The sequence below is a fragment of the Asaia sp. Ae19-3 genome (assembly GCF_059801175.1).
The window spans coordinates 1-112,973 of the sequence record NZ_JBCHWF010000002.1 but is presented as its reverse complement, the minus strand read 5'-3'; the positions used below and the strand labels follow the sequence as shown (position 1 = coordinate 112,973).

The following is a 112,973-nucleotide window of genomic DNA, read 5'->3' as shown; positions in this document are numbered from 1 at the left end:
TATCGAAAGCGAATTGCGCGGGTGCGCGACGAGGCGTTGTCGTAGGCGACGGGAGGGCGGGTGCTCGATCATTAACGAAAGGCACTGTCACGCCATGCTGCGTCACCGTCCTGATCCCGTAAAGTGCCGCGCCACCCAAAGCCACACCAGCCAAGAGAACGACGGAAACCGAAAGGGCACGTCCGCGTAAGCGCGAGCGCCGGGGCTCTGGACTGGCAAGACGTGCCTTGCTGACCGTAGGCGTTGCATCTGTCTCGATGATTGTGTCGTCGCCAGGCACGTCTTCGGTCTCGGCGCCTGCACGCGGTGGCGTGCGCAATTGCGTGACCTTGTGCGTGCCCTTCTCGTTTGACTGAACTGCGGCCATGAGGCTGTTCCTTTCCTTCGATACCCGCATGGTACCGGACCGCGATGTGAGTGCGGCTCGGCTTGTCGTCGTTACGGCGCGTAAACAGGCTCGAGAAAGACAATACCGACCGCAGCCCCTTGCGTGAGCTTTGCCGTGGCTTTTTGGGGTGTCTGTTTTTGAAGGAACTGACCGAGGTTCTGTCCTACAGCCCCAGCTGCCATGCCTAGCTGCTGGGGCAGGGTGTAATGCGTGAAGGACGTCAGCCCGAGCCCGGCTGTATAGGATTGCGTGTTGTTGTTCTGCAGTGCCGTACCCAGCCCCTGCACGAAGGCAGCTGCCGCGGGAAGAGCAACACGCGTCACAAGATGCTCATTGATTTGCGTTGCAACGCCGCTCTCGCCGCTGTCGGGGGCGACGACAAAAGCGTTGACGGCTATGGGCGGACTGTCGTCGATCATGAGCTTCGTGATCTTGATAACCAGAAGATCGCTTTGCATCGTGAACGTCCCGGTCATCCTTGCCCCGGCGAAGGGACCGCTATCGGCCTCGAGTAAGACATCGCTTCCAAGGTCGCTGTTCACGGTCAGCACCGCATGGCCAAAAATGCCCCGACCGCCGCGCAGCAGCATCTTTCGCTGCGTGACAGACACGCTTGACGTGGCCGAGCTCGCAGTCTGTGATACGCTCCCTGTTCCATCTGCTGCACTTGATGGGGATGCAAATCCGGACGTCGATGTGCTGGCGCCCGTATTGCCGGCACCGTCGGCGTTTCCCTTTAGCACGACATCCAGACGTGCGGGATGGCCACCCCATAGCGCAAAAAGTTCGGCCTTTTGCGCATCGGACAAAGAATCAGGCCGTGGTGGACGAGAGGGCGTCGCATTGTCGTCAACCGTGAAACCAGGTGCGGGCGCCTCCGCTTTTGGCGCAGCTGCAGCACCAGCACCCGGTGTTGATGCTTTGTCCGGCGGTGTGCCTGGCTTGGCTGATGACGTCGCGGGAGGCGCATCATCCGTACGCGGCTTTTCCTCCGCTGCGGCGCCTCTGGCCTTGTCCATCGGCGTGTCGCCCAGTTCGCTGCCTCCCGACCCCGTTGGCGAGTTCCCCTGTATGGGGCTGGCGTAGGAACTGTGTTCCCGCTTTGCTTTCTCAGCCGCAGCCCGATCCGCATCGCGTGTGGTCTTGTCCATGACCGCAGAATTGTTTTCGCCACCTGCAGGTACAGGTAACTGAGGGGGGGTAAACGCGGCAGACCGGGGTTTATCGTCATAGCGACCGCCGGACAGCCAGAAGATGCCGACAATGACCATGATAAAGAGCGCCGCTACCCAAGGGAGCAGTCTGCGTGCGCCACGCACGCTCTGCCCGAAATTTGACGGAACGCGGGCCGGATTGCGGAGAGCATCCTGCTCGGAAGAATTGCTTTCGCTCATGGACCTTCTTCTCCGAGAGAAATACCGGTGAGCTGGCCATTCACCGTCATCACAAGGCGAGACGTGTCGCGCAGGACGTAAGCCGTCACACCGTATTCGGTCTCATGCGCAGTCGGCGCGGGTGAATCGAGTACATATCGTGTTCGCAACAAAACCTGCCCGCGATATCGCCAGGCGCGTAGGTCGTCCGGGCTGACACCGGTTACGGTCAGCGGCGTAGCCTGCTCAGGAGGAACACCATCCAGCAGCGCAGTAAGCCACGGCACACCTGTTTCGGGGGCATCTGCCTCCAAAACCGGCAGATCCTGCGCTTTGGGCCCGCGTTCTTTGACGCGTACCGTCATCTGGCCATCATAGACTCCGGGTCCCGCAATAATGACGAAGTAAAGCGGCTGTCTGGCTTTTTCGAGGCTAATCAGGACCCCGCCACGAGGGTACCGGGAAAGTGGGGTGAGTTGGACGACATTCGATCCCGCGACAGGGACACAGGCATTGATCCCAACAGCGCGAACGGCGGCGTTTTCGCCGCCGCCCTGACGGTCGCAATCGGCTGTCTTGTTCGTCATGAGGTTCCACGCAATCGGCCAGGGCTGACCGGTACTGTCGAGAAATGTCAACGACGACGGATAGCCCTGAGCGAGGCGCACGATATTGGTCTGCCCGCCCGGTTGCATCGATACGGTAACAGAGCGCGACTGGGGCACGGCCATACGGTAAGGGTCTTCCGCGCCGTCCTTGAGACGCTCACCTTCATCATATTGATGATAGGCGTTCTGAACCGCCCCAGGAGGCGGAGGGAGATCGGCGTATATCGGATCGAGTGGTTTTTGCTGCTGATCCTGCTGCGCAAAGGCACTCGTTGTCATACCGGAACATACGAGGGCCGCGCCAAGCAGGTAAGGATGAAAACGCATATCAGCCGTCGCGATCGGCCAGCGGGGCGCTAAGTTCGGTGATCTCCAACCCATCCGGATGGAGGGGATCGTTTGTCTTTGAGATCGTTACGTGTACGGACAGGAGATTATTCTTCGAACCGCTTTCGTTTTCAAAACGCAGATCCATCGGAAAATCGATTTTCCAGAAGTAGACGCCGTTCTTTACGCCAACGGAGCGGACGGAAGCCGCTCCGCGTGGTGTGGCTGTGACGAAGACGCGTCTGTCCTTGATATATTGGATGTTTCCTGACCCCTGAAATGACTGCCCCCAAGCATTCCAGGCAGGAGGTGCAAAGGCGCCGCTAGCGGCGTCGAGCTGCTTTTCGATATGGACGAAATCCAGTGTATAAAGCGTCGTTACCTTATCAACGGTCCAGTTCATGACCTGAGAATTGGTGAAATAAGGCTGGTCGGTGACAAGCAATTCGCGAGGTTTATTGAAACCATCGTGATAGATATATTTGATGCGTGGTGCATGCGTTGCAAGGATGATAATCACGATACTTTGCAGCACGACAACGGCACCGAGCAAAAGTGCCGCAAGGATAGCCCACCGCGAGAGTTTCTGAAGGAAAGCGGGATCGACGAGCAGACGCTCTATCGCTCTATGCGAGCCGCGCATTTCAATTGACGCCACTGGCATCAGAGTACTCTGAGCCCATGTCGACTTCGTTGTCGGCGATACGGGCATTACGCATGCGCGTCTCTCTGGAGTGATGAAATCGCCTTTTATCCTTGGGTTGGACGAACCAACGCTTGCCGGTACGCTTGTCAATTCTCGGTATGATTTGCGCGTCGATCACAGGGTGGATTGGGTAATCCAGTGGGTCGTGTTTTTCGTTGGTTTCGATCAACGTTAGGCCATAGCGGGCGGGGAGCCCTGCGCGGCCAGCACGCTCTTGGATCGCGCCCGGTGTCGTGCCGATCAGATCGGCGATAAGCGAAGCAGTGAAACCGCGCTTCCAGAGATCTGCCAGCATATCGATCCCGTCATTGGACCAGGAAAGACGGCTGCCACGTGTTTGAAAGAGCGATTTTATCCGCTCAATCGGAGAAACATAATTGACGAATAGATCAGGAGACGATGCGGGGCTCGGTCTGGCGACGGCAGACGCATTGACGCGCGAAGGGCGGCGTACCCCGAGCTGACGAGCCTTGGCACGAAGCGAGCCTATCGAGCGATCGAGTTGTTTCGCGATGTCGCGAGAGGGCATTGGCGTCGGATAAAGACGGGTAACGACTTCTTCGTCGCGAAGAGTCCAGAGCCTGCGCTGTGGCTTGGCTGGCTTATAGAACGGAGAAGCCTTCCATTCCGACAGCGTACCGATCAACCACGGTTGATATGCTATAAGCGAGCGGGGGGTGCTGATATGATTTGTAACCATCGTTAACGTACTGGCTACAACATTCTCTGGTGTCACCCGCTTACCTCCCGCCAAAAAACCGCGTCGAATCAACGGTTAAAAACGGGAAGCTGAGTCGTGACGCAAGCGTTATTTTTACGACAAAGGAGTTGAGCAACATTTTTTTAACGGAATATTTCGGAAAATGACGCTGTTTTTCACCGTGAAACAACGCACTATTAACGAGCCATGCGCTTGGCGCATGCTGGAATAATTTTTTTGCATGGCTTGATTGGGGGCAGGGATGCCCCAGAAATGACATATTGGTAATTTCAGTAAGCTACGAATCGTCGCCCCGAATTTATGAGATGTGCGGCACTCACATCGCGGCCTCGTATTCTGATTGGGACACTTCCGGAGGTCCCATCCTTGCCTGCATCCGATTTGCTGACTACCTCGCCCGAGGAGATGCAAGCCTCGCACGTACACACCGACTGGCTGACACCCGAGCGTGCTCGAAATGTGCTCGGCCCTCTGATCGTTGCGCAGCGTCCTCGGACCGCCGATGCGGCGGCACCCCAAAGCGCCCGGCCCAAGGCACGGGATCAATGAGGAACATCGTTTTCAGCAAAGTCTCCTCGTGCCTTGGCGGTGCTTTGACCGTATTAACGCTTTGGGCCGTGCCGCCGGCCGCGCTTGCTGCCGACAGCAGCGATGCGGGGTGTCAGGCGTTGATAAGTGCTGCAGCAACTGGCATGGCCAATCAGATCAAGGCCGACGACGCGACGATCAGGCAGCCTCAGTCGATCTCGAAATTCACCTGTCTGGGCGACATCTTCGGTGGATTGGGGCTGAATGTTCTTACCAACGGGCTCAACATTGGTGATCTCGCCCAGGCGGCCATGGGCAAAGTATGCTCCCAGCTAACTTCTGCCTGGGACAATCTCAAGGGCTCCGCGCAATGCGGCCTGACCGTCACCGGGCTCAATACAAATTTCGGTCTCGGCTCGCTCGGCAGCGGTAATTTCTGCCCCTCCCTCAATTTTGGCGGAGGAGGCGATGCGCTCATTACCGCCGGGACCAATACCAATGGATCGAGCTCATGGGACGCTCAAGGATCGACCCAGCTCCCAACCGGCTACGAGCTCGATCTTGCCGGGCCTTCGACGGGCTATTCCCATATGCAGGGGAACTGAGCCATGCATTTTGTGAAGGTCTTCAGTCTACGCAATCTCGCCGCGCTGGTCATTGCTTTCCAGATCGGCACCTTATTTGCGCCGCGGCCAGCCTACGCCATGTTCGGCATCGACACGGCAGCGATCATCACCGCAATTTCCACTTTGCAATCGGCCATGAATACCGTGATCGGCACTGCTCAGAAGGTTATCAACGGCTCACTGGGTTTGATCAACACGGGTCTAGGCAACGGGTTCGGCCAACTGAGCAAGCTGTCGATCGCCGGTGTGACCGCCAATCAGAAGATCGCAGACGCTAACAACATCGTCCAGGCCCAGACATTACGCGACGAGCGCAATGCCGAGGTCCGCGACTTGCATGCCGTCAATCGGCAGGACTGCCTTAATCTCCAGAACGGGGCTGCGGCAGTCGTGGCTGCGCGTTCGGGCGTTCAGGTGGCCGCCGCCCTTGATGGCGGCAAGAACAGGCGCACGGATGCCCGCAAGGGAACGCCCTCTTGGACCGGAGCGGGTCAGGCAACCCAAGCCGCGAATAACCATCACTTTGCTAAATACTGCAACGATGCCGAGGCCGAAGCGGGTCTGTGCGCCGCCGCACCGGAAGCGTTGATCAATGCAGACCAGCATGCAGGCTCTCTCCTTAGGCCTGACGTCTATGCCAATCAGGACGCGATCAACCTTGCCAATGATTATGCTCAAGGCTTGATTGAGCCTGTTGCGCCGCCCGCTCTTCGAGGCGATGCCATCCGCTCACCCCAAGGCCAAAGCTTGTTGCCAGAACGCCGTGCCTATGCCGCGGCTCTCGCCCTTTCCCATTATGTGGCGGACGATATACAGGGCTGGCGTGCGCCGACCGTGACCCTCACCACCGCGCAACGCACCGAAGCCACGCGCGAAGGACGCATCGATACGGATAAGGGATCCCAACTCGAAGCGCTGGAACTCGATATCAACCGCAAGCTTGGCGGTACGGACTGGCAGGGCGATCTGCAGGCGATGCCCAATAGTAAGTCGGTGCTCATCCAGATCGCCCTTCTCGATGCACAGCGCAACAAGATCATGCTCGAGCAGCTCATACTCGACCAGCAGCGTGCCCTCATGGAGGCGACGCAGCTATCCTCTATGGAGCGGGATCGTCTGCGCAAATTCACCCCCATGACCGTTCCCAGCCCCAGTAACTGAAAGACACCGCCATGTCCGAGACACAATCCATGGTTGCCTCCCTGCTCGACCATCTCGACGCCCAGCAACAGGCCGTTTCTCCTAACGATCGTGGTCTCGACGCTCGTCTGACCGATCTGCGGGAACGCCTCGCTCAGGATCCAACGCTGGAAAACGATCCGCGCTTTCGCGTGGGTGTCGCCTGGTTGCTCCAGGACTGGAAAAACCTAAGCGGCACCAATCAACAGCCCTGGCTCCCGCCGCAGGTTGCCGTCGAAATGCGCACTCTCTCGATGTGCCCGCCCGGTCTGGAAAACGATGACGTCAAGGCGCTTTTGCGCAACTCGGACGGCCTGCGCGACCGTGGCCTTCTGGACGAACTCCGCAAGGAAGCGTTGCGTGTTGCCGAATTGCCGCCAGAAGAACAATTGGCGCACGCTATCGTCAAGGGAATTGCCGTGCTGGAATGGCGCGTCGACCAGGCCAAAGCGGCTCCTGCGCCCAATTCTGCACCGGCGCAAGCCGCTCCTCGTCAGGCACCGTCAGGCCCAGTCCAGCCTGAACAGCCACGACAGGAAGCAAGCCCGCCTCCCCGGGAGCAGGCCGCGCCACCAAGCAAGCAACAGGCCGCCGCTCCAGCTCAGGAAGGAAAGACGCAACGCGAAAAGCGGCAGACACCTCCGCCACAGACCGAGCAGGAAGAACACGAGGCGCTCTCACGCGAAGCTGATGCACGTATGCGCCAGGAAGATCAGGAGAGGGCACGGGCAGCTCAAAGTGTAAAGCCGACCAGAGAAAAAATCGATCAACCATCGGAAACCGCAGTTAAAGCAACGCCCTCCGAGGCAGGAGAGAAGCAGCCGCGCGCCACCAGCCCGGCTCTTACCTCGGCTCCCGCCCCCGCAATGAGCCTCTTCCCTCCACAGGCTCCTAAGCCCGAGCGTGATGGGCCTGGCGTCATCGAGCGTTTGGTTGAAGCGGGAAAGGATCTGGGAGCGTCCTTTTCGGGCTGGACCGAAAACATGGGCGACGCCCGCGATCAGAGGCGGATGAAGGAACTCGCTACCAAGGTCGAGGAAGCCGTCCAGACAGTCGACGACAATATCTCCGCCTTTCGCACGAAAGGCGCGTCCTTCATTGGAGACCTCGAAAAGATCGTGCAGCGTGACGGTAAATCCCATCAGGAAATCATCGCAGGCATGCACGAGAAAGGGCCTTATGCCCGCCTGCGTGGCCAGTTTGACAAGGCACTTGCCGAAAACCCCGAACTCGCCGAACAGCATGCGTCTTTGCAGTCTTCGCTTCACACGCTGAATAACCGTGTACGCAATCTTAATATGGAAGCCGGTCAATCGGGGATGGAAGAAGCCTCCGTGGTAAGGAAGGCCAATGAGACACTGGCTCCTCTCGCCGACAGGCTGGAGAAGCTTCCATCAACCGAACCTGGCGCCAACATGCTCGAGCGTGCAGGCGCGTTCGTCACTAAAGTCGTCGAGAATATCCGCCGTTTTTTGGATCATCTGCGGGGAAAGGAACCGGGTCATGACCGCGACACTGGCCCTTCGCAAAGCCGCTGAAGCCTTTTCCTTTCCTATGGTCGCGACGCTCTGTCGCGTCCCGAGCGTCCATCGTGAAAGCGCGTCATGACCCGTGCATCTCTCCGGCCTAGCTTTTTCCTTTCCATCTTCCTCATTGTCGGCATGGTGTCATGTCCCGATCTCGCTTTTGGACAGAGCACGACGGAAGAGATCAACTGGGGCTCCCTTGATCCCGGATCGGACTGGTCTGCCACCGTGCTGGACGGACTTTTTCCAAGCTCCGGGACGACAGGAACCGTTATCGGATCTCTGCTCGGGTATCTGTCAGCACTTATTACGTCCCTGGCCGCTCTCTATCTATTTTATGCCTCCATCATGCAGGTGCATCGTACCGCCGAGAGCGGGAAGCTGCGCTCAGCGCATTTCAGCGCCTGGGCACCGGTCAGAGTACCCTGGGCGCTTATGCTGCTGTTGCCTGTCGATAACGGCTACTCCCTAGGACAGGATTTGGTGCTACGGTGGGCACGCTTGTCGCTCGGAATCGCCGTTCACGGTGCTGCAATCGTTGACAACAAGATAGGCCCGGAGGCCTTGCCTCTGGCGACCCCGATTATGCCCGGAACCCAGGCAATCGTACTTTCCGTGATGGAAAGCGAACTCTGCAGGGCGCTCATCAATCAGGCGTCCAATACGGTCACTCAAGGTACCACCCAGCTTGTTCCCGCGCCCAAGTTTGTCAGCAATGGCGCGCAAGTCAGTGTCACCTGGGCGCTAGCCGAGGGCGATGGGGCAGGGTCCAATGCGTGCGGCAGTCTGAGCCTTGAAATGCCGATCACCTACGCCCAGGGATCTACCTCATTACTCAATCCGGTAGGCGCAATCGACTGGTCTCATTATGCCGCGGCCCGCCAGGATTCCTTGCAAAAGCTGGTTCAAAATGTCCGCGCTCCTATGGAGCAGATCGCAGCCAATCTCTGGACCACACGACAGATGAGCGCGTTACGCGCCATGGATACGGTCCTGACTTCCAATACAGCGACCTATCGTGACAGCATCACCAAGGCGGCGACGGCCGAGATCGCGCAGATGCGTCAGACCTACGACAGAAGCGATAAATCCGGCACGGGCTCGGGGATTACAGCGATGTCCGGTCTGGGATGGGTGGGGCTCGGCGCGTATTATCTGCAGATCGCCAAACTCAATGGCGACGTGCTCTCGCTTGCTGCTCTCTCTCCAGACGTCGAGAAACCGAGCTGGGAGGGCGTGGGGACGGCGCTGCATCAGGATCTCGGCGGTATGATCGAGGCCATTCATCGCTATGAGGCGATCGAGAACAGCCGAGCCTGGCTCGCTGATGATAAGGCAGCCCCGGACAACGTCCCGTCGCTCTATCCTGATACTGCCATACAGACGAATATCCAGGCCGATCCCTATTCTCTCCTGACCAGGGTCATCAAGGCCGTCGGTGTGAATAGACGATTGCTGGCAGGTGCTCTGAACTATGCGGCCGCTCCCAGTAGCGGCAGTGGGGCGAATGATCCAACTGCCGGCCTGATCGGCCTTGGACATCTTCTGATGCATACGGGACTTGGCATTATCGGCGCTAGCGCGCTCGCAGCTAACCCCCAGGCTAGCGTTGCAGTAGCAGCGGGAGAGACGCTGACAGGAAATCTTGCTGCAGCCGCCGCTGCCCTTGCAACGACACCCTTTGCTGGCGTCGTAAAATCATTGCTTGGGCCGCTTTTTGCCGCCGCAGCCGGGCTGATCGTGCCCGGGATTGGCCTCGCCTTCATCCTGCCGATGATGCCCTATTTCTACTGGATCGCGGGTGTGGCGGGCTGGTATCTGATCGTCATCGAGGCCGTTATCGGCGTGCCGTTCTGGGCGCTTGCGCATCTCACTTTTGCCGGAGACGGCATTCACGGGCGCGGCATCCGCGGCTATGAAATCCTTTTTTCGATCCTGTTTCGCCCGCTGCTGATGATCGCGGGCTTCATGGTCAGCTATCCGCTTTTTCAGATCGTTTCCTGGCTGTTGCTCAAGACATTTACGATCGCAGCGGCCTTCGTGTTCGATGCTGGATATCTGGTGACGAACCTGATTGGCGTGATCGTGCTGACCTCCCTTTTCGTTTCGGCCGAAATTGCATGGGCCGGGGTCTGTTTTCGCATGATCAATATCATCCCGCATCACGTCGTTGCCCTTGCAAACATGACCTCTATCGGACGTTTGAATAGTGACGAGATCACAGGGAAGACCTCGATCGAGGGGCAGCGTGGCATAGCTGAAAAAAGTGGAGAGCTGGCTCGCGATATGGCCCATGGTCTGGGCGGCGAAAAAGGCGAGAAACAGATCGACAGTCATAAGCCGCAAGAGCTAGATTCCACGACAAAGGCTCTCTTGAACGGTAGCGGACCGATAGGGGAATAAGACCATGTCTATGACTATGCTGGAATATGGACATCTCGGCGATATCAACCGCGGTATCCAGCGTCTTGCCAGGACTGTGCAGGCCCAAGGGAGCGGTGTCACCGTGCCGGTCGAGACCTATAACCAACTCTTCGCCAGCTACGAGCAAGCGCGAGCGCAGACAGCTGTCGCAGAGAAGAAGGCGGAACACTGGGAAAACGAAGCGAGGAAAATGGAGCGCAACAATAGCCAGTGGGTTGAATATGCCGAGGAGCAGGAGGCGCGGGCGCTTTCTGCTGAGAGCGAGCTTCGGCGTCTCAGAGCACGTTGTGAGAGCAGCATAGAGGCAGCCGATTGATGCATAAGGCCGTCATCGCCAGCTTTATCTGCCTTGGCCTCAGCGCATGCACGCACCCTAACGTTGCCGATCCTGGCACGCTCCGCGGCCCTGAGGCACCTTATGTTTCAAACCGGTATAGCGACCCCTATGCAGCCTATGGCTCGACGCCGGTGATTTGGAAGCCGGCAATCGCGACCAGATCTGCTACCATCATCAAGCCGAACGACCCTGTTGATCAGGCCGAGCGGCCCGATTACGAGCATGCGCCTTGGTCGATCGAGCACAGGGCGTCCCAAGCCGGCACGTTCTAAAGTCGATCGCCACCTCGCTCTGCGCTTTTCCCGTAAAAAGCTTGGACGACAGCCGGTTCTGTACTAGAGTCGTGTTGCCCGCCATTGTAGGGGGGCGCTCCGCCCGGGTGCGCTAACACCACGAGCGAAGCTAACGCCGACAGAGACACGAACTCATGACGACGCTGATCGCTTTCCAAACATGGACTCGAGCTGTGTGCAAGCCCCTTGCACGCGTGGATCGTTCAATCCCCTAATTCCCCGCCTGTATTTTTATGGCCGGGGAGCGGTTCAGCCGCTCCCGTGCGCGTATTTGCGCGCCCCGGACGGTTTTCGCCGATCTCGCTATCGATGCCCTGTTCCGTTTTCCAGGGGCAGACGAGGTCTTTATTAAACGCTCGGAAAGCCGTTATTTTGCGCGAGGGCGCAGTATGATCGCGCGTGCTACCTCGGTCGTAAGGCCCGTGAAGAGAGAGGATGTCACGCCGGAACAGTGGAAGGTTCTGTTCTCGAAAAGGAGGGGAGGAGGGGGCTGATGCGCTCAGCCAGTCTAAGGACGAAGCGACGCTAAGAGACGGTACCGTTCGACCCGTATTTCCTCAATCTGGCATTGCCGGTGAAAGACGGCATTGCCTATTGGACGTCCGAGCAGCAAAGAACGAGAACTTCTGGTGTCTTTTCGACTTAATCCGGGTGTCTTGGACAAGTTCCGCAGCACTTGCGCAGGGTGGGAAACGCGGATCGATGACTCGCTCTACAAGGCCCAAGCGGTCGCCTATCTCGGCCAAAGATTCGGCCCGCTGGTCAGAAAAACGCCGAACCCGCCCTCATACCCCCGCGCCCTCCAATTGGTGTAGCTCTGGACAAGACATTGCAGTCCCATCGCGCCACACAGCAAAATCGTCTCCAAACTTGGCAGGCCGATCAACGACCACCGGCCCAGCACGATATGTCCTAGCCACCAGCTCCAAGCACCCATACTCAGCAGCATGAAAACCAGCGCCTGGCGGCGCGTGCTGCGCCGCAGGGGACGCGTTTCCTCCCTCAGGACATCCAAGGTCCTTTCCTGCTCAGGGGCAGATTGGGGCGCTATCCCTGACATCTCCTTCAATAGGCTGCGCGCTCTGCGAAGCGTGTTCAGTGGGCCCAGAAAGGGCGCTGTCATGGGACGCAGCACCATAAATACGACAGTGGCGCGGGCGAAGCCCCACAGACCAGGCTTCACGAGGCGATCGCCTTGAGGAAGGCTTCGAGATCGTCGGACAGACCAGCTTGAGCGTGGGCTCGTCCGTCATGACTGCGCCAGACGAATGTGGGTGTTCCGCCAATTGAAATGGCGTGAGCTGCTGACATGTTCAATGCCAGCTGGGCAGGGGCCGTAGGGTCCGTCTCCGCGTTTTCCGGCAGCTTGCCGTCCTCCATGATCTTACGCCACGCTGTGTCCATTCCTGCGCGGCCAGCTGTAATGAGAGCATTGGCAGCCGGGGTGCTTTGATTTCCATTCTCGTGATCGTTAATCGCAATCGGCACTAAAGCGAGTTGGACGCGGCCCGCATCGACGGCACCTTGCAACGTCTTCATGGCCTGTTGCGAAAACGGACATAGCGGGTCGATGACCATATAGACCCGTGGCGCGCCGTCCCGTCCGACTAGGCCATAATCGGTCGCTTCAAGGCGAGCGACAGGATCGACAGGCGCCGGCTCGGCGGCGCCCACGGCACTCGCCTGATTCGAATTTCGAGGCGGCGTCCATGTGACGGTAGGAATGACGCCGGGAATTTTTTCTACCTGATTGCGGGTCACGTTGCGGCCCGTCTCGTCCCACATCACTCCGCCTATTTCTGCTCTACCGTCGGGAGCGAGATAGAAGACGCGAAACTGCTTGCCGCTTTGGGCAAACACCCCTTGCATGCCGTGTGAAATGCCAAGATCGCGTAGTTGCGCCCCGTGGCTTGCAAGTCTCTGCAAGGCGGGGCTGGACGCGATCGCTTCGGCCGAGAGGATTGGTGGCAACGAGCCTTCCACTGAGGGAAGATGCGCAAGCGACGGGGGCGCCGGGCATTGCTGTGCCAGAGCGGACATAGGCGTGAGCAGCGCGAACACGCTCAGTATTTTCGGGACGTGCATGGGGTGATCCTCCTGGGATCACTATCCTTCATAACGATGTGAGTGCGACAACGCACCGGACGTTCGCACTCACATTGTTCCCTGTCATGATCAAGGGCGCGCAAGGAGCGCAAAAACATGACGGCAGGCGAGGGATATAGGATGGCGCGATTGACCTGGCACGCCGGTGACAGCAGCAACGCCCAACACACGCTATGCTTCCTCTTTCCGGATGGGACGGCATATGTGGGGCAGACGACGGCAAGGGAGCGGTATGAAAAAGCCGTTCGCAGGCGCTTCAAGGCTTACGGCGAACCTGAAGTTTTCCCGCTAGGAGTGTTTGCACCCCAAACCGATATTGTCGATGCCACGCTCACGCTGTGGCGCTACCGCCTGAGCCGGCAGGGGATTGTGCTGAGGCGCTATGAAGATCCTGCCCATACCTATCTCGTCGATATGGGTGCGATCACGCGTGATCTCCGACATTGCGGTGATCGCGCCATTCTTCCGGTTGAGATCTGCGATCGAGCGGCAGCCATTCTAGAGAAGCCACGCCCCGAGCTTCTCGTTTTCTGTGCGGTCTTTACGTCAGGCACTTGCGCATTAGGGATGAGTCTCCTGCGGCCCGACGAGGTGTTCTCCCTCAGCCGCTGGTTCCCGTCCCCGGAAAGCGAACGCTACCCCACAACCAGCCTGCCGCATGAGATATTCTTCATCGAGCGTTATCAGCAGCTTTCTTCTGGCAGCTATCCCTATCTTGCAGCCGAGCACGCCCTCTCAACCTGGCGCGCGGCATTCAGGGTAATTGGCGGGCGACCAATCGATCTGGATCAGCAAAAATGCACAGATCTCTACAGCTCCTTTATCCCGCCAAAGGCGGAATTTCTTGAGTCCCTGTCAGAGCCTCTTTTCGAGGCTATCACCTATGCGACCGAGAACTGGCAGCACATCCCGGCCCCGCAGGCTCTCGACGGGGACGATATGGCAGGATCCCTCCCGCTCGCCGAGTACGCCCCGGGCGACGACGATCTCTATACGGTGCTGCGTGCGATCGAGCGCAATACGCGCGAAACACTACGCCACCTTACCAGATGTCAGGCCGCTCGGCAGCCGAAGCCTTCACGGCGACCCTTGGCCGCGCATCCCCTGATGCGTCCTTTTTCCATCTTTTTTGCGGGGCGATCCTGATGTGCGTCACGCACTCACATCGCGAAGCGCTAAAATCGGATCATCAAGCATTGATGGAGATGACGTGATGATTCGACGCCAACTTGGTCTCGCAGGCGCTGCCCTCGCCACAATGATGGGTGCAGTCGCTCATGCGCAGACTTTCACGCCCGAGCACCTCGACCGCATGGCGCAGGAACGTCAGAAAGAAATCGGGGCGCGCAATTGGGGGGCGCCGCCACCCGTTACACATGAATCTTACGTCAAGCGCTCCCTGCCGGTGTCGGTAGAGTGCCGCAGCCCGAAAAAGGATTTCGAGCCGCTTTTCGCCGAGCCGGACGGAAACTCGGAACGGGTCGGAGTGGCCGCGCCGCAGATCGCCGTCACCTCTGTCGTCTCTCATGGCTGGCGTCAGGTGCTTCGTGTGGGCAAGAGCTTTGCCTGGATTCCAGAGGCGGATGTCGTGCCTTATCAGCCGCTGGTCAAAGGCAACACGACGCGCTGTGTTGTCGCAGGCGAGGCCGCCAATGGCATGGTCCTTTTTGATCATCCTGCAAAGTGACGACCATGGACGGCAGGCATAACGTACTTCGAAACGTCTACCTGATACTCACAGGCGCGTTCGTGCCGTCTGTATGCCTGGCCGTTCCGCCCCAGATCGTGCCGGAAGTGGGAGAGCTTGGCACACCAAGCTTCTCTTTTCCGGGCAGCGCCTCCGCGCAAAGCGCATCGAGCACTGCCTCGACATCCAGCTACAGCGGCGCCTGGGGCACGGGAGACGCCTATAGCACGATGCTTTCGCAAAGCTACGGCGCAGCAGCTGTCGCTGCAGCTCAGGCCCAGGGCATCAATCCGGACACCCTCGCGGCCTTTGGGCAGATCGAGAGCCATTTCTCGAATGTTGGCAACGCGTCATCGAGCGCAAGCGGGGTCTGGCAGGTTACGGACGGTACCTGGAACGAATATGCTTCCAAGCTTGGTCTGTCGGATGCTGATCGCACTGACCCTGCCGTGCAGGCAAAAGTCGCAAGCGCTATTATCGACGACTATGCGAGCTCCATCAGCGCGACGACGGGAGCAGCCGCCACAGGGGCACAGGTGTACGGAGCCTATATGTTTGGCACGAAGGCTGGTGCTGAGATTGCCTCGGCGCCGGACTCTCAGACCCCGTTAAGTCAATTTGTCTCCAGCAGCTCTCTCGCTAAGAACAACATGGTCGGCTGGACCGTCGGGCAATATTACAGCACGGTGACGCAGCGCATGGGTTCTGGTGCCTCAGAGGCGGTCACGAATGGCTAGACCCTCTCTTTCTGGCAAATTGGTTGATCAAGCGCCTCAAGGCCCTGCGGTGGTAACGCCACCAAGCTATCGGTCCTTCGCCGCTGGCAGCGCCGTTTCCTGGCGGTTTGATGTAAAATGTCGTCTGCATCTTGGGGGGGGCGAATTGGCTCGTGATGCGCAGACACGCGCGTCGAAACACAAACAACGGTTAGCGAGCAACCTTGTTCACAGGGCCCCTACAGCGATTCTCGCTGGGAGCGGATTGTGCGTTGCTCTGATCTGCGCCTTTGCAGACGGTTTTCTGACCGCGGATCAGATTCAGCCGCTGTTCTTATGGATGCGCCAGCACCAGCCAATCCCTCTGCGCACGGGATGTCTCTCATATCTGCTCGGTCATTGGCCCGCGCCCCAGTTCCACTGGTCGCCGCCATTTTGGATCGGCATTGGCCTGGTGACGGCACTGGCTGGAAAAGGGGCTCTGCTTCCAGCGCAGCGTGTCGCCCGTCTGGCCGGGAGACACGCTGTGTTGACGCTGCGCCTTCTCGTGCTGGTCGTCGGAATAGCAGGTGGCGTTGCGCTAATTTCGGGCTGCGATGCGACTGCTTTTTCAACGGCACGTCACGCACTCACATCGACAGCACGTACACTCACCTTGCCAGAGAAGGCGCTGGGAAAATGAGGATACGAACGATGACACATGACATATCCGGCTTTAATCAACTCATGATCGGTGCCTTTGTGCTGGCTGTAAGCGCCGCAATAGTAACGCCCACGCACGCGGCGGCGAAGTTTAAGCCCGCGCCCTGCGAAAAAGTGGCGCCGAAAACCACAGGGCCCGCATGGATCCATCTGACGGTGCGGGTCGAGAAAATGGTCTCGCTCCGCAGTGGCGGCCCGAAGAATGCGCCTGTTCAGTTGCCGACGACGGATATCGTCGCATTTGACGGGTATCTGCCGGCGGATGGCTCAGACATTTCCGTCAAAAATGGGCGCGAGACCGCTTATGTGGCAGCAGTGACCCTCTCGAACTACGAAAGAAAACGCTCAAACACCTCCGTCAAGCCGGGATCTGCTTTCACTGGCGTATCCGGGACATTCCACGCACTGCCGGACAAGGATGGCAATATCGTCGTCGCCGGTGATGTTCATCTGGCCGACGATCTCGCAATAGACGGGGAGAAATTAGGTAATCTTTCTCTCGAGGAGCCGCGCTTTAAAGACCTATCCTTTCAGCCTTCCGTTACGGTTGCAGGACTTCACTGTGTGGCTCCTGTGCAAGAGCGGACCGGAAACGTCAGGTCGAATGGCGAGCCCGCGGGGCCGGTGGTCGGCGTCACAATTCTCGCCGAACGTACCCAATAACGCGTCTCAACACTGCACAGCCATAAACCTCAGGGGAAGACCATGATGCTGACGATCATCGCCATGACTGCAGGCCAGACGACGTCCTATCAGAACATCATGTCGAAGAACGAAGACATCCGCCCGGGGCTGGAAGAGCCTGGCGCAAGACGGATGCCCGACATTGGCCGGTGATCAGCCTATAACCGACATAACCGGGGGGCTACGTCGAATTTGCACAACAGGCAACCTTTCCAGGACCGATGCAAAGGACGCGCAGCCGAGCGCCATGTCGTCTAGCCTTGCTGGAGGAACAGATGTCTCAAGATTCATGCGGATGCCAGAACAAGATCAGGTTTGTTTCCCTTACGCGCGCCCATGACGCCGCGCATTCGATGCGAAAGCGGGGCAAGGGCGCAATCGGTGCTTATGCTTGCGACCAGTGCGGGCTCTTTCATGTGGGCACCAGCTCGTCTAATGCCCGCGCCTATGCTCGCGCGCTTCATGGGCGCCCTTCACCTCGACGCGTCCAGATTCAGCCAGGAGGCTTCGACCAGTGAGTAAAGAGACGCCAAACCCGGCAGACGGGAATGGGGTGACACGACGGGGGCCAGTCCGGTGGAATTCGTCAGAGAACCAGGGAAATTCAGGCTGCATCTTCGATCCGCTGAGTGGCTGGAGATCGGACGACTGCTGCCGTGCCGTCCATGAGGCGCTGGCATCGATAACCTTCCGGCGCCTCTACGAGACATTTGAACAGCGCACTTATGCGACCGGCTTGCCGCCTGCAGACACGCTGTAACCTTGACCGATGCGGGAAGACTTCGGGCCAGGCAGCATCGACCTGCATATCCGAACGGAACGGGAAAAATAATTCATGGATATGTCATTCGATATCAACCAAACGGTCGCCAGCCGAGCGCGTCAGGCGACCGACCCTGATTCCAATGTGGGCGGTATTGCCGTTGATCGTCTCCGCAGTGTTATCGAGCGTGTCGAACGGCTCGAGGAGGAGCGCAAGGCTCTGGCAGGAGATATCAAGGATATCTTTGGTGAGGCGAAGTCAGCAGGCTTCGATGTGAAGACGATCAAAGACATTATCAGGCTGCGCAAGAAAGAGCCTAGTGAGATCGAAGAGCAGGAAACTCTGCTCGACATCTATCGCCGCGCGCTCGGAATGTAAGGGTATACCTGTCTTGCAACCCGCCCCTGCTCCCGGAATGCCGTGTAAGTTCCCAAGATCAAACGGAAAGTTTTGTTCCGGCGACGTTTCTGGCTTGTTCGGGCGCGCGATCTGCCGCACGATCCGCCGTTATCGCATGCGCGTCAGAGGGACTCGTGTTGCGAGTCGAATTCGAGGATCACCGATGACTTAACCCCCGAATGCCAAAAACCCCGCCTCCTCCGATTTGGCGATCGGAAGAGCCAGGGCTCTGGAAGATACAGACTTGTTAGTTGGTGGGCGGCATCGAAACTGGCCCCCATCTAGCGATATCCCCGATCGAAACGCAAGCACTAAATTGCGAACGGGAGAGGTTTGTCTCAGTGCCTGGCCTGGAGGTGGTTTTCTCAAACCATCTATCGACTGGACAGACCATGAAGGACTCAACGCAGGACGGGGCAGGGCATGCCGTGCCGTATCGTGCCGGCAGACGGCGGCTTAGCGCCGCCATGCTTGAAGCGCAGGAAGAGTTGACGACAGCACCGGCAGATTACCCGGCTCGACGTGAGATGCTCGGGCTCCTGAAATCCCTGCGGGGCGCGCTGCCTGTGTCGGCTGCAGCAGCAAGCACGCTGATCGTCATGATCGAGCACACCAGGGCGGAAGACTGGACGGCGATGGAAACGCCTTTTGTGTATGCCCATAACGAGACGCTCCTGTCCTGGACCGGCGTATCGCTTGCGACATTGCGGCGTCATATCCGTGAGCTGGCCGAGGCACGGTTTCTCGTGGCCCAGGACGGGCGCAACGGACAGCGTGGCAAGAGGTGGCAAGGCACTGAATCCATGCGTACCGGGTTTAGCCTCGCCTCACTCCGATATCGCTGGGCAGAGCTTGTCGCTCTCAGTCGTGCAGAGACGCGCAGGCGAGAAGAACTCAGCTTTCTGCGACAGGAAATTGCGTCGCTCAATGAGCAGGTGCGTCTTTTGGCCGATGCTCTTGATCAGCCCCAGATCATGGCTAATGCCCGTCGTTTGATGCGTGTCCGGCTGATGACGGGCGAACCGGCAAAACTCCACGCGCTACACAGCGAGATGGCCCAATTGCTTCATGCGCTCCAAGACATCCAGCACAGGCACTCCGAGCCTGTGGATAACGCAGCATCCGGCGTGTCCGTAACATCAAATATGACACCCATGGGTACGCAAAATGAGACCCACTATACAGATACAAAAAACAATCTATCTCTTAAAAAAGTAGTCTCCGTAGCGGCTTGCAGCCGCAATCGCATTGAAACAATGCGGTGTGAGCCGTCAGAGGATCATATCGGAAGTGATCGCCTCGAACGCGAAAGCGCTCTACGAGGATTTAAGGGCACCGCTCAGTTTTATCTGGGGATCTGCTCTGCTCTACGCGAGATATGCCCAAGTGCAAGACCGACGGCCGAGCAGCTGATCGAGGCGGCCGAGTATCTCTCGGGACAGATCGGCGTGTCCTACCATGCCTGGGCACAAGGCTGCACGGTGCTCGGGCGGTTGCAGGCGGCGGTTGCTGTGATCGTCATGGCGTCGCGCCTTGAGAGGCAGGCGGTCATCTATGCGCGTGATGCGTATTTCAGAGCGCTGGTAGAGCGGGGTGCGCAGAATGCGCTCTTCCTGGATCGGAGCCTTTATGCGCTGCGCGATGTTCGAAACCGCGAAGAAGCACTGACTTATCAGGCCCCAGTGGCTCGTCTCGATGCCAGCATCGCATTCGGGCAGCGGATCGGCCGATGACCCAGTTTGCCGAAACGCTCAACGTCAATCAGATGAAATGTCTGAAGGCTCTTCCGGGGACGTCGCGTCGCCGAGTGCTTCCCGGCGTAGCAGTTCCTTCTCGATCGCTTCGCGCACGAAATCGGTGCGGTCTTCCCTTTCTCGCAACACCCTTGCGATGCGCGAGAAGGTGCCATTCGGAAAGCGGGCTTGCATGTTTTCAGCCCAGAGCGGTGGTCGTCCCATTTGACAAGCTTAGAGCATCTCGGAGAGCGGACCAAGATATTTCTCATATCACTTATTGACGAGTATAACTGATATGAGTTATAGAAAGTCATATCAGATATCCGGGAGACGCGGCGACCGCAAGGACACGCTGGCCGAAAAGGTTTTCTGAAAGATTAACGCTTTTGGCGAGGAACGCCTCATGTCTCATCGCGCTGCTCTTTTTACGCTTCTTGCGTCTACTCTCACGCTCACAGCCTGTGGCAGCTCGCAGCCTGCACCGGAACCTGTTCTGCTTTCTCAATTCAATGCGAACACCGATCGTTTCGGCGTAGTGAGCACTGTGGGACGCGCAGACGGGACCACCATCAATGATGGTCGCCCTTGCGATATCTACAAGCTTTTCACCACAGGTCTCACTGCTGGAGGCCGTGCTGCCGTCAAATTCGGAGAGGTTCTCCTGGGCGTGGGCACCCTCGGCCTAAGCACAATACCTCAATCAGTGATTGAAGCCGGCACTCACCCGCAGCAGCATACTGTCCTGTTCTGCTACGGTCCGGACAATAAATTAGTCGATCTCTACGACACAGACCCTACGAGCACCCATCATCAACGACATACCGTTCTCAATAAGGAATTTTTCGAGCATCCGACCGCGCTTGCAACACCAGCAGCTGTCGTTGCAGGGGGTACAACGTTACTGCCTCAGACAGCGACACCTTATTCTTCAGTTGCCAACGGTGTCGTGTCCGATGCTCCCATCATCGCAGCGCCTGGTGCCGAGGTGATTCACGAGCGGGCTGTGGCGCCGCTTCCTCCTGCGGAATCAGGCACGATCAGCCTCGATACCGTATCCCGCGAAGCGACAGATGGCAGAAAGACCATCTCGACAGGCAAAACGGCCATCTCGGCAGAGGCGTCTTCTGACGATCTGAACGATATCAGTGCGACCAAGGCCGCTACGGCCAATGCCGTTCTGAAAACGGGTCAGACCCGTCGCTGATCATGAACTCAATGGGTCATGCGGGCAGGTTGAGTTTGAGAACAGGACGCTTTGCAGGCATCTCGGGCTGGGCTTCCGGCTCGGGCGGTTTACTCGCCAGCTCACGGGCTTTCTTCCGCTCTTCACGGACTTTACGCCGTTTCTTCTCGATCCCGTCCAGGGCGCGCTGCGCGTTTTGCATTTCCTCTGCCGTGGGGGGAACGGTCTCGCTTCCATCGCTATTGCGGCGCACGGCCCCGGAAAGGACGACCTGGTGATAAAGCTCGCTTGTCGCAATCCATCTGAGGACGGCCGATGTGCGCTCAGGAGAACACCCCTCAGGAAGGTTTTCCATGACCTGCTGCTTGATGCCGAAAGCCCACGGGTTCGAGCCCTCGAACATGGCAGGAAATGCCGAAGCCAGGCGGTCGCGTTCTTCAAAGAGGTCTGGGGGAAAAAAGGACATGCGCTCTCAATACCTGATTTGCCCATGAGTTGCATCTGATCCGTGCTCAGGGAGCACAAACAATACCGTCACTGATCTTTCACGAGTGGAACGCACTAAATCTGCATTCCGCATGTGTAACGTCTTCGCTAAACGTGTTACAAAACATTGCGGTGTATTCTCGCACTGCTTCAGGAGTTACGATGAAATCCTTCTTCCTTCCGCGCATCATCGGTGCCTCTGCCTTCCTCTTGGCTTTGACAGCGTGCAGTGGCCTCGATGCCGTCTCCAATCACGGACAACTCGACGTGCATACGCATATGTCGGAAACCGTGTTCCTCGATCCGGTCCCGCAGAACCAGAAGACGGTCTATCTCGGTATCCGCAACACGTCCGATTACCCTGAGCTGGATATCCGCAGCGCACTCGCTTCTGCCCTGCAGCAGCGCGGCTACACGATCATGCCCGATGCCATGGGTGCTCATTACCTTCTGCAGGCCAATGTTCTTCAGGCCGGAAAGCTGACCAAGGAACAGTCCTCGGCGCTGCTTTCGTCGAATTACGGTCAGCCTCTGCAGTCGCTCGCGATCGGTGCGGCCTCGGGCGGTCTGGTCGGCGGTCTCACCGGCAATGCCGGCGCAGGGCTGGGTGTAGGGCTTGGCCTTGCCGCAGCATCAGCGCTTGTGAACTACGCCTATCAGGACGTGACCTATGCGATCACGGTCGACATCCAGCTTTCGGAACGCCCGGTGAACGGGGGCAAGGTGCGTCAGCACACGCATACGCATCACGGCTCGGGAAGCTCGCGCCTGTCGGGCGGTGTAACGGATTCCACTGCGCAGACCTATGGCGCAGCATCGTCGGGTGACAGCAACGCGAATGTGCGTGTCCAGGACATCGACGAAAGCTCTGATTTCAAGAAATATACGCTTCGTGACGTGGCTTACGCGGACAAGGTCAATCTCAAGCTCGAAGAAGCGATGCCGGTTCTGACACAGCGCCTTACTGTATCGTTCGCCAATCTCTTTGAGTGAGACCCCTCGATCGCATTGGCAATTGGGGAAGATTGATACTCTAGAGGGAAGTGGGGTTCGCAATTTGCGAACCCCATAATTAATCGGATTGGAATAGCAATGCGTTGCCTGAATATCGCGTTCATTATCGGTGCCTTTCTGGGGACAACGGCACACGCCGCACCTAGAAAGGATTACTCGGCCACATTGACGACATCATTCGGCGAGAAGAGATTTATTATCGCGACGAGTAGTCAGCAACAAATAGAGATCGATGCGTCCTTTCCTATGATCGGAGCTTCGGCAATGGGGGTTGGCATTGTGAACGGAGGCCCCGTTGTCGCAACAACGGGGACGTCATCCCAAGGGAATCCAGCTCTAAACGGCGGCTATAGCCAGTCGTGGTGGGCAGAAAGAGATTCTCGGGGCGTGTCAGTGTCTTATTGCCTTCGATTACAATCATTCGAAACGTGTTCGGTAATACCCGTTCATAAGACCGGCACTACCAAAGCCAAACTCTTTGACACTGATGGTCGTTTGGTCGCCGATCTTAATATTACCGCGCCGGCAGCTCTAGACCCCAGACCTGAGTGATTGTTAGCCGCTCTAAGCACAGGTAGCGGGTGCGAAGGTAAGAGGTGGCCTCTGGGGCGCCGCTGCGAGACCCCAAAAGCGTTAGTTGGGGATCATGCGGCTATTTCCGGCACGTCGCCAATTTCCCCAAGGAACTCCGGCTCGCTGTAATCGCCCGCCTCGGGGTCGGCCGTAACGCATACGAGATGCGCGCCGGCGAACATCGTACTGCCTGCGCCGATGCGGTCGAGGAGCTGAAGCCCATGCGCCGGGTCGCGACAGGCGGTCGCAGGAGCAGCTTCAAGCGTGACCGCGCCCTCTTTGGAAGTGCGCCACAGATAGGGCTGCAGGATAATCTTCGTCTGGGGGCCGCTCTCATAGGCGGGCTCGCGGTTCTTTTTTGCCATGATTCCTCTCTCCTATCGAAAATTACGAGCTTTGACGGGCTCGGACCCTTTCAGGAGATCCGTCCTGTCTTCAGGCTCGCGCATGATGACGTGAATGACCTCGCCCTCCTTCTGCAGCGTGCCATGGCACACCATGAGATGGGCCGAGATCAACGGCCGCCGCCAGGTCTCACGAACGGACTTCCAGACGATCAGATTGGCGATCCCCGTCTCATCCTCGAGCGTGATGAACATGGTGCCATGTGCCGTGCCGGGGCGCTGTCGCATCAGCACGAGCCCCGCAATCGAGATCCGCGCCCCATCCCGCAAACCAGCCAGATCTCCGCAGCGCTTCATGCCCTCGCGGTCGAAATGCGGACGCAGGAACGAGACCGGATGCGCCTCGAGGCTCAGACCCGTCATGCGGTAATCCTCATGCACCGCGTCACGCGCCGGCAGGGCAGGAAGGGTCACATCGGGCTCGATCACCTCTGGCTCGATGAAATTGCGTCCTCGATCGGCCGCCGCAAAAAGCGGGAGCGGTGCCGTATCGAGACCTTTGACCGCCCAGAGTGCGGCGCGGCGATCGAGACCGAATGACGCGAAGGCATTGGCATTGCTCAACGCCTCGAGTGCCTGCAGCGGGATATCGCCGCGACGCCACACATCGTCGATGCTCTCGTAAAGCGGCATGCGTGCCGCGATCAGCGCAGCCGCATCCTTGTTTGCCAGACCCCGCACCAGGCGCAGCCCGAGGCGCAATGCAAATCCCCTGCTTTTGTTGGAGGCGGGTTTTGCCGATCTTTCAAGTGTGCAGTCCCAGCGCGACGCATTGACGCAAATAGGGCGGATCTCGACGCCATGGGCTCGTGCGTCCTGAACGATCTGGGCTGGCGCATAAAAGCCCATGGGCTGGGAATTGAGCAGGGCAGCGCCGAACACGTCCGGGTAGTGGCATTTCATCCAGGACGAGGCATAGGCGATGAGCGCAAAGCTCGCCGCATGGCTTTCTGGAAAGCCATAGGACCCAAAACCTTCCAGGCGGGAGAAGGTCTCTTCTGCGAACGCGGCCGTATAGCCTTCGCGCTGCATGCCGGCGATGAGCTTGTCGCGAAAGGGAGAAACACCGCCTGTCATCTTGAACGTTGCCATGGCGCGTCTGAGCTGGTCGGCCTCGCCCGGCGTGAAGCCTGCGCAATGGATGGCCACCTGCATCGCCTGCTCCTGAAAGAGCGGCACGCCAAGGGTTTTGCCGAGAATGTTCTCGAGTGTGGCTGTCGGGTAGGTCACGGGCTCGATCTTTGCGCGTCGGCGCAGATAGGGATGAACCATATCCCCCTGGATGGGGCCGGGGCGCACGATCGCGACCTGTATGACCAGATCATAGAAGGTTGTCGGCTTCATGCGTGGTAGCATGGCCATCTGGGCGCGGCTCTCGATCTGGAATGTGCCAAGCGTGTCGGCGCGCTGGATCATCCTGTAAGTCTCGGGATCCTCGGCCGGTACCGAGGCCAGATCCATGCTCAGGCGATAATGCTCGCCCATGAGCTCGAAGCCGCGTTGCAGACAGCCCAGCATGCCCAGGCCCAGCACATCGACCTTCATGAAGCACAGCGCGTCGATATCATCCTTGTCCCAGGTGATGATCTGCCGTCCTTCCATCGCGGCCGGCTGCAAGGGCACGAGCTCGTCCAGGCGATCCTGGGTGAGGACGAAACCGCCGGGATGGGTGCCCAGCTGACGCGGAAAGCCGAGAAGCTGGCGCGCCATGTGCAGCGTGAGCGCGAGACGCCGGTCCTTCGGATTGAGGCCGGCTTCTATCAGACGCTCGCGGCAGATCTGCGGGTCATCCAGACAGGACGCGATATGGCGCGAAAGCTGTCCGGTCACGTCATCGGGCAGGCCGAGCACCTTGCCGACTTCACGCAGGGCGCCCTTGGGCTGAAAGCGCTGGACCGTTGCGCAAAGAGCCGCCCGATGACGGCCGTAATGGCTGTAGATCCACTGGATGATCTCTTCGCGGCGATCGCTCTCGAAATCGACATCGATATCGGGCGGTTCCTTGCGATCCTCGGAGACGAACCGTTCGAAAAGCAGGCCTGAGCGGACGGGATCGATGCTGGTGATCCGCAGCACATAGCAGATCGCCGAATTGGCGGCCGAGCCACGGCCCTGACAGGCAATGCCCAGCGAGCGGGCGTGCTGGACGATCGTGTTCACCGTCAGGAAATAGGGCGCATAGCCGAGCCGCTCGATCAGGGTCAGCTCATGTCTGATCTGCTCACGGACCGTCTCCGGTGTGCCGGCCGGATAGCGTCGGGGCAGGGCGCCTTGCACCAGACGCGCGAGGGTCTCCTGAGGGCTTTCCCCCTCGATCGTCGCCTCACTCGGATACTGGTAGCGCAGATCGTCCAGCGAGAAGCGGCACAGATCGGCGATGCGGCTCTGGTTTGTCAGGGCCTCGGGGAAGGCAGCGAACAGAGAGCGTTGTTCGTCAGGGCCGCGCAGGACGAGATCCGGACAGGCCATGCGCTCAGGGCCAAGCGCATCGAGGGTGGTGTTCGTGTGAATGGCAGTCAGCACATCGAGCAGGAGATGACGCTTCGGATCGTGCAGCCGGACATCGCCGGTCATGACGGTCGCGATCCCCGTTTGCACCCCCAAGGCCTGTAAGCCATGCAGCCAGCGCCAGGCATAGGGCTCGCGCCGATAGACGAGACCGAGATAGCGCCTGTTGCGATCGGGCGAGATGGCGCAGAGTGCTTCGATCTGCAGGCGCGTCGTCTCGATCGCGATCCCGGGCTGCAGGATCAGGACCAGGTGATCGGCCGCCTGTTTCAGATCCGACCAGTCGAGCGCGAAGACCCCGCGTTCTCCCCGGTGATGGCCGAGTGTGAGCAGCTTGCACAGCCAGCCCCAGCCGGTGCGGTCGATCGGATAGGCAAGCAGGACGCTGCCATCCGACAGGGTAAGGCGTGTTCCCGGTATCAGCCGGATTCCGACTTCTTTCGCTGCTCGATGCGCACGAACCACACCCGATATGCCGTGCCAGTCGGCAAGACCGATCGTCTCGAAGCCGAGATGCGCGGCCTGGCCAATCAGTTCCTCGGGCAGGCTTGCGCCCTGCAGGAAGGAGAAGGCCGAGAGCGTCCCCAGCTCGATGATCGGGGTTTGGGTCATGACCGGTCCTTGTCCTCGATCCGTCGATGCGGATGAGGGTGCCGGCTGCTATCGGGCGCACCCGGCGCGGGGCGACGCATGAGCACGAAGCCGCAGCGCAGCAGATGCGCGACCAGGCGCTCGGCGACCAGACGGGCCATGAATTCATCGGCGTCATGGACACGTCGCCTGCCGTCATAGCGCAGCCCATGCTGCAGGGCGTCGGCCAGCTCCTCGGGGCGGGCGTTCAGCAGGGGATCGGTGGGCTGGGTCATCAGAACAGTCCCTGCAGATGCCACTGGCCCGAACCGGTCCAGTCATGGACACCATCTCCCAGACGATAGAGCCACAGGCGCTGTCCTTTCTCCGTCTCGATCGTCCAGTAATCGCGCACAATCCCGAACGCAGCCGGATCCTGCCACCAGGCGCCGGCAATCCGCTCCGGCCCCTCGGCACAGACGATACGATGCAGCATACGGCCGAGCCGGAACTGACGTGGCGCTCCATCAGGGAGAAGGGCTGTTACCTCGATCGGGATGGCGCGATCGAGCAGGACGACCGGGCGGGGAGCAGTCTCCGGGTGGCACTCCCGTTCGACCGGTCCATGCAGGCTAAGATGGCGTGCCTCTTCTGGCCAGGCGGCATCGATCCGATGCAACCGTGCGAGGGAGATCAGCCCCGGCGCATTGGCCAGACGATCGAGCAGCGTTGCCGGCCAGGTGCTGTGCGTTTCGCCATAGCCGGGCAGGGCGGTCTCGTGCTGTCGGATCGGCGCAGATTGCACGATGACGAGCTGCACCGCCTCGATGCCAAATCCCGGCTCGATCTGCGGGATCTGGTCGCAGAGAAGGCGGATCAGACGGGTGGGATCGCAGGTGGCGTCGGACGTGCCCACACGCACCGCCTGGATCGTGTTATCGACACGCGTACAGAGGAAATCGACGAGCCTTGCGCCTTCCCCGCGCTCAAGGAGTTGCGCACAGATCCCGGGCACGAGGGCTTCGATTACGGTCGCAATCGCTTCTGCCGTGCCGATCGGCTCGAACAGGGAGCGGGCGCATTGCACACCGATACGTTCCTGCACGAATGACAGGGGCATGGGACGCAGGCCGGCAGCTTGATCGAGGCAATCGAGAAAGGCGCTCCCGAAGCGCTTGGCCAGGGGGGCGCGTGGCAGATCGAAACAGGCCCCGATTGTCTCCAGACCGAGGCGTCTGAGGCGCAATGCCAGAGCCTCGTCGATCGGCAGGGATGTGCAGGGCAGGGCGCGCAGGGCTGCCTTATGAGCACCGGGGGCAATAATTGCCGTCTGTCCCGAACGGGCAATTGCGCGAGAGGCGGCTGAGCTATCGCTGATGCAGGCAAACGCGTTGTGTCCAAAATTGCGCAAATCGGCGCAAAGCCGCTCGAGAAAGGCAGTTTCACCCCCAAACAGATGGGTGCAGCCTGACAGATCGGCAAAAAGCCCATCCGGTGCGTCGGCGGCCACAAGCGGTGACATCCATAGGCCCCAGGCAGTCAGGCAGGCGAGCGCCTCGCGGTCCTTTTCCCGGTCATGCTCGATAACGAGCAGGTCCGGATCGAGCGCCCTTGCATGGGCGAGCGTCATGCCGGTCCCGATCCCTGCGCGGCAGGCGGATGCATCAACTGCCGTCACAACACGCCTGTTACCCTCAGTGGCGTGCAGCACCAGCTTGCGCGAGGCCGGATAAAGCGCGCTGCTCTCGCGGCGCAGCTGCTCGGTCGAGAAGAAGGGCATCCAGAGAGCGAGGAAGCGGCTCATGGTCGTGACAATCGAGGATCCAGCGTTTGGGCAAGCCCGCACGCAGTTTCAGGAGGTCGGCCGAAAGACGGCGCGGGCCGGGGAGAGGGAGCGCGAGACCGGGCAGAGGCAGCGGGCGCGACATCTGGGCGGTGATCTGCCATCTGGTGGCGCAGGCACAGGCTTCGTGAGCAGCTATTGCTTCTGTCTTGCTCTGGCGCAGGATGAGTCCGGTAGCCCCTGTCGCTTCAGCGGCCAGGTTGAGCCGGCGCGCCTCTGTTAGGGTAAGCGCACGATCGGTCTCGACAACCAGGATCATGGGCTCTGCGTGACGCAGGATATCCTCGGCGACCGGCAGAAGCCGATCCGCCACGAGTTCAAGGCAGAAGAGGTGTTGCCGTGCGATGCCGCGTGTATCCAGCCCTGCCCCAAAAAGCTGGGACGGGCGTGTCGAAAGCCAGAAAACCGGACGGTCGCTGCGCGCCAGGCAGGGCAGGAGGAAGGCGAGCGTGCTGCCGCGCTCGAGCGAAGAAGCAATCAGAAATTCATGCAGCGCGCCTGCCGCCAGACCGCCATTGAGATGGTGATCGATCGGGTCACAGCCTGTCTTCAGGCGGAGATTGGCGTGGTCTGTATGGTCGCGTCGCTCGATCCGTCGGATGCGCGCGCGCAGGGTGTCGAGTGCGGTGTTGTCCATGTGCTCCTCCCTTCGGGAAAGAACATAAGGAGAACAAGCAGGGCAAAAGCAAGTGAAATTTGGTGACGGGGAGTCTGTCCTGTGGATTTGTGGAGTGCCGCCAGGGCGGACACGTGCGCCCTATGGACAGGCTTCCACCCTGCCCACAGCGCGCCCGACACACCACAACCCCACAGGATCATGAGCAAGAGACTTTTCTCTTTTCTGTTTTTTGGAAAAGGAAATGAGCGGCTGCATCGAAGGGAGGCTCCCAACGGTATATCGGGCTTGATACACTGTATCGATCAGTTAATGATGGCGCCGATGCAGGCAGGTTTCCCAGCTCTTTCCCTGTCCTGCAGCCTATACTATGGCGTTATCGCTTGTCCGAGCACCCAGGGATAAAGAAGTGCGACACCTTACGAGCCATTCTTAGCCCTCTGCATCGTGGATCACTCGACGGTCTGTCTCATCAGCGCTCTCGCCTTCCGTCATTTATTTGCGTCCAACATCGCCTGTGCCTTGCGCTGATCCAGCGTGCCGATCGATCCGCCGACTAATTGGATGGCCAGAGCGCCAGAAACGAGCCGCAACAATCGGCCTTGGTCATCGCCTCGCTGGATATAGCCTAGTGCTTCGGCACCTCGGGGCGTCGTCCAGGTACACAGTTCCAGCGTACGAGGCGCCGGAACCAGGAGAGTTATGCGGGATCTGTGTTTGCTCATCACCAAACATCTTTACGAGAGACTGCAAAAATATAATCATCTTCGCGCATATGCATGGCCTCTATAAATAATTCCACGTCTCCATTCTCCAGCAAGCCCACCGTGTCGCACGATTGTGCATCGGCCTCGGTGATCTCTGGCGAAACCCCAGCGATAAGCGAGGCTGCCAGGCTGTGGTGCCCGTCGATGAGTATCCGGTAGGTTCCGCCGTCATACGCGAACTCTGGCGAGACTGTGATCGTGAAATCAGCCGCAGCGAGTTTCTCGCTGACGATTTCGTCGTCAAGGAAGTGCTGGCTGGTGATGATATTATCGAGGTTCATCGCATTGTCCTAACCCCTGATCCGGCGAGGTGCCCGTCTTCTAAGATTTTATATCATATGTTTATTCAATAGTAAGAGCTAGATTATTTCTCAGCGTTTTCTTTTTAATGTATTGGGTTTGGCATGAGATCTAGAAAATTCTGCAAAGAAAACGATAGTATCTACCTCGTCGCCTGTACCAAAAAAAAGCATTCGGTAGCTAGCGAGGCCGCAGAACTCTATCAGGCCTCCGCTTGGTTCAGGTTGGCACGGTCTTATGTCGAAGCACAGGGCCTGCCCTGGTATATTCTTTCCGATATGCATGGTCTTGTGGCTCCAGACACTGTGCTCGACCCGTATGAGCTTTCCATGCGTGGAATGAGTTTGTCCCATCGCAGGCTCTGGGGCGAGAGGGTTGTCACCGCGCTCGATGCTCTCGGTTACGACGATGCGACACCGGTCCATGTTCTGGCTGGCAAGCTCTATCGTGACCCTCTTGCAGATTGGTTGGGCAGCAGGGCCATCATTCCGATGAAGAATATGCGGATAGGACAGCAGATGCGTTGGTTGAGCGAGCAGACGCTCCGCTTGAGACAGGCGTGACGAGATCCTGCGTCATCTTCAGTCGATACGAATTTATTGATATATATCTCGATATATACTATCTATGGTTCATACCATCAGTGATATCGAGGGTGTCATGCCGCAAGTCGCTAAAATCTTTACAAACGGTCGAAGCCAGGCGGTACGCCTTCCGGCGTCGTTTCGGTTCGAAGGTACCGAGGTCTATATTCGCAGGGACGAAGCAACCGGCGACGTGATCCTGTCCCGGCGTCCGGAGGGTTGGGACAGTTTGTTGGCGGCCATCAAGGATGGTGGTGTGCCCGACGACTTTCTCAGTGCTGAGGACAGATCTCAAAGCGAGCAGGACCGGGATCCTTTTGCGGGGATCGCGCTGTGAGCGCAAAACGCTGGATGCTCGACACCAACACGGTCAGTCACCTGGTCAAAGGTCATCCCGGCGTCCTGGACCAGCTGGCGCAGAAAACGCCTTCTGACGTCGTCATTTCAGTTATTACGGAAGGCGAGCTGCGTTTCGGGCTGGCCAAGCGACCTGAGGCTACCCGTTTGAAGACGATCATCGGTGAGCTCTTCCAACGGGTGACGGTTTTGCCGTGGCAGTCTTCAACTGCGCAGACTTACGGCGACCTCAGGGCCAGACTGGAAAAGGGGGGCAAGGTCGTTGGTTCGCTCGATCTTCTGATAGCGGCTCACGCACTGGACGTCGGCGCGATCCTTGTGAGCAACGATGCTGGCTTCAACAAGATCAGCGATCTTCCTCTCGAGGACTGGATTTCGTGAATTATGGTGAGGCCCAGTAACTGGCACCTTGTTTGACGTTGTCAGCAAAGTACATGGCTCTCTGGTGTTGGATGAGGATCAGAAAGAAGCCGCCGCTAAGGTCGTCAGAGCGTGGGAGACCGTTGATCGCGCAACGATCATCAATGCATGCGGTACAGGAAAAACAATTGTCGGCCTTTTCGTGCCAATGAATGGTGCAGGCCAGCTCACGCGAAAATCGGAGGGCGCTCAGCCTTCGGAGGAACCATCCACCTTCGCCTTATCGGGTATCACACCAAGCCGACGGCTAGTTTGCCGAACGGCACGGTCTGCCGCGGCCATGGCTGCTTCAAGGTCGGTATAGTCGGGGTTCCATTGACGCAGACGAAATGGGATCGTGCCTTCCGCCTCGGGCTCATCAGGATATGTATCCTCTGTTTGCACTGAGCGGTTCGCCCTTGTCTTAGCACGGCGCGGGAGAGCGACCTCCTCAGCAAGTGGGGCCAGATGTTTGAGGCCGAAGAGCCGACGGGCGCTGCGATGGGTGACTTCAACCACGACGCCGAGCTCAACGAATTGAGCCAGGAGAGCCAAGGCGTTTTTAGGAGCCATGGATAAATGGTTGGCGAGCGTGCTCGCGGAGATGAGGGGAGATGCCGCGAGCAGATCCAGTGCCGCTAAAGCCCGTGAGTTGCGTCTTCGCCCTTCGCCCACAATCTGTCGCGCCTGTAGCCATAGCCGCTCGAGCTGACGGAGCTGCAGGAGCACCCCATCAGCTTCCTGCGCGAGCGCATCCAGGAAGAGCGGCGCCCATTCGTCATACTGCCACGGTGTCCCCGCACGCAGGGCCGAGGCACCGGAGAGCGGTACCGGAAAAGGCAGAAGGGTCGCTCTTAGGCGCCGTGTGATCGCTGCCCGCATCGGCGCTCGACCGCGACCCGCACCTAGCCAGCTGTGCATGCCTTGGGTGATGCCGAGAAGCGTAGCCGTGCCTTGAGAGGCTTGGAGGATCTCGCTCGTCGCCTCCTGAATCTCTCCCTCCTGCTCTTCGCTTGGCATTACGAGCCATTGGTAGTGCGTAAGAGCGTAGCGGGCAGCGTCGAAGATCCCACCCCGGTCCTCTCCATGAAGGCGTAGGGGGAGGTTCTCGATAAGCGCTGCAAGGTGCCATGGGTCAATCAGGTGTCCGTCTACCGCTGCTTGGCAGCGCACCGCATCAAGTCGGGCCCTGTGAAGCACTGCATGCGCGAGAGGATGGCCAAAGAATGCCTGGCTAACACGGCCGAAAATAAAGACCGCGTTTTCTAACGAAATGACGAGCCGGTTGGATTGCTTTAGAACATTATGAGTCATGGGCGGTGGATGGATTGAAAATCCCGAGGCGGCCACTCTGCCGAATTTTTCATTTTCAATAACAGACCTACTAAACGGCCTTCACCGCATGTTATGCGCGCGGCTCGCCAAATCATCTTGACCAGGCTGCTGCTGATCTATGTCTCCGCGCGCCTGCTGCATTTGAGCGGTGGCTTGTCCTGGCGGGCAGAGCTTCTCAAGCAATTCGTAACCTAGCGTCGTCGACTCTGCAGCGACACCCCAGGTCAGGTTGGGAGAATAGACCAGCAGGCTTGGTGCGAGACTGCTCAGGTCATCAGAGGAGAGTATGAGGCCAACCGTTCTGTCCGATGGAGAGAGCGCTGCGGCAAGTGTTTCTGAAAAAGCTGTGCGAGGAACCGGGTTGTTTCCATCGGTTTTTAAAACAGACCTCAATGAAGCAGACCACGACTCACCATTCTCACCATTGACCCACTGCACATAATGGCACCAGTCAAGAGATCCTTCTGTGCTTCCCGGTTGGGTCCAGCCGCGAATAGCCAATGCGAGCAACGCTTCGGACTGAAGGTATGAATAGTCTTTTTGGAACAAGGACTCATTATCACGACGGATAGCAGCCTCCACGATTTCGACCTGTTGTCTTATATCTGTCACCGCAGCTTCTAATTCTTTACTTACCAATATTACTCTTAACTTCTGTAGAGACTCTCGTTGTTCAGACGGAGATTTATATCTCCTCCAGTCTCCATTAATCATCGCAAGTGTGCGGCGTCTATCGCCAATTTTTTTTAAATACTCTGGATTGTGCTCTGCCAAGCCTCTTGGGGGATGAGATTTTATTGCCAACCTGCACCAACTAAGTTCCTTTCTCAGTTTCGCTGCTCCTGCAGGTAAATCGAGCCCGGATTGGCGTCTCACGCGGTGACTGATCGAGATGGCGTGCGGGTTTCCTCCGGCTGAGGGCCTCTTTGCCTGGAATACTGTTATTTTAACTTTTTTACTTTCCCGCCCAGCTTCGGATTCGGGTATATGAGTGACGATTCCGAAGTCGAAGCCATACTCGGACTCTTGTTTACGATCTTGATATACCCATTTCCGTTCAGCGCGCTGACGCAGGTCAGGGCGGTTGTCGAGCGACCTCGCCACTTTCGCTGCGTATAAATCATCGATCACCGAAGCGTGCCAAAAAGAGCTGGCCAAGGAGCCAAACAAAGCACTCGTCTGCTGCTCCTCGAGAATATGTGCGGATCCCAGTCGCTCGTCTTGTATCCGCGTTGAGGTATAAGCGACATAAGCTGATACCAATTCGTCATACCGCTCCGCCCTGGCCAAGTCTGACAGTTTCTGACTGATACCAGGATTTTGCGTCTCCTCTTCAGTAGTGCGTTGCAGCCCATCTGGGGCGACTCTGTCAAACATCTTGGCAATTTGCGTAAGGATATGGGTCATGGTCAGGTCCGCTCGGATATAGACTAAAAGCTTACCGTAGGAGCGTGTAAGGGTAAAACTCGGCAGGCAAGTCAACTTAACGCCCCCTCACCCCCACCTACTTCCGATAAATTATATTATCGGAAGTAGGTTTGATGGGTGCGAAACGGCAGCGGATCGGGCAGACAGCATGCCTCAGAGGCGCGGTTTCGATGCAGCGCAGATCGTCTGACTGCCTGTACAGCCGCGCTCAATGAAGGATGTCCGCTCTCGCCTCATCCCAGACATCAAACCGAGTTTCGCAATTCTCTGAAAGCGGACGCAGCCAACAACATTATGGTTGGTGTTAGGGCATGCCGTCAGTTAATTCCGATGATGGCGGATGCGAGTGTAGTGGCAGGAGCTAGTCGCAAAACTGGAAGGTCTTGGCCTTTCATCAAGAAAATATAAAACCAAGATAATGACTTATCTTTTGAATATAGGGCTGCTTTCTATTCTTTTTATTTCATCTTTGAATAAGTGAAAATGCGCTCCCCAAGTTACGTCCATTACTCTGTGAAGGTGATTCCAAGCATCTCTAAGTGCCTCTCTCGTGCTATTCACAACCTGTGGATCACCGATCATGTCTTCAGTATAGAAGTGGACTATTTTATTTCTAATTTTCCTAAGGGCGTCAAAAGACAATTTTGCGTTAGGTGGCACTGGATCTTTGACAACGATATCCAAACGTTTGCAGGCCTCGTCAAACGCAACAGAGACAAAATCGCCCGAGTCAAACTTGTCCTTGTCTGGGTTTTTGGCGACGACAAGAGACCAATGCTCTTCGAATAATCTTGCCTTTAATACTAATTCAATCGCCGTATAGATCTGCACCGTAGCCCTGTTAGGGCGATTTGTAAGATCTCCTATTGATAACCGGATATTAGTAATTGCATTAGATGTCATTGCATGTGATGCTGAATCTTTCTCCACGGACCGCCTGCTTTCTAAAAATTTCTAAATACTTACATACTTACATAGAACATTGGATGTTTAAAGATATTCTCCCTACACCCTGTTCTATTATCGGACATTCCGCTCTACTAGTTTCCCCGCTTAACAGCCGACCTTCCGCCTCCCCCCCCATCCCGGATAATGAGTTCCGGTATGTCTTCCTATGCGGTGACCTACTTCGGATAGCTTATATTATCGGAAGCAGGGGGTAAAAAGACTTGTGCATAAGCTGCGTTTCTCGACGCAGAAAGTGATACTGTCTTCAATATAGTTGCGGCGCGGTTGTATCGGATTTATGGCGTGATGATTAATTTGCAGCGATGACTGGCGTGTGTCCGGATATGAAGCGTGTTCTAGTCATAGGGTGTCCCGGAGCGGGAAAGTCTATAGCGGCGAAGAGGCTGGCAGCGAAAACGAACCTGCCGCTCATACATCTGGACCGGCATTACTGGGGTTCTGGCTGGGTTCCTACCAACGACCGAGTTTGGCGTGAGAAAGTTATATCTCTTGCGTCGCGCGAAAGCTGGATAATCGACGGCACTTACGGAAGCACACTGGAAGAAAGAATATTTCGAGCGGATACGATTATTCATCTGGATTACCCGACGGCAGTTTGTTTGTGGCGTGTAATCAAACGCACGTTTATGCAATTTGGGAAGGAACGCGTTGATGAGTTTATCCCAGGGTGTCCGGAGCGATTCAATCTCGGTTTTCTTAAGTTTGTCCTGCTTTATCGCCGCCGACTTAGATTGGTACACCTCGCCAAAATATCAAAATTCTGCGGTGCACGACACACTTTCACGCGCCCGTCCGATCTCGAAAAATTTCTCGAATCGTTGTCAGAACCATCGCAGCGAGAACAGGTGGCAAGCGATTCTAATCCACAGCGTCTCGCATCAACGGACCAGATGCGCGCGCAAAGCATCGATAAAAACTCGAACCTTGGAGGATAGGCTTCGATGCGCAGCATAGACGGCATGTACCTCCACCGTCTCCGCTTCATAATCGGGGAGCAGTCTCACAAGCCGCCCCTTCTCGATTGAGGGGCTTGCCAAGAAGGCAGGCAAACGTCCGACCCCTCCCCCGTTCTCGATGACGACCTGCAGGACGGCAGGCTCCGGGATGACGGATCGAACATTAACGGACACGCGATGCTCGCACTTCGAGTTATCCGTAAAACGCCAGATCGACGGTTGATCGGTCCACCCAAGCAACTCGTGATTGGCCAGGCCCTGCGGCGTTTGGGGCATACCCCTTTCCGCGAGATAAGACGGGCTGGCGCAGGGCCATAAGTCGATCCTGCCCAGCTTGCTGGCGATCAGGTCAGAGTCGGGCATTGCCCCGATCCGGATTGCCACGTCGACATCCTCACTCGCCAGATCGACGATCCGGTTCTCAGCCTCAAGATGGACGCCCAGCTCACGGTAGTCTCGCAGAAAATGCGGCAGCATCGGCGCCACCAGCCCGATTGCGAATGTCGTTGCTGCGCTGATTTTTAGAACGCCTCGAGGTTGCCCCGTCACCCCATCGAGGGCCGCGGTAGCCTCATTCAGATCGTCCATGACGCGTCTTGCGTGGATCAGGAGTATGCGCCCGGCCTCGGTCAGTCTGAGGGCATGCGGGCCGCGCTCGAACAGCTTTGCCCCGATTTCCCTCTCCAGACGGAACAATGCCCGGCTGAGCGATGATTTAGGCGTTCCCGTGGCGCGCGAGGCCGCGCTGAGGCTCATGGTCTCTGCGATGCGCAGAAAGCTGCCGAGATCATCTGAGTTCATGGGCTCGTGTTCCAGATATGGAACAAGACGTCTACGATGACGCACCTGCCCTGTCCAACGGGAACGGCTTATCGTGCCTCTTCAGTAAGGGGGCCGAGATGTCAAAACCAGTCATTCTGATTACGGGCGCAACCGGACAGCAAGGCGGGGCCACGATCCGCGAGATGCAACGTCGAGGGCATTGGCACATTCGCGCGCTTGTTCGGGATCTGGAGGTGCCAAAAGCAGTCGCTCTGGCAAAACATGGGGTTGAGCTCGCTCATGGTGATCTGGATGATGAACACTCCCTGCGATCAGCACTTGATGGGGCTGAGGGCGTTTTATCTATCCAGTCGCCGATGAAGATCGGTCCAGCTGGCGAAGAGCGACAGGGGAAAAGGCTTGCCAGCCTCGCCAAGGAGAGTGGCGTGCGGCACTTCGTGCAGTGCTCCGCAGGCGGGGTTGAGCGACGGAGCGGCGTGCCTCATTTCCAGAGCAAATGGGCAATCGAGAAGCACATAGCGTCACTGGACTTACCCGCTACGATTTTGCGCCCTGCGGCCTTCATGGAGAATTTTTCGGGCATGATCTTTCGGGTCACCATGCTCTCCATGATGAAGACCTATCTGAGGCCGGATCAGGCCATGCAGCTTGTCTCGGTGCAGGATGTCGCCTGGTTCGCCGCAGAGGCGTTCGAGAAACCTAATCAGTACCTTGGTCGGGCCATTGAGCTCGCAGGCGACAGCGTGACGGCTCGTTCCGCAGCGTCAATTCTAAAGGATGCCGGAATACGCCCTAGCCGCAGCTTTACGATCCCCTCTGTCATGCGGAAGCGCCTTCCCGAGGATTTCCGTTTGATGTTCGAGTGGATTGCCCGAGAGGGGTTCGAGGCTGATATCCCCGCCCTGCGATGTGAGAACCCGGCATTATTGACGCTCGAGGACTGGGCAAAGCAACACGCAAATGATAGCCGCCAACGACTGTCGCAGTCTGACGATCGGATCGGGCGATAGCGCTTAGCGAGATAAGATTGCCGATAGACAGAAAATGTCGGTCTTCCGCCATTTTCTACTTCCGATAACCAACGTACATTATCGGAAGTAGGGGGGGTGGACGCGCAACGGCTGCGGAAGGGCTGGAAAGCGTGCTTCGGAGGTTTGCTGCTCTTACCAACGTGCTCGAAGCCGGAAAGGATCTTCCGCCTTCAAGTTCGGTCATTCATTCGACGGTACGTTGTCCCAAACTAGGCGCCGTTCCGATATGGCTCTTTCAAGCTGCTGTCATCGCCAATTCCGATTGAAAATTCATGTACTGGCTGCCCTCACGGAAATCCATGATGTTGGCGGAGGTTCATCGACATGAACCCATTGGGATCATATTTCTCGGAGACTGATCATGCCCGACAAATCTAGGCAGCGGAACAAGCCATGCTCGCTCCGCGTCGTTCGTGGTGACCGCGTTTTGACCGGAACAAGCGCGCAACTGGCGCATATAAGTGAGCAGGGAGGTTGGGATGCTTTCCTCCAAGCAACTGCAATTGAGTTCGTCAGCTTTTATAGTGAAGCGGCGCACCGCCGACATCACAGTACCCCCACTCTAAAACTTATAACAGGAGGACATAAGTGATGTCCGATACCGAACGCGCACAGCCGATCGACAGAGAGGATATCAGTCCAAGCCCGAGCGATCTTGGGATTGAATATCTCCGACGAGAGATGTTTCCAGAGGTGGCACGTGTCGCATGTGTCGCTGAGATGCCAGATATCTCGTGGGCGCCATATATTTTCCGTTCGGAGTTTGCCGAGCACCGCCACTCAAAAGGGATGTACAATAATCGTCCCAAGAGTGCCATCTCGATATTGTTTGACGTGATGACCGCAGAAGAGCGACGAGCCGTCATGGCGGGCCCCTATGTGCTTGGGAATGGTTTGCCTATTCCTGTTGAGTTGCGGAGCTATGCAGCCCTCAATCGTTTTCTTGGTTATAAAAACGGCCAGAAAGGCCTTAACCCTCTTAGGCGTTCGATCGACCAGTTTAGCTGCTTGTCTTTCTCTCACCACCTAAGAGAGCATCCGGATATCGCTCTCAAGGTTATAGCCCTGTTACATCGATATAAGACCGGCCGCGATGGATCGCTCGCGGTTCCCCATCTGGCCCAACTGCTTAGTCTTCCGGGAAGGCAGAGGCCTTCCCTTGAGATCAATGAATGGGACGCTTCGAAGGAAGGGCGAAAAATATCGTGCGTCATAGACGAACTGACTGTCCACCTTGAATCTGAACTGGATCAGGAATGTCGTGACACTGTCCGGGGCATGGTGACAAAACTCACGTTCGAGATGGGGGTTGCAGTCGATCGGATATCAGCAACCATCAAGCATCGAGCGCAGGGGCGAATTGCGGCTGGATGTGCAATTTTCGAGAATGTTCTGACGGAACTATCTGAGTGGAAGCCGAAAGATCACTATATTCGGGAAACAGCTTACCGCTTGGACCTTGACCTTTTAATTTATCTCCATCGCGTCCAGATTGAACACCGAAATGCTGCTCACACTGAGACGACCGTTATGCTGAGCCACCTTCAATCACCTGTAGCCGATATTTCCAATGCTATCGTTGCGTTTAATCAACGTATTTTGGCTTCTTCGATGCAGAAAGGCACCATACTAGAAAACCTAAATGCGAGCAAAATTCGCGACTTTATCAACTGCTGGCAAAGCGACCTGAAGACCCTAATGCAACTGGCCTTTAGGGAAGACATCACATTTGAAGACTTTGTCAAAGCTCGTGATTTAGCATTGGCATTTTCGGACGATCCCGCGGTATCTTTCACGCGGACGACGCCGACACTATGGGTATTGGCATCATTATGTGTTGCACATGCAGACGCAATATCACCGTTTCGTTACACTCCGTTTTGGCATGGACAACGAACTCAAGCAGGCACTGCCTTCCACCCGATTAACAAGGGGGGCAGGTTTAGCAGTGAGACTGTGCCAGAAGGTAGATTGGTCTTTTGGCGAGAATGTCAAAAATGGATCGGATCGGGCCTGATCGGCCAAATTGCCTACTGGGATTTGGAACGAAGACTCAATGACAGCATTAGCAGTATAATCAGCTCATGCCTCTCCACCCACGATGTGACGTTCATCTGTTCGATATGTGAAACAATCAATGACTACGTGGATGCAGTAGCGTGTGGCGCCCCTTCGACCTGATCAGTACGGTCATGTCCTCTGAAGCCTTGCAACGGCGCTACACGGCTCTAGACGTTGCCTTTTCAGCAGCGTAGTTTTTGCAAACTCATCTTCAACGATTACAGGGTGAATCAGTCGTAGATTGGAGGAGTAAAATGAATCAGGTTGAAAAATGCCCGAAATGTGGCGAAGAGTTTACCGTGCACGAAATGGGCACCGGTTTCGCGGGAGGTCGCGAGCCCGAACCTATCAATTGCCCGAAATGTGGATACGAGGTTAGACAGCAGCGAACGTCGGGATGGTGGAGCACGAAATCGGCTTAGTACCCATAGGCTGAAGAGAACGCTCTACATTCAGCGCGGCCCAGACATTAGCAGAACATATAGATCGTCGTCCCATTGTAAGTTATTTTTGCACACGCTTTACTGAGATACCGATCTCTTCCGTTCGCTCCGCAGAGCCGCTCGTCATCTGAGCAATCTCCGCCCCAGGGACAACAAGCACCGCCGAATAAAAGTGAACCGCCAATGGTAGGCATCGTTCATACCCCGTCTCTGTTTGGCAGATTTTTGCGCTACTTATCGGCGGCCCAAGGCACGGTAAGGCGCGGTGATAGAAAGACAGGCACGCCGCTCGATCTCAGTGTTCGGCATTTTCTTTTTGTCCGCGCGTCCGTTGTCTGGTCTCCTCGCCTACCTCTATCCTACCCCGTCGACGCGGCAATTAATTCGGCAATCCCGGCGTTTGGTGGAATCTCAACCCTTTCCGGAAGCGCCCGAACCGCAGCTCCCCGATCGGAAGCGGCCTTCGCGCCTAGGCTCAGGACTCATAGCCAGAACATGACGGTTGCGGCGAGGCAAATGGCTGAGAAAAAGACGGTCGGGCATCTGTCGTAGCGGGTTGCGACCCGCCGCCAGTCCTTGAGACGACCGAACATGATCTCGGTGCGGTTGCGTCTTTTGTATTTTCTCTTGTCATATTTGACGGGTCTCCAGCGGGATTTTCGTCCTGGAATGCAGGGTTTGATCCCTTTTCCCTCCAACGCATCCCGAAACCAGTCAGCATCATAACCTCGGTCTGCTAGCATCCACTTTGCCATAGGAAGACTGTCCAGCAGAGCAGCGGCACCAGTATAATCGCTGATCTGCCCCGCCGTCATGAAGAAGCTCAGCGGTCGTCCGTTCTGATCGGTGACCGCATGCAGCTTCGTATTCATGCCACCTTTTGTCCGTCCGATCAGGCGGCCTGGGTCCCCTTTTTTAGCCGCAGGCTCGAAGCCGTGCGGTGCGCCTTGAGATACGTCGCATCAATCATAATCGTCTGAGGCCTGGCTTGCGCGACAGACAGGACATCCATCATCCGCATGAAAATGCCCATGTCGCCCCAACGCTTCCAGCGATTGTAGAGCGTCTTGTGTGGACCGTATTCCCGCGGCGCATCACGCCAGCGCAGACCATTGCGGTTCACAAAAATGATCCCGCTCAGCACACGGCGGTCATCAACGCGAGGTTTGCCATGGCTCTTGGGAAAGAATGGCCGCAGACGCTCCATTTGTTCGTCCGTCAGCCAAAACAGATCGCTCATCTTCAGTCTCCTCAAGGAGCCTGAATCAAAATTCCCTGCAAAAATCAATGGGTCCTGAGCCTAGACGAGCCGCGATAGACAGAGTCTGGGACGAAGCCGTCGTTCCCATATCGCCGAGTGAATGACGGTTTTTTGGCAGCAGCAGACACTTCAACCTTACACAGCTAACGTCATCGATTGACGGAGGTCGGCCGTGTGACCAACGCAGATGCGCCTCCATCAGCAGTGCAGGCAGATATCCCACCGTGCAGCCCGAAACATAGCCTGTCCTGAATCGGCATCGCGCGCGACGAAACTGCGACCTTGGCAAATGTACCCGCTCACGCAGCCCTCCCATCTGTGATGGAATTTTTACTGCGGCCAAGCGTAAAGGTGTGCCGGAAGCGCTGATGTCTGCTAACATTAGAATCCAAATATTTTCGCGCCACCCTCGCTAGTCGAGACCGCATGTCGAGGTCGCCTGATGGCTCTTAAGGACTGGGTAGAAACTGAATCTCCTGCGCGGCGTGGCGGACAAGGCGAAGTCCGAAAAGTCCGTCGCGCGAGCGACGGGCAGGTCGGAGCGCTTAAAACCCTGCATGCCGAAGCGGCCGTGCGGAAGGAGCGCAGATACCGAATGATGGCGGAGGTCGGGGGGCTCCGCCTCTTGGATGGGAACGGTGTTCCAAGGGTCTTGGACGCCAATGAAGCTGAATGGATGAACGACGGCGGTGAGCTTTTCCTTGTGATGGACTTTATAGAAGGTCCAACAATGGATGAGCTGGTCCGGCGCAACCCACCATCGTTGGACGACGCCCTGAGGTGCCTGAAGCGGATTTTGGGCATTCTTGAAGTTGGGCATGCTCTGCCGCTCCACCATCGCGACCTGAAGCCCAACAATGTAATCATTCGGTGCGGCGATTGGTCCGACCCAGTGCTGATCGACTTGGGCATCGCGTGGGACGGCCGAGAAGGACGTGAGTTTGACACCCCGGCCGGTCAGGAACTGGGCAATCGCTTTCTGCGTCTCCCCGAGTTTGCCCCGGGTGGCGACCATCATGATGCCCGCTCCGATCTTGCGATGGCCGCCGGGTTGCTGTTCTTCATGCTGTCCGGTCGCGTGCCCCGGCTCCCCATCGACCAGCATGGGCGACATCCCCATCAGTCAGAGCCGAACCCGATTGGGCTCGAAACTCGCGACGACCACCGATGGCCAGCGCTCGCGCGAGTGCTTACGGTTGCATTTCAGCACGAACCTCGGGCGCGTCACCGCGATGCTGCCGAAATGCGCCGCCAACTCGACGCTCTCGACACGGAGCCGCAAGCCTTGACCGATGATCTTGACCAGGAAATTGCGCGTCTCCGCGACCTGACGAGCACTGCCGAAGCGCGGGCTTTGGAACGAGCTCGACCGGCAATGGCGGCAGCGAACACAGAACTCTATAGAGACTTTAGCATTCTGCTGGGCCACGCGGGACTAATGCACGGGGGGCAAGGACCGACGTTCAAGCAGGGTGGCACAACCAATGAATTTTTCTGCGTCATTTCCCGGCTCAATCTACCCGATCCCAGCATCATGTTTCGCCATATCGTGATGCATGCCGATGGGCGGTTTCTGGCGAACTGGCATATCGACGGCGGCCCTGCCGGCGACGGCTATTTTGAGGGGCCGGCTGCCGACGCTGAGGCCCTCGTCTCGGCATGCAAGGGGCATGCCCGGATGATGGCTAGCATCGCGGTGCGCGCGTTTGCCGACTGCTTAACCAGAGCCGCGCCATGATCGCGCGGCACAGCTCAACGGGCGCCCTCAGCGCCACTTCTCTGGGGAACTCCCGCGTCATGTCCTTTCTCCCTTTCACCAAGACCGAGCGGGATGCGATTACTGAAGTCCTGGCGCACCAGCTCGCCTTCAAGAAAGGATCGGGGACTGAGGCCAGCGAACTTCACATCGCGCTCGATGGTGTCGGTCGGACTGAGGTCTCGCGGCAAATCCAGCCTGCCGTAGGCGGCGAGATGAATGCTAAGATGTTGGCAGCGGCCAACTCGACCACTGGTTGTCGTATCATCCACAATCACCCGAGCGAAGGGTCGCTGAGCGCCTCGGACTGGAACGTTCTTGCCCATTTCTCCGGGATGGAGATGGTCGCGGTGAACACCCAGGGCACTACTTTCCGTGGGAGAGTGATTGAATCTGAGACGTTCCCTAACTGGTTCACCAAGATTTCTGAAATCGAGGCGGTGGTCGGCACGCGGTGGGAAGTTCAGATTACTAAATGGTACAACCAACGCCGCTTCGACTACGGAGACTTTGCCAACGGCTGCGGGTGGCGCGTCACGCTGGCGATTGCCGAACGGCTGCGGGCAAAAGGTCACGTAGCTTTTGAGGCCATACTGGCCGGGACGGACGCACAGGACGAGCACGAGCCCATAACTAAAGCCATCGAACTGTTCTTGGCAGCCGAATGCGCCAAGGAACTGCCTTGATCGGCTGTTCTGGCCGGGTGCGAAATGTTGTCTGGACTTGCGCGGGGTGGTGCACCCGGAAGCCGCTGCATTCTCCCGTATGTCGTCGGTCAGCGACGCTAAGTATTGGTCGGTTTCGATCCAACTTGGCAACAACCTGCGTGCGGAGCGAAACCTGGCCTTGAGGTAGGTCGACCCGCCGGTTCCTGCACGAACGGCAGCTTTCGGCTATTGTTTTTCGATATCAGACCTTCCGCTTCCCCCCATCCCAGACAATGAGTTCTGGTATGTCTTCCTATGCGGTCGTCTCGTTGTCAGTCATGCTTCCTGACCTTCCGGCCAGCATTGCTCACATCGTGCGTCTCCGGCGCCGTCAACCTCCAGAGCATTGCTCTCGAACCACCATTCGCAGCCAACACACCGCTCGACAGACGGCGACCCGTCCAGAAGCTGATCTTCGGCCACCTCCGGTGTGACATCGAGCGCCAGGGTCTCCAGCGCCGCATCGATCGTCTGGCACGTCCCCACCAGCTCGTGCTTGAGCTGCTCCAGCTCGTCGGCGGACAGCCGGACAAGTGCGGTTGTCTGGTTGTCAGTCACCTTCGATTTCCTTCCGCACGTTTTTAGACCGCTTGTAGATAGCTTGGCGCGATACCCCATATTCGGCGGCGACCGTCTTAGCATTCTCGCCTGCCTGTATTCTGGCCAGTGCTTCGGTGACCTGTTCATCTGTCAGGGTAGGCTTGCGTCCCCCCTTTTTTCCTTTTGCGCGTGCGGCGGCCAATCCGTTTCGAGTCCGCTCAACGATTAGTTCCCTCTCCCACTGCGCCATGGCGGCGACAACCGCGAAGATTAGACGTCCTGTAGGTGTCCTCGTGTCGAGATCCATCGTCAACACTTTTAGGTCGGCGCCCCGATCATGTAAGGCTTTGACTGTCTGTACGACCTCGACCAAATCGCGACCGAGACGATCGATAGAGTGAACGACTAAAATATCGTTCTCGCGAATGTCCCGCCAGCAGTCTTTCCAACCAGGCCGTGCCATGTTTTTGCCGCTAGCTTTGTCTTCAAAAATATCCCGAGGGTCCACCCCGAATTTAATAAGAGAGTCGATCTGGTGTTCATTATTCTGATCGGATGTACTGACCCGCACATAGCCGACCAAATGTCTTTTTGTCGTGGAGGGATCGGAGTCAGACAAATTATGGATCCTGTTCAACCGGTCTGGATTTTAGATATAGCGACTTGTATTTGTTGTCAAGTTTGTTGACTTTCATGCGGTGGCAGGTTATGGTGATAATGTAAATCGAAGCAGGGGATGACGATGCAGACTGTTTCTGAAGAGCCGCAAGCGCAGATTGAACGGCCGGACATTATCGTTCCTGACACTGGTCCACTGATTCATCTCGCACAGGCGAAGGCATTGCATCTCTTGCATGAGGTGGGAGGCCGTGTCGTGGTAACCGACATGGTCGCTCTTGAAGCGACTGCCTCCCTCGATAAGCCGGGTGCTCAAGAGATTCAGGCGTGGCTTGATGCTGGCCTCGTACCTGGATCAAATGCGCCAGTTTTTGTTGAGACAACAGACGTTGGCCGGGCATTTCTCACAGCGAGGCGTGCTGATCCTACGTTCCGGTGGAGAGGTGCCGGGGAATTGTCGATCGTCGGGTGGCTCCGCGACGAGGTCGATCAGTCGCCCAATGCGGTCTTGATTGTCTACGAGAACGGTCGCGTGCCTCGCATGATTGGCGATTATGGGGTGAGCGCCGATATCGACATTCTTACAACGCGTGCGTTCCTGGAGTTCGCAGAAAGACGAGGCATAGTCCCGAGCGCAGAAGCGTATTGGCAGCGTATCATCGCAGCAGCTCCTACGGCGAACCCTGATGATGTAGTAACGATGCATCGCAAGAGACGCCCGTCCGCTCATTGACCGAAAAGCCGGGTGTCTATTGCACCAAACTTGTGACAACCAATCCCCAGAATTAATAAAGGATCATACCGATCATGACATTATCACCGCGCCAAGTATTACAAGCTGCCCATCGCGGCGTAGAGCTGGTCGAGGGTGTTCCATCACTTCTATTCCTACAGCGAAGCGGGGCCCGTTATTACCTCGATAACGTCAAGGCGGAGCCATCAGACGAGCAGATCGACGAGGCAATTTCCTTCTACAAGTTCAGGTTGGAATGGAATCTTTCAAGGGACGAGTGCCGGGCGCTACTCGAATTGAATCCAAAGGCTCGCATCAAGCTAGCCGACCACGGTGATGTGGACAGTGAGGTCCGCGATCTTCTCGCTGACGCGGTGGCTCAAATTCTGCTCGGATGTTCTTGGCCGACTTACGGTGATGATGTGGACATTTCGGAATTCACCGTACTGCTTCACCGTCAAGCGGCCGCGATAGGTTTTGGTTCACCCGTCACCGAAGAAAGTCATGCCTGACAACCAATCCCCCCCACCTTGGTGGTAGCCGGAAGTGGCCATTCATAGGTATAGTGAATCCTCTGCACGAAGTGGCACATGTGTTGCTCAATCCATTCCACAGGAAAATAGAAATGGTGAAAACAAACAATATTTCTGATGTAGATGGTTTCAGTGATACAAAACATCTTTCTCAGAGAGGCATTTTAAGGTCTCTGCCCTTCGCTTTTGCCGCATGCGGATGCATGTTTTTCCACGTAGAATACCATTGGCAGTTATGCGGTGAATTCACGCAAGCGGCGCTCATTCTTTTGGGGGTGATTGTAGGCCCCAAAGGTCCTTTATCATTTAGCCTCGTCGACGCAACCTATGGGCGCGTCCTGGGCACTGCCGCACGGTTTACTGCTGGTTTTTTTAATTTCGGGCTAGCCTACGTTTGCTGCTGCTACGCCAATTCGTTCATGGTCCAGATATATCGATAACGATGCCTACGTGACGCAGATCGACAACCAATCCCCGGAGAGCATGATAAAATGAATGAGTCTGAGAAACGAAAGCTGTTATCCTCCCTCTCAAACGGAGCAGTCGAAGGATATGCTAAACTAATTGTGGCCGCCGGCGAAGCTGATTACTCACAAGAAGACTTCGAGAGGAAATTCGGGAGTGAAGCCGCTATTTTGGCAGGTATAGGTTATGCCAATCGACTGTCTCCTGTTCTTAAGAGACTCGGATTTGCTATTTCCTTGAAAGTATTTCCTGGAAACAAGAAGGGGTGTTCGGTCCGTCGCCTTGATCCACCCAAACCAACAGAGCTTAATAAATTAACCGAAGATGAGAAAAGGAGACTGTCTAACTCACTCTCGCAGACCAAGGTCGACGAATGTGCTCGGCAGATAGTCCGCGCTGGTGAAAATGAGTATCTACCAGATCATTTTGAAAGGGTTTTCGGGCCAGAAGCTGCGGTTCTAGCTGGGGTCGGCTATGCTAATCGATTGGCACCTGCGATGAAAAAATTAGGCTTTGCTATCTCTTTGAAAATATTTCCTGGGAATAAGCGAGGGTGTGCCGTCCATCGACTCTGACAACCTAACCCCGATACTGGACTGCTCTTCGTAAATTATACGAAACAAAGATTGAGGAGCAGCAGCCCATAAGCTAAATTATCCATGTATCACTCAGCTGTTGGATTAACGAGATGGTTAAAAAGAGTAAGCCCTTTCCTTGGGAAGGTGACAGAGAACTCCGTGATTGTCTCAGCAACGCCGGGTTTCGCTATGCAGCGCTGATTGGGATAGTTGACGCCGATGCAGCAAGCGGCAGCGAAGTCCTGGCCGCTGATAGAACGAAGTTTGCATCATTCATCAGAACAGAGAACGGGACCCCAGTTTATCACACACAGGAGGCAGTCGGCTTTGTGCAGGCGGTGACAGACCTCCCTCTGGAGGTGTGTGACCAGTGGATGATGCACGATTGGGATGCAGATCCTTATCATCCTGCCGCTCGTATCGATGAGGATGAGGTGCTGATCTGCGGACGATGCGGATGGAAAGGCAACCCTGGCGGAGGGTATTGCCCACAGTGTGACCAGGACGGGATCTACAAAGACTGAAATAATAACGTCAGCAGAACGGCGGGATCCTAAACCGGACTTGGCCGTGATCAGATCCTAACGGCGTCCGGCATAGCGTTCGTTCGCCAAGACTCCCGGCACTTCTATCACAGTTGCAATCCACGCGTTCGCACGCTGTTCCGACCGTGGTGTGGTTGTCAGTCATGGCTTCCCTCCTCCCTGTTGGCATGGTCACTTTGAGCGGTGGAATAAGGGCACGTAGCGCCTCGGACAGAGCTTCGAGGAACCAGAACTCATCACGCGCGAGCAAATTTCACAAATTGCTCAATATCGTCACCGAACCATTCTTGCCGCGTCTGTGCGTCTTCAACTCTACGCACCTTCAGGGGGCTCTCAGTTGTTTGGACAACCTCTGCAGCTTCGTAGGCAAAGTCTGCCTGAACGACGGTATCGGACCCGTCCGGCATGGTAATATTGACTATATAACGCGGCATGATTTAATCCATCTATTCGTCATCTTAAGCAGCGCCTTGTGCTGTTCTCTACCGTCGCGAAGAGGCAGCTTGATCCCCTCAGAGCAGAGCTTGCTCGATTCCGGCGGGCATTCTTTACAGTGGGCCGCTCGTTCATTTAGGTGCCGCGCGGTTGGCGGTCTGTACTAAGGCGCCTAAGCCATCCACAAAAGCCGCAGGTGAAAACGAAGGCTAAGACGACCTCCTCGGCGCCTCGAATGATCTCAGCACGAGTTGTATCGAAAAAACCGACCAGACTTGCTTGGGAAGTATGCTGCATGACAAGCTGAACAACGGTCGCAAGGTAATTGCTTGAATTGAAAACGAGGAACCAAGCGAAAACCGATACCGCTAAGATGCAGAATACTATCGGTAAGGCCAAGACGAAAGCCAGCGCAGGAATGACGCCAGCGATGAGGGTGCGATGTAATTCTCGTATGGAAAAGTAGGGCGGCACGCTTAGAATAATATCTCTCAGGCCAAGCGGAGAGACCCTACGCTGTATGTGCTTGGGTGTGATCCGCGCCGATCTAATGAAGGGATTTCGTGACATCCTGAAGCTCTCGTTTGTGAGATAAAAAACATGCTGTATTGCCCTGTGTGAGGCAATAGCATCGACCTCATTTTTACTCCGGGTATATCTGTTTGTGGACAGCAGACTTTGAATTGAATCACTGTATACGCCTATCTGGGTGGATCCGAGACTAAGGCGGTTCTGGTTGCGCGCACGTGGCTGGTCATTCGGCCGTTAGCTCTCCTTTTCGAGTGGGTTAGCAGGTCTTGCTTGTTCGCAGGACGCTCCTGGCCAGTTGTGGGTCGGTATTGTAAGTAGGAATGAGGTTTAGTCGGACTGCATGTCGATGATTGATGAAGTTCGGTTGTTTGGAAGCCGATCGGCAGGCCGGCAAGCCGTCCTCGATCGCCTGGGTGGTACCGCCATTGGTCTCATCGGAGATACAGAACTGCGCAACGCGACCGCGATCTTATCGAAGGCCGTGTTCACCCCTCCCCTTCCCGTAGTTCTGGCCGGTGGCCAATTACCAAACGGCGATTTTGCTGCCGACACAACGATCGCTGAGCCTGCTGAAACGAGTGATCAGGCTTTTGTAGCGTTACGAAGGGTGGTGGGCGTTCTCCCCAAACAGCACAAGCTGACTTTGTGTCTCGAGGTGGAAAGCGGCGTGCCTCGCTTCGTAGGGGCGCTGGAGGACGCGGGCGGCGCCGGGCGAGGTAGAGCGCTCGCCGAGCTACCCCCCTGCCCTATCGGCCAACCGCCTGCTGCCGTTTCGGCGTGGTTCTCCCACGTCTCCTCGATCATCCTACCCGAGCACGACGGGACTCTGCAGACAGCCCGCGATGCCGCCGAGGTGTTCAACCAGTTAGCCAAGTCAGGCAACACGCTGCGGACCTATCGCTCGGCTGTGCGTGGCTGGTGCCGCTGGGCGAGCGACCATAACCTCCCTGCCCTTCCAGCTCGCAGCGATGACGTCGCTGCCTATCTCTCTGATATGGCACTGCGTGCGCGCAAGGTATCCACGATCGACATCCATCGCGCTGCCCTGCGCTATCTGCATCACTTGGCGCAGATCGCGATTCCTACAAGCCATCCCCTGGTCTCAGGGGCTCTGGCAGGTATTCGGCGCAATGCAATCAACCCACAGCCGGAGCAGAAGACCGCTCTCACCTGGGAGTCATTGACGGAGGCAGTTGACGCGATACCCGGTCTGGATCCGACCTCGCGCAGAGACCGGGCCATCCTGCTTTTGGGTTTTGCCGGAGCGTTTCGCCGTTCCGAGCTGTCAGGGTTGCTTGTGTCTGACCTGACGTTCTCGGAAGACGGCCTGATCGTTCGTCTGCGTCATTCGAAGGGCGACAAGGCGCGGAAAGGCGAACTGATCGGCATCCCCTCCGGGATAACCCGTCACTGTCCTATCCTCGCGCTTAACGCCTGGTTCCGTGTCGCGGGTATCAAAGAGGGGTCAGTGTTTCGTAGGGTCTGGCTACCTGCCCAGGTCAAAGCCGGTATGCCCTCCCCTACCCTACCGAAGATCGGCGAGGACGCGCTTTCCGACCGTGCGATCGCGGATATCATTCGCAAGCGATGCGCCGCGGCGGGACTGGAAGGTGATTTCTCAGGTCACAGCCTGCGGCGCGGTGCGATCAACACCGGCGCCCAAGATGGATACGACCTGCTCGAGCTCAAGCGTTTCTCGCGTCACAAGAGCCTCCAGGTTGTCGAGACTTATATCGACGAAGCCAGTGTGAAGGCCCGTAATCCGGGCCGTAGTCGGTTCTGATTGATGATCAGGCGTAGATACCAATTGGCATCACGTTTCATAACGGTCTACCAAAGGTAAACCGTTGACTTACCGTGTTCCCTAAGTAGACTGCCGGTAGTTTCAACGGTGCGTTGCACCGAACAGCGAGAGATACTGATGCCAACAATCGTTTTTGCTTCTCCGAAAGGTGGCGCGGGAAAATCGACTACCGCCATTCTTCTCGCCTCTGAGCTGGCCCACAATGGAGCATCTGTCACTCTGATCGACGCCGATCCGAATAAGCCTGTCGCTCGCTGGTCGACGCTTCCAGGAAAACCGGACGGTGTGAAGGTTATCGAGGACGTCACGGAAAAAACGATCATCACGACTATCGATAAAGAGGCTGAAGAGAGTGCCTTTGTTATCGTCGATTTGGAGGGTACAGCGTCTCGCATGGTCCCCTACGCGATGAGCCGCGCAGATCTGGTTATCATCCCGACCAGAGGTTCGGCCTTAGATGCGGTAGAGGCAGTTGCAGCGGTTAGGGAAGTACGCCAACAGGAACAGGCATTTCGGATAACCATTCCTTGCGCCATCTTGTTTACGTGCACGAGTGCGGCCATTCGGCCTCGTACGCTTTCTGCGATTGAGGCAGATTTCAAGGACAATGGGGTGCCAGTATTCAACGTTCAGGTTCACGAACGTGACGCCTATCGGGCTATATTCTCGTTCGGCGGTTCTGTTCGATCCTTAGATCCAAAAAACGTGCGCAATTTGGAAGGTGCGACAGCTAATGTGGCCGCGTTGGCGCGTGAGGTGATACTTCGTATTCAGCAGAATCAGGGAGATCTGAGATGAATCAGAGGATCAGCGTTTTCTCGAATCCGGTTCCAGATACTGGGCTTGATCTATCGTCCTTCAAAGCAAAGGGGCGTAGAGATCAGCGCCCCGACGCTTCAGAGATTGATCGAGCCTCCGAGGGGTCCCGTTTTGTAAGCCGAGAGAGCGTCGAGGCTCCAGGTGAGGCTAGACGACCCGCCGATGTTGAGGTGCGTAGAAAACCTAGGGCCTACAGGACTGGGCGCAATAGGGTCATGAGCGTCAAGACAACCGAGGAATATGCTGAGCGCTTTTACGCGATTGCTGAGCGTCTTGGCACGAAGGTCTCTGAGACCTTCGAGCGCGCAGTTGAAGCTTTGGAGAGAGAGGGTAATTAGTCTCGTACGCTGCAAGCGAGCTGGCACTGTGGGCGACAGTGGATGTTGCCTTTCTCCCTCCCCTGGGTTCTCCAGATCCTAGAACGGAGGACCTACGGTAGACTAACCGTCTACTCTGTACCGGCCCTCCATCACCAGCATTGCTTGGATATGGAAACGGAAGACCTACGGTAGACTGCCGACCTGCCCCGGCAAGGGAGGGAGCGTGTTGTCGAGAGCCCCGCTCTGCGCGCCTCTCGGTAGACTTACCGTCTACTCCGTACCGGCCCTCCATCACCAGCGTTGCTTGGCTGTGGAAACGGAAGACCTACGGTAGACTAATGACCTCCCCTGCCCCGGCAGGGGAGGGAGGGTGTTGTCGAGAGTCCCGCTCTGCGCGCCTCTCGGTAGACTTACCGTCTACTCCGTACCGGCCCTCCATCACCGGCGTTGCCTGGCTGTGGAAACGGAAGACCTACGGTAGACTAATGACCTCCCCTGCCCCGGCAGGGGAGGGAGGGTGTTGTCGAGAGCCCCGCTCTGCGCGCCTCTCGGTAGACTTACCGTCTACTCCGTACCGGCCCTCCATCACCAGCGTTGCCTGGCTGTGGAAACGGAAGACCTACGGTAGACTAATGACCTCCCCTGCCCCGGCAGGGGAGGGAGGGTGTTGTCGAGAGCCCCGCTCTGCGCGCCTCTCGGTAGACTTACCGTCTGCTCCGTACCGGCCCCCCATCACCAGCGTTGCCTGGCTGTGGAGACGGAAGACCTACGGTAGACTAATGACCTCCCCTGCCCCGGCAGGGGAGGGAGGGTGTTGTCGAGAGCCCCGCTCTGTGCGCCTCTCGGTAAACTTACCGTCTACTCCTTACCGGCCCCCCATCACCAGCGTTGCTTGGCTGTGGAGACGGAAGACCTACGGTAGACTGCTGACCTCCCCTGCCCCGGCAGGGGAGGGAGGGTGTTGTCGAGAGCCCCGCTCTGCGCGCCTCTTGGTAGACTTACCGTCTACTCCTTACCGGCCCTCCATCACCAGCATTGCTTGGCTGTGGAGACGGAAGACCTACGGTAGACCCGTGAACCCCCGTCCTTCGACATGACCTGATGATCCAACTCGTCGTCTAGCGACGGCCTGGTGGTGAGAGGCTGAGTCCTACACGAGTAGAAAGGAGAGAGGCGGACCAGAACCCGCCGTCATGGCTAAGCCGTGGCGCCTCGCCATGCTCACGACCTGCGGTCGCTGCGCGTGGCTGCGGTGCCGGCGCGCGAGCGCACCGGGCTTAACCCTGCCGCCGGGTCCCGGTGCCGGAGATGGAGAAGGGAGAGAGAAAAGAAAATCTCGATCCCGGATCCTCTCCAATCACCGCATCCTCCCGCGTCAAAGAGCGCAGGTGAGGTCCGGTCCTGCACGGATGCCAGCCGATGTCGAACGCCGATTTCCAACTCAGCCTGTTTGGCGATACCGCCCTTGATGGCAATGCGAACCTATTCTGGGGTGAACTGGCTGGCGAAGAGGGCGATGCACCAGGCGCAGCGTTGCCTGCGGTCGAACCCCTCGTCATTCCTCAGACTGATTTCCGTCTCGCCGGTCTGCGTGGTCTGGCCCAAGGCTGGAAGGCGCGTGCGCGTGACAACATCGAGGCGATCAAGCTGGTCGCGACCCTCGAGCGCGAAGCCCGTAACGCGACGAGCGAAGAGCAGGCGCAGCTGAGCCGCTTCACCGGGTTCGGGGCAGGGGAGCTGGCGAATGCGCTCTTCCCACGCGCCGATGAAGCCTATCGCGCGGGCTGGGAAAAGCTGGGTGCCGATCTCGAAGCCTGCACCACCGAGGCAGAGCGTAGCGCCCTCGCACGCTCGACCCAGTATGCCCACTACACCCCTGAAACGATCGTCCATGCCATGTGGGACTTCATGATGGCGCGTGGCTTTGCGGGCGGGTCCGTGCTGGAGCCGGGGTGCGGGACAGGCCTGTTCGTCGCATCGCGCCCGGAGAAGCTCGAGGGGAAGATCGCCTTCACCGGCATCGAGATGGACCCGCTCACGGCGCGTATTGCCGCGAAGCTCTATCCGAAGCAGTGGATCCGCGCAGAGGACTTCACCCGTGCCAAGCTGAGCACAGGCTACGATCTGGCGATCGGCAACCCGCCATTCTCGAACCGCACTGTGAGCCAGGCCGAGCCGCGTGACCTCAAGGGACTGTCGCTCCATGACTGGTTCCTGGCCCGCTCGATCAATGCCCTGCGCCCCAATGGGGTCGCGGCCTTCGTGATCTCGCGCCACACGCTCGACAAGACCGATGCCCGTGCGCGCACGCTCATTCATGAGGAAGCCGAGTTCCTGGGGGCCGTGCGCCTGCCGGCCAGCACGATGCGCGCCGATGCCGGCACGGATGTGGTCGTGGATATCGTGTTCTTCCGCAAGCGCGAGATCGGCGAGATGCCGGGTGACGAGACCTGGCTGTCCTGCGTCGATATCGAAGGCACGAACATGGGGGATGGGGCTCTGCGCATCAATGCGTGGATGGAAGCGCACCCCGAGCAGGTCCTGGGCTTTCATGGCTGGGCCAGCACGGCCTTTGGCATGGACTACACCTGCGTTGCCCGCGACGGACAGGATCTGGCTGACGCACTCCCCGAAGCCCTCGGCCGCATTGCGCCTGCACTGCGTTTCCCGCCCGTGGCCGATAGCCGCATCGTCCGCCCTGCAAAGGAGACGCGCGAAGAGGGCGGCGACCTGCGTGAAGGCAGCTACTTCATGGAAGGTGGCATCCTGCACCAGATCGTCGGCGGGCAGGGGAGGGTGGTCGCCATTCGCAAGGGCGAGCAGAAGGAGGGCATCTTCCAGAAGCACGCGCGTATCATCGAGGCGATGATCCCCGTGCGCGATGCGACCCGCGCCGTGCTGCGGGCACAGTTCGAGAACAAGCCGTTTGCCGGTCTGCAGGCGAGCCTCAAGCGTGCCTGGCTGAACTTCACGCGCCAGTTCGGCCCGATCAACCACACGAAGACGACAACCCGCGTCGACGCCGTGACCGGCGCCGAGAGCGAGACCCAGCGTCGCCCGAACCTGCAGACCTTTCTCGACGATCCCGATGTCTGGCTCGTGTCCTCGATCGAGCGTTATGACGAGGAGACCGACACGGCCGAGCCGGGGCCGCTCTTTACCGATCGCGTCATTCAGGCGCCGTCCGAACCCGAGATCCATTCCGTCCATGACGCCCTGGCCGTGTGCCTGCACGAGGCCGGACGCGTCGAGCTGCCGATCGTGGCCGAGTTGATGGGGCAGAGCGAAGAAGCCGTGACGGCCGAGCTGGGCAGCAGCATCTTCCTCGAGCCAAGCCGCTCGAGCAATGGCCGCCCGGTATGGGTGACGTCTGACGAGTATCTTTCCGGTGCCGTGCGCACCAAGCTCGCCGAGGCACGCGAAGCCGCTGCGCGCGATGCACGCTACGCGCGCAACGTCTCAGCCCTCGAGGCCGTGCAGCCCGAGGATCTGCGTCCGAGCGATATTACCGCCCGTCTGGGTGCGCCGTGGGTTCCTGTCGAGGTCGTGACGGCTTTCGTGTCCGAGGTGATCGGGGTGGAAGCCCGGATCTACCACACCGCTGCCGTGGCCTGCTGGTCGATCGACAAGGGTGCCTTTGCCGGTCGCGCCGAGGCGACCTCGGTCTGGGGGACCGAGCGCCGTCATGCCGGAGAGCTGCTCGAGGACGCCCTCACACAGGCAAGCCCGAAGATCTTCGACACCTATAAGGAGGACGGGGTCGAAAAGCGCGTGCTCAACGCCAAGGAGACCGAGGCCGCCAAGGAGAAGCTCCGGGCGATCCGCAATGCGTTCCAGGACTGGGTCTGGCAGGATAGCGAGCGCGCCGACCGCCTCGTACGCCTGTATAACGAGACCTATAACAATCTCGTCCCGCGCCTCTTCGATGGAAGCCACCTGCGTCTGCCGGGTGCCAGCTCGGCCATCATGCTGCGCGACCACCAGAAGCGCGTCATCTGGCGCATCATCGCCTCGGGGCGCACCTACATGGCGCATGCCGTGGGTGCCGGAAAGACCTTCTCCATGTGCGCGGCCGTGATGGAGCAAAAGCGCCTCGGTCTCATCTCCAAGGCGATGATCGTCGTGCCGGGGCACTGCCTGGCGCAAATGGCTCGCGAGTTCCTGATGCTCTACCCGACCGCGAATATCATGGTCGCCGACGAAACGAACTTCGTGAAGGCCAAGCGCCAGAGTTTCATCGCGCGTGCTGCGACGGGGAACTGGGACGCCATCATCATCACGCATGATGCCTTCAAGTTTATCCCGGTCGAGAGCAGTTTCGAGCGCGAGATGATCGAGGACCAGATCGCGTCCTACGAGGCCATCCTCGATAATGTCGATGCTAATGATCGCCTCTCGCGCAAGCGCATCGAGCGTATGAAGGAGGGGATGCAGGAGCGTCTCGAGAGCCTGCAGGGCAGCAAGGACGATCTGGTGCATCTCGGTGAGATCGGCATCGATCAGATCATGGTCGACGAGGCCCAACAGTTCCGCAAGCTCTCTTTCGCGACGAACCAGTCCGACCTGAAGGGCGTGGACCCGAATGGTAGCCAGCGTGCCTGGGATCTGTTCGTGAAAACTCGCTATCTCGCCCGTAGCAATTCCGGTCGCGAGCTTATCCTCGCATCGGGCTCACCGATCACGAACACGATTGGAGAGTTGTTCACTGTCCAGCGCTTCATGGCACTCGAGGATCTACGCGCACGCGATCTCCACGAGTTCGACGCCTGGGCCGCGAATTTCGGCGAGACCCGCACCGAGCTCGAGCTGCAGCCGAGCGGGCTCTACAAGCCCGTCACGCGTTTCACCGAGTTCGTCAACGTCGCTGATCTTATGGCCATGTATCGCCATTTCGCCGATGTGGTCCAACAAGACGATCTGCGCCGCTACGTCAAACTGCCCGCGATCAAGGGCGGACACCGTGCGATCGTCGTCACGCCCGCCAATGACGACTTCAGGGCCTATCAGCGTACGCTTGCGTACCGGATCAAGGCGATCGAGGAGCGGGAAGGCAAGCCCCAGAAGGGCGACGATATTCTGCTCTCGGTCATCAATGATGCCCGACATGCCGCTATCGACCCACGTCTTGTGGGCTGGGGCGCTAAAGAGTCCAGCAAGCTCGACGATCTGATCGCTCGCGTCCATCGGATCTGGGTCGAGACGAGCGAGAACATCTATCGCGATCTGCAGACAGGGGAGACCGCGCCGCTTTCAGGCGCCGTGCAGATGATCTTTTCCGATCTCGGCACGGAAGCCGCGTTCGAGAAACGCGGGTTCTCGGCCTATCTGCACATCCGCGACGAGCTGATCCGTCTCGGCGTACCCGCCGATCAAATCGCGTTCATGCAGCATTACAAGAAGGCTGCGGCAAAGCTTCGCCTGTTTGGCGATCTGAACGCAGGGCGCAAGCGCATCCTGATTGGCAGCACCGCCACCATGGGCACGGGCGTCAACGCCCAGGCCCGTCTGAAGGCTCTGCACCATCTCGATGTGCCCTGGCTCGTTTCTGACATCATCCAGCGCGAGGGCCGTATCGAGCGACAAGGCAACCAGCATGCCGAAATCGAGATCTACGCCTATGCGCAGGAAGGCTCGGTCGATGCGACCAACTGGCAGCTTCTCGAGCGCAAACTGCGCTTCATCGCGCTCGCCATGTCAGGCGATCGCTCGATCCGTCGGATCGAGGATATCAACGATGAGGGCAACCAGTTCGCTATGGCCAAGGCGCTCGCCTCTGGCGATATGCGCCTGATGCAAAAAGCCGGGCTGGAAGCCGATCTTGCGCGTCTCGAGCGTCTCGCAGCCGCGCATTACGATGACCAGTTCGCTGTCCGTCGTTCGATCCAGACTGGCGAGCGTGAGCTGGCGTCGCTCGAGCGTCGGATCCCAGCCCTGGAGGCCGATCTCGCGCAGCGTGTGGAGACGCGCGGCGAGGTCTTTTCCTTCGAGGGGTCGCGGGGCGTTCTGGCCGAGCGCGAGAAAGCCGGGGCGTGGCTTTTGTCCCAGGCGCGCAGGGTGGAGAAGAACCGCGAGGAAGGCTCGTGGCGTCTCGGTCGCATCGGTGGTTTCGAGATCCTGCTCGAAGCAGCACAGACGCGGTTTCTGGATGATGGAACGCCGAAGATCGAGGCAGGCCTTGCGATCGCGTTCACGTCCAGCCCGTCCGAAGTGTCGTTCGATCGCGATACCAAGCCGCTTGGCCTGATTTCGAAAATCGAGCACCGGCTCGGCCGCATCGAGACAGAGCTGATGGAAACCCGCAAGGCGCGTGACGAGATCACCGCCCGCCTGCCGGCTTACCGCGCGCGGCTTGGCACGCCGTTCCGCGACCAGGCTGCGCTCGATGAGAAGAAGCGCGCTCTTGCAGATCTCGAGGCCGATCTTGCCTCGGACGCGGACGCCAATGCTGCATCGGAAGTGGGTGAAACCCCGATAGCCGCCTGAGGGAAGGAGAGGGGGTAGCTGACGGGATCGGCCCGCATCAATCGGTGGGTCCTCCCCATGCTCGCAAGCTGCGCGTGGGTCCGGTCCCGGCGCTCGCGCGCCGCGACTGACCCGGTCCGACCCGCCAGCTACCGGAAGGGTCAAGCGCAGAGAATATCAAGGTGCGCGAGACAACCCCGGAGATCTCCATGACGATTAACCTTACCAAAGCCAACCTCGCGCAGTTCTACGGCGCCGAGCAACATCATCGGTATACATTCGGCCTGGTTCTCTCAGACGGCGCTGCATTTCTGGTCAAAAACGGGGCAGGCTGGCTTGTCGATGTGATCGCGTCTGCACGCCTCGATCCGGAAGTTCGGCGAGAGCCATTCGAAGCATGGTCTTTGCAGGTCGATCTCAAGACAAGCACTGCCGTCGTCACATGCACGGACGGAGGCAAGGACGGGCGGGAGCCGGTAACACTCTTTGCCCAGGACATTCCTTACACGGACTTCCCCCTGGAGAGCCTCGAACTCTATGTCAGAATTGACGAGGACCTTGGGGCCAAGGTCGTCATGCTGACCTCTGAATACTGAGGGAGGCCGGCTATGTCTTATCGCATCGTCTATGATCAGGTGGCTGTGAAATTCACGGCCGCCCAGCTCGCCATTTCTTGCCCGACCGAGCATGGGAGGGATGACTATTTCATGCTCTTCGAACTGGGGGGCGATAACAATATGTATGACTGCGATACCGGCGCGCGTTCCCGTTCCTGGGATCTGATTGGCGCGGATTGCGAGTGGGTCGTCATGCGCAAGGTCGTCGAATACGCGGCCTCTTGTGAAGGTGGCGGGATGCGCTTTTCCAATGCCCACAGCACGCAGGCAGAGGCCTATATCCGCAAGAACCGCTCAACCCTCGCGCGTGCCCTGACACCGGATGGCTTCGGCGAGACCGGCATCGGAGTTTCCGCGTCGATCAGGTTGACACGGTCGAAGCTCCAATCGTGGCAGCGGGAGCGTCTCGGAAGGCTTGAGGCGTTGATGACGCCGCAGGGAGATAGTGATTACGCCTTGTGGGAGCTGAGCCCCTTGCGAGATCCGCTGCATGCTGCGCTGTTCTTCGCGTTCCACACGCTCGATGAACGCCCCATATACAACAAGGCGACGGTTCACGGACCGTCGAAGGGGAGGGAGCCCGTGCTCAAGCTGGTCTCGCCAAATGCCTTCGCCGCCAGGGAGGCCGCGTAATGCCCCAATACACCGTCAAGATCGGCTTCTGGCTCCGAGCCTATGACAGTGTGGAGATAGCGGCCGATAGTCCCGACGAAATCATCGAACGGGCCAAGGCTGCCGCACGCGAGATGATGCAACGGACCGGTACGCCGGAACATATCGAAGTCACCGACCGTCGCGAGGGAATTATCTGTTGGATCGACCAAAGTGGCTTTCCTGCCGGCGTTGATACGGTGGCAGAAGATGTCGAGTTCGATGACGATCGCATCCACCCGGAACCGGCAAAGGCGCCCGCCGAGGTGGTCGCAACAGAATGAGGGAGGAGAGGGGAGGTAGCTGACGGGATCGGTCCGCATCAAGCGGTGGGTCCTCCCCATGCTCGCAGGCTGCGCGTGGGTCCGGTCCCGGCGCTTACGCGCCGCGCCTGACCCGGCCCGACCCGCCAACTACCGGAGAGGTCAAGCTCAGAGAAAGAGCACACACCAAATCCGGAGCCTCTCCCATGACCGACCGTACCCGCGCCGACCTTCACCAGGAAACGACCGACCGCATCATCGCTGAACTCGAAAAAGGCTATGCGCCTTGGGTTCAGCCGTGGACCAACACCATGACGTCAGGGTCCTTGCCGCGTAATGCGACGACGGAAAGCCGCTATAGCGGGATCAACGTCATCCTGCTCTGGATCGCCGGGCAAACAGGCGGTTTTAGCGCACAGCGTTGGCTGACCTACAGGCAGGCTGAAAAGCTGGGCGCAAATGTCCGCAAAGGCGAGAAAGGCACGAGAGTCTTCTATGCCAATCGCTTTGTGCCCAAGAGCCAGGCCGAGCGCGACGATCCAAAGACGATCGCGTTTCTCAAGCGCTACACTGTTTTCAACATCGAGCAATGCGAGGGCTTGCCTGAAAGCGCATGCGAGCTTCCGGCTCATACGCGACTGGCCGAGCGTTACGAGGCTGCCGAGGCCGTGATTGCTGCCACCAAAGCCCATATCCGCTTTGGCGGAAACAAGGCTTTCTACTCGCCCGTTCTGGACTACATCGCTCTCCCGCAGCGTGAGGCCTTCACCGAGCAGTCCGCTTTTCTCAACACCGCCTTTCATGAACTTGCCCATTGGTCGGGAGCAGAACATCGCCTCGCTCGCGATCTGTCGAACCGCTTCGGAACCCATGGCTATGGAGCCGAGGAACTGGTTGCGGAGATGACGGCGGCTTTCGTGATGGCCGAGCTGGGTATCGCGCCGCGCTCGGATCACGCCAGCTATATCGGGTCCTGGCTCGCCCTCATGAAGGACGACAAGCGCGCGGTCTTCACCGCAGCCCGTCTGGCCACAGAGGCCGCCAACTTCATCCTGCCTGCAGAAGAGGCTGCAATGCAGCCAGAGGACGCTGAACTCGTCGCTGCCTGATTTCTCGGCGCCTGCACAGCAGGCGTCCACATCCCTGACATAGGAGCGCACCATGCTGCGACAGTATTACACCTCGCCCTTTCAGGGCGGGGATAACCCTTTGCGCGTCGGCACAATTGCCGCCGGCACGATCTTTCGCATTCCCCGTAGCCTCCGCAATGCTCAGGCCCGCACAGATGTAAGCGCGTCTGAACCCTATATTCTCGAGAGCTTCCTCAACGGGACCTATGCGGCAGCCTGCCGCAACCCGGTAACGGGTCACTGGGAAGATCGTACGATCTCCGGTCGCTCCGATCTGGCCGTTCTGCGATCGCTCACATCTGGCACACGCATGACCTGCTCGGTCAGCTGGCTGCGCGCGCTCGAGGACGCAGGTGCTGCGCCCGATAGCCGGTATCCCTCCTTGCCTGATGTGGCACGCTATCACGGCGCATGGCGCCGTGAGCCGCGGGTTTGCATCGCCGCATGAGCGCGGAACTCAAATGCGCCACGCTGCGCAATCCGCCTCTGGCGTCTCACGCATTTGTTGCGACGTCGTTTGAGACCGCCGAAGACAAGGCGCGCATGGGCGATATGCTTCTCTCGTTCATCGCGCGCGGCATGCCGCGCAGTGCATGGAACAAGCGCCTCTATCGGCGCCTGTCCAATATGTTCGGGTTCATCGCCGATTATGACATCAGCGGTTTCTGGGAAGAGCAACTCTCCACCACCCAGGCGCGAATTGCGTTCCTCGAACAGATCGAGGCTTACCCTTGCTGGGGCCAGCCGACCCATACCTGGTCCGATGTCGAGCGCGAGATCCAGAACCGGCTGCGCGCTGCGCGTCTCGCCGACGCTTATCGCAGTGAACTACGCCGCGAAAAGGAGCGCACCGAGCGCGCGATGCTCGCGGCGCTTAGCGCGAAATACAAACATCTTGCCCCCGCCGGGGCGCCGATGATGCCGAGCGCAGACCCGGTGCAACTGGGTCTCTTCTGACGATTGCCAAGGTGGCAGCCCGACTGCCCCTGCCCAATGCCGCATCGGGTGAAAGAGATCCCGATAGCCGCTTGGAACAGAGAGAGAGGGGTTAGCCGACAGGCCCGGTCCGCCTCAATCGGTGGGTCCTCCCCATGCTCGCAAGCTGCGCGTGGGTCCGGTCCCGGCGCTTGTGCGCCGCGACTGACCCGGACCGCCCCTGACGACTAGCCGGGAAGTCGTAAAGGGAGAAGAAATCATGCCAGACCTGACGACGCATCACGTTATCACACACGCACATCTGTTCTGCGGCCTCGGCGGGGGAGCAAAGGGCTTCAACGCAGCCAAGGCCCGACGCGGCGCCCTGACAGCGTCATTCGAATGTCTCGGCGGGATCGATGTGGATCCTGCAGCAATCCGCGACTTTGAACGCCTGTCAGGTGTCAAGGGCACCGTCCTAGACCTGTTCGATCGTGGTCAGTATCGGGATTTCCATGGCGCAGACCCTGCGCCCGACTGGTCCGAAGCAACCACGGCCGACATTCATCGCGCGTTCAATAACCGCAAGCCGCACATCCTTTTCCTGTCTGCACCCTGCAAGGGATTTTCCGGTCTCTTGTCAGAAACCATGAGCCGGACAGGGCGGTATCAGGCGCTCAACCGCCTGACGCTTCGCGGTATATGGCTTGCTCTGGAAGCGTACAAAGAGGATCCGGTCGAATTCATTCTCTTCGAAAATGTGCCGCGCATCGCGACCCGTGGCAGGCACCTGCTCGATCAGATCGTGGCGCTTCTTGGGAGCTATGGGTACGCTGTCGCCGAGACGACGCATGACTGCGGCGCGTTGGGCGGGCTGTCGCAATCGCGCAAGCGTTTTCTCCTCGTCGCGCGGCATGCCGCCAAGGTGCGGCCGTTCCTCTGGGAACCACCCAAACGCGCAATCGGCGGCGTGGGCGATGTACTGGGGCGTATGCGCCTGCCGGGCGATCCACTCGCAGGACCGATGCACCGCGTGCCTCGTCTCCAGTGGCAGACCTGGGCCAGACTTGCTTTTGTCGAAGCTGGAAAGGACTGGCGTTCCTTACAACGGCTTGCTGTGGAAAACGGCGTTCTGCGCGACTACCTTCTGGTATCGGAACAGAACTGGCGTGGTGGCCCTCTCGGCGTTGTCCCCTGGAGTGATGCAGTTGGCGTGGTCGCAGGACGCTCGAATGCGACGAATGGACGGTTCAATGTAGCCGACCCTCGGATCGATGGTCACGAGCGCTCAGTCCAGCACGGTATCCGGCGCTGGGACGAGCCAGCTCCCGTCGTCACGGGAAAAATGCTTGTTGGAGGCGGTCCGCATGCAGTCGCAGACCCGCGCGACCTCGCCGGATCCGCACTGGCGAATGAATACAGGATCGTCCCCTGGACAGGGGATGAAGGTATGCTCGGCGAGCCGGGAGGTTCGGGACAGCGCATCGCCGATCCGCGACCGAACCTGTCGCGCGAAAAGGGAGATCCCTACCTCACCGCGGGCCATTATGGGGTGGTTTCATGGGATGACGCGACCGGCGCCGTGAGCGCCGCTGCTGGCCATGATAACGGCCGCTGGGCTGTGGCTGATCCCCGTCAGGCGCTGCCCTGCGCGACCGAGAAGCTCGTTGCGGTTATCCGCGCCCTCGACGGTACCTGGCATCGCCCCTTCACGACAGCCGAGCTGGCGGCACTGCAGTCGCTCTACGATCCTGAGGAGCAGGCCGAGCTTGACGGTCTGAATGACTCTGCCTGGCGTGAGCGGATCGGCAATGCAGTCCCGCCCGATGCGGCGCGCGCGATTGCGGAAACCATGGGTCGAACACTGCTGGCCGCATGGAATGGCGAGACATTCATGCTCGGTGTCGAACCCATCTGGGTGCGTCCGATCGCGGTCGCCGCAAGCGTCGATGTGCCCCTCCCAGCGTGAGCCGTTGACCCGCCCTTCCGAGGTTCTCGGACGGGGAAAGGCGACGAACGGAAAAAGGATAGAGGGGGTAGGTGACGGGATCGGTCCGCATCAAGCGGTGGGTCCTCCCCATGCTCGCAAGCTGCGCGTGGGTCCGGTCCCGGCGCTAACGCGCCGCGCCTGACCCGGCCCGACCCGCCACCTACCGGAATGGTCAAGCGCAGAGATTAGAGCGCGAGACACAAGCCGGAGACAGGACAATGTCCGAACAGATCGCACCCCAGATGGAACGTCCTTCAGTGATTGGGCCTGATTACATGGAGCAGTTGAAACGCCGCCAGGCACTACGTCAGGAGGCGCTGCAACAGAACCTCGAGCTTATCTGGGATGCGATGAAGGCCGGTGCGGGTACGCGACTGAGAGTGAACTATGACTGCCAGGACGGCGGGATCGATGCTCCCACGGTCAGCTTCGAAGGGACATCTGAAGGCGAGCCCTCTCCTGAAGCAATCCGCCTGCCCGAAGCCGTCGATGCCATGGGTCTTCCGGCTCAGATCGCGCTGATTTTTCCTGACACACTGAGCGATGTTGCCTGGCTTTGCGTCCAGATCGTTCTTTTTCGGTCCAAGCCAGAATGGAACGACGGGGCAGGCGGCTACGGCGAAGCGGTCTTCGACCTTGCCACATGCGATCTATCCATCTCGCACACCCAGCGCATCGTCGAGCACGAAGCCTACCTCTTCAGCGCCTGACGCCCCCAAAACCTACGAATGAAACCGCTCCTGCGCGTGGCGCAGGAGATGAGGAGACATGACCATGACCAATGCGACACCCGAACTGCGCCTTGTCGATCCCAGGACACTCGTGGCCAACGACACGAACCCGCGCCGCTCACCAGCCTCCGAAGAGGATGACCGCCGCCTTGCACTCAACATCCAGATTGCCGGTCTCATTCACCCGCCTTTAGTCCGTGAGCAGGAAGATGGTTCGCTGAAAATCATCGCCGGCTCACGACGCGTTCGTGCGTGCATCAAGGCCAAACTCACGGAGATCCCGGTTCACGTCACTGAGGCAGACGAGAAACTCGATGCGCTCATCGCCGGGTCAGAGAATATGATCCGGCAGGCCATGAGCGAACCCGATCAATGGGCGTTCGTGGTCAGGCTGCGCAAAGAAAAAGGGCTGAGCGACGCCCAGATTCGCAAGGCAATGATGATTACGCCGACCGACTTGAAACAGCTCGAACTGTTGTCTCGTCTGCACCCCCCCATTCTAGACGCTATTGCGCTTGGTTACGGACCCGAGGGTAAAGCTCGCGCAGCCATTGCGAAATCGCCGATCGAGGAACAGGAGGCCGCGTGGTTTGAAATGTGGTCCGACCATGTTCAGGACGGCTCTGACCCTGTCCAGTATCGTTTGACGCCAAAGGAAGCACAGAGCTTCGAGTGGATCGAGCTGGCACACGCCCTCTCCCATAACGAATTTTACGCGCGCGATTCCCGTTTTGGCGACGATCTGGCAAAGGAGCATGGGATCGTCTGGGAAGAAGATCTTTTTGCGCCCGCCGACCAGGATAGCCGCTATACACGGGACGCTTTGGCATTTTCCGCTGCGCAGTCCGCGTGGATTGATAGCATTCTCGGCGAGGACAAGATCCGGATCGAGTGTAGTGAGTACGGTTATCCCCTTTTCCCGGATGGATTCGGGAAGAGTCATTACGATGATACGACAGAAGGACAGGCTTACGCGCTGGATCCTCGCACGCTCCTGGTGAAGGAGTGGAACTTCCGGCGATATGAGGTCGCCGCACCGTCCTCGTCGTCAGGGACATATGCGCCTGCTCCCGTCGCCAAAAAGGAGCGTGCCGATATCTCGGGCACCGGCAACACGATGATCGGCGAGATCCGCACACGGGCGCTGGACGAGGCGCTCGATGCTCAGGTTGCCGATGTCGATCCCTGGGATCTGGTCGGCGCTCTCCTGCTCGCTTTGTCGAACAGCAATATCCGCGTTGATGGCGATCGCTCCAGAGATTGTGCCTATGCGAACAACGCCAGAACCCGGGCACGCAGCGCCCTCTTTCCTGAAGGTGTGCTCGTTCGCGATCCCGATCTGCTCCGCCAGCATGCGATCACAGTGCTGAAATCGATCTCGAATTGCGAGATCAGCATGCACTCCGGCAGCGGCCTTTCGGCTCAGCTGCTGGGCGTTCACTTCAATGCCGATGCGCATATGCCGAGCCTCGCTTTTGAGGAGTTCCTCAAGACCTACTCCAAGTCCGGTATCACCAAAGCCGTCCAGGCACTCGGTCTTGAGGAACAGGCAACTGGCAAGCTCATGCGAGCCAGCCTGATTAATCACGTGGGGCAGGGTCATTGGGTGCCGCCCGAGGCCGGGTTCGCGCAGGCCGTGGCCGTCTGGCGCGCTCAGGCCGCCGAAGAGGCCAGACGCCTCGCTCGGTGGAATGACACCGACACGGATGACACGGATGCCGAAGATGAGGACCCGGGCGAGGACGTCACAGGCGACGACGCAGATGCGGTTGCCCCGGAGATGATACCGCCCAGCGACCCCGTCGAGGACGAAGCCGCCTCGATCGAGATCACCCCGGACAGGAAGACTGCCGATCCAACCCTCGCTGCCCTGTCGACCCGCTTGCGGGACAGCTTCGCGTCCACCCCTGCGGGGCGGAAGCATTTCGATGACCACGTGGAAATCATCTGCGTCTGACCCTCGAGCGCATTGGCCCTCCCTTGCGCAGGGCCAATGCAGATCGCGCCTCTCTTGAGGAGGAGGGCGGGTTCTGCGGGATAGGCAAGTTCAGAAAACCCGAGGCAAAGGCGGGCCACAGCCGCCCGGCCGCATCAAGGGCGCAAGGCCCTTGACCCGGCCCGGCGTCTGCGGCGGCCGCGAAGAGAAAGCCGAAGAAAGGGTTCTCGGCCGGTTTCAAGGAATTTCCTCATGCGTCCCGACTTCTCATGGTCCGAGACTGTTTTGCTCATTCCGATTTGTCGCGGCATGCCGTCGCAATGCCAGCCCGAACTCGAGGTGCATTCTGTCGAGCAGATCGTGGTCGCTGTGCCAATCTATCCGTGGACGATGACAGATCGCGCACGGACCGATCTGAATGAAGCCGTCATCAACCTTGTGACGAGCGAACGTGAACGATGCGCCGACCCCGGTTTGCACTGTGAGTGGACACGCGCGCTCGAGGCCACAATCACCACTTGCTATCCCGGCTCGCCTGCCGCAGTGGCAGACCCTCTTGCCTTGGAATCGAAATGCAATGCCCTGCCATGGCAACTTGCAGATGATCCTGCGACCTATGGTGCGCAGGCAGGCCATTGGATCGTTGTGGATGGATCTCTCGATCAGGAGATCGACGAGGACATCTATCCGACCGAGGCCGAGGCACAGGAGGCAGCAGACAGGATCAACGCAGCAGATCCTTTGACCGAACAATATCACCACTGGTTCGTGCTTCACTTGCCCGAAAGCTGGGATATCACCGCACTTGTGTCCAAAATTGCGCAGGAGGCGGCGTGATGGGCAATCGCAGCCACAATATTTTCACGGCAATCGGTAGCGCCGCCGATATCGAGCGCCTGCGCGCGCAATTCATGGTCGAGGAGGCGCCAGCCGTTGCGGCTGGCGGTCTGTGGGAACTGCACTTTGACCAGCTCGGCCTTGATGACGGCCCCACCTATCTTCTGGGTGATCGTATCAGCAACGAATTTCCGGGCCTCGCATTGTCTTGCCAATACCACCCCGAAGGGTCGAACTGGGCGTTGCAAGGCGTCGCAGAGTGGCATGCAGGTAAGCGTTGGCGCGAGATCATGGTGCCGACCTAAGCGTTGCGTCGCGCCGTCTCGAATGAATGCATAGGACGCCGCACACAGGAGAGAGAGGAGAAGGGGGAAACCAGAACGGCGCAGCCGGCGCAATCGGTGGGTCGGCATCGCGTCCTCGCCATGCTCGCAAGCTGCGCGTGGCTGCGGGTCGATGCCGATCCCGGCGCAAGAGCGCCGCGATTGCCCCGGCTGCGCCGTCCCGGTTCCCGGGAGGCATCAAGAGAGAAGAATGGATACCCGATCGGGTGCCTGTGGCCATCAAGCCCGGCAGCCTGAGCGCCATGTGGCCGGGACATCGCTCTCTTCATGCAACGAATGGAGATCCCCTCATGTCAGGCAGCGTCAACAAGGTCATTCTCGTAGGCAATCTCGGTCGCGACCCGGAAGTCCGCAACGCCCAGTCTGGCGCGAAGATCGTCAATCTGACGGTTGCCACGGGCGAAAGCTGGAACGACCGTAATTCGGGCGAGCGCAAGGAGCGCACCGAGTGGCATCGCGTGGTGATCTTCAACGAACGCCTTGCTGATGTCGCCGAACGCTTCCTGCGCAAGGGCCGCAAGGTCTATCTCGAAGGCCAGCTTCAGACGCGCAAATGGACTGATCAGTCCGGCCAGGAGCGCTACACCACAGAGATCGTTCTCGATCGCTTCCGTGGCGAGCTCACCCTGCTCGATAACGCGCAGAGCTACAGCGACGAGAGCCGCTTTGGCCTTGATGATCGTCCCTCCCGTAACGCGCCGCCGCGTCAGCCGCAAGAGACCGGCAATTCCGGTTCAGATCTGGACGACGAGATCCCGTTCGCCTGAACCCGAAGGGCAGGGGCACCCAACACGCGTGCCCCGCCAATAAAGCAGAGAGGGCTACGGGACGTCGCTTTTCGCATCAAGGGAAGGCTGCGCCCGACGCTAGCGCGTCGCCCTTGACCCGAAAACCGACGCCCCGTCGCGCGGGAGGCAATCAAGAGGAGATTGTCGATGACCTACGATCTGTTTTCCAGAAAAAATCCGACTTTCCGCACACCGGTTCGCTGGTCCTGCACGTCCGAAAGCGTCACGTGCCGCCGTTGCCATCACGAATGGGATGACGGTGATCCGGCCTATCGCTTCGCCTGTCCCGACTGCAACGCCACGCCCGGAAATCCCTGCCAGCGCAGCACGGGCGGCAATGAGCGCGTCTGCCCCGGCCGCGATCGCGTAGCCCAGGCCGCAAAGCTCCTCGGTCCCTGCGAAGGTCTGAGCTGGGACGGTCGTCACGACAAGCCGCTGCCACTGAGAGCCAGCCGCACCAACCCCGCATGGCAGCTGGTCCGAACAGGATCGCCTGCAACACGCGTCTTCAGTGACCGCTATCCTTCCTGAGGAAATACCATGAAACTGCACTTCAACCGCGAACAGACACTTCGGCTTCTCGAGCATAGCCGTAGCGCAACATCACGTTTGCCTAATGGCGAGCAGCTCTTTGATCCTCAGTTTCTCAAAGCTGGAGCACCCACTCGTGCGTACGCCAGGCCCGAGGATATCGATGGGAGCAAAATTCCAGCAGGGCTCTGGCTGGTCGGTAGTCACGGTATTTATCTCATGTCGAATGCTCCCAACCATCCAAAGGACCTCGAAACAGGGGAAAACGCCGCAATCTACGCCGTTGAATGTGATCCGAAGGCGGACACTGACAATTGGTGGTTCGTGAAGAGATCAGCATTCGGTGGAGATGACGGATGCGAGTTCCTTGACGCATCCTTGATTCAGGCTGCGTGTGACGTCACCGCGCCAGATCCATTTGTCTGGCTCGAGGTTACACCCAAAGGTATCAGCGTCCCCGTGCTTCAACCCACGTCTCCCAAGCCCAAAAGAGCGAGCCGGAAGAAGAAAGGGGGCTGACACAAACGCCAGTCCGCCGCCAGGGCGTCGCCATGCTCGCAAGCTGCGCGTGGCTCCGTGAACGGCGTGAGCGCCGCCCCGGCCCCGGCCAGTCGTTCGCGTCAGCGGGAGTACATCCAGCAGAAATATAAGGAGATGCAGGATGAGCTTCGAATCTCTCGCCGATCGCGAATACGCCCTTGAGGCAGGACGGGCGCGCACCGACTGTGCATGGGTGCTCAGCAACCGTGATGTCTGGTACCCCAACCCTTTTTATGTCGGATTGCGCGTTCCCCATCCGGAAGACGACAGCGCTCATGACTATGTCAGCGAGCACGGTATCGATGCATGGCGCGATCTTACGGCCCCTAAAACAGTACCGCCGCTCGAGGAGTGGGAGATCCCATTTTGACGCGACCGAACATTTGGGCCGCCTGACGAGCCGGGCATGGGCGAAACGATCCAGAGGGCATACCTCTGCACCGTCGCGGCCCCATATCTCGTAGCCGGGTCAGATGCCGCGGGGCCGCGGTGTCGCGCCCATTGTCAGAGGAGAGTCCCCCGTGATCGTTTTGATTGTGGTGGACAGGAAATGGCTCTCGAAATCTCTTCGTAAAACGAAGAAAGCCCTTCAGGCGGTTACAGCCGCTCTGAAGAGCCTTTTCGAGTAGTATTTCCGCACCGATCGAGGAGCTATCTTTTCCCGAGGTACCCCTCGATCACCTCCGATGATGGTCAATCCGGATACGATTTTCAAGGGCGATGTCTCCGCGCAGAGGCATCGCCCTTTTCTTTGCCCTCTTCACACCCACCCTCCCTCATCACGGCGCAACCCGCGAGACAATGAGGAGAGAGGGGCTGACACAAACGCCAGTCCGCCGCCAGGGCGTCGCCATGCTCGCAAGCTGCGCGTGGCTCCGTGAACGGCGCAAGCGCCGCCCTGGCCCCGGCCAGTCGTTCGCGTCAGCGGGAGGGCATCCAGCACAAAATAAAGGAGACGCAGGATGTCAGATACAGCACATACTCTCGAAGTGGGCACGATGGTTTCAACAGGCCTCTACGGGCGGGGAATTGGCTACATCACAGCCATTCATGGCGAGCAGAAGCCGGAGACGGTCAGGCGAGTCCTCAACATGTTCGCGACTGGCGGTCAGGCCGAGTTTGATATCGTCTTCGAATCCGGGGGGCGCTCCAGGAAACTCCCTGAATGCATTTTGCGTGGCGTACAATGGAAAATCTTTCCGAGAGAAACAGGTTTTGCTGACGCCTCGAAGCTTGCCGCCCTCGAGGAAGCTGCAGATGCCTATACTGCGGCAAGGGAAGCAGAAAAGCGCGAGAAAGAGGCGGCGTTCGCACGTGCGGTTGAAGCCCTGAAAGCCGACCCGGCTTACGCCGATCTGGAACAGGGTGACGCTCGCGACGGCACACTCGCCGCGAAAAACATCCGCAAACTGCTCAAGGCTGCGTTCAAGACAACGAAATTCAGCGTTCGCAAGTCGGATCACGGCAGCATTTACGTTCGCTGGAGCGACGGTCCGTCCGAAGAGCAGGTGTCTGAGATCACCGGCCGCTTCAAGACCGGCACATTTGACCATCACAGCGACTGCGCCAGGCAGGAAGACACGCCATGGAGCAAGTCGTTCGGCGGTGCCGAATATGTCTTCACCTACCGCGCCGAAGCCTGATCCTTTCCATTCCCTCAAGCCGCCGCAAGGCGGCTTTTTTGTCTTCAGGAGACTCACAATGACCCGTTTCCAGTTGGTCGCGTCCCCCGCCGCACGCATCGAGAAAGCCAATGAGTATGCGATCGAGCCCACACCGGGGATTTTTGCAGACCTCTCCCATGAGGCAGACGCCACGAACGCGGCCTCCCTTGCGAGTGCGATGAACAATTTCGGCCAGCTGATACGACAGCGTTCGCGCGAACTGTCCTTTCTCGTTTGCGCCGAGATCGTTCCAGGCGCGCGCAAGCCGCGCTGGTACGCCAAATGCGCTCGAGACGGCGGGCTGCGCGAGGAGGCGTTCCTGTTCACAATCACGCTCGATGCAACGATCGAGGACGGGACGCCCCCCGTGCGTATGTGGGGGGCAGAAACGGCTCCATTCCAGCTCAGCGATCGCGCTCCTGTCTGGACAGATGCCGAGCCCGACGAGTTCACGCCTCATGCTCACGGGCATCTCGGCTATTATGGCTGGCTGCGGATGATCAATGCCCGTGTTCAGCTTTATACAAACTCGCACTGCTCCCTGTTCGACAGAACCGACACGTCAATCATGACCAGGCGATACAAGGACCGTCACCACCCCTTCGCCGTGGCGGCCGAGCTTGTGAGCGCTGGTTACTGCATCCCGCATAGCGGGATGGAGTAAGGGCCATGCCTCGCTTCGATGTAAAAATCGTCGAACGCCTCATCATGATGGATGAGGCGACCCTCTCGATAGAGGCCTGTAATGCAGAAACGGCAGCACGCATCGTGCTGTCGGGTGTTTCTGACGATACCAATGGCGGCGTTCGTACCGTCATCCTGCCTGATGGAACGACAGCTTCCCTCGACCCCGATGCGGTCGAGGATACGGATATCCTTGCCGAGGTCCGCGCATCCGGCAGCGAAGACCTGATCCTGACCTGCGGTGCCTCGGATTTCCTTCGGACGGATCGCGACATGCGCCGGGATCTGGATGGTATCCTTGCGCGCGCAATTTTGGACACACGGCACCCCGAAAGCCATGACGCAGCCCGACGCTTGCGCCTCTGGCTGAAGGAGCATGACGCATGAGCGTTCGTAAGTTCCTCGATCTCAGCACGGGGCATCTCTCGCCGCGCGACCGCGAACAGCTGACTGGATTGCTGACCGAACAACCGCCCTATGCATCAAGCAGCTCGATGACGGGTGAAAGGGGATGGCTGATCTACGTATCGACCGACCCGGATCCTGCGCATTGGAACGAGATCCCAGCGCTCGTCGCAATCCTTGCTCGGGCCCGCGAGCTGGACTGCGATTACGTCCTGCTCGATGCGGATGGCCCGTTCGATGAAACCCTACAATTATTTGACGAGGACTGATTATGGTGACCGACTACTACAGAAATTTTTCCACGCTCTTGCCGCTCCGTAACGCTAGTGCTGTCGCGGCCGCCCTCGTGTTGCTTGAAGACCTGCGGACGCAGGGTCCGGACGCACCCTTTGCAGCGGACTTCCTCGGCTTCGAAGCTGAAGCAAACGAGCCTCCTGATAATGAATTGCAGCATCTGTGGATTCACCATGACGAAAGCGGGTCGGTCGATGACGTCCTGAAATTCGTGTCCGCCTGTTGCGCGCAGAAGCTCACCTTGCCGGTTCGCTGGAGCCTGACTTGGGCCGAAATTTGTAGCAAGCCCTGCATCGATGCGTTTAGCGGCGGCGCGATCGTGCTCGATCTCGCGACGGGTGAGACAGTCGCCTCGCTCAGCCTCACAGACTGGGCGTATCAGATCAAGCACCGCACCCATCAGGTGTTCGATGTCGATCGCGAGGCTGCCGCTCAGGCGCATGACTGCGTCATGAAGAAGCACCATGACGAAGCCTCGCCAGAGACACCCGCCGTACCCGCCATTTTCTCCGCTCTCGCAGCGGTATCGCTTGGGCAAACCGTCACGATCAGTGGCGTCGGCCCCGATTGATCCTCCCCAATGCCGTCCGCCCCGAAAGGCCAGTGGACCGCTGGGGAGGTGCTGAAGAAAACGAAAGAAGAGGAGAGGGACCGCTCTCATGGCGCGCACAGCCCTACAAGGGGTTGTCGCTCCGCTCCCGACGCGCCGTGCCGGCGCATCGCCCTTTCCGGGCTGCACGCGCCATGAGCTGCGGATCGGGTCAAGAGGAGAAAAGACAGACAGTCAGCTCCGTCCTGACCACCCAGGCGGTCCATGAGATGTGGCTCGCCAGGTGTTCCGATCCATCCCGAAAAGGAACCCGTCATGACGAAAGAAACCAATCAGGCCCTGATCGCCAACACGCGCGAACTCGCCGCCATGTTCCTCTATGTCACGGCTTTCGTGATGCTGGTCCTGACCGTCACATGCGGCCCGAGCCTCTTGGCCGGAGATGATACCAGGCCTGTTCACCACACCACGCTTCTTGCGCGTCGCTGATCCGACAATGGCGGATGCAACCCCCCACTGCCTGATTTCGGTCATCGAGGAGGCGCTCGGCTACGAAGCCGAGGCCTTCAGAGAGGATCATCCCGTAGAGGGCGCCGACCTCGTCGAGTGGTTCGCCCAGTGGCGCTTGCGCGCCCAGGCGGCTCTCGCCGCCGCAATCGGGAATAAGACTTCACTCTGAAATGCCGTGCCATACGGTGAAAGGATCTCGCCATGCGGACCGCTCTTCATACCGCCAAAGGTTATGCCCCATCCGCCGACATGCAAGCCGCAGCACATTGCGCGTATTTCGGAAATCCCCGTCGAACCCTGGCGGAAGCTGCCTTCCTCAGGGACGCCTCTGAAGAGGACGCCCTTCTCGCATCACGTAGCGCCAGCTGGCGCCGTGAAGCCACTTGTGCCCAGCGTTCAGCCCGACGCCTTCTTCTGGAAGGTGAGGATTGATGCGCTCGGACGCACATCCTCTTCATCCAGGCAAAGCGTCTCCCAGGCCGCGATCAATCGTTTGCATGTCTGCCAGGCACGATAGCAGGCGCTGAATGCGGCCCGGTGATCCTGCGGATCTCCGGTCTGCTCAGCACGCCATCTCAGATCATGCATACGCGTGATGCTTCCCTGCATGGTGACGCGAGCGGGAGCAAACCAGATTTCGCGTTTACTCGCCGCCTCGCCTGCATTGGCGGGCAAGACGATCTGGCGGCGCATCTTCATGCCGATAGCGATGCCCTGCTCACCCAAGGCATTCAGATCCGGTGCCGACAGGCCGTAGCGCAGGCACTCATCGGCCATGCTGTTATCTGCGGGGAGTTGCGCCAGCAGATGATCGAAGGTGGGCGCAACGCAACGTTCGGCCGGAAACCGAAGAAGTCTTGCACTTGCCTGAGTCATGGGTTCTCCTTGCATGAGGAAAGATAAGCGCCGCTCCGGGAATAAAGTAAAGGGATTTCAATATGTTGCGCGATTTTCTCCATGCTTGCACAGTCTTCGCGACCTTGGCCCTGCCCCTGACCAGGGCTCATGCCCAGACCCAGCCCTGCGATGATCTTTCTGTTGGCCACACGCCGCCGGCATTGCTTGCTCAGTCAGTCCAGCCAAATACAGCGATCGTCTGTCGCAGGGTCTATATTGCGATGCAGTCACTGGACGCGCGCGTTCCTCTGTGGTCGGCCGAGCACCTCACAGACGAGGCGCTCGATAGTGCGGAGAGCCTTGGACGCGTCACGAAATTCTTCCATCCGGAAGCAGGGTTGCCTTATGGCCGGCGTGCAGAACTTGCGGATTACCGCGGCTCTGGCCTCGATCGCGGCCATCTCACCCCAAGCGGTTCAGCGCCTGATCAGCTCTCCCAGGAGGAGACCTTCTCTCTCGCCAATGTCGTGCCCGAAACACCGGCCCTGAACGAAGGGGTCTGGACCGGGATCGAGATGGCAGTCGCCGACTGGGCGCACAGGGTCGGCGAGCTCTACGTCGTGACCGGTCCCGTGCTTCAGGCAAATGGGCCGACGATCGGCTGGGACCGTATTCCGGTCCCCGTTGCGATCTGGAAGGCGGTCTATGATCCCGTTCACGAGCGGGGCGGCGCGTGGCTGTGCCGCAATGACGACGCGCCTGTCTGCGAGACGCTGAGCTTCGCGGCGCTCGAACAACGGATTGGTGTTGACCCGTTCCCGAGCCTGTCCCTGCAGAGTCACAATGCTGATCCCATGCTTCCTCAGCCGGAAATCAGCCCTTACACCCCACGCTCACGATCGACCGGTGCAGAGCGACGCGCCCTCATCGACCCGATGCTGCGCGGCTTCTCCCGGCGCTTCTGATCAGCTGCCGATAAGCGCGTATCCACGCTTCTTTCGGTACCGGATCATGCGCGTCAGCGCATTCGCGGCCTCTCCCTCATCCTGATAGAGATCGACGCGCGTGCTGCCTGCCGTGCCGATACGGCCCCATTGCCGCAGCAATGTCGCGCCGCCGAACAGATCGCGGTGGATGCTCAGTCGATAATACCGCCACTCATTCCTGTCCGGTCTGATACGGCGTAATAGCGCCTCGACCGGGAAGAGGGACATCTGCTGTCCCACCCCGCTGTCAGCTTTGCGCGATCTGCGTCGGGAAATAGCCATCTCCCGATGCTGCCACAAAACTTCCCCCCATTTCCATCACGACCTCGCGTGTCGGCCGCGCAGCAGCGCGACCGCGACAGGAGAAAACGCATGCCCTCTTCCTGCCTCACAGCCGTCAGGCTCAAGCTCCTATGCTCCGGGTATCAAAGCGCTCTGCCGATCGAACTCTTCACCGCGCCGAATGCGCCTGACCTTGTGGCCGTGTCCATTGCTCATGACGACACGATCGGCGATCTGCGCGAACGGTTGGGTAACGAGATCCTCCTGCGCATCGACTGGGATCTCTGGGCGGATCGTGGTGATTCCACCAATGCCCGTGTCAATGAGGTGCTCGGCCTGTTGGAAGCGCCCATTGCCTCCGTTTTTCCAGGCGACTTCGCCGATATCGCCGATCCGTCGGCACCACCACCTCCCGTCGAGCCCTATCTGGAATCTGCTCCTGATGGGTCAGGCGTCTTCCATGTCGCTGATAATATCAGCGGCGACATGCTCGCCGGTCCTTTCGCAACCAAGGAAGAGGCGAAACAGGCCCTCGACGCTCTCCTCGTGATCCATCCCAGTCCGGAATGGTTCAGGCGCTGGTATTGTCTCGAACTGGAATACGGACAGCACAGCGTGCAGGATACGCAAGGTGCTGGTCGCTCTCTTCTCATGGCCCCGGGTTGAGGCCATGATGCGCCGCTCGAACGGGGGCTATATCAGCCCCGTCGCAGAGGCGCCCGTTATGAATGACGATGTCTACCGCGCAGCTTATGCAGCGACTGATAAACTCTATGCAGAGTTGGCCCCGCTGATGCACGGGCAGGATTACGGGTACGAGATCCTGTACGGACCTCCGGTTCCAGCCGCGTCATTGTTCATCCTCGGTTATCAACCGGGATGCACAGAAGCTGACAAGACCATGCCCGAGGTCTTAAAGCGCCCGGACAAGCCTCGGGATCAGCTCGCCTACGCCTACGAAAACTGGCGCCTCGCCAAGGCACTTCGCGAAATATGGCCCGCGGAGCTCATGACCTCCATGGCGGGCGGTAATATCAATTTCTTCCGCGCCGTCTCAGTCGCCTCCTGGCGGACGATCCCGCTCTCCCTCCGACGACGGATGCAAGCCCATTCGCTCCAGGCGATGCAGAAAATGGTTACGGCCGACCCGCCTGAGCGCTTCCTTGTTATCGGCCACGATACGCTGAAGAAAATACCGGGCCATCAGCCAGGCAAGGTGCTCCTTCGATCCAGTCATCCTACCCGACCCTATCGTCTGGTTCAGGAGGCAATGCTTTGGGGAAGGCCAGCTCTTGCGGTTACGCATCTCAGTGGTGCTCAGCTCAGCGCCGAGGATCGGCGACAGATAGAAATCCGGACGCGAGACTGGGCAGGCATCTGACCGGTCTCGCTCTCTATCATCCTGTCCCACCCAAACTCGCATAGTCGGGCGTCTCCCCTTCGGGGCCACGTGACACGGGCTCCGCCCCAAGCCCCTGCGGGTCTTGGCCATTCGGCGTATCCCGTTGACGCGTCCATCAGGGCGATGCCGAGACCAAGCCAATCACAATACGCCATGCCATAGGCCTCGATAGCGTCAAGACAGCTTCCACCCCATCTTCCTCCGCTCCCGTTGGTCGCTTCGTGCAGACGGGTCCCCTGAGAACCCATCTTGACCCCATCTCCGTCCACAGCGGTCCTGAAAGTGTCGGCACGAAAGGCGTCGCTGCGCTATCCTTTCGACCCTTTGCCTCCGGCACAGGTCGAACGAAAGGCTGTTGCTTTTCTTTATTGAACGAAAACGGTTCTGCGAAGTATCCCAAAGTATCCGACCGGCGCGATATTGCATGTTTATTGTGTAATATTGCGCTTTCTTGTTGTATCTCTCAGACACTATGATAGTATCTGTTTGTAGGAAATGGCTGATCTCACAATGGATCGGCCTCATGTATTCGATAGGGAGTAATGGCCATGGAACGTTTCAAACTATCTGAGGCTGATCGCGACACCATTACTTCCGGCGTGTCCTGTGCGCTTCTGTTGGAGCGTTATGGTTTCGCCCTCGACAAGAAAGAGAGTACGCGCAATTCGCTGAAATACCGTCGTGGTAAGGGCGAGACATACATCGTGTCCCATCAGGGCAAAGGCTGGTGGGATACTGGTTCCCAGGCCAAGGGGAACGTCTTCGATCTCGTCAAGCATTTCGATCCCACTCTCCGGTGGCGGGATGTTTGCAACGACCTGGGCAAGATGGTCGGTGTCGCGCCCGCTTCGACCCCGTGGGTGAACGCACAGAAGGCCTCATCCGATTATCCGCCTCCCGCCGAGCGCTGGGCCAAGGCCAGGCCGCTGCGTAAGGGAACCACGGCTTGGCAGTATCTGACAGAAACACGCTGCCTGCCGGAGTGGCTGCTGCGAAAGGCTTCGGCTAACGGATCGATCCGTGACGGTTTTAAAGCAGCCTGGTTCAGCTACCGCAACGCTCAGGGGGCGATCACGGGCGTCGAGCGGCGTGGGCCTGAGACGCGCCTGCAGCTGAAGGATAGCGTCAAGACGCTCTTCCGCTTCCAGCTCAGGCCGAACACGCCTGTGCGTCGTCTGGTCGTGACTGAAGCGCCGATCGATGCGCTCTCCTTTGCCGCCATGGATGTCGAGCGTGGAAACGATACGCTTTACGTAGCGACTGGTGGCGGCATGGGACCGGAAACCATCACTGCTTTGCAGGATCTTCTCGATGTTATGCGCCATAATCCAAATGCGCTGCTGGTCGTGGCGACAGATCGTGATGTCCCAGGCCATAGATACGCAGACATGCTTTACGATCTCGCTGATGAGAATGGGGTGGATAGCATGCGGCTCTATCCCCCGGGCGGCGCCAATGATTTCAACCAGGCGCTGCAGGTCAGCAAGACAGAAAACGGTGCATCCGCTGCGGTGGCAGCATGAGCGGGCGGCATCGAACCTCTGGTAACGGCGATAGATCACAGCCTGAGGGTTGCGAGACTTCCGCAGACGTACTCACGCAGATCGCGCAAGCTGAGACCTGCTATCGTGCGTTCCTGGTGAGCGGGCGTGCTGCACAGATGCTGCAAGCGGCCCCCGGTCTGGGTACCAGCATACCTCTCCTCTTCATCGAGTGTGATGGCATGGCCAACAGCGCGACCGGGCTCGCCGTAAGAGGTGATCTCGATCCTATTATGCCCGAACTGGGCTTCGATCTGGACGGGCGGTTCACCCTTTTTTCAACCGACCACAGCGACGCTGGTGAGTTCATCACCGTGAATGGCTGGGTCGGCACAACCGAAATTCTGGCCCTTCGACAGGGCGCCTCCTTCAAAATCCCTGCAGAGTGAGAACTCGACCATGACCCACGATCATTCCGATACCGATCTTGACGTGCTCTTCCCTGGCTACGATTTGACTGTCGCGCTGCGGCAGGCATTCCTGAAACATGCCTTGTGCAATAAATACCGTCGCCGGTGCCCAGAGCTGGGCGGTACCCACCCATGGACTCTTGTTGAGCTGTCCTGTCCGATTTCCGGCGAGGTTGTGTCGGGGATCGTCGTGTGCGCCGATCCCGTCCCAGGTGGATGGGATCTTACGCAGTGCTTCGATATTTATACCGGAGAAGATCTGTATACGGGCGCGTTCCGCTCGATCGATCCTATGCAACACGCCGTCCGTCAGATCGGAACTGTTCCTGGGCGGGATGCAGTATCTGCACGCAGCGCGGTCGTGCCTCTCCTGAACCTCGTAGCAGTTGCAACCGCTGATTGGTCGGCCCTGCCCGATATCGTGGCACGAACGACTTCCCCTGGCGGCGTGTCCTCATCGCAGGATTTCCCTGAAGTATTCGTCTGCATTCATGAGGGTGACAACGAACGATATGGCCTCGTCACCAAAGGCTTCACCGACGGTCATGGAGGCTGGAATCTCGAGCTGCCCGTCGAGGTTTTCGTTTCGACAGGTGACATCATCTCGGTTGTGCCCGGCGGGGACACATGGATCGAGCTGATCCATGATGTCGAACCTGACGGTCTGGTGCGGCGCGGCTAGAAAGGGGAGGAGGGCCCAGTGGGTCAGGCAGCATCCCTCATCGACGTGAGACTGAACGGCATTGGCTGGTCGGTCTGCCAGGCAAGCCGACGAAGCCAGATATCGCGGGACCGGATCGCGAGATGGAGAAATGGCATCGGTGAGCCACCTCAGTCTTTCATGGAATGGCTGGACGCCTTGCACGCACTTCACCGGCGCTATGCAACCCCGCTTTCGCGCGACGTTCCCGCCGCAGGTAATCGCGCTCCCATGGATGCCTACGCGGTCGGTCGTGCGCTTATGATCATCGGCTGGTCCGAGCGCCGTCTCGCCGAACATCTTGGCTATCACCGAACTGAGCTGAGGCGTTTGCTGGAGAGCGGCGGCAGGCTCGGCGCACGGTCGTCCCGCTGGCTTGAAATGCTCGAGAACGGACACCGCGACCTGCCACGGCCCGTGGTGTCTCCAATATCTATATGCCGTCCCTTGGCGGAAAGACTGACGATGGAGACGATCCGATGAACACATGGATCACGTTCCCCCACGCATTGCGTGACGGTCGTCCTCGACGTGCCAGTCTCGACTGGGACCACGATCCAGCCAAGGCGTCCCAATGGCAGGCTCTCCTGTCGCAGGCGCATGGCGATCATGCCCACCGGCCGCATTGCGATTGCTGGGCGAACGGAGCGCCCCTGCAGCTTGTCGTTCGCTCACGCGAAGTGCGGGAAAACGGGAACAGGGTACGGCGCTATCACCTCGCACGCATGCCCGAGAGCGGGACCCTTCATCGCGCGAACTGCCCCTTCCACGAACCGGATATTCGCCGGGATGGACGGTCCGGATACGAGCAGGGTGTCATCACCCCATTGCCGGACGGCAACCTCCGGATTGCACTGGAAGGTGGCCTGCTCATCCGTGGCGTGGCCGGCGAGGCTGAGGGGCGCGCTCAACGTCAAATCCCGCGCGGTGCCCGGCCGGGAGATCGTCAACGCCAGATGAGTCTGCTCGGTCTTCTCCATCTCCTTTGGGAGCAATCCGGGCTGACGAACTGGCGACCGGAAGAGAGACGGCGACGCTGGTCCTGGGGGACTATTCGCCAGGCGATCGAGCGCAGTGCCGCGACAATCGTCTCAGGGGGCGCCACGCTCGATCGGAGCCTTGCTATGATCGGGTATAATGATGAAGCAGGCCAGCCTGCGTTCGAACAGGTCCGCGACCATGCCCAGGGGGAACGTCGTGTCCTGCTTTGCGGGATCGTCGATGCAATCGACATCGAGGCGGGGCGCGCTGCAGACCCGGCAAAGCCCCAGCAACGCGCTCATGGCCCGCGTATCCGCCTGCGTTTTGATGGCGCCCGTGCCTTCAACCTTCATCTCATGGGACCGCCCCAGATGGCAGAGGGGCTGGAAACGCAATTCCCATGGGCATGGCGCATTCTGCAGCAAGCCAGAACCGAGCGGGGCAAGGCACAGGTGATCGGCCTTGTGACGGCGCAACTCAGGCCAACGCCTGATGGCCGTGCTACGACAGGGTGGATCGAACGCGTAGCTCTGATGGAGGTTGGGCCGTCCTGTGTGCCTGTCGCAAGCAGCCATGAGCTGGCTTTGTTGATCCACCTGCAGGAACAGCACCGTATTTTCCGCAAGCCTTTACGCTTCGACAGAACGACACAGCTTGTCCATCCCGATTTCGAGCTGCTCGATACGAGAGATCCCCGCGGAACACCCATGGAAGTCTACGGCCTCGATACCGAAGAATACAGGGCGCGTCGCGACGTCAAGGAGGCCCATTATCGGGACGTCTACGGTGTCGGCAATTGGTGGAGCTGGAATGCTGCCCTAGGGGAGGCCATGCCAGACCTGCCCCTGCCTCAGGACTGATCAAAAACCAACGATGACAGCTGTCATCGTTGGCTACGAAAGGCTTTGGGCCTGCCTTACGAGACTAAAACGCCAGCCGCGCCTGTTTGCAGCGTGGCGCGGCAGGGAAACAGATATGTACCAGACCGCTCCGTTACCGGATCACTCATCGATCATGTCCGGCCTTACGCACGTCCAGCGCGACGCCGCCCGTCAACCCGGGACCGTTGTGGTGCTGGCCGGTGCCGGGACAGGCAAGACCAGGACACTGGTTGCGGGGATTGCTGATCGGATCTGCAGACGCGGCATTCCTGCGCATCGCATTCTGGCCGTGACATTCACCAACAAGGCCGCAGGGGAGATGAGGTCGCGTATCGAAGCTGTACTTGGAAGTGACCATGCACCCCGATGGGTCGGCACCTTCCATGGGCATGGTCGTCGCCAGATGCGGAACGATCCTGATATCGCCGGTCTGCGCGAGGGGTTCGATATCTGCGACGCCGAGGACAGCCGTATAATCGTCCGTCGTTTGCTGGAGGAAGCCTGTGCGGCCGGCTTTGAAGCACCAGACGATGTGACGATGAAACAGCGGATCCGCTCCGTTTCGACACGTATTGCCCTGCTCAAGGAGAGGCTTATTCTTCCCAACGATGCCGTACGCTCGACTGAGGGGCTCATTGCTTCAGGGCAGTTGCATGAGGGAGACGATCTGAATGCCTGGCGTGAGGCTGCTGCGCTTTACCGTCCCTACCAGTCTCACCTGAGAGAAGCCAACAAGGCAGACTTCGCGGATCTGCTCCTGTGGCCTACCGTCACCATGCTGCGAGACGAGTCATACCGTCGCGACTGGGCCGGTCGGTTCGATGCGGTGCTTACGGACGAATTCCAGGACGTCAATCGGCTTCAGTATCTCTGGCTACAGGCACTTTCGCGCGACCATGGCGAGTTGTTCTGCGTGGGCGACGACGCGCAATCGATTTTCGGCTGGCGAGGGGCGAGTGTATCCATCATACGCTCCTTCCTTTCGGAATTTCCGCACGGACGCATGATCGCGCTCGAGGAGAATTTTCGCTCCACGGGCCATATCCTCGCAGCCGCCAATGCCGTGATCGCGGCGGATCCTGATCGTCTGCAAAAGACACTCTATACGGCAGCCGGAGATGGAGCGCCGATCGACATCCTAAGCTGGCCTGGTGGCGCCGAAGAGGCCAAGGGTGTTGTCGACGAGATTGCGCGACGAGGGCTGGAAGGCGTCTCTTTCGATGATATGGCGATCCTCTACCGTTTCAATTTCCAGTCCCGGCAGCTCGAGGAAGCGCTGCTGCACGCACATATTCCATATGAGCTCGTTAACGATACGGCGTTCTGGCAGCGCGTCCCTGTGAAGGATGCTCTGGCGCTCCTCAGGCTTTGCAGCAGTCTCGACGACCGGCAATCCGATGAGGCGTTCCGTAGAATGGCCAACCGCCCCAGACGGGGCATAGGCGCGGTGTTCATGGCGCGTCTGGAGCAGACCTCCGAGCAATCCTATCTTTCTCTCTTTGAGACGGCTGAGAAGATTGCTGCAGGTGGCAAAACCAAGGCTCATGATGCGCTCGCGTCTTTCACTACCACGATCCGCGAGATCGCCGGGAAGGTCGGGATGCCGGTTGCAGAGAGGCTCCGTATGCTCCTCGAGAGAACCGGCTATCTCGAGATGCATCGCCAGGAAGGCGACGAAGGAAAGACAGCGCTCGAAAACCTGCACGAGCTCTGTGCTCTTGCGGAGACGTTCCCGACCCTTGAAGCCTTGTTCGACCATGCAGCCCTTGGCAGTGTGCGCGATGACACAGATCCAATCGGCAGGGTGAAACTCATGACGATCCATGGCTCCAAGGGGCTCGAGTTTGCTCACGTGTTTTTGCCAGGTTGGGAGGACACGCTCTTTCCGTCGACCAATGCGACAGCAGATCCGGCCGAAGAGAGGCGGCTTGCCTATGTGGCGCTGACCCGAGGCCGCCGACGTGTCAGTATCTCTTGGTGCCGCTATCGCGGCGGTCGGCCCGCGGCTGCGAACGTTTTCATCGACGATATTCCGCAGACCTCGCGGCATCTGGGATGGCCGAGGAGGCGTGTCGTGCCGAACGGCGGCGATACCGCTGCCGAGCCCGTCTCGGTGTTCACCCAGAGCGGGTTGAGGTCATGAGTGACGGCCAACCCGGAGATCCGAGAGAGGGAGCATCCCGTGCATCGAAATGGGCACATGACTGCGCGCAATGCGGGGATGGCGCCATGTTCGGCTTTGTCGGCCGCCGTGGGGATCAGGCATGGTACTGTATGGCCCACCGCGAAACGCCAAGTAATGCTATCGGCGCGGTCAAAAGAATAGAACCCGCTCTTGCCGACCTCTGATACATTAGTGGGGACAATCGTACAAAGGTGGCTTTTGATCGAGGGGACGGCCCGCACTCACATCGCGATCATATATCGTCATGAGCGTTGCCAAAATCTGGAGCCCTCATGCCGCCACGTACGCCTTCACCGCCACCTACGATCCCTTTTTACGACAAATCGCCTGAGGAAAAGCGCGGGGCACGCCGCACATTGCGGCTTCGCCTGCTGAAACTGCTTGATTCGCAGCCTATGACAGTCATGGCGTTAAGGCTATCGCTGGAGCCAGATACGGCCGGCGCATTGGTGGCGACACTTGAAGATCTCGTGGCGGCCGGAGAAATCGCGGCAATCGGTCATGGCGCTTATACAAAGGTGCCCTGGGGCCCGGAGATGAGACCCGTTGTTGCGGCCCCATTGCGCGATACCGTTCATGGTGCACTCGTCCACCTCGCACGGAAGACTCGGCGCAAATCCTGCTCGGTGACAGCAGTATCCGGATTTCTCGGATTGTCGATCGAGGATGTAGCATCCAGTCTGCAGCAGATCGAGATCGCCGGTCAGGCCAGCTTCGACGACGCGACAGGTGAGTGGCGCCCCGTCGGAACCGTCACAATACGCCGCGCACGTAAAGGTATCGACGAGGGAATTCCCCCCATACCAACCCCCAGGCATTGAAGCACACGCAGGAAACCTGCTGTGCTGAAGCGAGGTCTACGGGCGGAGTTATCCCCAGTTTCTGTGGACAGAAACGGGGAGAACCACAGAGTAATAGGTGGTCGCCCTACTCAAAAGAAGCGAGATACCAACTCAGATCGTCGAGTAGATGATTGGGGCCGATCGCCGTCAGGATGCCAACGACGATCACGACGACAGAGGCGGTCATGAGCGTCTTCCTCAAGCGCGACGGTTGCCGTATGCCCATGGCAGAACGCCACCGCTTTTTCGCTTCTTCGCGGTCATGTTCCCGATCTGCAAGATTCATGAATGTGACTCCTTCCGGGGCCTGATAGGATTACCCGGCATCGTGCCCTGTCGCAGCGTCGCTATGAATTCGCGGCATCGGCGCATCATATGGCGCAGCGCCCAGCCGGAGGCGGGCGCCGCTGTCACCCAATGTGACGATCGTATCGTTGCAATGGCGATCAGCATGACATATCGGCAACGTCACATCCGTATCGAACCGGGTTTGTGTCGTAAGCGGCACCGTCCGGGGTGTGGCCTGACCGGCAGTTTCTTTGGCCGTCAATTGCTCGTAAGCGAGATGCAGGCTGATCCGGTCGCTCGACTGCCCCGCATAGGTCAGAACGAGATCCTCAGTGACGACAGGAGCGGCATGCCCAGAGCCCGGGTCGGTCACCAGACGTGATGTGCCCGCATGAATCGCATGCTCGAAAGCGAGAGCCGAGGAACCGGAAAGGGTTTCGAGGGGCGTTTCCGACGCAAGTTTAGGAAAACTGACTTCGAAATGTACCAAGGTGGTCGGCGTCAGTCGAGATGCGGCGCTGGGCTGTGAAGGGAGCGTGGACATAAGCTGTGCCGGGGGAGGGGCGTAAGCTGTGTTTGGATGGGCTCCCTCGTCAGCATAGGCAGCGCTGCAAGTGCAGGCGGCTAGCGCTGTTACCGCCCTGGCTGTGGCAATATAAAAACGTGTGGCGTTGTGAAATGACGATAGTCGTCTGACAGCGGAAACGATCAAGGTGATATGCCCCAGTAGCGTGACGGCCCCATCGGGTGACAGAACCTGCGTGTTGCCACGCAGGTCATAGGTTACGAGTTTGCGATGTGAGTGCGGACAAGCACACCCCGATTGGGGCGCGTTTCGTGGCTACGGATGAACGGCATGGGCGCGCGTTGCGCGGCCTACGGCTGCGGCGTCACACGCCGCACCCACGCGGTGAGCGTATTGTGCTGTGTACTTCTGCTTGCTAATGAACAGATTAAGTATTCATAAAAGGAACATAAATAACAAGACTCATGAATTTGCATTTACACGCTTTTTTACTATGCGGTCAGTACATGGCTGAGCAAATAGACATGCGGTATTGTCTATTCTATTTCTTATGAAAGGCCGATATAACTTTACTTGTGGACAGGCAATAGCGCCCCACACAAAAAGCGCCCCGGAAGGTGCTCTAACACCACTCCGGGACTTCGCCAGAATGAAAGATTGATTTTCATGTCAGACGCAAACCGCAATATCGCCCGTAACGCATACGCTGGCAAGTATTCCCCCACGCAGGTTCGCCGCTTCAAAGAGGCAGAAGAGCGCGTGAGCCGCAACTACAAGCCGAGCCTTGAACTGATCGCGCGTATGATGCCGAGCGAGGGTCAGGTAACTGCGATGTGGCGCGACTTTGAATCTGCTCCAACGTTCGATTTCGATGAACTCGTGGGTCAGGGTAAAACGATGATTGAAGATCAATACAACACCTTTGCGCCGATAATGATTTTTTCGAACCATCACGGCGAAAACAATAATGCTTTGGTAATGCACTTGAATCGCGTTGTTGAGGGCTTTATCGCCTCCGCCTATGGTGCAGCGAAGTTTGCTGAAAAGAATGTCATTGCCGCTCAGAATGCCGCAGATCCTTTCTATAATCAGTATCGAGACGAGGACCGTCAGGGCGTTGATGGCGGCCCCAACCGCAGAGAGAACCTTCGCCGCATCGCCGCCGAAACATCGGTGCGTGCTTTCGCTCTCTATCAGCAGGCGATTGGCGTTTGCGCTGCCTATAAGGAACTTGTCGGGAGCGACTGGACACCTTGGGTTGCTCCAAGCCGCCGCAGCGTGGCGGAACGCGCCGAAGAACTATCAGTCAGTGATTGCGGCTTCTAACCCTTCCCGCCGGACCCGAAAGGGTCCGGTTTTCGTTTGGGGCCTTGGCCTCGATAGGGCGGGGAGGCGGACAACGCCGCTGACGCGCCGTTGCGGTTTTTTTAGGCCCGCGCAAGACGCGGGCAGACGCACGGATTATGATTCATGCCCACGTTAAATGATCGACGTTCGATCGTATGCATCTTTTGGGGTAATCCCAACACGCAACCATCTGAAGGCAGTGAAACCTTACCGGACGGGCGGACCCTATGGGCCTGCACAGTCCTCGACCGTGCGTATGAACGCGAAATCGTCGCCGAGCACGCGCCGAGCGTAAAGCCCGGCTGTGGCTGGTCTCATGGATGGAGCGCCTACCATCCGCCGGTCACACGCTGGAGCCCGGAGCGCAAGGCGGACACGCGGCGTAGGAGGTTGCGCGCCCGTCTCGAAAAGCAGGTGCCCTTACTGGCCGATATGGAAGAGGCTGACGAGCTGGCCCGCCGCCCTGCTTATTTCAGCGCCTCAGGGATCGAGGCGACAGACCGGGAGCGCGATGCGCGGGATCGGTGTTAATTACCGCGCAAATTTGGACACAACTCACGCAGCGGGGCGTTCGTCGCCTCGCGGGGCCGCGTTGCCCCCACTTGCCACATATCCACAGGGCACGCGCTCTCGACTCTTGACGGTCGAGCGCGTGCCCTGTGGATATGCTCCGGCGTCCCTTACGGGACGCCTACGGCCCTTCGGGCTGGAAAGCAGGGACAACGCTCGCAGCAGAATGGGATCATGATCCGGCTCGGTCATGGTCCGTTCGCAGGAGCGGCTGGCAGACGGTCATATTCCGGCAACCTGCACCAGGCTTTGCCGGTATCAGCGTAAGAGATGTTGTTCCTGTCGCGGCATTGGTTGCCAACCTCTATCGAGCGCCAGTAAAAACCTATCCCCGAGAGAAAGGCGACCACAAACACACCGGCCCCGATCAGCACAAGGCGTGCGATGAACCGGTTGCGCCCGTATTGGTAGAAGCCCCTCTCGACGAACGGCGCGCGCTCCTTGATCTTGTCGAGTACCGCCGGTGCTACCTCGGACTCTATCCTGCTCACCATTGCCGCAACGGTAGCGTTGTAGAGGTCTCGGTGCTTTTGCTCGTCTTCCTTAAGGCGCAACTCGGCGCGCACGGTCACGGCGTCGATGATCTTCTGAGCATCCGCCACCAGGTCGGTGATCGCTTGAGCGGAATCATGGGCGAGCGTGGTATTGCGCTCGACCTGATTGACAGAAATCTGTGAGACAGCGGCATAGGCGTCGAGCGACGCCCGCATTGCCCCGATCATGCGACCGAACGGGCTGTAGCGATCTATTCCTTCCAGCCGCGCAGTCTCTTCGAGTTCGAGGCCTGCACGACGCAGGCCCTCAATGAGTTGCGATGCGTTCGGATCAGGGCTGGTCATGGGAGCCAGTCCTCGATGCCAGCCTCGCTGATCCGGGCCTTGATCGTGTCGATCCAGTGCTGGATCATCGCACGACGAAACGGATCGAGAGGCGTCCCATCCGGGCGAGGTTTCCCTGCGGCGGCATCGTGAAAGGTGAGACCGCTCTCCATGACGAGAGGAAGGCAGCTCAGCTTGGGAACGCGTAAAATAGCCGTCTCACAGCCGTCGAATTTGAGCCCGTTTAATCTACTTAGGACTTCACCATAGATGCGGTCGGGATCGTGCCCAGTGGGGACGGTCCATTCGTTGAACACGAACACGGCGCGGCTTGGACGAAAAAGCGCACTCGCCCAGAGGCGCTCCAGATAGGCGGTATCACCTTGCTGCGGCCCAATCATGAAGGCGCCGGTGACAGAGATGCCCAAGCCCTCGGCGAGCTTGATTATGTTCTCGTCCTTCGCCCAGGTCTCAAGCGTGCGGTCGCCGCCACCGACATCGACCACAAGAGACTGCTTCGAGGCAGCAGCCTTGCCAAAGATATCAGCGAACCATTCACGAAGCGTGGCCGCTTCTTCCGAGGCAGGCCGAGGCACGCCATATTTGTCATAAAGCGCCTTGGAGATGGAGATGCCCGGATTGCGTGCATCACCGTCAGCAAGAAGAGGTGGGGTGTTCTTATAGATGGCGATCTCGCCTATCGCCGAGAGAAACGTCGATCCTCCGAGATTGCCGCGCCCTGTCTTCACGAGAGCGACGGGAGTTTTCTTCTTGCGGGGCTCAGTCGATGACATGTGGCTTTTCTCCTTGTGAAACGATCTTCTGATCGTAGGAGAAGCTTGGCAGATCCTGATGTGAGTGCTGACGCTCTTTACGGCAAGATACTAAAAATTCCGAGCATAGCCCTTTACCAGCGGCAGCATTGCTTTGAGGGTGAACGATCTCTCCTTTAACGGGATGGCCTCGATCATGGGCACACAGGCGCGTGCCCAGTCCGATTGCCATTCAAAGAAGGACATGCGCGGCAATCCCGGGATCTGTTCGAAATCCGTGCGTCCATCGGGCGTCAGCCCTGTCGCATCAAGCGGCGTCAAAGCCTCCAGCGGCAGATTCTCCGGCATCCCGGCAGGGCGCGGCCCGACATAAGAAGGCGGCAAGGGTTTGAACCGATCCTCTCCATAGCGGGGTGCGGCTTCCAGCATCTTCACCGGCCGCTTGATCTGCCCGATGAGGACGTCCGGCGCATCGTCCTGACCCGTAGTCTCGGAGATGACCGGCACTGGCATTGTCGGAACTGCTGCGGATACAGGGGTGCTGGACGGCTCAGCCGGGGTTGGTGGAAAGCCCCGCTCAGCAATCTGGCGGATCGCAAATTCGCGCTCGGCCTCTGCCCGGGCAGAGGCAGCTTCCTTCAAACTGGCTTCGTCTTGAATACGCTTCAGACGTGCTGCTTCCCGCCGTGCCTCTGCTACGGCCTCGGCGGCTTCATTCCGGGCTGCTTCTCGCTCTCCCTGTTCTTTCAGAAACTTGCCGGTGCGATACCAGATGATCTTAGCACACTGAACCGAGGGGGGGCGGCCTTTAGCGTTCGTCAGCCCGACTTTTCCAAACCACGAACATAGCGCCTGCCAGTCCATTCGGCGGCCATGCCATGCTGCAATGAGAGCCTCGCGGTTCAGCTCCATCCATACACGAAGAGACATCTCGCCAGCGCCTTGCTGAAGCGCGCTGAGTGCTCCCTCAATTCCGATACTCGCCGCCGTCATCACGTCTCTCCGCACCTCTGCCTTGCGTTCTAGCATGCCTCTCCGACGACTTCAATCGGCTACGGTTCGCTTACGCGAAGGCTACGGACGACATCAGAACGACTACAGAAGAGCTACAGTATTTTTTCTTCTCCATATACAAATGCAAACTTTCAGTTTGCGCTGCGCGCCGCTCTCACAGGGGAACGCTGCGACACCCGCGTAGGCACTCGGATCGGGGACGGTCTTTGCTCTTCCAACGGGCGTCGTGAAGCTGAAACTGTGCTTGTGAGGCGCGGGGCCATTACGATATAAGGGCTGTGATATCGTGATATCAGGAGTTCTCATGGCACAGTTCGTTATCCGCAATCTGGACGACAGCGTTCATGCTGCGATCCGGCAAAGAGCCGCCCGACACGGTCGAGGTCTGGAGGCCGAGGTGCGTGAAATCCTGAGCAGGGTCGCGTCGGAAGAGGCTGGCATTCACCCAGGGGCAAGACGGGGCGCACGCATGGCCGCCCGTTTCGCTCAGGTTGGATTCCGGGAGGGAGAGGGAATCGAGGAGCTGAGAGGGACGGCTGCTACACCGGCAGCTTTCGACTGATGCTCGTACTCGACACCAATATCTTGTCCGCCTTGATGAAGGCGCAGCCGGATCCCGTCGTGACTGGATGGCTCGATCAGCAAGGTAGTGCAGCTCTGCGAACAACGTCAGTCAATGTGTTCGAGGTTCGCTTTGGTCTTGCTCGTATGGAAGCCGGCCGGAGACGGACTGCCCTGATCGACGCTTTTTCCGCGATGCTCGTAGAGGATCTGGGCGGTGCGGGTCTTGAGCTCGACGACCGTGCTGCTGATGTTGCTGCGGCTATAGCCGCAGAGCGTGAGGCCGTCGGGAGACCTGTCGACTTTCGAGACACAACGATCGCGGCCATAGCCGTGCGATATGACGCCACACTTGTCACGAGGAACCTTCGGCATTTTTTCGGCCTGCCTATCCCGGTAATCTCCCCGTGGGGCACAGAATAAGTACCTCTGCGAGACAGTGCCTAGAGTCAGGTAAGCTGGCGCTCTGGGATACCTGCCAAGGAAGATGAAGCGCGGCAGCGCGCACTCACATCGAATACGTGCATGATCCTCTTTGAAGTAAACGGCGGAGGTGACCATGCGCGACGGCAATGAGACAGGAGAACTGGGAGAGCGAAGCGCCGCGTCCGGTGTCAAGGGTGGGTTCGAGATCCTTGTCGCTACGAAGCTCACCCATATCGGTCAGACAGTCGCTGACATCCATCGTCTGGTAAGTCCCCCCGAAGATGACACAGGGGATAAACTGGTAGATGTCATGAGCCGGATCGCGGACGGGATTGAGAACCTCGCTGTTACTCTGAACGAGATCCTTGAAGGGCAGAGCCGCATCGAGGAGCGGCTCGACCTCGTCGAAAAGACAGTGCGGCCGGCACCTGTCCAATGATCACATTCAGAAAACTCAGCGCGGAGGGAGCCGGAAAGCTTATCCTTGCCTATCTGCGCGAACACAAGACGGAGCCAGAACAGGATGCCCGTTTTGAGGCCAATCCTGATCGGGAGTCGGGTGAGCGTCTGAACAGCTATTATACCGGCAGAGACGAACGCGGTAGCTGGGGACCTGATATGGGGGAGCGTATCGCTAATGCCCTCGGGATCGACCCATTGAAATTACCGGCGGACGAGACATTGGCGCGCTTGTTTGAAGCTCGAAGGGCAGACACCGGGGACCACTGGGCCAATACCGGTCGAAAGCGTGAAATCTCTGCAATCGATTTCACCTCAGCGCCGCACAAATCTGTCTCAATCGCGATCCTACTCGCGCGATCGAGTGAGGAGCAGGCGTTGCTTTGGCAGGCAATGCACAGGGCAAATGACACAGCGATGAAGTTCATCGCCAAGGAAATCGGACAGGCCCGACGCGGGTCCGGGGACAGCGCCCATGTGGAGCAGGGCGAGGTGGCCTGGGTCACGTTCCGGCATCAGTCAGCACGTCCCGTGTTGGACATTCAGGACGGTCGTGATGGGGCGACGGCACAAGTGGAGGTGCCAATCCCTGGAGATCCTCAGGCACATCTCCACAACCCCATGTTCAATGCTGTGGCGACAGAGACCGGTCATCTAGGTTCACTGGATTCTGCCAGGGTTACTTCGACCACTGCGCACTTATTTGGTGCCCTCTTCCAGGCGTCGTTTGCAGCGGAACTGCGTGAGCTGGGGATTAAGGTAAGGCCGGAGAACAAGGGCAGATCAATCGCGATCGAAGCAGTCCCGCAAGAGGTATGCGATCACTTCTCCAAGCGTAGCAAGCAGGCCCAGCGTCAGGCGAAAGCTTTCGCGAAGAAGCAGGGACGGAACTGGGACGATCTTACTGCCGAGCAGAAATTCACGATGCTCCACCAGGCCAACCTCGCGTACAGGTCCGCAAAGTATAAAGGCGACAATGATCGCGAGATCTGGGAAGCTCAGGCAGAGGAAATCGGCTGGGGCCGCGAGACCGTGCTCACCGGGCATAGAGCTGCGGAGTTGACCAGTGAGCAGCGTTTTGCCGAGGCGTACAGGGTTGCGTCCGGGATGATCGCTGAGGACTTCAAGACGGCGGCAGTTTTGGATCGGGACGTTCTCAGAACTCACGCGGCTCATGGCTACATCGCTGCTGGTCTAAAAGACACGAACGAGATCGAACAGCTTGCCAATCATATCGAGCAAAGTGGCTTGATGGTGGAGGGGCAGCATACGCCGCTTTTGGTGCGGTCAGTCGACGGCCGGGTCAAGATGACGACGCAGCAGCAGGTCGATCTCGAGCGCGAAATGGGGCGTCTTGCGGGCGCGGCATCACGGCAACGCGAGGGTGCGCTGAGCGAGCAACAGCTCGCTGAGGCGATTGCCCGATCAGGACTGGATTTTGAGCGCGAGCCAGATCATGGCGCTGCCCAGCTCGCGGCGATGAGGGGATTTGGGCAGGCCGGACGTCTGGGATTGCTCGCGGGCGTTGCGGGGTCAGGCAAGACGACGATGCTGCGACCCCTCGTTGATGCATGGCATGAGGATGGACGCAAGGTCGTTGGCACGGCCATGGCCTGGAGACAGACCAACGCGCTGAAAGAGGCGGGGATCAAGACGGGCTTTGCGCTCTCCCCGCTTCTTGCGCGGATGGAGCGCGGTGAGCTTCAGCTCGGGCCGAACGGTGTGCTCGTGATCGATGAGGTGAGCCAGGTTTCACCAAGGCAGTTGCTGCAGTTGCTGCAACATCGGGACAAGCAGGGCTTCTCTTTACGTCTTCTGGGAGACCGTGAGCAGGCTCAGGCGATCGAGGCGGGAGATTCGATCGCAATTCTGGAACGGGTGCTGCCAAAGGAGCAGCAGATGGCCCTGAGTTCAACTGTCCGACAGGACAGTGCCCGCAAGAGAGAAATCGCAGGATTTTTTCGTAGTCCTGGTCGCGACCTCTCCAAAACCGAGGACGAGCAGAAAGCGATCGATCAGGCGCGCGCGCGAAAGGCGATCGATATGAAGCGTCGGGATGGCACCCTGAGCCTGGTTGGTGGGGATTACGATCAGGTCATCGCCGAGACCGCAGATTTTTACCTGCGCCGGCGCGATGCTCTCACGGTATCGGGCTCGAAGCGAGGCATCACCATGTCTGCCCCAACGAACGAGGACGCGTTGGCGCTAGGTATGGCAGTTCGAGAGCGGTTGCGGCAGCGTGGCGAAATCGATGCCCGAGAAACGGTACGCCCGGCGATTAGCCAGCGTGGTACGACCTCGGATGTCTATGACCTTCCCATCGCAGCAGGGGATCGCCTACGCCTCTATTCCCGAACATGGGGAACCTACAACTCGAAATGGGGCGAGAGACGTCATGAGCTTGGGGCGAATGGTGACTTTGCAACAGTTATGTCGTGGGACGACAAGGGCCTGGTTTTGCGCAATGACAAAGGACGCAAGGGATTCGTGTCTTGGGACATGCTGACCGACGCCAAAACGGGACGGCTACGTCTGGGTCTGGGCTACGCGATGACGATCGACGCCGCGCAGGGGGTAACTTCAGACGAGCACATCAACGCAATGCCGCGCGGGTCTGCCGCAGTAACGGGGTTCACAACGTACGTGGCCGAGAGCCGTCATGTTTCTCAGTGCTGGACGTGGATAGGTGAGGGCTCTCTTAGAGAAGCGGAACAATGGTCGAGACCTTTGGGGGATAAAACTCCAGTAACGATGAACGACCTCTACGATCGACTGGCGGCAGATATGGGACGCCACCCGTACAAGGCGCTTGGGATCGATCTGGTGCGTCAGCGTCTCGACTTTGAGGATGACCGGCGTGCGTGGATGAAGACAGAGCATGAGAACAGCGTCTCTCTCCAGCAGGGAAAGAGTCCGGGCAGGGGTGCTCGACAAAAGCGAGAACGCAAAGGGTTCGATGCGGTCAAGCCTGAGCAGTGGGACGATCTGGGGCGTAAGTTACGCAAAGCGGGCTATGCGACACAGAACGCCATGGATCGTGCCATCAAAAGCAAGGGGTTGGTCAGGACCGGAGAGCGTCGCGATTTGGCGCAGCCGGTATTAAATCTCCCGCGCGGTAATCCGCAAGATAGGGACACAGGTAGAGGGCGCTAAGGCGCCCTACACCTACCAGCCAGGAACGGCTCGGTAGGTGTGTTGCTGGGGAACGGACGCTTCCGGGAAAAGGTTCTTTCGTTATATCCTGACGCCCAATCGGAAAAATTGTTATCGCGAACGCCACGGGCGACGATCGATTGGTCGACTAGGTTCTGTTTGAGCTTTTCACGATACAGCCGCTTTGCGGTCGGACAGGGAGATTATCTGCAAATTCCCCGCGATATGCAGGCCTGATTCCAGCGCGCCGTGCAGAGGGACGATATGCGTAACGCGGTGTTTGACGCCAGTTTTTACCTGTAACCGCTCACACTCGTTATAGACTTCACGTAGCGCGTTCCTATCCGCCCATGACGGCGCGAGGTCTTTTTCCTCGCGACAATGGCTGCAAATCTTCACGATGTTTGAATATCCCCAGCGACCTATCAATCTATGGCGGAATGATAGGTTGTGGTGATGTGAGTGAATATCGTTAAAGCTGCAATCGTCTGACGATCGATTCACTCATCGTTCAGTGAAGAAATGGTCGAGATCGTTTATGCGATCATGTCGCGCATTGAACCGCGCCTGAGCTTGTGCCACGAATTTCCGGTTGAGCTCGCGCGCCGCACGCGTGCCGGCCTCAAGAGGCGTGACACCGTAGTTCCGTACAGCCCAGGTAATATCGCATTGCCAGTCCGTGTGATCACTACGTCTATGCCAGAGCGCCATAGCCTCATCGGCGCATTGTCGTGCCTGATCGCGTGTCCAGCCATTGATTTCGACCATCCAGTCGAGCGCCTGTTCGCTCCGCCCCTCAGTCATGGTCTTTCCCCAGTGCCGCACGGCATGGCAATCGGGGCATAGCGCGATCACTCCCTTGAGGGTCTGAATCCGGCGTGTATCGTCATAGGCCCAGCCCTCATCGGCCTCGACCGCCCATTTCGGACCGCGCCCTCCGCAAACGCGGCACCGTGAGCCGGCACGGGCATAGGTATCCTTGCGAATACGATCCCAGTCTTCTCTGGCAAGAAGTGCGCGTAGATTATGGCCCCAGAGTGACTGCGGTACCATCCACGGGCGGATATAAGGTGCAGTCCGATCTGCGCGGTAGCGATATGGAAGAAAAGCCTCGAGGCCGACTGCAGTGTCGCGAACGACGACCCAGCATTTTTCCTCTCTATCGAATACTGCGCCCCGGGCAGCAACTTCAGCTCGGCGCTCGAAGGGGACGCATAAGGGGATCATTCGCGGCTGCATCGCTATATTGCCTCCCGATAGTCGACCCGAAACCCTGCCTGAGCATTAGTGTTTCACGGCAGCCAAGCTTTATGCAAGGTGTCGGCGAAGGCTAGATTGAAGAGACCCAAACCTAACCAGAGAGGAACAAGAAGGATCAGCCGCAACGCAGCTGTCCGATCAATTTCCGCTCTGCGGGCTATCGTGACAATGACGGTGAACAGGGCAAGGCCGAGGAAGCTGGCCTGAGCGATCATGATCCAGATCAGTCTGGCGCCCTCAGGGGCAATTACCCAGCCAAGTCCCAATAACAGGCTGGCCATGACGATCAGGATATTGATACGGAAAAACGACATTCGGTCTTACTTTCGATGGTCCGCGCCAGCTCAAGACGGGCAGCTTGTTACGTCTCAGGGTATTGGCAGAAGAGATGGAGGTTGGCTGTCTCAGCCTGCTTGGGAGGTCCGCCTCGCGTTGAGCATGGCGACGATCCTGTCTTTCGGATCTTCCCCTCCGAGTGCCATGTCCGCCTCGCAGAGGATCTCGAGCAAAGCCTGGTCTTCCACGTTTGACAGGCGCTGCCCTTTGGGCAGCTGCAATAGTGCTGGCGTCGGGCGGTTGTGAAAGAGCTCTGCAAAAGGGCGTGCCGGCTCTTTGTTCGCTTGCTCGGTGGCCAGATCGCGCAGGAGGATCACAGCATCCTGCATGGGCGTTGCGATGGTTCCGAGAACCAAAGGTAGACGCTCCATGACCTTGCCCAGAACTCCTGGTAGCGCTTCGAGCTGGTCCTCGAGGATGTAATGCCTGCCGGCCGCGAGTTGCCTAGTCACATCGTCCAGCGTTCTCACTTTTGGCGCCGTGTCTTCGCCGATTTTTTGGAAGGAGGGAGCAATGGTCGGAAAGACCCTGTTCTGTCCCTTTGGCTCGATGCTGGCATAGAAGAGGCGCATATAGATGCGTTGTCCCCGCCAGAGCATGATGGCCTGACCTGGACGCAGGCTTGAGATGTCGTTCCATGAGATACGCTTGACCTCACGGATATCCGCACGTTGCTGATCGGCATAGAGACCGATCGGCGAGGAATTGTCATAGCCGGGCAGCACCGAGACGTTCATCGTGCCGCCTGTCTGCTCGACCCACTCCTTGGTTGGACCCGGATCGCGGATATTCTGGAAAATCCGTAGTTCGGGATTGCCCAGTAGCGGTACCGAGCGATCGCGTCCCAGCGTGGCATAGATGGTCCCGATCTCCTGGAAGGAGAGCCAGAGCGACACGTTGAGCTCGCGGCCCTGCGCCATCATCGCGTCCATGCCGCGCGTTGCGAAATAGCCGAACTCGTCCATGATCATGGGATAGGGCGTGTCAGAGGCGGAGGGGCGGTTGACAACCACGTCCTCGTAATTCCCTTCGACCGATGTGCCCAATGCTGCGGCGAGCGCGTAGCGCAGGGCAGTGATCACAGCCTTGCCAAGGGCCGCATTGGTCTCCGGATGATTTTCAAGGGACGGCAGCATGACGACGAGGATGCGCCGGTTGTAGAGAACGTCACGCAGATCGACGTCGGGGATCGAGCACCGAAAGACATGGCCCAGTGTCGAGCCCATCTGGGTGAAGGTTTTGGCGAAACCACCGACGACATAACTGTGCTGTTCGCGGACCTTCGCCTGATCGTCTACCGATTGCCCCTTTTTAAAGCCGCCCGTCTCTTTGACGTAATAGCGGATGGGGTTCAGCAGAACGTCAGGAAATTGCTTGGGAAGCATTTCGCAGCATTCCGTCTGCGACGTGAAGTCGTAATAGTGAAAGATCCTGTCCTCTGCGAGCGCGCGCAGCTTGTCGATATCGGAAAAGGTGACGCGGATTGTCTCGGACGTGATCGGGATACGAAGCCCCGGACAGTCACGAACCCAGACGAATATGAAGGCCATCCCGGCGATAAGAGCGTCGGCCTTGCTCTGGAAATACTGATTGCTGCCATCTCCGCCCCCTGCCTCATCGGGCAGGAAAAGCGTTTTGAGCAGCTCCGTCATGCCCTCGGCGCTAACTGTCGCAAAAGGGTTCCAGGTGTTGGTTTTTTTGTCGCCCGAGGAGACAAGGAGATTGATCACCCGTACATCGGCTTCACGGCCGAAACGGCGCGCCATGGTCTGGACGCTGAACGGCAGATTGTTCGAGGCCTTGCCGTCGATCAGCGTGAAGCCGCTGCCAGCCGCCAAGGCATTGCAAAGCAGGCTGTAGATGGTTTGTGTCTTGCCGGCACCAGTCGCCCCCGGGAGCAGGCCATGCAGGGTCATATCCTTGCCTGCGAGCCAGAGTTGTTGTCCGGTAGCCTCATCCCAGCCAAGAAGCCAGTCCCCAGCAGCAGGGCCGATCATTTCCCCCCCGCCCCGTTTTGGATCGGGGACGATATTGAACGGATCCTTGCCCCCGACAGAGGCCGGCAACCGCAAGGGCAGCTGCCTCGGCCGGGTCATGACCACCATCGCGTAAGAGCCTGCAACGACAGCTATGACAGGGCAGAGCGCAGGCACGACGAGACAGAGGCCGGCAAGCGCCGCAAGGGGCACCGCCGAGAACCCCGTCGTGAGCATCTCGGCGAGCTGTTGCCCGACACGGCGCGTATCGCGATAGACGATGCCATCACGCTGCTCATGTTGGTTCTGGGGGCCGTCTATGCGGCGCCTTATCGCAGACATGGGTTCAATCCAGTCCGAAAGCAGCGTTAGGGGATGCGGGAAGCGGCTGCGTCGGCGCCTGCACTGATGGCAAAGGCGTGTCAGGCAAGGATGGGGTCGTATCCGGCGTCGGCAGGGTGTGCAGTTGCTCCTGTGCCACAACCATGGCGCGTTGATGAGACGAGCCTGAGTGCCGGGCATACATGAAGCCGAGGAAGCACGTTAGGCCGATCGTTGCGACCCAGACTACCTTGCGCTTGAGCAGGCGGCCGACAAGCTTTTCGAACGTGTATCCCTCATGCTCCTGAGAGATCTGGTTGAACCGGTTCCTGCCGGTGCTATGCTGCTCCCCGCTTAGCCACACATGGTTCGACTGTCCCGATCCCGAAACTGGCACGTCCGCTTCCCGGTCCGTGATGCACAGAACGTGTCGCTCCGGATCGATCGTCACGGTAACGGCGCTGCGCAGGGGGATTTCGATTTGCATGGACCGCGTATCCTTTGAGGTTCGTCCCAAAAGGATACGACGGTGCGATGTGAGTGCGGCGTCGGTCTTCCGAAACAGTCGCTCCACGGGACCTGAGTACGCTTATCGTGGTGTCATTGGTCAAATGTCGGAGGCAGTGACGGTTCCCTTAGCGAAGCTGTTGTGTGTCAAACCTGATCGAGAGTGCAATACAATGACAGAGACGATCCGAAAACTATACGAATGACAACGCTGATCCGTCGGCGTTCATTGTCGTTCAGGTTGAATGTTTATGGTTTCCAAGCTTTTCCTGTGAGCCTGCGTGAAGCCCGATCCATGCATTGAAATGGGCAAGCGTGATCGTGGTCTGTCCCGCCATCTCGAGAATTTCCTCGATGACGGCGTCGATCGCGAGCAGAACGATCGAGGCCGAAGCGTGATAAATCCGTGTGATGCGGTACCCGGACCAGGATTTCGCATCCTGGACCAGAACGAGCCCGAAGAGGCCAACGCCATAATCGCGCCGCCAGAGTTCCTCGGCCATGCGCAGCAGCACCGGAAGCAGACCGTCAGGCCTTGCCAGATCCTTTGGAGCAAAAGTGTGCTCCAATGTGCCATCACGCGAAATGGCTCTTTCCGGCGCTGATAAAAGCCGCGTGATGGGTCCGACAAGATCATCAACATCCATAGGAAACGCTCTTTCAGAAATAGGCCCGACGCTTATGCGCTGGAATATGCCGCCTGATGGGACCGGCGATCATAACTCTGAGCATCCGAAGTGCGACAGGCAGCGTCAGGCCGAAAAACGCTAATACCGAAAAGATAAAGACCCCGACGACAGCGATGCCGAAGGTTGTGTAGCTCCAATGGGGAAGGAAGACCGCCATGGGCGCAAGGGCCCGCGCATCGACCGGCCCGATGCGCACCGGATCCGCTGTATTGCGCCACACTCTAGCGCTCTCCCATTCTGGCGCGTTCGGCGGTCTGGCGTGAGATACGCTCTTCCTGTAGCGCCTTGTCGATCGCACGCGAGAAGCTCTGACCTTCCTTCTCGACGGCTTCGCGTACCATTGACGGCCAGCGATCGCGCGATGAATCGAGCAGGGCGCTGCGCAGTTTGCGGGTGACAGGCACGAATTCGCGTATCGGTGTGCGTCTGCCATCCGTCGAGGGCAGAAGCCGTTGATTGACGAGGAGTCTGAGATTTTCGACGAACCCGATCGTCAGACTGTCGCGCTGCTCTGCGGGGCAGAGGTTGATCGCGCGTCTGATTGTGGCGGCACAGTCATTCGTATGCAGAGACGTCAGAACCCGATGACCGGAAATGGCCGCCTGAATACCGGCCTCCATGGAGGATGGGTCGCGGATCTCCTGCACGATGATATCGGTTGGCTCGCGTCTCATGCCGGCACGAATGAAATCAGCGAAGGTCTTCACGTCCCGACCGATTTCGACCTGGGTGATCGTGGCGTTGATTCTGGGCACACGATCGTAGAGGAGCTCGGTCGGCGCGGAGCCTTCGAAGATGTTCACATGCTGGTCCGGATCCTCAAGACGCCAGCAGTTGATCCCGCCCACGAGCGTGGTCTTCCCCGACCCTGTCGCTCCTGAAATGATCCCGAAGCCGTCGCCCGCATCGATCGCCTGCAGAATATCGGGCTCTACATTCTGTTGGTCGAGGCGCAGCGGGTTTTCGACGATCGGACGAATGACCATCGAGATCCCGTTATCCGGGCCGATTACCGAGCTCGAAGCGTTGACGCGAAAGCAGTAGCGCTTGCCGTCATTCCGGCGCTCCGGCCAGAAGCGATGCCCGAAATCCAGAGGCTCGCCACTCCTGAGCGTCGTCAGGCCCGACTGGGATTGATACATATGGACCAGCGCTTGATGCGCATCCGATTCAAGTACCTTGTCTGAGGTCACGCGGATCACACGTCCGTGGACGTTCAGCGTGACATGCCGGTCCGTCTCGATATCGATCCTCGAGGCCCCTAAATCGTGGGACCATGAGATGAGGCGGTCGAGGATCTCTGGATAAAGACTGCGTCCGTCTTCAGGCCAAAGATTGACGAGCTCGCCATCCTCCTGCGTCGTGTAAGGCATTTTATCCGATACCATGCTGCATGGTCCTTGAAAGATCGGGGAGCGCCACTTCCAGCACAGCGTTTTCGCCGCTGCGATGCCGAGTCAGAGCCGCAGGAGCGAGGCGGCCAGCGTGGTCGAAGGTGACGAGATCGAAATAGACACGCATGGCCAGTAAAGGCAGGGGCGGTGCGTCAGTGATATCAAACCCAAGGAAACGTCCTTCATCTTTGACTTGCCTAAGGGCCGCCGGGGTAAGCGCGCGCTCGCGATCAAGGACTGAGGCATCAAGATCATAAGTGTCTGTCAGCCAGAGCATCAGGACTTTTGAGGCACTACGCGCTGCCAGGTAGGCCGACCGCAGCCCGAACCCATGGCATTCAAAAGGAAGCGGCGCGCTCATAGGAGGTTCAGCGCATCGACGCTATGTTCGATATGTTTGCGCGATAACGGCTTGCCCTCTTCACACTCGGCGCGCCAGTGTTCGAGCGCGCCTGAGGCCTCGAGGCAAGAGGCTGTCGAGATGATATGATGCGGCAGACCGTCTCTGGGATATGACACAGCCGAAAGCGCCAGCCACAGCTCCCGATCAACGAGCTGGATGCAGGCGAACAGGCCCGGATTGAACACGCCGGTCCTTACACGCGCATATTGCAAAAGGCTTAGCAACGCCGGAACGGTATAAGCGTGCCTGTTCGTGATCTCCAGGGCTTTGGTCCAGTCTCCCCGTTCGACATGCAGTCCGATCGACCGGCGAAAAGCCTGAGGAATAGCGACCGGGGCGGTGGGAGCCCCCTTGTGGAACTGTCCGGACAGAGATCTCGACAGATCGCCTAGCAATCCGATAGCGTCCTTCTTGCGGCGTTCGGCCTGCCACGCAAAGACGACGAAGAGGCATTGGATGAGGGGGGTAGCTGCGTGAGGTCCCGACCATGGTGCGCCAAGTTGCTTTCCCAAAGCCGCCTCAGCGGAACTGACGCGCTGCTGGACGGTGCCTGTACGACAATAACGGTCTACCCATTCTTCGGCCCGCAGGGCAGGATCGAGGGGGCGTAGTGCCTCGCCGGGGGGAGCCGGAGCCACCAGAACAGCGTCATTGCCGATCCAGGCATGTCCGATCGGGTGGATACGGGCGAGGATTTTCTGTAGTCCATCAAGCCCGAACCGCGCGCGATATTGTTCTCGGGGGGCCCGAAGAACACACAGGACAGCCAGCCCCACAATCAGCAAGGCGAGCGGCCAGCGTAGTGCGCTGCCCGTGATATTGCAAAGCTGCCAGAGTTTAAGCGCCGTAACCCGTTCCGGCGACGCCGCCTCGAGGCTGAGACGCAATCCGTCGTAACGATGCGTGACAAGCGAAAAGGCGCGTAGGGTCAGATGCTGTTCAGCCAGCAGGGCACGGGCCATTTCTGTGTGAAACCGCCACCATAGGCCGGTCGCCAGAACGACCAATAGAACCAGCCCGCCAAGCAGGACACCCATGATGCGTTCTGCGTCGTTGCCACGCAGTCCGCCGCCGTTCGGAATCGGTCTCAAGGTGTGTCTTCCTCTGTTTTCCAGTGTGCTCGATCGGCATCGAGCCCGGGCTGTTCACGGATACGGCGTGTTGTATCCCCGATGCGCATGAGATCATGGCCTCCTTCTGTAGAGGCATAGTGAGAGGTTAGTTCAGGCGGACGCACCTTGCCGGCCTGCAAGAGCAGGCGGTAGCGCGCCATGCCCACGAGGTCGCGCTGTAGTCGCGCGAGATCGTCGAGAAAAATCTCGACAGCCTGGCGCTCGCCCGCAGCGCGTCCTCGGGCGAGAGCGTCGTCCCAAATTTCTACTTCGTGGCGTGTTCTAGGGCGCAGTGTTTCCGCTGGCTCGCTCGGTACATCAACGCTGCGCACAAGCCACGTGCGCCATTGGGGCGGGGCGGTAACCAGTGCGCCCTGACGGGTGATCTCATAGATCCGCCCGGTTTCACGCGCCGCCTGACCTGAAGGGTCCACCGCAACTGCCATCTGCGCCTCGGTCACGACAGGAGGGCGCAGCAGCAGGCCCCCATTACCAATCGGAAGAACGACAGTGCGAAAATCGAACACGCGATCGAGCGTTGGCGCGTAGCGACGCAGCTTCTCATTGAGCGCTTCGCTTCTCGCTGCAAGCCCGCCTCGAGCGCCATATGCCCAGCCCGCCTGCTTCAGTGCGCTATCGCGGGCGGTCGTGTCTTTCTGTCCTGGTTCGTAGCCAGGGCGCAGAGCCATCTGCTCCTCAAGGGAAGGCGCGTGAACGACATCCGGAATTTCGGGAGCGATACGTGCCCCCTCTATCGGCGTATCCAGCGCACTGGCTGCACGGGGTTGGGTTGCACTTGGAACAGGTGGGACCTGATCGTCCGTCGGCCCGTTGGTCTGCGCCTGGGCACTCACGCAGCTGACGAAACCCAGGACAACCAGGCACAGAGATTTACGCATGCCAGTCAACCCTGATGAGATGTTGTGGGACATCGATCATAATCGAGGCTCTGTTTTCGAGCCCGGATGCCATTTCATCCAGTATCGTCGCTGCTGTGCCATGATCGACAGAGAATGCGACTGTCGGCACGTCTGGTTTGTCCGCGATAACGGTCCTGTAGCCGATCCGCTCTGCGAGGATCTTTACGGCCTGATCAACAGGGCCACGCCACACCCAGGACATGGGGCGCTGTAGCTCGGCTGGCAGAACTGACCCGTCCCGTACCATCGGGAAACGCATGGCGCCTATCTTATCGAAACCACGCAAAACGTGTCCCATATCCTGCGCGATCGGCTCTGCGGGAGAGGGATGGGGCATAGTGCATCCAAGGAGATTGACAGCAAGAGCGCAGCCTGACAGGCGCGCGATTACACGTCGGCCATTCATGGGGAGGCCTTCAGATCAAGGGCATAGCCGCAGACCAGGCGCAGGATGACGAGTTCATCGACGATATCGGGGAAATAGCCCAACCCGCTTTCATCGGAGGCCGGTCGGAAATTATAGAGGCGCGAGCCCGCCCGCTCTTCGATGAGTTCGAGGCTCAGGCTCTGCCCTCCGCCCCGGGGCGGCTGCAGCTGGATGGCCAGAAGTTCGGCATGTGGTGTCATTTCCCGGATATGATTGACCAGTTCCTTGAAGTGCCAGCCGATCGGCGTATCGGGGCGGGCGATCATCAGGAAGAGTTTCGCGTCGCGGGAATGGAACAGGCGGCGCATGCGGCTTATGCAACGCTCGTAATACGCGCGGTCGCTTACATCGCGTAGATCGCGATGGGCAAAGACGCACTTGATGCCAAACTGACGATGATACGAGGGATGCCCATCGCATCCCGGCTCAGGCAGGAAGTCGCTGAAATCCGTTTTGAGGCAATGCAGCACCATACCAGGTGTGGCCCACCCCCAGTCGAAGGGCAGTGAATAACGTTTGAGTCCTGCGTTCTTGAGAAGGCTTGACGCAAGGCAATGCGTGCCCAGGGACGCAATATGCCGGATATTACGTCCTGCGATCGTTCGCGTGCCGTAATCTGGCATTTTTGTCGACCGCCTATGGCGATGCCGGATCATCTCCTGACGCAACCGCAGGAGCCAGGAGGGGGTGAGCGCATAGGTGTCAGGTTTGACGTGGGTGAGGTCCACCCGATCGGATGATGCGTCAGGCAATATAGGTTCTCACTCCGGATGCAGCATGCTTCTTCATGTCTGCATTGTGACTCATGACGATGTGAGTGCGTGCATTGCGTCAGTTTGCCGAGGTAATTTTTTCCATTGCGGCGGGCCTGGTGCGTGAGAGAAGTGTGACGTTTGCCCAGACACGGGCCTGATAGGCCTTATTGAAAACCGGTGTTCCCGAATTGTAGTTCCCGACGCGCCGCCAGAATTCGGCGGGATTATCCGGTGTCTGGCCACCAAGAGCTGTGGCAAGGATCCATGCGCCGATATGGATGTTGAGGCATCCATCATTGAGAACGCGTTCGCGCGCAATACCCATGACAGAAAGGCGGGGGAGCCAGCTCGAGTTTATCTGGGCCGGGCCCATATCATAGGACCCGTTTTTGTTGTGCGTAATTGCCCCCACGTGTCCGCCTTCTGTCAGAAGGATGGCCCTGAAGAGCACTTCAGGTAGCCGGTACTTCTGCGATGCGTGTCGGATGCAATCGCCAAAATTCTCCATGACAGGCGAGGGTGGTGGGATGGGGTCTAAGGAGGTTGGTTTGCTGTGGTTTTGCAAAGGTTTAGGCGCCGTCTTCCCTGCGTTCGCCCAGGCCAGAACCCATGCGCCTGCAGCAATATTGATGCAGACGTTCTCTCGTATAGCCTGAGCATCGAAACCGGCGCGCTCCAAGATCGGTAGCCAACCCGGGTCTATGCCCATGATTCCAATGCCTCCCGGGTGAGTGTGCGTGCTTACGGTCTCGATGATTGCAATCGGCACTTTGTAGGCCTGAGCCATCACTGCGGTGCAGGGCGGGAGGGCCGTCATTGAGGTTCGCACACGTGTAGGCCGGAATAACCATAGTCACCGTACCACAGGGTGATGGCAGGCGTATCGTTTGTCCCAGACTCACACCAGTATCCGCCCGTAGCGGGGTTGGGATGTGCATAACCTCCAAATCCGTTGCTTGTAGGAGGGACGTAAGTGTTTATGGGTTTACTTGTAATGCTCTTCCATATGCCATTGACGCAGGCGAGAACATCGCCGCTCCCGTCGTATTTACCCGCCAGGATGCCATTAGGGCCACAACCATAGCCGGGATTGGCGTCAGTGCGGTCGAATAATACGCCCTTATGTGTTTCGAGTTGTCCGAGGTCCATGTCCCCGGCGGCAAGCCCATAGCGGTTCTGGATGTAGACACGTCCATTTGCTGGCCTCAGCGCGATGTTCCAGGCGTCGCCCAATACGGCTGCATCTCCAATATACAGGTTCTCTCCCCCTGGAAGACTGACCCTATTAGCCCATACGTAGTTAACATAAGCATCTTGAGCTGCGATATTGGCAGGTGAACCGTCCTGATGCTGCATATACACAGTGCCAGGTGTTCTAAGAGCGATATTGCTGGGGTCTCCGTAAAGGGTAGCATTGGGACCAATTCTGACGTTATTGCCCGCGTTTACCTGTACGGACGCGGCGGATAGCTGGTTGCCGACATAGGCATTGCGATTAAACCACCCGTCACCACCCGAGTTCATGCCGGCGACTGGGTTTTGATTTGCCGGGCCAACAGCGACGGTACCTAGAGCCGTCACGTCATAGGTCGAAAGACCACCAACCCAACCTGGGGGCTTGGTGTTCGGATCCACTCCCATAGTGCCAATCGGGCCTGAAAAGCGTCCGGTAGCCGCGCTGTTGATATCATTTCCGCCCATATTTAGCGGTGCATTCATCGTGTTTAATTCAGGGTGTCCCGCTATGTTTCCACGGTATAGATAGTCGTTGTTGTATTGCGCGTTAGACGCGCTGGTCCCGAGGCCGTAGAAGTGCCCACTGCCGGGATTGGGAAGTCCTGCCAGCGCCATTCGCCATTTCCCCATATTACCGACTGCCATGCCGCTGTTTATGCTTGGGAGAACATTGTCTGGGGGAACAAAGCCTGATTGACTCCCCGCCATCCCAGCCACAGCGGTGAGGGCCGGCAAAGGGAGCGCCGTCCCAGAAGAGCTCAGGACTATCGCCTGGATCTGACCGCTCTGTGGCTGCCGCAAGTAAACGCCCCATACTTGACCGAACGGATTCTGCGAGCTGAAGCCAGGCGGGAGGAGGTTGTTTGCAACGAGGGTGTTGAGATCGAGCCATGTCCCCCCGGCAGGCACCCAACTCGCCAGCTGGCTGTTGTTTGCGGAGACATACTTGTTCGTAGCCGACAGAAGATCCTGAAATTCCCCTGCCGCAGCGGCATAAATCTGGCGGTTTTGTCCGATCTGAATTACGCCAGTCCACGCGGTCATCACAATTGCTCCGATGATGATCGTGCTAAACAGCGAGGCGAGTGGCCACATGGATCACAGGTTCCTTAATATTCTCAATGCGTCGTGATAGATGACCGGCCTCAAAACCCGTTCCCCGTTAGAGTCACGAACGACACGACGTCGCCCGACGGGACCTGAATAGGCAAAGGCCCCATGTCTCCAGCGGTGGGTGTTGACCAACGCGTTCCGGTAGATGTGCCTATCGATGCATCACCGTCCGAGCCCTGGATTACTGCAGGGAGTAAACCCGGTTGTGACGCGGTCCAGGTAATGACCTGTGTTCCACTACCTGTACGGATAACCTGATTCCCGGGGCTGATCGTCGTGATGCTCGATGCATCAAGACTGAGCGCGTACAGAGGAATTGATCCGCTCGTACCCGGATTGCGCGTGACATACAGCTGCACTGCACTTTTATATGCGAGGAAGGCTAGAGATGGACCTGTCGCATCCGATACGACAGGCCAAGCACCTTTGGTGATAACCTCATGCCTGGCAATTTCACCAGCTATCAAAGCTATCACAACAAACCCAAGCAATGCGAACGCTGCCATGATCGGTTAGTTGTAGTTCATGACGAAGCTGAACATAACAGCACTGTAAGAGCCGGTCCCCTGGTTACACTGTGCAGCAACTGCAGCGGCGAAGCCCGTTCCAGTCTTGGGGACCCAGTTTCCATTGATTGTTACGCCATTGACGGCTTGCGATATTCCGAATTTTGCGCAGGCCGAGCTCGGTATCGACGGCCAGTTCACATAGAAGGTCTGACCGTTCCCGGAGGGCAAGAGAGATACCTGGGAATTCCAAGCACCGACAATTGTAGACCCATCTCCCGTGGTCATGCTGGCCGGCACTGCGCCAGCTTTGATCGCGTTCTGGTTCGATATCGTGCTGAAATCGGCAGGCCCCGCAGCGGTCCCGCCGTAAACCCCTTTAATGTTATCAGCTATTGTTTTGGTCTGAGTTTCGGCCACTTCAACCCCAGAAGATGTGAAGCCAATATTGCTCAAGTTGCCAGATATACCCATTTGGATTGCGGATATGATCAGTACCGCAAAGAGAGCTCCTAATAACCACATGATTTTTGCCCTTTTATATTTAGCCGTTAGATGTTGCTTGGCAGGAATGTGTTGAGCGCCATGCCGATGAACGCAGCAAGGCCGTACATCACCATGAGGCCGATACCTTTGAAGTTATGAGACCAGAACACGGCGGATTTCTCGATTTCCTCAGCAAAGAGCCGCGCTTTTTGCTGCAGGGCGTCATATGCGTCAGATGCGCCGATCCAGGCGTTGCCTATGTCGTCAATCATGTCCGGCGAGGGGAAGTGATACCCGCACTCTTCAAGGGCAGCGGGAAGTAGGCGGGCATGTTTGCCCATCAATTCCGCTACGGCTTCAAGGCGTTCCCGTAACCAAGGCGAAGCCCGCTCTGCCTGCTCTTCCAGAACCTTCGTTTCCGGCCGTCCTGACCGAACCAGAATGATGTATGTCGAGAGCCAGACATAACCCTGGATTGCTCGATATGTTGACCAAGGGGGAAACCGCTCGAGACGAACTCGGATTGGCCCCCGTAGCAGCGTGAGGCTTGCAATCATCGCAGTGGAGAAAAGGAGCACGACCCCTGCGACAATCATCGGCCCACAGCCGGAGGTCCAGTCGGCTGCCGCGATGAGGATGGACTTCATGGTGCTGGGCGGCTGGCCGGTGGAACGGGCGAAAGTCTCTAACGGGACGATCGCCTTTTGTGCCACCAAATATAGCGTTACAAAGATCATCAGAGCATAGCTGACAAAAGTTGCATACATGCTGATCACCGCGTTGACGATCCTGCGGGTACGCGCGCGCATGTCGAGCAGCAATTCGAGGGCTGTATCGAGACTTCCTCCGGCTTCGCCGGCATGAATGATTGCATACTCGTCGTCTGGCACGACCGGGCGCAGAGCCGCGGCTAGCTTGCGCCCGTCATACGCCATTTCGTAATGAGCGCGCTCGACCACTCTTGCTGTAGCATAGCGATATGTCCGACGTAGCCGCTTGATATACATCTCAAACATGCGCTCAGGCGTTGTCGCATGCTTTTCGCGCAGGCGGGGCACCATCATCTCGTAGAGCCCTGCGCGACGTGCCCACCTGAAATCGTAGAGCGCGGCAAACCGCCGGAGCGGGGTGAGCCCCGACATTCCCTGCTCTTTGCCACTGTCCTTGTAAACGAGCTCGAATGACATCAGGCTGCCTCCCCGCTGAGAAATGCCTCGGCGCTCTGGGCATCGATCTCCCTTTCGCGCCGACCAATCCTGCGGTCACGTTCGACCTTATCTCGGAATGGTATCCGTTCCACTTCCGATATGATCGCCCGAGGATCCACTCTCCCCTCAAACGCCATGGCAATGGCGCGCTCGACCATGGGCTTGTCGGCGTCAGGACGAGAGCGGTATCGTCGACGCGCAGGTGTAACTCCGCGCGTGATGAAGTCATTCATCAACTCCTCATCGGTTTCGACAACTTCTGCGACAGCAGTGACAGAAGCAACGCCCGTGTTGCTGCAATGCGAACATCCATCATGGCTGATCTGATAAACTGATGAGGGATCTCCCCAGGTAAGCAGGGCCTCGCAAGCCAGCTTTGGCATCCGAGGGTCTTTCGGACTCCACGGAATCTTGCAGTGATCACAGAGCACCGGCAGAAGCCGCTGAGCTACAATTCCTCGGATGATCGTGCTGACACACGTTGTCCGAAACGGAAGCTTCTCATAGTTCAGGTTCTGGAATCGCAATGGGAAATCGAAAGGATCCTCAATATGCAAGGTGCTCATGACGCTATGCCCAGTCTGCGATGCGTCGAAGCTGGTGAGCGCAACCTCTGCATCGCGGATCTCACCGATAATCAGGCGATCCGGATCCATTCTCAGCGAATAACGCAGGTTCTCTTTGAACTGCTGCCCGGCCTCCTCACCGGTCAGGGCATTGGAGATCTCGAGCTGCACAGCCCACGGCATGGGGTACTCGACCGGCTGTTCAATCGTCACCGTCCGCTTGTTGGGCGACGTCCGCTGTTGCCACTTGGCTAATTCAAAGATCGAGGTCGTTTTGCCAGAACCCGTCGGGCCTGTGAGGAGCAAAAGACCTGAAGGAGAGGATGCGATATAAAGTAGCTTGTCGATCTGGGCATCATCGAAGCCGTATTCCTTTAGCATTAGCTTGCCCGGAGGCGTACGCGGCTTGCGAAGGATTACTCCGAGAGGCGAGATTGTGTTGCTCCCGGCCCGTTCCTTGTATTGCAAGCGCAGTTCCATATGTCCGCCGCCTGCCATTGCGGGGTATGACGGGCCACGGACGATACGTACGTTCTCGAGGCCGGTGCCCTCGAGCTCGCTGCCCGAAATGCCTCCATCCTGTGTCTCACCCTCTTTGAAGGTGGAGTCCTGACTGGAGCCGAGCCTATAGATTGCTACGAGGAGTGCGTCACCTTCCGCGACGCTCATGTCTTTCAGAACAAGGACGTTTTTCTTTATGCGCAGGCGAACCTCTGTGTGATCTTTCAATCTGTGAATGTGAAGATCACTCGCGCCAAGCTGAGCCGCCTGGCGGATCAGCGCAAACGCCTGGCTGCGGGCATTGTTATCCGTATTGGTAGCCTTCGCTGATGTCGGATGTGCGACATGAGCGCGTTGGCGTTCTTGCGCGCGACGGTTCTGCAAATCCGCGTAATGTTCGTGCTGTATATCCCATGCGTTGCCCGTCGCACGGTCATGCTGCTCGAGAAAAAGAGCAAGACCGGGATCGTCGCGCTTCGCAATATCAACGTAGACGATCTGCCTGTAGGCATCGAGGAATACATGGGTTTGCAAACCCGGTGCCAGGGTGAGGGCGTCCCCCCCCCTCCTGAACCTAGAGAAAAGACCTTGCATCATGGAGCGTGATGCTCCGATCCGAAGCTACGTTTCTTGCGCAGCTTCGCATGTCTCCCGCTGAACAAAGGCCGAGAGGCCGTGCGCGGAAAATCCACCAGCAGTTCCACATGCGCAGCGATTTCACCCAAGTTCATAGAATCACCTACCTCGATCGAGATCAGTCCCGTGAGGATCAGCATCCGGCTTTGCGATGTGAGTGCGTATAAGAAATTTCAGTTTGGTGCCCGAAAAGAAACCGGCTCCGAAATTGTCGCTGAAAAATCGAAGGCGTAAGAGGTTGCATTGCTCACGTTACCCCCAGCTACCCGGTTGACGTGGTGGAGCGTTTGAATGGTCAAGCCAGGCACCTTGCTCCAAAAAGCACTTCGTGGATCAGACGTAAGTGTCCACTCCACACGGGTTAACGTGTTGGCTGCAATTGGATCAGGAGACGGGGCTCCGTTCAAACCGGGAGGTGGCCCAGGGTTCATCGCGATGCTGACCTGCGGGCGGACGCCAAGCGATTGCAGAAACGCGACCAGCTGCTTTACTCCGCCCGTGCCTTGGAGTGCGGTCGGAGCCGATTTGAGGGGCGGTAGATGTACAGCCTGCTTGATAGTCTCGCCGTCCTGCGCGATCGTGCCGACCGGCGCAGAGCCAACAGTGCCGCCGGTACGTGCCCATTCAATATTCAGCGTATCACCGGAGCAAGTCCAGGACGTCTGCGTCCAACCGTCCTGAAAAATTCTCTGCCCCATCGCTGTGATCATGCAAGCCTGCACCCAGACGCTGGTAGCCACAGGTAGGTGAAGGCGCCTTTCCTGCTCTGCCCTGAGACGGGCTAAAGCAAGCGCTTTTCGTGCCTCTTCTTGCCGTACGCGTTCATTATGAACCTGAATGAGATGCGTGCCAGCAGCACAGAGCAGAACCGCTGATAGGCCGACTGCCACAGGCTTCCAGTGAGAGGTGAGTGAGGCACTGTGAAGTTTAACATTGACCTCGCTCAAAGGTGCAATGAGTTTTTCCAACCCGGCACTATCGACGTAACGACGGTCTGAGAAGCGCTCCTCATCATATCTCTTGCGGATTGCGTCACGATTATCGATTGAGATGACGCGATCGGTGCCCGCCTTTAGCTGACCTTCTCCGTCGGTCGCGAGATACCAGACAGATCCATCATCAAGGGTGAACTCAGCATAGACGTTCGGGCCAAGGGTCTGTGCCAAAACTGGAGCAAGAGGATTTGCTGTTTTTCGCTTCTCGCCATACTGGCGAAAATTGAAGAAGCCGATCGAATATGGCTTGTTACCAAATATGCCATAGTGGGTGGCCTTCAGAGCACGCGCTTGGTTGCGCAAGGCGGCGTGGGAAGGCTTGCGCGGTACAATGATCCACGTTGCGTCAAGCACCCAGTGGTGACCGTCATCTGTGCGGAGATCAATGCTCACGGGTAAGCTCCGCGTGGATAGCCTGCAGGCGGCCGTAAAGGGGTAGGGGCCCCGAAGAGGCTGCTTGCACTTGTCGAATTCGGGTTTGCCTGAGTTTGAGGCTGTGCCTGCCCACCATCCATGGGAAGTCTCGCAAGAGTGTGGCCGCGTCTGATGTAGACGGCGCTACCTTCGATAGTTGCAACCGAGGACCCGTCCGGAAGAAGACTTCCTCGCGTTACCTCGATCGTGTTGCCGTCTGGCATTCGCAGCGTCGCGGTTGGTCGCTCTTTCTCGTCACTGAGGATCATGACGATTACAGGTAATCTGGGCTCGTCTGTCTGGG

General features: G+C 58.5%; 118 protein-coding genes and 1 pseudogene (1 of these 119 running past the window's edge). 70 read left to right on the top strand and 49 right to left on the bottom strand.

Annotation, left to right across the window (positions count from 1 at the left end; genetic code table 11):
- The 5 genes from AAID99_RS14850 to AAID99_RS14830 form a co-directional block, all read right to left on the bottom strand.
- Positions 1-367: the beginning of a hypothetical protein gene (locus AAID99_RS14850; RefSeq protein WP_498494467.1), read on the bottom strand. Its footprint begins 695 nt before the window's first position; only the first 367 of its 1,062 coding nucleotides appear in the window; the start codon lies at positions 365-367; its stop codon lies off the left edge, out of view.
- Positions 368-438: 71 nt separating this feature from the next.
- A complete protein-coding gene (locus AAID99_RS14845) occupies positions 439-1,782 on the bottom strand; it encodes a DotG/IcmE/VirB10 family type IV secretion system protein (RefSeq protein WP_498494466.1) in 1,344 nt (447 codons plus the stop codon).
- Positions 1,779-2,696 carry a DotH/IcmK family type IV secretion protein gene (locus AAID99_RS14840; protein WP_498494465.1) on the bottom strand — a complete coding sequence of 306 codons (918 nt, stop codon included), beginning with the start codon at positions 2,694-2,696 and terminating at the stop codon, positions 1,779-1,781. The genes AAID99_RS14845 and AAID99_RS14840 overlap by 4 nt, the downstream gene beginning before the upstream one ends.
- 1 nt (position 2,697) lies before the next feature.
- Positions 2,698-3,339 carry a DotI/IcmL/TraM family protein gene (locus AAID99_RS14835; protein WP_332363852.1) on the bottom strand — a complete coding sequence of 214 codons (642 nt, stop codon included), beginning with the start codon at positions 3,337-3,339 and terminating at the stop codon, positions 2,698-2,700.
- A gap of 1 nt (position 3,340) precedes the next feature.
- Positions 3,341-4,138 (bottom strand): hypothetical protein, encoded by a 798-nt coding sequence (locus AAID99_RS14830; protein WP_498494464.1) that lies wholly within the window; start codon positions 4,136-4,138, stop codon positions 3,341-3,343.
- A gap of 530 nt (positions 4,139-4,668) precedes the next feature.
- On the opposite strand from AAID99_RS14830, the gene AAID99_RS14825 reads away from it, so the two are divergent.
- From AAID99_RS14825 to AAID99_RS14795, 7 genes are all read left to right on the top strand, one after another.
- The gene (locus AAID99_RS14825) at positions 4,669-5,256 is read left to right on the top strand and encodes a hypothetical protein (RefSeq protein WP_332363851.1); all 588 of its coding nucleotides are present in this window, start codon (positions 4,669-4,671) and stop codon (positions 5,254-5,256) included.
- Between the two features lie 3 nt (positions 5,257-5,259).
- On the top strand, positions 5,260-6,438 hold the full coding sequence (locus AAID99_RS14820) for a conjugal transfer protein TraW family protein (RefSeq protein WP_267312089.1): 1,179 nt from the start codon (positions 5,260-5,262) through the stop codon (positions 6,436-6,438).
- An 11-nt stretch (positions 6,439-6,449) separates the two neighbouring features.
- Complete coding sequence (locus AAID99_RS14815; protein ID WP_498494462.1) at positions 6,450-7,994, top strand: hypothetical protein; 1,545 nt, start codon at positions 6,450-6,452, stop codon at positions 7,992-7,994.
- 66 nt (positions 7,995-8,060) lie between these two features.
- Positions 8,061-10,385 carry a DotA/TraY family protein gene (locus AAID99_RS14810; protein WP_498494461.1) on the top strand — a complete coding sequence of 775 codons (2,325 nt, stop codon included), beginning with the start codon at positions 8,061-8,063 and terminating at the stop codon, positions 10,383-10,385.
- A 4-nt stretch (positions 10,386-10,389) separates the two neighbouring features.
- On the top strand, positions 10,390-10,722 hold the full coding sequence (locus AAID99_RS14805) for a hypothetical protein (protein WP_498494459.1): 333 nt from the start codon (positions 10,390-10,392) through the stop codon (positions 10,720-10,722).
- Positions 10,722-11,015 (top strand): hypothetical protein, encoded by a 294-nt coding sequence (locus tag AAID99_RS14800; protein WP_267312093.1) that lies wholly within the window; start codon positions 10,722-10,724, stop codon positions 11,013-11,015. The genes AAID99_RS14805 and AAID99_RS14800 overlap by 1 nt, the downstream gene beginning before the upstream one ends.
- Positions 11,016-11,623: 608 nt before the next feature.
- The gene (locus AAID99_RS14795) at positions 11,624-11,851 is read left to right on the top strand and encodes a BrnA antitoxin family protein (protein ID WP_498494458.1); all 228 of its coding nucleotides are present in this window, start codon (positions 11,624-11,626) and stop codon (positions 11,849-11,851) included.
- A 364-nt stretch (positions 11,852-12,215) separates the two neighbouring features.
- Here the strand turns inward: AAID99_RS14795 and AAID99_RS14790 are convergent, their stop codons facing one another.
- Positions 12,216-13,121 carry a thioredoxin domain-containing protein gene (locus AAID99_RS14790; RefSeq protein ID WP_498494457.1) on the bottom strand — a complete coding sequence of 302 codons (906 nt, stop codon included), beginning with the start codon at positions 13,119-13,121 and terminating at the stop codon, positions 12,216-12,218.
- A 141-nt stretch (positions 13,122-13,262) separates the two neighbouring features.
- On the opposite strand from AAID99_RS14790, the gene AAID99_RS14785 reads away from it, so the two are divergent.
- From AAID99_RS14785 to repC, 8 genes are all read left to right on the top strand, one after another.
- On the top strand, positions 13,263-14,288 hold the full coding sequence (locus AAID99_RS14785; RefSeq protein WP_498494456.1) for a hypothetical protein: 1,026 nt from the start codon (positions 13,263-13,265) through the stop codon (positions 14,286-14,288).
- 67 nt (positions 14,289-14,355) lie between these two features.
- The gene (locus tag AAID99_RS14780) at positions 14,356-14,829 is read left to right on the top strand and encodes a hypothetical protein (protein ID WP_498494455.1); all 474 of its coding nucleotides are present in this window, start codon (positions 14,356-14,358) and stop codon (positions 14,827-14,829) included.
- A 62-nt stretch (positions 14,830-14,891) separates the two neighbouring features.
- Positions 14,892-15,566, top strand: a complete 675-nt coding sequence (locus tag AAID99_RS14775; RefSeq protein ID WP_498494454.1) for a transglycosylase SLT domain-containing protein — start codon at positions 14,892-14,894, stop codon at positions 15,564-15,566.
- A 319-nt stretch (positions 15,567-15,885) separates the two neighbouring features.
- Positions 15,886-16,227 carry a hypothetical protein gene (locus AAID99_RS14770; protein ID WP_498494453.1) on the top strand — a complete coding sequence of 114 codons (342 nt, stop codon included), beginning with the start codon at positions 15,886-15,888 and terminating at the stop codon, positions 16,225-16,227.
- An 11-nt stretch (positions 16,228-16,238) separates the two neighbouring features.
- Complete coding sequence (locus tag AAID99_RS14765) at positions 16,239-16,910, top strand: hypothetical protein (protein WP_498494452.1); 672 nt, start codon at positions 16,239-16,241, stop codon at positions 16,908-16,910.
- Positions 16,911-16,952: 42 nt separating this feature from the next.
- Positions 16,953-17,084, top strand: a complete 132-nt coding sequence (locus AAID99_RS14760) for a hypothetical protein (RefSeq protein WP_498494451.1) — start codon at positions 16,953-16,955, stop codon at positions 17,082-17,084.
- A gap of 688 nt (positions 17,085-17,772) precedes the next feature.
- Positions 17,773-18,072: a DUF2312 domain-containing protein gene (locus AAID99_RS14755; RefSeq protein WP_498494481.1), complete on the top strand. Its 300-nt coding sequence runs from the start codon at positions 17,773-17,775 to the stop codon at positions 18,070-18,072.
- 413 nt (positions 18,073-18,485) lie between these two features.
- Entirely contained in the window at positions 18,486-19,826 is a 1,341-nt protein-coding gene (gene repC, locus AAID99_RS14750) for a replication initiation protein RepC (RefSeq protein ID WP_498494450.1), read from the top strand.
- A 24-nt stretch (positions 19,827-19,850) separates the two neighbouring features.
- Here the strand turns inward: repC and AAID99_RS14745 are convergent, their stop codons facing one another.
- On the bottom strand, positions 19,851-20,051 hold the full coding sequence (locus tag AAID99_RS14745) for a YlcI/YnfO family protein (protein WP_498494449.1): 201 nt from the start codon (positions 20,049-20,051) through the stop codon (positions 19,851-19,853).
- Between the two features lie 181 nt (positions 20,052-20,232).
- Here AAID99_RS14745 and AAID99_RS14740 point away from each other — a divergent pair, with 181 nt between their 5' ends.
- A complete protein-coding gene (locus AAID99_RS14740) occupies positions 20,233-21,033 on the top strand; it encodes a hypothetical protein (protein ID WP_498494447.1) in 801 nt (266 codons plus the stop codon).
- 16 nt (positions 21,034-21,049) lie between these two features.
- On the opposite strand, the gene AAID99_RS14735 is transcribed toward AAID99_RS14740, so the two are convergent.
- Positions 21,050-21,478, bottom strand: a complete 429-nt coding sequence (locus AAID99_RS14735) for a ProQ/FINO family protein (RefSeq protein ID WP_498494446.1) — start codon at positions 21,476-21,478, stop codon at positions 21,050-21,052.
- Positions 21,479-21,660: 182 nt separating this feature from the next.
- On the opposite strand from AAID99_RS14735, the gene AAID99_RS14730 reads away from it, so the two are divergent.
- The gene (locus AAID99_RS14730) at positions 21,661-22,491 is read left to right on the top strand and encodes a complement resistance protein TraT (RefSeq protein ID WP_498494445.1); all 831 of its coding nucleotides are present in this window, start codon (positions 21,661-21,663) and stop codon (positions 22,489-22,491) included.
- A gap of 665 nt (positions 22,492-23,156) precedes the next feature.
- Here the strand turns inward: AAID99_RS14730 and AAID99_RS14725 are convergent.
- From AAID99_RS14725 to AAID99_RS14700, 6 genes are all read right to left on the bottom strand, one after another.
- Entirely contained in the window at positions 23,157-23,450 is a 294-nt protein-coding gene (locus AAID99_RS14725; protein ID WP_498494444.1) for a hypothetical protein, read from the bottom strand.
- A 12-nt stretch (positions 23,451-23,462) separates the two neighbouring features.
- The gene (locus AAID99_RS14720) at positions 23,463-26,609 is read right to left on the bottom strand and encodes an error-prone DNA polymerase (protein ID WP_498494443.1); all 3,147 of its coding nucleotides are present in this window, start codon (positions 26,607-26,609) and stop codon (positions 23,463-23,465) included.
- Complete coding sequence (locus AAID99_RS14715; protein ID WP_498494442.1) at positions 26,606-26,887, bottom strand: hypothetical protein; 282 nt, start codon at positions 26,885-26,887, stop codon at positions 26,606-26,608. The genes AAID99_RS14720 and AAID99_RS14715 overlap by 4 nt, the downstream gene beginning before the upstream one ends.
- Positions 26,863-28,371, bottom strand: a complete 1,509-nt coding sequence (locus AAID99_RS14710; protein ID WP_498494440.1) for a Y-family DNA polymerase — start codon at positions 28,369-28,371, stop codon at positions 26,863-26,865. Before AAID99_RS14710 ends, AAID99_RS14715 begins: the two co-directional genes overlap by 25 nt.
- Positions 28,262-29,047 carry an ImuA family protein gene (locus AAID99_RS14705; RefSeq protein ID WP_498494438.1) on the bottom strand — a complete coding sequence of 262 codons (786 nt, stop codon included), beginning with the start codon at positions 29,045-29,047 and terminating at the stop codon, positions 28,262-28,264. The genes AAID99_RS14710 and AAID99_RS14705 overlap by 110 nt, the downstream gene beginning before the upstream one ends.
- Positions 29,048-29,750: 703 nt before the next feature.
- On the bottom strand, positions 29,751-30,074 hold the full coding sequence (locus tag AAID99_RS14700; RefSeq protein WP_498494436.1) for a hypothetical protein: 324 nt from the start codon (positions 30,072-30,074) through the stop codon (positions 29,751-29,753).
- 123 nt (positions 30,075-30,197) lie between these two features.
- Here AAID99_RS14700 and AAID99_RS14695 point away from each other — a divergent pair, with 123 nt between their 5' ends.
- The 3 genes from AAID99_RS14695 (at position 30,198) to AAID99_RS14685 (ending at position 31,415) form a co-directional block, all read left to right on the top strand.
- Entirely contained in the window at positions 30,198-30,656 is a 459-nt protein-coding gene (locus AAID99_RS14695; protein ID WP_498494435.1) for a DUF6884 domain-containing protein, read from the top strand.
- A 64-nt stretch (positions 30,657-30,720) separates the two neighbouring features.
- A complete protein-coding gene (locus tag AAID99_RS14690; RefSeq protein WP_498494433.1) occupies positions 30,721-31,014 on the top strand; it encodes an antitoxin in 294 nt (97 codons plus the stop codon).
- A complete protein-coding gene (locus AAID99_RS14685) occupies positions 31,011-31,415 on the top strand; it encodes a type II toxin-antitoxin system VapC family toxin (protein WP_498494432.1) in 405 nt (134 codons plus the stop codon). The genes AAID99_RS14690 and AAID99_RS14685 overlap by 4 nt, the downstream gene beginning before the upstream one ends.
- A gap of 228 nt (positions 31,416-31,643) precedes the next feature.
- On the opposite strand, the gene AAID99_RS14680 is transcribed toward AAID99_RS14685, so the two are convergent.
- From AAID99_RS14680 to AAID99_RS14665, 4 genes are all read right to left on the bottom strand, one after another.
- Positions 31,644-32,453 (bottom strand): hypothetical protein, encoded by an 810-nt coding sequence (locus tag AAID99_RS14680; RefSeq protein WP_498494431.1) that lies wholly within the window; start codon positions 32,451-32,453, stop codon positions 31,644-31,646.
- Between the two features lie 375 nt (positions 32,454-32,828).
- Complete coding sequence (locus tag AAID99_RS14675) at positions 32,829-34,175, bottom strand: hypothetical protein (protein ID WP_498494430.1); 1,347 nt, start codon at positions 34,173-34,175, stop codon at positions 32,829-32,831.
- A 444-nt stretch (positions 34,176-34,619) separates the two neighbouring features.
- Positions 34,620-35,126 (bottom strand): hypothetical protein, encoded by a 507-nt coding sequence (locus AAID99_RS14670; protein WP_498494429.1) that lies wholly within the window; start codon positions 35,124-35,126, stop codon positions 34,620-34,622.
- Between the two features lie 917 nt (positions 35,127-36,043).
- The gene (locus tag AAID99_RS14665; protein ID WP_498494428.1) at positions 36,044-36,922 is read right to left on the bottom strand and encodes a LysR family transcriptional regulator; all 879 of its coding nucleotides are present in this window, start codon (positions 36,920-36,922) and stop codon (positions 36,044-36,046) included.
- A 98-nt stretch (positions 36,923-37,020) separates the two neighbouring features.
- Here AAID99_RS14665 and AAID99_RS14660 point away from each other — a divergent pair, with 98 nt between their 5' ends.
- Entirely contained in the window at positions 37,021-37,914 is an 894-nt protein-coding gene (locus AAID99_RS14660; protein ID WP_498494427.1) for an NmrA/HSCARG family protein, read from the top strand.
- 612 nt (positions 37,915-38,526) lie between these two features.
- On the top strand, positions 38,527-40,116 hold the full coding sequence (locus AAID99_RS14655; RefSeq protein WP_498494426.1) for a hypothetical protein: 1,590 nt from the start codon (positions 38,527-38,529) through the stop codon (positions 40,114-40,116).
- An 805-nt stretch (positions 40,117-40,921) separates the two neighbouring features.
- Here AAID99_RS14655 and AAID99_RS14650 read toward each other — a convergent pair.
- A protein-coding gene (locus AAID99_RS14650) for an IS5 family transposase (protein WP_498494425.1) occupies positions 40,922-41,679 on the bottom strand; the annotation gives its coding sequence in 2 pieces (ribosomal slippage) (positions 40,922-41,358 and positions 41,358-41,679; 759 coding nt in all).
- Between the two features lie 463 nt (positions 41,680-42,142).
- Here AAID99_RS14650 and AAID99_RS14645 point away from each other — a divergent pair.
- The 3 genes and pseudogenes from AAID99_RS14645 to AAID99_RS14635 all read left to right on the top strand — a co-directional run.
- Positions 42,143-42,724: pseudogene (locus AAID99_RS14645) on the top strand (serine/threonine protein kinase); the annotation flags it as partial.
- Between the two features lie 261 nt (positions 42,725-42,985).
- Positions 42,986-43,438 carry a hypothetical protein gene (locus AAID99_RS14640; RefSeq protein WP_498494482.1) on the top strand — a complete coding sequence of 151 codons (453 nt, stop codon included), beginning with the start codon at positions 42,986-42,988 and terminating at the stop codon, positions 43,436-43,438.
- Between the two features lie 59 nt (positions 43,439-43,497).
- Positions 43,498-44,142: a hypothetical protein gene (locus tag AAID99_RS14635; protein WP_498494424.1), complete on the top strand. Its 645-nt coding sequence runs from the start codon at positions 43,498-43,500 to the stop codon at positions 44,140-44,142.
- 297 nt (positions 44,143-44,439) lie between these two features.
- Here AAID99_RS14635 and AAID99_RS14630 read toward each other — a convergent pair whose 3' ends face one another.
- Both AAID99_RS14630 and AAID99_RS14625 read right to left on the bottom strand, forming a co-directional pair.
- Positions 44,440-44,721, bottom strand: a complete 282-nt coding sequence (locus AAID99_RS14630; RefSeq protein WP_498494423.1) for a hypothetical protein — start codon at positions 44,719-44,721, stop codon at positions 44,440-44,442.
- On the bottom strand, positions 44,714-45,322 hold the full coding sequence (locus AAID99_RS14625; RefSeq protein WP_498494421.1) for a recombinase family protein: 609 nt from the start codon (positions 45,320-45,322) through the stop codon (positions 44,714-44,716). The genes AAID99_RS14630 and AAID99_RS14625 overlap by 8 nt, the downstream gene beginning before the upstream one ends.
- A 117-nt stretch (positions 45,323-45,439) precedes the next feature.
- Between AAID99_RS14625 and AAID99_RS14620 the strand changes: the two genes are divergently transcribed.
- From AAID99_RS14620 to AAID99_RS14605, 4 genes are all read left to right on the top strand, one after another.
- Positions 45,440-46,054 (top strand): PIN domain-containing protein, encoded by a 615-nt coding sequence (locus AAID99_RS14620; RefSeq protein WP_498494420.1) that lies wholly within the window; start codon positions 45,440-45,442, stop codon positions 46,052-46,054.
- A gap of 74 nt (positions 46,055-46,128) precedes the next feature.
- Positions 46,129-46,566 carry a hypothetical protein gene (locus tag AAID99_RS14615; RefSeq protein WP_498494419.1) on the top strand — a complete coding sequence of 146 codons (438 nt, stop codon included), beginning with the start codon at positions 46,129-46,131 and terminating at the stop codon, positions 46,564-46,566.
- Positions 46,567-47,078: 512 nt separating this feature from the next.
- Positions 47,079-47,627 carry a hypothetical protein gene (locus AAID99_RS14610; RefSeq protein ID WP_498494418.1) on the top strand — a complete coding sequence of 183 codons (549 nt, stop codon included), beginning with the start codon at positions 47,079-47,081 and terminating at the stop codon, positions 47,625-47,627.
- A 113-nt stretch (positions 47,628-47,740) separates the two neighbouring features.
- Positions 47,741-48,154: a hypothetical protein gene (locus tag AAID99_RS14605; RefSeq protein WP_498494417.1), complete on the top strand. Its 414-nt coding sequence runs from the start codon at positions 47,741-47,743 to the stop codon at positions 48,152-48,154.
- A gap of 257 nt (positions 48,155-48,411) precedes the next feature.
- Here the strand turns inward: AAID99_RS14605 and AAID99_RS14600 are convergent, their stop codons facing one another.
- Complete coding sequence (locus tag AAID99_RS14600; RefSeq protein ID WP_498494416.1) at positions 48,412-48,609, bottom strand: hypothetical protein; 198 nt, start codon at positions 48,607-48,609, stop codon at positions 48,412-48,414.
- 872 nt (positions 48,610-49,481) lie between these two features.
- Here AAID99_RS14600 and AAID99_RS14595 point away from each other — a divergent pair.
- The 25 genes from AAID99_RS14595 to AAID99_RS14475 all read left to right on the top strand — a co-directional run bounded on the left by AAID99_RS14595 (position 49,482) and on the right by AAID99_RS14475 (position 74,095).
- Positions 49,482-50,924, top strand: a complete 1,443-nt coding sequence (locus tag AAID99_RS14595; RefSeq protein WP_498494415.1) for a tyrosine-type recombinase/integrase — start codon at positions 49,482-49,484, stop codon at positions 50,922-50,924.
- A gap of 138 nt (positions 50,925-51,062) precedes the next feature.
- Positions 51,063-51,743, top strand: coding sequence for a division plane positioning ATPase MipZ (locus AAID99_RS14590; protein WP_498494413.1), 681 nt, complete (start codon positions 51,063-51,065; stop codon positions 51,741-51,743).
- A 1,760-nt stretch (positions 51,744-53,503) separates the two neighbouring features.
- Positions 53,504-58,567, top strand: coding sequence for a helicase-like domain-containing protein (locus AAID99_RS14585; RefSeq protein ID WP_498494412.1), 5,064 nt, complete (start codon positions 53,504-53,506; stop codon positions 58,565-58,567).
- Positions 58,568-58,755: 188 nt separating this feature from the next.
- On the top strand, positions 58,756-59,142 hold the full coding sequence (locus AAID99_RS14580) for a DUF6876 family protein (protein WP_498494411.1): 387 nt from the start codon (positions 58,756-58,758) through the stop codon (positions 59,140-59,142).
- A gap of 12 nt (positions 59,143-59,154) precedes the next feature.
- A complete protein-coding gene (locus tag AAID99_RS14575; RefSeq protein WP_498494410.1) occupies positions 59,155-59,796 on the top strand; it encodes a hypothetical protein in 642 nt (213 codons plus the stop codon).
- Entirely contained in the window at positions 59,796-60,098 is a 303-nt protein-coding gene (locus AAID99_RS14570) for a hypothetical protein (protein WP_498494409.1), read from the top strand. The genes AAID99_RS14575 and AAID99_RS14570 overlap by 1 nt, the downstream gene beginning before the upstream one ends.
- 185 nt (positions 60,099-60,283) lie before the next feature.
- A complete protein-coding gene (locus tag AAID99_RS14565) occupies positions 60,284-61,186 on the top strand; it encodes an ArdC family protein (protein ID WP_498494408.1) in 903 nt (300 codons plus the stop codon).
- A gap of 52 nt (positions 61,187-61,238) precedes the next feature.
- Positions 61,239-61,655: a hypothetical protein gene (locus AAID99_RS14560; protein WP_498494407.1), complete on the top strand. Its 417-nt coding sequence runs from the start codon at positions 61,239-61,241 to the stop codon at positions 61,653-61,655.
- Entirely contained in the window at positions 61,652-62,164 is a 513-nt protein-coding gene (locus tag AAID99_RS14555; protein WP_498494405.1) for a hypothetical protein, read from the top strand. The genes AAID99_RS14560 and AAID99_RS14555 overlap by 4 nt, the downstream gene beginning before the upstream one ends.
- 238 nt (positions 62,165-62,402) lie before the next feature.
- Complete coding sequence (locus tag AAID99_RS14550) at positions 62,403-64,091, top strand: DNA cytosine methyltransferase (protein ID WP_498494404.1); 1,689 nt, start codon at positions 62,403-62,405, stop codon at positions 64,089-64,091.
- Between the two features lie 239 nt (positions 64,092-64,330).
- Complete coding sequence (locus tag AAID99_RS14545; RefSeq protein ID WP_498494402.1) at positions 64,331-64,822, top strand: hypothetical protein; 492 nt, start codon at positions 64,331-64,333, stop codon at positions 64,820-64,822.
- Between the two features lie 58 nt (positions 64,823-64,880).
- The gene (locus AAID99_RS14540; protein WP_498494400.1) at positions 64,881-66,800 is read left to right on the top strand and encodes a ParB N-terminal domain-containing protein; all 1,920 of its coding nucleotides are present in this window, start codon (positions 64,881-64,883) and stop codon (positions 66,798-66,800) included.
- A gap of 231 nt (positions 66,801-67,031) precedes the next feature.
- Positions 67,032-67,616, top strand: coding sequence for a hypothetical protein (locus AAID99_RS14535; protein WP_498494399.1), 585 nt, complete (start codon positions 67,032-67,034; stop codon positions 67,614-67,616).
- The gene (locus AAID99_RS14530; protein ID WP_498494397.1) at positions 67,613-67,921 is read left to right on the top strand and encodes a hypothetical protein; all 309 of its coding nucleotides are present in this window, start codon (positions 67,613-67,615) and stop codon (positions 67,919-67,921) included. The genes AAID99_RS14535 and AAID99_RS14530 overlap by 4 nt, the downstream gene beginning before the upstream one ends.
- Positions 67,922-68,250: 329 nt before the next feature.
- Positions 68,251-68,727 carry a single-stranded DNA-binding protein gene (ssb, locus tag AAID99_RS14525; protein WP_498494395.1) on the top strand — a complete coding sequence of 159 codons (477 nt, stop codon included), beginning with the start codon at positions 68,251-68,253 and terminating at the stop codon, positions 68,725-68,727.
- Between the two features lie 168 nt (positions 68,728-68,895).
- Entirely contained in the window at positions 68,896-69,279 is a 384-nt protein-coding gene (locus AAID99_RS14520) for a hypothetical protein (protein ID WP_498494394.1), read from the top strand.
- Between the two features lie 9 nt (positions 69,280-69,288).
- Positions 69,289-69,798, top strand: a complete 510-nt coding sequence (locus AAID99_RS14515) for a DUF3085 domain-containing protein (RefSeq protein ID WP_498494392.1) — start codon at positions 69,289-69,291, stop codon at positions 69,796-69,798.
- Positions 69,799-69,940: 142 nt separating this feature from the next.
- Positions 69,941-70,189, top strand: a complete 249-nt coding sequence (locus tag AAID99_RS14510) for a hypothetical protein (RefSeq protein WP_498494391.1) — start codon at positions 69,941-69,943, stop codon at positions 70,187-70,189.
- 592 nt (positions 70,190-70,781) lie between these two features.
- Positions 70,782-71,462 carry an LPD29 domain-containing protein gene (locus tag AAID99_RS14505; RefSeq protein ID WP_498494390.1) on the top strand — a complete coding sequence of 227 codons (681 nt, stop codon included), beginning with the start codon at positions 70,782-70,784 and terminating at the stop codon, positions 71,460-71,462.
- 58 nt (positions 71,463-71,520) lie between these two features.
- Complete coding sequence (locus AAID99_RS14500; protein ID WP_498494389.1) at positions 71,521-72,147, top strand: hypothetical protein; 627 nt, start codon at positions 71,521-71,523, stop codon at positions 72,145-72,147.
- A 5-nt stretch (positions 72,148-72,152) separates the two neighbouring features.
- On the top strand, positions 72,153-72,554 hold the full coding sequence (locus tag AAID99_RS14495; RefSeq protein WP_498494388.1) for a hypothetical protein: 402 nt from the start codon (positions 72,153-72,155) through the stop codon (positions 72,552-72,554).
- Complete coding sequence (locus AAID99_RS14490; RefSeq protein ID WP_498494387.1) at positions 72,551-72,841, top strand: DUF5983 family protein; 291 nt, start codon at positions 72,551-72,553, stop codon at positions 72,839-72,841. The genes AAID99_RS14495 and AAID99_RS14490 overlap by 4 nt, the downstream gene beginning before the upstream one ends.
- 2 nt (positions 72,842-72,843) lie before the next feature.
- Positions 72,844-73,437 carry a hypothetical protein gene (locus tag AAID99_RS14485; RefSeq protein WP_498494386.1) on the top strand — a complete coding sequence of 198 codons (594 nt, stop codon included), beginning with the start codon at positions 72,844-72,846 and terminating at the stop codon, positions 73,435-73,437.
- Between the two features lie 294 nt (positions 73,438-73,731).
- Positions 73,732-73,905 carry a hypothetical protein gene (locus tag AAID99_RS14480; RefSeq protein WP_498494384.1) on the top strand — a complete coding sequence of 58 codons (174 nt, stop codon included), beginning with the start codon at positions 73,732-73,734 and terminating at the stop codon, positions 73,903-73,905.
- The gene (locus tag AAID99_RS14475) at positions 73,859-74,095 is read left to right on the top strand and encodes a hypothetical protein (protein WP_498494382.1); all 237 of its coding nucleotides are present in this window, start codon (positions 73,859-73,861) and stop codon (positions 74,093-74,095) included. Before AAID99_RS14480 ends, AAID99_RS14475 begins: the two co-directional genes overlap by 47 nt.
- 227 nt (positions 74,096-74,322) lie before the next feature.
- Here the strand turns inward: AAID99_RS14475 and AAID99_RS14470 are convergent, their stop codons facing one another.
- Positions 74,323-74,802: a hypothetical protein gene (locus tag AAID99_RS14470; protein ID WP_498494380.1), complete on the bottom strand. Its 480-nt coding sequence runs from the start codon at positions 74,800-74,802 to the stop codon at positions 74,323-74,325.
- Between the two features lie 62 nt (positions 74,803-74,864).
- Between AAID99_RS14470 and AAID99_RS14465 the strand changes: the two genes are divergently transcribed.
- On the top strand, positions 74,865-75,728 hold the full coding sequence (locus AAID99_RS14465; protein ID WP_498494378.1) for a DNA/RNA non-specific endonuclease: 864 nt from the start codon (positions 74,865-74,867) through the stop codon (positions 75,726-75,728).
- Here AAID99_RS14465 and AAID99_RS14460 read toward each other — a convergent pair whose 3' ends face one another.
- Positions 75,729-75,977: a WGR domain-containing protein gene (locus AAID99_RS14460; RefSeq protein WP_035439351.1), complete on the bottom strand. Its 249-nt coding sequence runs from the start codon at positions 75,975-75,977 to the stop codon at positions 75,729-75,731.
- A 144-nt stretch (positions 75,978-76,121) separates the two neighbouring features.
- Here AAID99_RS14460 and AAID99_RS14455 point away from each other — a divergent pair, with 144 nt between their 5' ends.
- The 9 genes from AAID99_RS14455 to AAID99_RS14415 all read left to right on the top strand — a co-directional run bounded on the left by AAID99_RS14455 (position 76,122) and on the right by AAID99_RS14415 (position 84,952).
- The gene (locus AAID99_RS14455; RefSeq protein WP_498494375.1) at positions 76,122-76,697 is read left to right on the top strand and encodes a hypothetical protein; all 576 of its coding nucleotides are present in this window, start codon (positions 76,122-76,124) and stop codon (positions 76,695-76,697) included.
- On the top strand, positions 76,663-77,412 hold the full coding sequence (locus tag AAID99_RS14450; RefSeq protein WP_498494373.1) for a hypothetical protein: 750 nt from the start codon (positions 76,663-76,665) through the stop codon (positions 77,410-77,412). The genes AAID99_RS14455 and AAID99_RS14450 overlap by 35 nt, the downstream gene beginning before the upstream one ends.
- Positions 77,413-77,981: 569 nt before the next feature.
- Positions 77,982-78,956, top strand: coding sequence for a DUF3991 domain-containing protein (locus AAID99_RS14445; protein WP_498494371.1), 975 nt, complete (start codon positions 77,982-77,984; stop codon positions 78,954-78,956).
- Between the two features lie 137 nt (positions 78,957-79,093).
- Positions 79,094-79,363 (top strand): hypothetical protein, encoded by a 270-nt coding sequence (locus AAID99_RS14440; RefSeq protein ID WP_498494369.1) that lies wholly within the window; start codon positions 79,094-79,096, stop codon positions 79,361-79,363.
- A 10-nt stretch (positions 79,364-79,373) separates the two neighbouring features.
- On the top strand, positions 79,374-80,066 hold the full coding sequence (locus tag AAID99_RS14435) for a hypothetical protein (RefSeq protein WP_498494367.1): 693 nt from the start codon (positions 79,374-79,376) through the stop codon (positions 80,064-80,066).
- A gap of 18 nt (positions 80,067-80,084) precedes the next feature.
- Complete coding sequence (locus AAID99_RS14430) at positions 80,085-80,567, top strand: transcriptional regulator (protein ID WP_498494365.1); 483 nt, start codon at positions 80,085-80,087, stop codon at positions 80,565-80,567.
- Complete coding sequence (locus tag AAID99_RS14425) at positions 80,564-81,925, top strand: DUF1173 family protein (protein ID WP_498494363.1); 1,362 nt, start codon at positions 80,564-80,566, stop codon at positions 81,923-81,925. The genes AAID99_RS14430 and AAID99_RS14425 overlap by 4 nt, the downstream gene beginning before the upstream one ends.
- A gap of 154 nt (positions 81,926-82,079) precedes the next feature.
- Positions 82,080-84,089 carry an ATP-dependent helicase gene (locus AAID99_RS14420; protein WP_498494361.1) on the top strand — a complete coding sequence of 670 codons (2,010 nt, stop codon included), beginning with the start codon at positions 82,080-82,082 and terminating at the stop codon, positions 84,087-84,089.
- 314 nt (positions 84,090-84,403) lie between these two features.
- Positions 84,404-84,952 carry a hypothetical protein gene (locus tag AAID99_RS14415; protein ID WP_498494359.1) on the top strand — a complete coding sequence of 183 codons (549 nt, stop codon included), beginning with the start codon at positions 84,404-84,406 and terminating at the stop codon, positions 84,950-84,952.
- Positions 84,953-85,058: 106 nt separating this feature from the next.
- Here the strand turns inward: AAID99_RS14415 and AAID99_RS14410 are convergent, their stop codons facing one another.
- Positions 85,059-85,259 carry a hypothetical protein gene (locus AAID99_RS14410; protein ID WP_498494357.1) on the bottom strand — a complete coding sequence of 67 codons (201 nt, stop codon included), beginning with the start codon at positions 85,257-85,259 and terminating at the stop codon, positions 85,059-85,061.
- 30 nt (positions 85,260-85,289) lie between these two features.
- Positions 85,290-85,805, bottom strand: coding sequence for a hypothetical protein (locus AAID99_RS14405; protein WP_498494355.1), 516 nt, complete (start codon positions 85,803-85,805; stop codon positions 85,290-85,292).
- Positions 85,806-86,453: 648 nt separating this feature from the next.
- Between AAID99_RS14405 and AAID99_RS14400 the strand changes: the two genes are divergently transcribed.
- Both AAID99_RS14400 and AAID99_RS14395 read left to right on the top strand, forming a co-directional pair.
- Complete coding sequence (locus tag AAID99_RS14400; protein ID WP_498494353.1) at positions 86,454-87,113, top strand: hypothetical protein; 660 nt, start codon at positions 86,454-86,456, stop codon at positions 87,111-87,113.
- A gap of 144 nt (positions 87,114-87,257) precedes the next feature.
- Positions 87,258-87,665, top strand: a complete 408-nt coding sequence (locus tag AAID99_RS14395) for a hypothetical protein (RefSeq protein WP_498494352.1) — start codon at positions 87,258-87,260, stop codon at positions 87,663-87,665.
- Positions 87,666-87,892: 227 nt separating this feature from the next.
- Here the strand turns inward: AAID99_RS14395 and AAID99_RS14390 are convergent, their stop codons facing one another.
- The 3 genes from AAID99_RS14390 to AAID99_RS14380 form a co-directional block, all read right to left on the bottom strand.
- Positions 87,893-88,543, bottom strand: coding sequence for a hypothetical protein (locus AAID99_RS14390; protein WP_498494351.1), 651 nt, complete (start codon positions 88,541-88,543; stop codon positions 87,893-87,895).
- Positions 88,540-89,316 carry a hypothetical protein gene (locus AAID99_RS14385; protein WP_498494349.1) on the bottom strand — a complete coding sequence of 259 codons (777 nt, stop codon included), beginning with the start codon at positions 89,314-89,316 and terminating at the stop codon, positions 88,540-88,542. The genes AAID99_RS14390 and AAID99_RS14385 overlap by 4 nt, the downstream gene beginning before the upstream one ends.
- Before the next feature lie 90 nt (positions 89,317-89,406).
- Complete coding sequence (locus tag AAID99_RS14380; protein WP_498494348.1) at positions 89,407-90,288, bottom strand: hypothetical protein; 882 nt, start codon at positions 90,286-90,288, stop codon at positions 89,407-89,409.
- A 325-nt stretch (positions 90,289-90,613) separates the two neighbouring features.
- On the opposite strand from AAID99_RS14380, the gene AAID99_RS14375 reads away from it, so the two are divergent.
- The 4 genes from AAID99_RS14375 (at position 90,614) to mobF (ending at position 94,908) form a co-directional block, all read left to right on the top strand.
- Entirely contained in the window at positions 90,614-90,871 is a 258-nt protein-coding gene (locus AAID99_RS14375) for a FitA-like ribbon-helix-helix domain-containing protein (protein ID WP_498494346.1), read from the top strand.
- The gene (locus AAID99_RS14370) at positions 90,871-91,293 is read left to right on the top strand and encodes a PIN domain-containing protein (protein ID WP_498494345.1); all 423 of its coding nucleotides are present in this window, start codon (positions 90,871-90,873) and stop codon (positions 91,291-91,293) included. Before AAID99_RS14375 ends, AAID99_RS14370 begins: the two co-directional genes overlap by 1 nt.
- Before the next feature lie 136 nt (positions 91,294-91,429).
- Complete coding sequence (locus tag AAID99_RS14365; RefSeq protein ID WP_498494343.1) at positions 91,430-91,735, top strand: hypothetical protein; 306 nt, start codon at positions 91,430-91,432, stop codon at positions 91,733-91,735.
- The gene (gene mobF / locus AAID99_RS14360; protein ID WP_498494341.1) at positions 91,732-94,908 is read left to right on the top strand and encodes a MobF family relaxase; all 3,177 of its coding nucleotides are present in this window, start codon (positions 91,732-91,734) and stop codon (positions 94,906-94,908) included. The genes AAID99_RS14365 and mobF overlap by 4 nt, the downstream gene beginning before the upstream one ends.
- Positions 94,909-95,412: 504 nt before the next feature.
- Here the strand turns inward: mobF and AAID99_RS14355 are convergent.
- From AAID99_RS14355 to pilP, 20 genes are all read right to left on the bottom strand, one after another.
- A complete protein-coding gene (locus AAID99_RS14355; RefSeq protein WP_498494339.1) occupies positions 95,413-95,961 on the bottom strand; it encodes a hypothetical protein in 549 nt (182 codons plus the stop codon).
- Between the two features lie 239 nt (positions 95,962-96,200).
- Positions 96,201-96,482, bottom strand: a complete 282-nt coding sequence (locus AAID99_RS14350) for a hypothetical protein (RefSeq protein WP_498494337.1) — start codon at positions 96,480-96,482, stop codon at positions 96,201-96,203.
- A gap of 90 nt (positions 96,483-96,572) precedes the next feature.
- Positions 96,573-98,822, bottom strand: a complete 2,250-nt coding sequence (locus AAID99_RS14345) for a type IV secretory system conjugative DNA transfer family protein (protein WP_498494335.1) — start codon at positions 98,820-98,822, stop codon at positions 96,573-96,575.
- 4 nt (positions 98,823-98,826) lie between these two features.
- On the bottom strand, positions 98,827-99,288 hold the full coding sequence (locus tag AAID99_RS14340) for a hypothetical protein (protein WP_498494334.1): 462 nt from the start codon (positions 99,286-99,288) through the stop codon (positions 98,827-98,829).
- Between the two features lie 256 nt (positions 99,289-99,544).
- The gene (locus AAID99_RS14335; RefSeq protein WP_498494333.1) at positions 99,545-99,955 is read right to left on the bottom strand and encodes a hypothetical protein; all 411 of its coding nucleotides are present in this window, start codon (positions 99,953-99,955) and stop codon (positions 99,545-99,547) included.
- Positions 99,956-99,968: 13 nt separating this feature from the next.
- Positions 99,969-100,217 carry an IcmT/TraK family protein gene (gene icmT, locus AAID99_RS14330; RefSeq protein ID WP_267312064.1) on the bottom strand — a complete coding sequence of 83 codons (249 nt, stop codon included), beginning with the start codon at positions 100,215-100,217 and terminating at the stop codon, positions 99,969-99,971.
- 1 nt (position 100,218) lies between these two features.
- Positions 100,219-101,385 (bottom strand): type IV pilus twitching motility protein PilT, encoded by a 1,167-nt coding sequence (locus tag AAID99_RS14325; protein ID WP_498494331.1) that lies wholly within the window; start codon positions 101,383-101,385, stop codon positions 100,219-100,221.
- On the bottom strand, positions 101,372-101,752 hold the full coding sequence (locus tag AAID99_RS14320) for a hypothetical protein (protein ID WP_267312066.1): 381 nt from the start codon (positions 101,750-101,752) through the stop codon (positions 101,372-101,374). The genes AAID99_RS14325 and AAID99_RS14320 overlap by 14 nt, the downstream gene beginning before the upstream one ends.
- Complete coding sequence (locus tag AAID99_RS14315) at positions 101,749-102,885, bottom strand: secretion/conjugation apparatus DotM-related subunit (RefSeq protein WP_498494330.1); 1,137 nt, start codon at positions 102,883-102,885, stop codon at positions 101,749-101,751. Before AAID99_RS14315 ends, AAID99_RS14320 begins: the two co-directional genes overlap by 4 nt.
- Positions 102,882-103,805 (bottom strand): type IV secretory system conjugative DNA transfer family protein, encoded by a 924-nt coding sequence (locus tag AAID99_RS14310; RefSeq protein ID WP_498494329.1) that lies wholly within the window; start codon positions 103,803-103,805, stop codon positions 102,882-102,884. Before AAID99_RS14310 ends, AAID99_RS14315 begins: the two co-directional genes overlap by 4 nt.
- Positions 103,798-104,232 (bottom strand): DotD/TraH family lipoprotein, encoded by a 435-nt coding sequence (locus AAID99_RS14305; RefSeq protein WP_498494328.1) that lies wholly within the window; start codon positions 104,230-104,232, stop codon positions 103,798-103,800. Before AAID99_RS14305 ends, AAID99_RS14310 begins: the two co-directional genes overlap by 8 nt.
- Positions 104,229-105,005: a DUF1796 family putative cysteine peptidase gene (locus AAID99_RS14300; protein ID WP_498494327.1), complete on the bottom strand. Its 777-nt coding sequence runs from the start codon at positions 105,003-105,005 to the stop codon at positions 104,229-104,231. Before AAID99_RS14300 ends, AAID99_RS14305 begins: the two co-directional genes overlap by 4 nt.
- 79 nt (positions 105,006-105,084) lie before the next feature.
- Complete coding sequence (locus AAID99_RS14295) at positions 105,085-105,717, bottom strand: lytic transglycosylase domain-containing protein (protein WP_498494326.1); 633 nt, start codon at positions 105,715-105,717, stop codon at positions 105,085-105,087.
- Between the two features lie 104 nt (positions 105,718-105,821).
- Positions 105,822-107,339, bottom strand: coding sequence for a shufflon system plasmid conjugative transfer pilus tip adhesin PilV (gene pilV / locus AAID99_RS14290; RefSeq protein ID WP_498494325.1), 1,518 nt, complete (start codon positions 107,337-107,339; stop codon positions 105,822-105,824).
- Between the two features lie 50 nt (positions 107,340-107,389).
- Positions 107,390-107,863 (bottom strand): type IV pilus biogenesis protein PilM, encoded by a 474-nt coding sequence (gene pilM / locus AAID99_RS14285; RefSeq protein WP_498494323.1) that lies wholly within the window; start codon positions 107,861-107,863, stop codon positions 107,390-107,392.
- A gap of 6 nt (positions 107,864-107,869) precedes the next feature.
- On the bottom strand, positions 107,870-108,388 hold the full coding sequence (locus AAID99_RS14280; RefSeq protein ID WP_498494322.1) for a type 4 pilus major pilin: 519 nt from the start codon (positions 108,386-108,388) through the stop codon (positions 107,870-107,872).
- 26 nt (positions 108,389-108,414) lie between these two features.
- Positions 108,415-109,536, bottom strand: a complete 1,122-nt coding sequence (locus tag AAID99_RS14275; RefSeq protein ID WP_498494321.1) for a type II secretion system F family protein — start codon at positions 109,534-109,536, stop codon at positions 108,415-108,417.
- Positions 109,536-111,221 carry a GspE/PulE family protein gene (locus AAID99_RS14270; RefSeq protein ID WP_498494320.1) on the bottom strand — a complete coding sequence of 562 codons (1,686 nt, stop codon included), beginning with the start codon at positions 111,219-111,221 and terminating at the stop codon, positions 109,536-109,538. Before AAID99_RS14270 ends, AAID99_RS14275 begins: the two co-directional genes overlap by 1 nt.
- A gap of 212 nt (positions 111,222-111,433) precedes the next feature.
- Entirely contained in the window at positions 111,434-112,648 is a 1,215-nt protein-coding gene (gene pilO2, locus AAID99_RS14265; protein WP_498494318.1) for a type 4b pilus protein PilO2, read from the bottom strand.
- The coding region (gene pilP / locus AAID99_RS14260) for a type IV pilus biogenesis protein PilP (RefSeq protein WP_498494316.1) at positions 112,645-112,973 on the bottom strand (329 nt) is incomplete at its 5' end. The genes pilP and pilO2, both read right to left, overlap by 4 nt.

What these genes read in the sequence shown, in the direction of transcription:
- AAID99_RS14845 (WP_498494466.1), bottom strand. Translation starts at nt 1,782, where the DNA reads ATGAGCGAAAGCAATTCTTCCGAGCAGGATGCTCTCCGCAATCCGGCC.
- AAID99_RS14840 (WP_498494465.1), bottom strand. Translation starts at nt 2,696, where the DNA reads ATGCGTTTTCATCCTTACCTGCTTGGCGCGGCCCTCGTATGTTCCGGT.
- AAID99_RS14835 (WP_332363852.1), bottom strand. Translation starts at nt 3,339, where the DNA reads ATGCGCGGCTCGCATAGAGCGATAGAGCGTCTGCTCGTCGATCCCGCT.
- AAID99_RS14825 (WP_332363851.1), top strand. Translation starts at nt 4,669, where the DNA reads ATGAGGAACATCGTTTTCAGCAAAGTCTCCTCGTGCCTTGGCGGTGCT.
- AAID99_RS14820 (WP_267312089.1), top strand. Translation starts at nt 5,260, where the DNA reads ATGCATTTTGTGAAGGTCTTCAGTCTACGCAATCTCGCCGCGCTGGTC.
- AAID99_RS14815 (WP_498494462.1), top strand. Translation starts at nt 6,450, where the DNA reads ATGTCCGAGACACAATCCATGGTTGCCTCCCTGCTCGACCATCTCGAC.
- AAID99_RS14810 (WP_498494461.1), top strand. Translation starts at nt 8,061, where the DNA reads ATGACCCGTGCATCTCTCCGGCCTAGCTTTTTCCTTTCCATCTTCCTC.
- AAID99_RS14805 (WP_498494459.1), top strand. Translation starts at nt 10,390, where the DNA reads ATGTCTATGACTATGCTGGAATATGGACATCTCGGCGATATCAACCGC.
- AAID99_RS14800 (WP_267312093.1), top strand. Translation starts at nt 10,722, where the DNA reads ATGCATAAGGCCGTCATCGCCAGCTTTATCTGCCTTGGCCTCAGCGCA.
- AAID99_RS14790 (WP_498494457.1), bottom strand. Translation starts at nt 13,121, where the DNA reads ATGCACGTCCCGAAAATACTGAGCGTGTTCGCGCTGCTCACGCCTATG.
- AAID99_RS14785 (WP_498494456.1), top strand. Translation starts at nt 13,263, where the DNA reads ATGGCGCGATTGACCTGGCACGCCGGTGACAGCAGCAACGCCCAACAC.
- AAID99_RS14780 (WP_498494455.1), top strand. Translation starts at nt 14,356, where the DNA reads ATGATTCGACGCCAACTTGGTCTCGCAGGCGCTGCCCTCGCCACAATG.
- AAID99_RS14770 (WP_498494453.1), top strand. Translation starts at nt 15,886, where the DNA reads ATGCGCCAGCACCAGCCAATCCCTCTGCGCACGGGATGTCTCTCATAT.
- AAID99_RS14765 (WP_498494452.1), top strand. Translation starts at nt 16,239, where the DNA reads ATGACACATGACATATCCGGCTTTAATCAACTCATGATCGGTGCCTTT.
- AAID99_RS14760 (WP_498494451.1), top strand. Translation starts at nt 16,953, where the DNA reads ATGATGCTGACGATCATCGCCATGACTGCAGGCCAGACGACGTCCTAT.
- AAID99_RS14755 (WP_498494481.1), top strand. Translation starts at nt 17,773, where the DNA reads ATGTCATTCGATATCAACCAAACGGTCGCCAGCCGAGCGCGTCAGGCG.
- repC (WP_498494450.1), top strand. Translation starts at nt 18,486, where the DNA reads ATGAAGGACTCAACGCAGGACGGGGCAGGGCATGCCGTGCCGTATCGT.
- AAID99_RS14745 (WP_498494449.1), bottom strand. Translation starts at nt 20,051, where the DNA reads ATGGGACGACCACCGCTCTGGGCTGAAAACATGCAAGCCCGCTTTCCG.
- AAID99_RS14740 (WP_498494447.1), top strand. Translation starts at nt 20,233, where the DNA reads ATGTCTCATCGCGCTGCTCTTTTTACGCTTCTTGCGTCTACTCTCACG.
- AAID99_RS14735 (WP_498494446.1), bottom strand. Translation starts at nt 21,478, where the DNA reads ATGTCCTTTTTTCCCCCAGACCTCTTTGAAGAACGCGACCGCCTGGCT.
- AAID99_RS14730 (WP_498494445.1), top strand. Translation starts at nt 21,661, where the DNA reads ATGAAATCCTTCTTCCTTCCGCGCATCATCGGTGCCTCTGCCTTCCTC.
- AAID99_RS14725 (WP_498494444.1), bottom strand. Translation starts at nt 23,450, where the DNA reads ATGGCAAAAAAGAACCGCGAGCCCGCCTATGAGAGCGGCCCCCAGACG.
- AAID99_RS14720 (WP_498494443.1), bottom strand. Translation starts at nt 26,609, where the DNA reads ATGACCCAAACCCCGATCATCGAGCTGGGGACGCTCTCGGCCTTCTCC.
- AAID99_RS14710 (WP_498494440.1), bottom strand. Translation starts at nt 28,371, where the DNA reads ATGAGCCGCTTCCTCGCTCTCTGGATGCCCTTCTTCTCGACCGAGCAG.
- AAID99_RS14705 (WP_498494438.1), bottom strand. Translation starts at nt 29,047, where the DNA reads ATGGACAACACCGCACTCGACACCCTGCGCGCGCGCATCCGACGGATC.
- AAID99_RS14700 (WP_498494436.1), bottom strand. Translation starts at nt 30,074, where the DNA reads ATGAACCTCGATAATATCATCACCAGCCAGCACTTCCTTGACGACGAA.
- AAID99_RS14695 (WP_498494435.1), top strand. Translation starts at nt 30,198, where the DNA reads ATGAGATCTAGAAAATTCTGCAAAGAAAACGATAGTATCTACCTCGTC.
- AAID99_RS14690 (WP_498494433.1), top strand. Translation starts at nt 30,721, where the DNA reads ATGGTTCATACCATCAGTGATATCGAGGGTGTCATGCCGCAAGTCGCT.
- AAID99_RS14680 (WP_498494431.1), bottom strand. Translation starts at nt 32,453, where the DNA reads ATGCCAAGCGAAGAGCAGGAGGGAGAGATTCAGGAGGCGACGAGCGAG.
- AAID99_RS14675 (WP_498494430.1), bottom strand. Translation starts at nt 34,175, where the DNA reads ATGACCCATATCCTTACGCAAATTGCCAAGATGTTTGACAGAGTCGCC.
- AAID99_RS14665 (WP_498494428.1), bottom strand. Translation starts at nt 36,922, where the DNA reads ATGAACTCAGATGATCTCGGCAGCTTTCTGCGCATCGCAGAGACCATG.
- AAID99_RS14660 (WP_498494427.1), top strand. Translation starts at nt 37,021, where the DNA reads ATGTCAAAACCAGTCATTCTGATTACGGGCGCAACCGGACAGCAAGGC.
- AAID99_RS14655 (WP_498494426.1), top strand. Translation starts at nt 38,527, where the DNA reads ATGTCCGATACCGAACGCGCACAGCCGATCGACAGAGAGGATATCAGT.
- AAID99_RS14635 (WP_498494424.1), top strand. Translation starts at nt 43,498, where the DNA reads ATGTCCTTTCTCCCTTTCACCAAGACCGAGCGGGATGCGATTACTGAA.
- AAID99_RS14620 (WP_498494420.1), top strand. Translation starts at nt 45,440, where the DNA reads ATGACGATGCAGACTGTTTCTGAAGAGCCGCAAGCGCAGATTGAACGG.
- AAID99_RS14615 (WP_498494419.1), top strand. Translation starts at nt 46,129, where the DNA reads ATGACATTATCACCGCGCCAAGTATTACAAGCTGCCCATCGCGGCGTA.
- AAID99_RS14610 (WP_498494418.1), top strand. Translation starts at nt 47,079, where the DNA reads ATGAATGAGTCTGAGAAACGAAAGCTGTTATCCTCCCTCTCAAACGGA.
- AAID99_RS14605 (WP_498494417.1), top strand. Translation starts at nt 47,741, where the DNA reads ATGGTTAAAAAGAGTAAGCCCTTTCCTTGGGAAGGTGACAGAGAACTC.
- AAID99_RS14600 (WP_498494416.1), bottom strand. Translation starts at nt 48,609, where the DNA reads ATGCCGCGTTATATAGTCAATATTACCATGCCGGACGGGTCCGATACC.
- AAID99_RS14595 (WP_498494415.1), top strand. Translation starts at nt 49,482, where the DNA reads ATGTCGATGATTGATGAAGTTCGGTTGTTTGGAAGCCGATCGGCAGGC.
- AAID99_RS14590 (WP_498494413.1), top strand. Translation starts at nt 51,063, where the DNA reads ATGCCAACAATCGTTTTTGCTTCTCCGAAAGGTGGCGCGGGAAAATCG.
- AAID99_RS14585 (WP_498494412.1), top strand. Translation starts at nt 53,504, where the DNA reads ATGTCGAACGCCGATTTCCAACTCAGCCTGTTTGGCGATACCGCCCTT.
- AAID99_RS14580 (WP_498494411.1), top strand. Translation starts at nt 58,756, where the DNA reads ATGACGATTAACCTTACCAAAGCCAACCTCGCGCAGTTCTACGGCGCC.
- AAID99_RS14575 (WP_498494410.1), top strand. Translation starts at nt 59,155, where the DNA reads ATGTCTTATCGCATCGTCTATGATCAGGTGGCTGTGAAATTCACGGCC.
- AAID99_RS14570 (WP_498494409.1), top strand. Translation starts at nt 59,796, where the DNA reads ATGCCCCAATACACCGTCAAGATCGGCTTCTGGCTCCGAGCCTATGAC.
- AAID99_RS14565 (WP_498494408.1), top strand. Translation starts at nt 60,284, where the DNA reads ATGACCGACCGTACCCGCGCCGACCTTCACCAGGAAACGACCGACCGC.
- AAID99_RS14560 (WP_498494407.1), top strand. Translation starts at nt 61,239, where the DNA reads ATGCTGCGACAGTATTACACCTCGCCCTTTCAGGGCGGGGATAACCCT.
- AAID99_RS14555 (WP_498494405.1), top strand. Translation starts at nt 61,652, where the DNA reads ATGAGCGCGGAACTCAAATGCGCCACGCTGCGCAATCCGCCTCTGGCG.
- AAID99_RS14550 (WP_498494404.1), top strand. Translation starts at nt 62,403, where the DNA reads ATGCCAGACCTGACGACGCATCACGTTATCACACACGCACATCTGTTC.
- AAID99_RS14545 (WP_498494402.1), top strand. Translation starts at nt 64,331, where the DNA reads ATGTCCGAACAGATCGCACCCCAGATGGAACGTCCTTCAGTGATTGGG.
- AAID99_RS14540 (WP_498494400.1), top strand. Translation starts at nt 64,881, where the DNA reads ATGACCATGACCAATGCGACACCCGAACTGCGCCTTGTCGATCCCAGG.
- AAID99_RS14535 (WP_498494399.1), top strand. Translation starts at nt 67,032, where the DNA reads ATGCGTCCCGACTTCTCATGGTCCGAGACTGTTTTGCTCATTCCGATT.
- ssb (WP_498494395.1), top strand. Translation starts at nt 68,251, where the DNA reads ATGTCAGGCAGCGTCAACAAGGTCATTCTCGTAGGCAATCTCGGTCGC.
- AAID99_RS14520 (WP_498494394.1), top strand. Translation starts at nt 68,896, where the DNA reads ATGACCTACGATCTGTTTTCCAGAAAAAATCCGACTTTCCGCACACCG.
- AAID99_RS14515 (WP_498494392.1), top strand. Translation starts at nt 69,289, where the DNA reads ATGAAACTGCACTTCAACCGCGAACAGACACTTCGGCTTCTCGAGCAT.
- AAID99_RS14510 (WP_498494391.1), top strand. Translation starts at nt 69,941, where the DNA reads ATGAGCTTCGAATCTCTCGCCGATCGCGAATACGCCCTTGAGGCAGGA.
- AAID99_RS14505 (WP_498494390.1), top strand. Translation starts at nt 70,782, where the DNA reads ATGTCAGATACAGCACATACTCTCGAAGTGGGCACGATGGTTTCAACA.
- AAID99_RS14500 (WP_498494389.1), top strand. Translation starts at nt 71,521, where the DNA reads ATGACCCGTTTCCAGTTGGTCGCGTCCCCCGCCGCACGCATCGAGAAA.
- AAID99_RS14495 (WP_498494388.1), top strand. Translation starts at nt 72,153, where the DNA reads ATGCCTCGCTTCGATGTAAAAATCGTCGAACGCCTCATCATGATGGAT.
- AAID99_RS14490 (WP_498494387.1), top strand. Translation starts at nt 72,551, where the DNA reads ATGAGCGTTCGTAAGTTCCTCGATCTCAGCACGGGGCATCTCTCGCCG.
- AAID99_RS14485 (WP_498494386.1), top strand. Translation starts at nt 72,844, where the DNA reads ATGGTGACCGACTACTACAGAAATTTTTCCACGCTCTTGCCGCTCCGT.
- AAID99_RS14480 (WP_498494384.1), top strand. Translation starts at nt 73,732, where the DNA reads ATGACGAAAGAAACCAATCAGGCCCTGATCGCCAACACGCGCGAACTC.
- AAID99_RS14475 (WP_498494382.1), top strand. Translation starts at nt 73,859, where the DNA reads ATGATACCAGGCCTGTTCACCACACCACGCTTCTTGCGCGTCGCTGAT.
- AAID99_RS14470 (WP_498494380.1), bottom strand. Translation starts at nt 74,802, where the DNA reads ATGACTCAGGCAAGTGCAAGACTTCTTCGGTTTCCGGCCGAACGTTGC.
- AAID99_RS14465 (WP_498494378.1), top strand. Translation starts at nt 74,865, where the DNA reads ATGTTGCGCGATTTTCTCCATGCTTGCACAGTCTTCGCGACCTTGGCC.
- AAID99_RS14460 (WP_035439351.1), bottom strand. Translation starts at nt 75,977, where the DNA reads ATGTCCCTCTTCCCGGTCGAGGCGCTATTACGCCGTATCAGACCGGAC.
- AAID99_RS14455 (WP_498494375.1), top strand. Translation starts at nt 76,122, where the DNA reads ATGCCCTCTTCCTGCCTCACAGCCGTCAGGCTCAAGCTCCTATGCTCC.
- AAID99_RS14445 (WP_498494371.1), top strand. Translation starts at nt 77,982, where the DNA reads ATGGAACGTTTCAAACTATCTGAGGCTGATCGCGACACCATTACTTCC.
- AAID99_RS14440 (WP_498494369.1), top strand. Translation starts at nt 79,094, where the DNA reads ATGCTGCAAGCGGCCCCCGGTCTGGGTACCAGCATACCTCTCCTCTTC.
- AAID99_RS14435 (WP_498494367.1), top strand. Translation starts at nt 79,374, where the DNA reads ATGACCCACGATCATTCCGATACCGATCTTGACGTGCTCTTCCCTGGC.
- AAID99_RS14425 (WP_498494363.1), top strand. Translation starts at nt 80,564, where the DNA reads ATGAACACATGGATCACGTTCCCCCACGCATTGCGTGACGGTCGTCCT.
- AAID99_RS14420 (WP_498494361.1), top strand. Translation starts at nt 82,080, where the DNA reads ATGTCCGGCCTTACGCACGTCCAGCGCGACGCCGCCCGTCAACCCGGG.
- AAID99_RS14415 (WP_498494359.1), top strand. Translation starts at nt 84,404, where the DNA reads ATGCCGCCACGTACGCCTTCACCGCCACCTACGATCCCTTTTTACGAC.
- AAID99_RS14410 (WP_498494357.1), bottom strand. Translation starts at nt 85,259, where the DNA reads ATGAATCTTGCAGATCGGGAACATGACCGCGAAGAAGCGAAAAAGCGG.
- AAID99_RS14405 (WP_498494355.1), bottom strand. Translation starts at nt 85,805, where the DNA reads ATGTCCACGCTCCCTTCACAGCCCAGCGCCGCATCTCGACTGACGCCG.
- AAID99_RS14400 (WP_498494353.1), top strand. Translation starts at nt 86,454, where the DNA reads ATGTCAGACGCAAACCGCAATATCGCCCGTAACGCATACGCTGGCAAG.
- AAID99_RS14395 (WP_498494352.1), top strand. Translation starts at nt 87,258, where the DNA reads ATGCCCACGTTAAATGATCGACGTTCGATCGTATGCATCTTTTGGGGT.
- AAID99_RS14390 (WP_498494351.1), bottom strand. Translation starts at nt 88,543, where the DNA reads ATGACCAGCCCTGATCCGAACGCATCGCAACTCATTGAGGGCCTGCGT.
- AAID99_RS14385 (WP_498494349.1), bottom strand. Translation starts at nt 89,316, where the DNA reads ATGTCATCGACTGAGCCCCGCAAGAAGAAAACTCCCGTCGCTCTCGTG.
- AAID99_RS14380 (WP_498494348.1), bottom strand. Translation starts at nt 90,288, where the DNA reads ATGACGGCGGCGAGTATCGGAATTGAGGGAGCACTCAGCGCGCTTCAG.
- AAID99_RS14375 (WP_498494346.1), top strand. Translation starts at nt 90,614, where the DNA reads ATGGCACAGTTCGTTATCCGCAATCTGGACGACAGCGTTCATGCTGCG.
- AAID99_RS14370 (WP_498494345.1), top strand. Translation starts at nt 90,871, where the DNA reads ATGCTCGTACTCGACACCAATATCTTGTCCGCCTTGATGAAGGCGCAG.
- AAID99_RS14365 (WP_498494343.1), top strand. Translation starts at nt 91,430, where the DNA reads ATGCGCGACGGCAATGAGACAGGAGAACTGGGAGAGCGAAGCGCCGCG.
- mobF (WP_498494341.1), top strand. Translation starts at nt 91,732, where the DNA reads ATGATCACATTCAGAAAACTCAGCGCGGAGGGAGCCGGAAAGCTTATC.
- AAID99_RS14355 (WP_498494339.1), bottom strand. Translation starts at nt 95,961, where the DNA reads ATGGTACCGCAGTCACTCTGGGGCCATAATCTACGCGCACTTCTTGCC.
- AAID99_RS14350 (WP_498494337.1), bottom strand. Translation starts at nt 96,482, where the DNA reads ATGTCGTTTTTCCGTATCAATATCCTGATCGTCATGGCCAGCCTGTTA.
- AAID99_RS14345 (WP_498494335.1), bottom strand. Translation starts at nt 98,822, where the DNA reads ATGTCTGCGATAAGGCGCCGCATAGACGGCCCCCAGAACCAACATGAG.
- AAID99_RS14340 (WP_498494334.1), bottom strand. Translation starts at nt 99,288, where the DNA reads ATGCAAATCGAAATCCCCCTGCGCAGCGCCGTTACCGTGACGATCGAT.
- AAID99_RS14335 (WP_498494333.1), bottom strand. Translation starts at nt 99,955, where the DNA reads ATGGATGTTGATGATCTTGTCGGACCCATCACGCGGCTTTTATCAGCG.
- AAID99_RS14325 (WP_498494331.1), bottom strand. Translation starts at nt 101,385, where the DNA reads ATGGTATCGGATAAAATGCCTTACACGACGCAGGAGGATGGCGAGCTC.
- AAID99_RS14320 (WP_267312066.1), bottom strand. Translation starts at nt 101,752, where the DNA reads ATGAGCGCGCCGCTTCCTTTTGAATGCCATGGGTTCGGGCTGCGGTCG.
- AAID99_RS14310 (WP_498494329.1), bottom strand. Translation starts at nt 103,805, where the DNA reads ATGCGTAAATCTCTGTGCCTGGTTGTCCTGGGTTTCGTCAGCTGCGTG.
- AAID99_RS14305 (WP_498494328.1), bottom strand. Translation starts at nt 104,232, where the DNA reads ATGAATGGCCGACGTGTAATCGCGCGCCTGTCAGGCTGCGCTCTTGCT.
- AAID99_RS14295 (WP_498494326.1), bottom strand. Translation starts at nt 105,717, where the DNA reads ATGGGCATAGACCCGGGTTGGCTACCGATCTTGGAGCGCGCCGGTTTC.
- pilV (WP_498494325.1), bottom strand. Translation starts at nt 107,339, where the DNA reads ATGTGGCCACTCGCCTCGCTGTTTAGCACGATCATCATCGGAGCAATT.
- pilM (WP_498494323.1), bottom strand. Translation starts at nt 107,863, where the DNA reads ATGGCAGCGTTCGCATTGCTTGGGTTTGTTGTGATAGCTTTGATAGCT.
- AAID99_RS14280 (WP_498494322.1), bottom strand. Translation starts at nt 108,388, where the DNA reads ATGTGGTTATTAGGAGCTCTCTTTGCGGTACTGATCATATCCGCAATC.
- AAID99_RS14275 (WP_498494321.1), bottom strand. Translation starts at nt 109,536, where the DNA reads ATGTCATTCGAGCTCGTTTACAAGGACAGTGGCAAAGAGCAGGGAATG.
- AAID99_RS14270 (WP_498494320.1), bottom strand. Translation starts at nt 111,221, where the DNA reads ATGATGCAAGGTCTTTTCTCTAGGTTCAGGAGGGGGGGGGACGCCCTC.